Origin of the sequence: Mesorhizobium sp. 2RAF21 (assembly GCF_052115345.1) — a bacterium.
GTDB classification, from domain to species: Bacteria; Pseudomonadota; Alphaproteobacteria; order Rhizobiales; family Rhizobiaceae; genus Mesorhizobium; species Mesorhizobium terrae.
Window position 1 is genome coordinate 57672 of record NZ_JBFRGM010000002.1, and the last position, 115343, is coordinate 173014.

Below are 115343 nucleotides of genomic sequence, written 5' to 3' on the forward strand. Positions count from 1 at the left end.
AGGCCACCGGTCTCGGTGAGGACGCGCACGATCTCGACATTGGGGAACTGACCGTCGCCGGGGAATTTGCGGTCGTAGCAATCGTCCTTGATGGTCACGCCAGCCGGCAGTTCGAGCGGGCCGTCATTGAGCTGGACGCAATGGATTTTGTCGCCGGGGATCTTGCGCAGGTCGGCGAGGTTCGACTTGCCCCGCACGCAATGCCATGTGTCAAAGACCAGCCCGCCGTTTTTGGCGCCGGCGCCCTCAACGACCTGCCAGGCCATGGCGAGCGTCGGCACGCCCCATAGCGGAATGAATTCCAGCGAACAGTCGAGATCGAAGCGCGCCGAGGCGGCGCATATTTTGGCGTAGTCCTCGATGATCGCGTCCATCGGCATCGAGCCTAGCGGAAACGTCGCGTTGAGGCTGATCGACCGGCAGCCGAGTTCGGCGCAGAGCGCGAACACCCGCTCCTGCCTGGTGTCGACGGTAGCAATGTAGGCGTCGTCCATATTGTCGGGCAGCCAGACACGCGACCAGGTGTTCAGCGGATCAAGCCGCAGGATGCGCATGCCCGCATCGTCGGCACGCCGGCGCACTTCCTTCGGCGAAATACCGGCGACCTCAAGCTGATCCACTTCGTAGGGCATCAGGGAAAGCGCATCGTAACCGGCAATGCGCGTGGCCTCGAATTTCTCGGCCAGCGGCAGATGCGCCACGTTGGAGAACGGCATCAGATAGCTGTTCACGGTCTTCGACATCGATGTCTCCATTGTCTGCACGGATGCCGGTGCCGGCATAAAAAAGGAAAGCCGCTTCCGTCCAAACGTCGAGGGAAGGACGAAAGCGGCAGCACAAAGTTCAGCCTGGCGGCCTCGCGGCCGTCTTCTTGTTGTCTCGTGCAGACGGGCTGCTACTGGCGCAGGCGCGTCCAGATCAGGTCGTATTTCTTGGTGGCCTCTGCAGAGCAGACCGGGCTGACCACCTTCTTGTAGTCGGCGGGAACCTGAACCTCGGGCGCCGTGGCGATCTCCTTCGGCAGCATCGGCTCGGTGCCGTTGACGCCAGTCGGGTAGCCGACATCCTTCTGCTGCAGGGCCGCGTTGGCGGGGTCCATCAGGAAGGAGATGAATTTCTTGGCAAGGTCGGGCCTGGCTGCAGAAGCCGGCACCACGACATTGTCGATCCAGGCGACGCCGCCTTCCTTGGCGAAGACGAATTTCAGCGACGGCTTCTGCTGCCTGGCGGTCAGCGCTTCGCCATTGGCGACCTGCGAAATGGCTGTTTCGCCGGAAACCAGGCGCCCCATGACGCCCGACGAGTCATAGATTTTCACGAACGGTTTCTGTGCCTGCAGCAGCGCGTCCACTGCCTTGAGCTTTTCGGGATCGGTGGTGCAAGGCTCGATGTCCAGACTGCGCATCGCCAGCGCGATCACCTCAGTCGGCGAGGAGAACATGCCGATCTTGCCCTGCAATTCCGCAGGCGGATTGAAAAGCAACGACAGGCTGTCGGTTGGTCCCTTGTAGATTGTGGTATCGACGGCATAGGAGGTGACGCCCCAGAAATATGGGATCGAATAGACGTTGCCCGGATCCCAGGCGGATTTCTTCCACTGCCCGTCGAGATGGTCGTAGTTCGGCAGCTCGGAAATGTTCACCGGCTGGATCATCCGCTCCGACTTCATGATCGGAATGAAATCGGTCGAGGCGATCGCGATGTCGTAGCCGGCGGAACCGCTGCGCAGCTTCGAAAGCAAAGTCTCGTTGTTGTCGTAGGTGTCGAGCGCGACGGCGACGCCGGTTTCGGCGGTGAACTTGGTCAGCATCGCCTGCGAGATGTAGCCGTTCCAGTTGTAGATATGCAGCGTGTCGGCGGCGTGGGCGACACCTGCAAAGGCGGCGATGCCGGCGGCCAGGACGAGTTTCAATGTTCGAAGCATGGTTTTCCCCTGTCTGTTTCTGATGGCTATTTGTTTTTGCTCATGCCTTGCAGGCGCAAGGCGATGAGGACGATCACCACGGACGACACCAGAAGCAGCGTCGAGACCGCGTTGACCTCTGGCGACACACCGAGGCGGAGCATTCCGTAGATGTAGACGGGCAGAGTGGTTTGGCCGGCATCCGCCAGCAGCATGCTGATGAGGAAGTCGTCGAGCGAGGAGGCAAAGGCAAGCATCGCGCCGGAAAGGATCGCCGGCAAAAGCAACGGCAAGGTGACGCGTCGAAAGACCTGCCATTCGTCGGAATAGAGGTCGCGGGCAGCATCCTCCACCGCGGAGCCCATATCGGCCAGCCGCGCCTGGATCGGCAAGTAGGCGAAGGGCACGCAGAACACGGTGTGGGCGATGATGAGGTTGCCGAGGCCGAGCTTCAGGCCGATGCCGGAAAAGAAGACCAGCGTCGCCACCGCCACCATGATCTCCGGTACCACCAGCGGCATCAGGATCAGGCCGAGCGTAATCTTGGCGCCGGCCCCCATCCTCGCCTGTCGCAGGCTGAGCGCGGCGGTGACGGCGAGCAATGTCGAGAGGATCATCGAGGCGACGGCGACGATCAGGCTGTTCGACAGGGCAACGCCGATGTCGCGGTTCTGGAACACCCGGACATACCAGTCGAAGCTGAAGCCTTCCCAGATCGTCGCCTGGCGGCCGACATTGAAGCTGTAGATGACGATGACCAGAAGCGGCGCATAGAGGAAAAGATAGACGATCCAGGTGAGCGAGCTCAGCCCTGGCGTCGTCTTCCAGTCGAAGGGCTTGGCGCTCATCGTGCGGGCACCTTGTTGACGGTCTTGCGCACGACCAGGAACAGCGCCGCCAGGATGGCCACCGAGACGACGGTGGCGAGTGCCGCGCCGAAGGACCAGTTGCGCGAACTGCTGAATTGCAGCTGGATCAGGCTGCCGATCATCAGGCGGCGGCCGCCGCCGAGCAGGTCCGGTGCAAGGAAGCTGCCCAGCGCCGGCGCAAAGACCAGCAGGCTGCCGGCTACCGCGCCTGGCTTCGCCAGCGGCCATACGACGCGGCGGAAGGTGCTCCAGCGCCCGGCATAAAGATCGTGCGAGGCCTCGATAACGTCGCCGTTGAGCCGCTCGAGCACGGCGTAGATGGGCAGCACCATGAAGGGCAGATAGGTGTAGACCATGCCCAGAAGAATCGCGACGTCGTTGTAGAGGAACTGGACGTGACCCTCGACCAGGCCGATGCGGCGCAGACCATTGTTCAAGAGGCCCTCGTCGCGCAGGATCAGCACCCAGCAATAGGTGCGGATCAGGGTGTTGATCCAGAACGGCAAGGTGATGAGCAACAGAAGCCGGGCGCGCTTTGCCGGCGCGCTGCACGCCATGTGCCAGGCCAACGGCAAGCCGATGGCGAGGCTGATGGCCACGGTCAGCGCGGCCAGAAGCACGGAACGCCAGAGAATGGCGAGATATCCGGTAGAGAAGACGAGATTGCCGTCGAAATCTTCCTGGAACAGCAACTGCCGATAGGCCTGCGCGGTGAACGGCATGGTCACGCCGCCATAGGCGCCGTTGGTCATGAAGGAATAGACCACCGCCAGCCCCATTGGGGCCAGCATGAACAGCACCATGGTCACCAGGACCGGGGAACGCAAAAGGATCGTGGCCAGCCGGTCGTTCATGCGTCGAGCATCCATTCGTTTGCCCGATCCCAGGAAAATTCGGCCCGCTCGCCGACCGAAATACCCGAGACGGCGCCGCGCAGGCGTGCGCGGATGGAAATGTCACCCGTGCAGCGCGCCTCGATCAGCGTATCCGCGCCAAGAAAGGTCACACCGGTGACTGTGGCGGCGATGCCGCGATGTCCGGCGGCGGGTCTTGGATCGACCGAAATCTGCTCCGGGCGGATCGAGATGGTCCTGCCCTCGGGCCGACCGACAAGACCGGACGGGATGAGGTTCGCCTCGCCAATGAAATCGGCGACAAAACAGGTCGAGGGACGCGCGTAGATTTCGGCGGGCGCGGCCACCTGCAGCACCTTGCCCTTGTTCATCACCGCGATGCGGTCCGACAGGGCCAGCGCCTCCTCCTGGTCGTGGGTGACCATGACGAAGGTGAGCGAGGTTTCCTTCTGCAGCCGCTTCAATTCGCCCTGCATCGCCTTGCGCAGCTTGAGGTCGAGCGCCGACAGCGGTTCGTCGAGGAGCAGCACCCGCGGACGCGGCGCCAGTGCGCGAGCCAGCGCGATACGCTGCTGCTGGCCACCCGACATCTGCGTGGTGCGGCGGTCGGCAAAGGCCGGCATCTGCACCAGTTCGAGCACCTCGTCGACGCGGCGTTTGATGTCCGCCGGTTTCCAGCGGAGCATTTCGAGCCCATAGGCGATGTTCTGGCGCACGTTCAGATGCGGGAAGAGCGCATAGCTCTGGAACATGGTGTTGACCGGCCGCTTGAACGGCGGCTCGTGGCCAATATCGCGACCGTCGAGCAGCACCCGCCCCGAGGTCGGATGCTCGAAGCCGGCAATGATGCGCAACAGCGTGGTCTTTCCGCAGCCGGAGGGGCCGAGCAAGGTGAAGAACTCATTGTCACGGATTTCAAAGGTGGCATCGTCCAGCGCGGCGATCTGGCCCGCGCCGAAACCGAAACGCTTGTCGACGTGATCGATACCAAGCAGGACAGCGCCTGCCCCGCTGACACGAGCCCCGGCCGGCGACATTTCCGCGATCCGATACAGCCCTCCGTCGTCCACGATGTTAGCCTCCCGTCCTTGTCCCGCTCGATGCCAGGTCGCCACTACACCCGACCGAGACCGCGCTCCAGAGCCACCTCGGAAATGGCTTGGCGGAGAAGACGCGTGCAAAGTGCCAGATCATCACGTGTGGCTATGAGCGCCGGCGCGATCTCGATGGCGGTGCCGATGGGACCGACGATGACGCCGAGTTCCCGCGCGCGCCGGGCGATCGCCACGACGGTGTCGTCGGTGAAAGCGGCGCGGCTTGCCTTGTCCGCTGTGAAGTCGACGGCCTGCCAGAAGCCGCGGCCGCGAATGTCGCCGACGATCGGGTGATCGCCGAAAGCGTCCTTCATGCCCTGCTGCCATTCACGACCGAGCACATCCGAATTCTCGACCAGCTTTTCACGCTCCATGATCTCGATCACCTTTAGCGAGGCCGCGCAGCAGATGGCGTGGCCGCTATAGGTGTGGACGTGGCGGAAATGGCTGATGCCTTCGGCGATTTCGTCGCGAGTGACGACGGCACCGATCGGGGCGTAACCGGCGCCCATCGACTTGGCCATGTTGAGGATATCGGGCTCGATGCCGAGCTGTTCGGTGGCGAACCAGGTGCCAGCGCGACCGAAGCCGGTGATGACTTCGTCCATGATCAGCACGATGCCGTATTTATCGCAAAGCGCGCGGACCTTTTTCCAGTAGCTCGGCATCGGGATCTGCACGCCATTGGCCTGCTGGAACGGCTCGCCGATGAAGGCAGCGACCAGTTCGGGGTCCTCGAGCAGGATCTGGCGTTCGAGATGGGCAATGCAGATGTCGGAATAGGTCTCTTCGTCCAGCCCGTAGGGATTGCGGTAACGCATCGGATTGGCAACGAAGGAATGGCCCGGCACGCGCGGATCCGGCACGTCGCGCACCGCCAGCCAGTCGGTGCAGGACAAGGCACCCATGGTCGCGCCATGATAGGCGCTCCAGCGCGAGATGACCTTGAAGGCACGCGGCTTCCTGCCGCTCTGCTGAAGATACTGCTTGGCGATCTTCAGCGCGGTTTCCGTCGCCTCCGAGCCGCCGGAGGTGAAGGTCACCCGGTTCAGCCGGCCGGGCGTGATTTCGGCCAGCTTCCGCGCCAGCTCGGCGGCAGCGGCGTTTGTGTTACGCCCGGCGCCGGAATAATGCATAGTGACCGCCTGGTCGTACATCGCCTGAGCGATTTCGCGGTTGCCGTAGCCCAGCGAGCCGGCACGTGTCGTGGCGCTCATCATGTCGAGCAGCGTGGTGCCGTGCTGGTCGGTGACACGGACACCGCTGCCCGACATCAGGATGCTCGGGCCATGGGCATCCATATCCTCGCGCGGCACCAGCGGGAAGATCAGGTGCCTGGCGCTCGCCTCGGCGTCGTGAGCGGAATTTCTCAGCATTTGCGTGTTCATGAACCGACGGGCTTCCAGCTTGACTTTGGTCTTGAGGCCACAACGATAGGAGACTACTGAATGGGCCAAAATCGCCAGAAATGTACAAAATGGGGATACCAGTTTGAGCGAACCGATCCGCGACATCGCCATCGACTCGACGGTAATCGATCCGCTGGACGCGGTGCCGATCTTCCAGCAGCTGTACCGGCAGATCCGCGACCAGATCGTTTCCGGCATCCTGAAGGACGGTGCCCGCCTGCCGTCGACGCGCGCGCTGGCCGCCGATCTCAGCCTGTCGCGCACCACTACCATCGCCGCCTTCGAGCAACTGGAGGCAGAGGGTTATATCGAGACACGCAAGGGCGCGCGCGCCAGGGTGCTGCCGCTGCCTTTCCTCGACCAAGGCCGCGACGTCGAGCGGCTGCCGACACTTCAGGATAATCTCTCGCAACGCGGCCAGACGCTGGTGACGCTGCGCCACGAAACCGGGTTTCCGGGCAGCTATACCCTGCAACCGGGTCTGCCCGACGCACTCAGCTTTCCCTTCACCATCTGGCGCCGCCTGATGTCGAAGCATACACGCCATGCCGCCGGCGAGACCTTCGGCTATCACAGCTATGGGGGCCATCAGGGACTTCGCGAGGTGATCGCGCAATACATGCAATCCTCGCGCGGGGTGAAGTGCCTGCCCGACCAGATCATGGTGACCGCCGGTGCGCAGAGCGCGTTCCAGCTGCTGGCGCATCTTTTGATCGACGCCGGCGACCCGGTGATGATCGAGGAACCGGGCTATACGGGCGCGCATGGCGCCTTCGTGGCGGCCGGCGCGCGCATCGAACCCCTTGCGGTCGACGGACGCAACTGGGACCTGAAGACAATCGCCACGGTGCGACCGAAGCTGATCTACCTCACCCCGTCCTGCCAGTTTCCGCTCGGCTCGACGATGCGGATCGAGCAACGGCTGCGCATACTGCAACTGGCGGCCGAGACTGGCGCCTGGGTGATCGAGGACGATTTCGACAGCGAGTTCCGGTTCAGCGGCAGTCGTGTGCCGACGCTCCAGTCACAGGACGTCGACCATCGCACGATCTATGTCGGCTCCTTCGCCAAGACCATGCTGCCGGATTTGCGCCTGGGCTTCATCATCTTCCCGGGCGCCGTAGTGCGGCCGGTGCGCAAGGCGAATTTCCTGATGGGGACAGCTGCCCCGCTGGTAACGCAGGCGGCGCTAGCGGATTTTATCCGCAACGGCGATTTCGCGCGACACACACGGCGCATGAAGCGGCTTTACGCAGTGAAGCGGGCGTTGCTGGTGGCGCAAGCCGAGGCATTGTTCGGCGATGTCATGGAACAGCTCGACGAAGGCAACGGCCTGCAAACCACCTGGCGGTTCCGGCGTGAAGCGGACGACGTCGCGATCGCCCAGAGCGCGCTGAAGGCCGGCGTCAACACCACCCCTTTGTCGGCGCATTACATTCACGGCAAAGCCGAACAGGGGTTGATGATCGGCTATGCGGCGACCGAGGAAAAACAGATCCCGCGCGCGCTGCAAAAGCTCAACCAGGCCATCCGCCAGCATCTGGATTAGCGGACGGGTTAGGCGGCGCGCAGCATCCGCTTCAGCACATTCCGCGTCATTGTCGCTACGGTGTTGTCGTAGCCATTGTGCGAAAGGGCACTGAACCACTGCATGGAGCCGACCGAGAAGACGAGACCGCCTTGCGCGGTTTCGAAACAGACGATGTCGGACCGCACCAGCGGGTTGTCCGGAAGCGTCGAAGCCTCATTGATGTCGCGGCGCTCGTCGATCACCAGCTGATAATCCGCCGAGAAGCCCGTTGCCGTGGCCAGAACCAACGCATGCGCGGGCGTTCCAAGCACCGGGTCGGCGCGGTCGACCTCATCGCCGGCAGCTCCGACGCCAAGGCCCAAGGTCTGGAAATCGCCGATCATTTCGTCTTCGACGATATTTGCGAGCAAGGCCGCCGCCAACGGATGCTTTCGGTCGGCCACCTGTCGGTACGGGCGCGGCAGGCCGCAGACGTCATGCGAGGTCCAGCCCTGGGCGGTGAAGCCGACACCGACAAGGCGCTGGGGCGCGCGGCCGCGAGACCGCCACAGACCACCGATCTCGCCGGTCAGCGCGTGCCGTGCCTCGCCGGGATTGGAGATCCAGGGCCGCGTGCCATTGGGCCGGCGCACCTCGATGGTGTTGCCGTCTTCCGACAACGAGGTGACGCTGTAAAACCCGTTGCCACCGAGATAAGCGAGGCTGCCGCCGGCGCCGAGATAGGTTTCGAACGCATCCAGCATCCGCCCCGACACATATTCGGGATGCGAGCCGGTCATGACTGCCTTGTAAGGCTTCAGCAGTGCCTCGCCTTCGCGGTGAAGGTCGTGGTCGGTGATGATGTCGACCGGTTGGTCAATGGCGTCGAGCCAATCGACGGCATATAGGTCGGCGCACAGATGACGGCCGAAATGTTCGCCGGCTACTGATTTCAGCAGTCCTCGACCCGGTCGAAACGTCTTGATTGGGTGGCGCAGCGAGGCGAACGGCACGCCTGCGCCGTCGACATAGCGGTCATAGGCGCAGTTCAGCCCATAATCTCTCCACATCTCGTTGCCATAGGCGACATAGGTGAAGGTCGGCACCAGCAGTGCCAGCGGCGCCGTCGCTTGCCCATTGCGCGGACAGACGAGGAAAGGAAGATCGTCGGTCTCGCCGCCCGCCTTCAGCCGCGCCGTGTAGACACCGCTCGGCAGATCGCTGGGCACGGCAAAGGCAAAACTCTCGCTCCAGTTCGCGTCGGACAGCGAATCCTCATGGAAATGGATGGCCGAATAACCGCGAGGGTCGGCCATGGGATCGTCGTTTTCGCCGCTCCAATGCGGACCGGTCATGAGGCGGACCGGCGATTGATGGGTGGTGCCGTGCAGTCCGCGCCCGCCAATGTCACGAACCTCGGTGCCATCGCTTCCGACGTTGAAATCCCAGGCCGCGATCAAGGGCTGCGGCAAAGCCGAAAAATCCGCAGCCGACACGAACCCGGCAAGCTCGGCATCGCCCAGGCATTTTCCGAAGATGCAGGGATCGGCGATCTTGCCGTTGAAGAACAGGCCGGGACGCCCGCCTGCCATCGACGCGGCAATCAGAAGTGCGGTATCCGAACCGGCGGCGCGTGGCAAATGGCCTGCCGCTCCGGGCTCGCCGGCGATCGACAGGTCGCGCGGATGCAATCCGGCCGACAGCCGGGCCGACCCGCTAGCGGCATCATAGCGCGCGGCGATCCAGTGCCAGCGGCGCTCGGCGACAGGTTCCTCGCCTTCGATCCGTGAGGGGCCGAGGCGCAGAAACAGCCTGCCGGTGTCAGTGAGGCCGAGCGCATAACCGGTTTCGTCTTCTCCTTCCTTGGACAGGATGACCTGTTCGCCGTGGCCGGGGCGCGTCGGATAAATCCAGGCAAACAGGGTGAAGTCGTCGGTCAGTCGCAGATCGGCGTGGTCCGGCACGACGACACAGGAGCCGGGAAACAGCGGCTGTTCCATGCCGGGATATTCGCCATTTGCGGGGCTTTCGATCGGCACTTCGCGGCGACCCGGCCCGCGCGGATCGGCATCGCCATGCAGCAGGCGCACGATCTCGGCCTTGAACACCGGAGCATCCGTGCTGACCATGAAGGACAGCGTTTCGCCCGGACGGACACTCAGGCGGTCGGTGTACCCAGTCAGCATCGTGCCCCTCAAAATCCCAAGGCTGCCATTCCTATTCGACAGCGACGCCATAGGGAACATTCTTCCCGCCGTAACGCCGGACACGAATGTTGGCCTGTTCGGCGTGGCCGACAAACCCTTCCATGATGCAGAGGCGCGAGCAATGTTCACCGATCACGGCAGAGGCCTCGTCGGTCAATATGCGCTGGTAGGTGCAGGTCTTGAGGAACTTGCCGACCCACAGGCCGCCGGTGTAGCGCGCGGCCTTTTTTGTGGGCAGCGTGTGATTGGTGCCGATCACCTTGTCGCCATAGGCAACCGTCGTGCGCGCGCCGAGGAACAAAGCGCCGTAGTTTTTCATCTTGTGCAGGAAATAGTCGGGTTCGGCGGTCATCACCTGCACATGTTCGGAGGCGATGCGGTCGGCTTCCTTGACCATCTCGTCCACCGTGTCGCAGACGATCACCTCGCCGTAATCGTCCCATGCCTTGCACGCGATCTCGGCGGTCGGCAGGATTTTCAGCAGGCGCTCGATTTCCGCAAGTGTGTCCCGGGCGAGTTTTTCCGAGTTGGTCAGCAGGACAGCGGGCGAGTTGATACCATGTTCCGCCTGGCCGAGCAGATCGGTGGCGCAGAGTTCGCCATCGACCGTGCCGTCCGCAATGACCAGCGTTTCGGTCGGGCCGGCGAAGAGATCAATGCCGACGCGGCCGAACAGCAGGCGCTTGGCTTCGGCGACATAAGCATTGCCGGGACCGGCCAGCATGTCGACCGGCGCAATCGTTTCGGTGCCAAAGGCCATCGCAGCGATCGCCTGCACTCCGCCGAGGCAATAAATCTCGTCTGCGCCGGCCAGATGCTGGGCGGCGACGATCAGCGGTGCAATCTCGCCCTGGAATGGCGGTGCGCAGGTGATGACGCGCTCGCAGCCGGCGACCTTGGCGGTGAGCACCGACATGTGCGCGGAAGCGAGTAACGGATATTTGCCGCCGGGCACATAACAGCCGACATTGGCGATGGGGATGTTCTTGTGGCCGAGCACGACGCCCGGAAGCGTTTCGACCTCGATGTCGCGTAGCGCATCCTTCTGAGCCTGGGCGAAATTGCGGACCTGCACCTGCGCGAACTCGATATCGGTGCGCTGGCGGCTGGTGAGGCCGTCGACGCAGCGTTTGATCTCCGCGTCCGTCAGCCGGTAGGACTTGCGGTCTAGGCCGTCGAACTTGACCGACAGCGCACGCACGGCCTGATCGCCGCCCTTTTCGACCTCGGCCAACAGAGCCTCGACGGCTTTGGTCAAGGCCGCCGCCTGAGCAGCCTCGCCTGTGAGCCGCGATGCCTTCAAGTGTCGTATCATGGGATTGGCCTTTCCGGATCACAGGCAGACCGGCCGCCACGGTAAGGCCGCGGCGCCGGTTGGTTCATCGGGATGTCGGTGGCCGCTGCATTGCGACCGCACACACTTACATGTGCTGTTCCAGCGCACGGCCTTCGGCGTAGGCTTCCTGTTCCTTGCCGTAATATTCGGGCGACGGGAAATCCCACCAGCCGGTGACGAAAGGACCAGCAGCATCGCGAGAGGTCGTCACCTCGACCAGCGCCGGCGCGCCGCAATCGAGCGCCGCCCTCAGCGTCTTTTCGAGCTGGTCGGATTCCTCGACCTTCCAGGCCTGCATGCCGAAGTTTTTCGCCACTTCGGAGATGTTGGCCGTGTAAGGCTCGCCATTGCCCTTGTGATGGTTGAATTCGCTGGCGACGTGGCGGCCCATGAATTTGCGCTGACCGCCGCGGATCGACATGTAGCCACGGTTGTTCTGGACGAGGAAGACGGCCGGGATGTCGTTCATGACGGCTGTGCCCATTTCAGGCAGCGACATCATGAAATCGCCATCGCCGACGACCGCGACCACCTGCCTGTCCGGCATGGCGAGTTTGGCGCCGAGGGCTGCCGGCACCGCCCAGCCCATCGGCGAGAAGGAGCCCGAGGTCAGGTGAGTGCGCGGCTCATAGACCGGGAAGGTCTGCTTGACCGCGCCTTGCGTGTTGCCGGAGCCGGCGAGGATGATGCCGTCGCGCGCCATGACGTTGCGCAGCGCGCCGAGCGGGCGCTGCGAGGTGAACGGACTTTCGTGGGAATCGCGGCGCGGTGCCAACATTTCCTCCCACTCGACCTTGGCGGCATGGATGTCGCCGAGATAGCGCTCGCGGCGGTTCATCGCCTTCGCCGCCTGCTGATCGGATATCGCCGCCAGTATGGCCTCCAGCGTGGCTCGAGCATCGGCGACGATGCCGACCTCGGTGGCGTAGTTCTTGCCGATCTCGTGGTGATCAAGATCGATATGGATCAGCTTGCCCGGAGGGATCGAGATCGAGGCGCCCTTGCGGTAGCTCGACGCCGACCAGTCGGTGAAGCGGCAGCCCACCGACATGACGACATCGGCACTGGCGGTGATCTTGTTGCCACAGGAGGTGCCGGTCTGGCCGATGGCGCCGATCGACAGCGGATGGTCTTCAGAAATCGCGCCCTTGCCGTTCCAGGTTGTGGAGACCGCCGCGCCGATTTTTTCGGCGAGCGCAGTGAGGGCCAGCGAGGCATTGGCGCTGATGGCACCGCCGCCGGCCAGAATGACCGGCCGTTCGGCCGACAGCAGCAACGCAGCCGCTCGCTCGACGGCGACCGGGTCGGGATAAGCGACGCCGACCGCCATGCGCTTGGCCAATGGATGGATGGTGACATCGGCGGCTTCGGTCTGGATATCCATCGGCACTTCGACATGGACCGGGCCAGGACGCCCCGACAGCATGGTGTTGAAGGCGCGGTGCATGATGAACGGCAATTCGTCGACGCGGCCGGCCTTATAGGCGCGTTTGGTCACCTGTTCGGTGATGCGCGGAAAGGCGTTTTCCTGCTGGCGTTCCAGTTCCTGCATGACGCCGTGGCCCTTCATATGGGTTGCCGGGCCGCCCGACACATAAAAGGCCGGGATGGAATCCGTGTAGCAGGTGGCGAGCCCGATGATGGTGTTGGTGGCGCCCGGCCCGATCGAGGTGGAGCAGGCCATCGGCTTGCCACTGGCGCGGAAATAGCCATCGGCCATATGGACGGCACTCTGCTCGTGCATGACCTGGATGAAAGGGATTTGCGAGCCTTCGGCGAGAAAGGCGTCGAACAGCGACCAGATGCCATGACCGGGCACGCCGGCGACATAGTCGACGCCGTATTCCTTCAGTGCTCTCGCCACGATCTGGCCGCCTGTCAGTCTCATCTCGCTCGTCCCTCTTTGTCTCTCTGTGACGGGCGGAAAGAAAACATCGACAGCAGTCCAGAAAAAGCACCAGAAATGCGCAATCTGGAGATACCAGTTCGATAATGTCAGATGCTTGCAGCTGGCGCGCTGTCCGCGTCATGCACCGCTTTCGGGCTTAGGCGCGGTGCCTGGAAACTCGTCCCCGGATGTTGAGCTATCGGCCGCCGCCGTGATCGTCGTTTGCCCGGGCGCGCAGAAGCGTTTCGTGATCACGGAAGCGGGCGGCCGCCTCGGTGCGGTTGTGGGTGCCAAGCTTGCGGATGATGTTGTGGAGGTGGATCTTGACCGTATTTTCCGAGAGGCGGACCTCGGCCGCGATCTGCTTGTTCTGCAGTCCGCGCGAAACGAGTTCCAGCACCTGCATCTCGCGCGGGGAGAGGTCGGTTATGCGCATCATGTTGCCGGGATGAGCCATCGTCGGCGGTTCGGCGTCGGCTTTCCTGACCTGGGACTGAAGCAGGCTGGCTGGAAAATATTCGCCGCCGCGCAACATCAGCCGCACGATGGACAGCCAGATGTCGAGCCTCAAATTCATCGGCAGGACGCCCCTGACCAGCTGGGACCCGACGATCTGCGGGAGGTCGTAGACTGAGTTTCGAGCATCCGGCTCGATCATCGCCACCAGGGCAAACGGATGTCGGCGGAGGATGTCGGCGGAGATCTTCTCGAACTCCTGCAAACGCTCGCAATCGACCAGGATCAATGCAACCGGGTGGATGAACTCCTCGCAAGCTACATCGATCCGATCCATCCAGGCGACAACCAGTTCGGGAAACTCCCGTTCGAGCGCAAAGACCAGGCTGGGAGAAACCACCCCTGGCGCTGTCACCAAAAGAAGCATCCGCCGCGCTTCCAGCATTCTCTCCGCGTTGTCGGCCCCGTTGGTCAACGCCAAGCCCTGTGTTTCCACGTTTCACACCCGATCTTGTTGGCGGGTTTTCAGTACAAGCTACGCACCGCCAATCCGGAAAGCGGCAGAGCAAAGCATAAATCGATCCGGCGACAATCGGCACAACCCAATAGGATAGGCTGTAACCATCCATTTGGCGCGGTCAGGGCCAGGGCAAGTTTCCACACACCCAAATGGATTAGCACCGCCGGCTTTGATGCCCCGCGCTCGTCGGCAGCGCCCGTTGCAATCTGTTTGGAGGACGAGGCGCCGGCCGCACAACCTTAAGGATGAGCCGCCCTCTCCCGACGAGAGCCTAGTCAGTTTTGGACGTTCTGGCACATTGCCGGACGGATTGCTTGTCGATCCGAAACAGACTGCCGCCGATGCAAGCTGAGTACGCTTTTGTTCGGCAAAACATGGCTTGGTTCGTACGCATGAAACCTAACGCGCATCGGCGGCACAGTTCACCAAACACGGCGGATGGTTTTCGCCGGAGGCTCGGCACACGCCTTCGCGGCGGATTGGCAATCGCCCTGCTTGCCTGCTCTGCCGCGGCATTGCCCACATCGGCCCTTGCCGATGGCACCCCACTGCCGCCGCAGACCCGACTTCGTGTCACGGTGCTGCAATGGATGCCGGTCAAAGGCGTCTACGAGAACTGGACCGCGCTTGGCGGCGAGTTCGTTGTGTCCGACGCCGGAACCATCACCCTGCCCGTGGTCGGGACGATCCCGGTCCAAGACCTGGACAATGCCGCGCTGGCCGATGAAGTTGCCGACCGCATCCAGAAGAAGACCGGCCTGGTCAACAAACCGGACACCACCGTGGAGGTGGTCGAGTTTCCCCCGATCTACGTGGTTGGCGGCGTCAACAAGCCGGGAGAATACAAATTCCGCACCGGGCTGACCGTGCTGCAGGCTGTGGCGCTGGGTGGCGGGCAGGTGCAACCCAGCCCCGACGCCTCGAAGAACGAGATTCAGCTCGTCGGGACCCTGCAAGGAATCCAGGTCGAAATGCTGCGCTCGGAGGCGCGCATCGCCAGATTGCAGGCGGAGACGATAGGCGCGACGACGATCGACTTTCCGGCAATGCATGCCGGCGTCGACAGCGCCCTTGCGGCGCAGGTCTACGGCCAGGAAAAAATCATCTTCGCGGCCCGTGCCAACGAGCTCGACCGGCAGACCAAGTCGCTGTCCGACCTGCGCGAGCTTTTCACGGCGGAAATCAACGTGCTCGAAGAAAAGAACAAGTCAGCAGACCTCGGCATTGCCGCCGCCGAAAGGGAGCTCAACAACGTCAAGACGCTTGTCGACAAGGGCCTGGCTATTGCGTCGCGGCAGTCGGACCTCGAACGCGCGCTGGCGGATTATCGCGGGCAGCGCCTCGACCAGGTGACGGCCATCATGCGGGCCCGGCAGAACATCACCGAGGCGACACGCAGTCTCGAGGGCCTGCATGACAAGCAAAAAACGGACGTGGCGTCGGAGATGCAGAGCGAGCAGGCCAATCTCGACCAGTTGAAGCTGAAGCGCGACACGTCGCAGAGGCTTCTGCTCGACCAGCTTGCCCAGAAGAACAGGCCGCCCCCCGCCGGCGATGCCGGCCAAGTCACCTACACGATCAAGAGACACGATCAGGGATCGGAAAATGTCTTCGATGCGGCGGAATCGACATTGCTGATGCCAAGCGACGTGGTCGAGGTGCACCTGCCAAAAGCACCCGTGCCGGCCGGCCTGTCGGACGCATCGAACGATGCCGTGCCGGAGAAGACCAGCGCCACCGAGGCCAGCCAATGAACCGAGTTCAGCGGTTCGGAAACAGTCACCGGCAAGACCGAGCCGCAGCATAGGGGCCAACACATTGGGCGCCATGAAGGGGATCATCCTGGCAGGAGGCAACGGCACGCGGCTTTATCCGCTGACGATCGCCATCTCGAAACAGATCCTGCCCGTCTACGACAAGCCGATGGTGTATTACCCGCTGAGCGTGCTGATGCTGGCGGGGATACGCGAAATCCTCATCATCTCCACCGAACGCGACCTGCCGAGTTTCAAGGCTTTGCTCGGCGATGGGTCGACATTCGGCCTGTCGCTTTCCTATGTCGAGCAGGCGCATCCCAACGGACTTGCCGAGGCCTTCATCCTGGGACGTGATTTCATCGGCGACGGCAGCGTCGCCATGATCCTGGGCGACAACATCTTCTTCGGGCACGGGCTGTCCGACGTGCTGCGCAACGCTGCGGCCCGCGAAAGCGGGGCCACTGTCTTCGCCTATCATGTCGACGAACCGGAACGCTATGGCGTGGTCGATTTCGACAGCAGCACCGGCAAGGCTACCGGCATCGAGGAAAAACCGGCAAGACCGAAATCCAACTGGGCCGTCACCGGGCTCTACTTCTACGACAATGCCGTCGTGGACATCGCAGCGTCGGTGCGGCCTTCGGCGCGAGGCGAACTCGAGATCACCTCGGTCAACAACACCTATCTCGAACGCGATGCACTGCATGTGTGCAGGCTCGGCCGTGGCTACGCATGGCTCGACACCGGAACCTGCGACAGCCTGCATGACGCATCGTCCTTCGTGCGCACCATAGAACGACGGCAAGGCGTTCTGATCGCCTGTCCGGAGGAAATCGCGCTGGAAAAGGGCTGGCTCGAACCATGCCGGGTTCTCGCCCGTGCCAACGAACTCGGCAACACGGCCTACGCCGCCTATCTGCGCAGCTGCGTGTCGGAGGTAGCCGCATGACCTTCACCGTTACACCGCTCGGACTTGCCGGCCTGTTGGAGATACGACCGCACAGGATCAGCGACGAGCGCGGCTTCTTTTCCGAGACGTGGAGTTCCGAGCGGTTTCGCGAGGCAGGCCTTTCGCTCGCCTTCGTGCAGGACAACCATTCCCTGTCGGTGGCGAAGGGAACGCTGCGCGGACTTCACTATCAGGCTCCTCCGCGCGAACAGGACAAGCTGGTGCGGGTGGCGCGTGGCGCGATCTTCGACGTGGCGGTCGATATCCGGCCGGGGTCGGCGACCTTCGCGAAATGGTTCGGCATCGAGGTTTCGGCGCGGGAGTGGAACCAGATCTTCATCCCCAGGGGATTTGCCCACGGTTTCCTGACGCTCGAGCCCGATACCGAGGTCATCTACAAGACGACGGACCACTATTCGCCCGCGCACGACCGATCGATCCGCTTCGACGATCCCGACATCGGTATCTCCTGGCCGAAGATGGCGACCCGGTTCGTCCTTTCGGAGAAGGACCGCCGCGCCCCCGGGCTGGCGCAAATGAAGATGCTCGAACCGTCATGACGAGGCTGCGGCCATGAACATACTGGTAACCGGCGGTGCCGGCTTCATAGGATCGGCTCTTTGCCGGCATCTCGCTGCAGACCCGCGCAACCGGGTCATCAATCTCGACAAGCTGACCTATGCCGGCAACCTGGCCTCGTTGCGCGCGGTCGAGGCCGCGCCCAACTACCGGTTCGTGCGCGGCGACATCGCCAATGAGGCATTGGTCGGCGCACTGCTGCGCGAAGAGAAGATCGACCGGGTGATGCATCTGGCCGCCGAGACCCATGTCGACCGTTCGATCGACGGGCCTGGCGCCTTTGTCGAAACCAACATCGTCGGCACCTTCCATCTCCTGAAAGCGGTGCTCGGCTACTGGCGATGCCTGGACGCCGAGGCGGCGCGTGCCTTCCGTTTCCAACATATCTCCACCGACGAGGTGTTCGGCGACCTGCCGCTCGACGCCGGCCTGTTCAGCGAGGAAACCCCTTACGCGCCGTCCTCGCCTTATTCAGCATCCAAGGCTGCATCCGACCATCTGGTGCGCGCCTGGCACCAGACATTCGGGCTGCCGGTGCTGCTGACCAACTGTTCGAACAATTACGGCCCGTTCCATTTCCCCGAAAAACTCATTCCGCTGACCATCCTCAACGCGATCGAAGACAAGCCGCTGCCGATCTATGGCCATGGCAGCAATGTCCGCGACTGGCTGCATGTCGAGGACCATGTGCGCGCGCTGGTCGAGGTGGGCCGATGCGGCCGCGTCGGCGAGAGCTACAACATTGGCGGGCGGGCCGAACGCACCAACCTTGAAGTCGTCGAAACCGTCTGCGAAATCCTCGACCGCCGCCGGCAGCGCGCGAACGGCGCGCGCCATCGCGACCTCATTGTTTTCGTCACCGACCGCCCCGGTCACGACCGGCGTTATGCGATGGACATATCCAAGATCGAGCGCGAGCTTGGCTGGAACCCCGCCGAAAGTTTCGAAGCAGGCCTTGCCCGCACGGTAGACTGGTATCTGGAGAATGAGTGGTGGTGGGCGCCCATCCGCAGCGGCGCCTATCGCGGCGAACGCCTCGGCACGCTGGTGGCGGCACAGTGAAGGTTCTCGTCACAGGCCGGACGGGGCAAGTGGCCACGAGCCTGGCCGAAGCGGCCGCGCAATGGCCGGATATCGGGCTGGTCGCCGTCGGCCGGCCGCAGTTCGACCTTGCCGACAGCGCCACCATCCTCGGTTCGATAACCGAAGTGCGGCCCGATGTCGTGGTTTCGGCCGCTGCCTATACCGCCGTGGACAAGGCCGAGGACGAGCCGGAACTGGTCTACGCGATCAACGCGCAAGGGCCAGCCGCAGTAGCCGCCGCAGCGCGAGCTTTAGGCGTGCCGATCATCCATCTGTCGACCGACTACGTCTTTTCGGGAGACGGCGGCGAACCCTATACGGAGACATGTGCGACCGGACCGCGCACGGTCTACGGTCAGAGTAAGCTCGCGGGAGAAAAAGCCGTCGCGCGCGCCAACCCGCGCCACATCATCCTGCGCACAAGCTGGGTCTACAGTCCGTTCGGGACCAATTTCGTCAAGACGATGCTGGCCTTGGCCCCAACGCGCGACCGGGTAAGCGTGGTCTGCGACCAATGGGGCAACCCGACGTCGGCGTTGGACGTCGCCCGTGCCATCCTGACGATCGCGCGGCAAGCGCGCGAGGCACCGCCCGGCATCTACCACTATGCCGGTGCAGGCGAGACCAATTGGGCCGGTTTCGCCCGCCATGTCTTCGACGCAAGCAAGGCCAATGGGGGTCCGTTCGCGGAAGTCATCGATATCGCATCCACCGACTATCCGGCCAAGGCCCGGCGTCCACGCAATTCGCGGCTTTCCTGCGCGAAGGCGCAAACAACCTTCAAGCTGACCACAGCCGACTGGCGCGCCAGCACCGAGACGGTGGTGCGGCGGCTGCTTACTGCCCAGGCCGGATGAGGCTCGTATCATGACGGACAACCCAACCATGTCTGCCCCTGCGATGTCCGCTCCCGCCCCGGCCAGAAGGCAGACCTACACCCAAATCCTGAAATCGACCGCGATGATCGGCGGCTCCTCGGTCGTCAACATCGGTTTTTCTATCATCCGCAACAAGGCCATGGCGCTGCTTCTGGGGCCTGAAGGCGTCGGACTGATGGGGCTCTACACTTCCATCGCCGATCTCACCCAGACGCTGGCCGGGCTCGGCATTCAGGTGAGCGGCGTGCGCCAGATCGCCGAGGCGGCCGGAGCCGAGGATAGCGAGCGGATCGTCCGGACGGCGACAGTGCTGCGGCGCATCTCCATCGTGCTGGGGTTGGCGGGCGCGGTGCTGCTCGCCGCACTCGCCATGCCGGTGGCGCAATTCACCTTCGGCGACCGCAGCCACACAATGGGTGTGGCGCTGCTTGCCGTCGCCGTGCTGCTCCGGCTGATTTCGGCGGGACAGATAGCGCTCGTGCAAGGCATGCGGCACATCGCCGATCTTGCCCGCATCAACATGCTGGCCGCCCTGTTCAGCACGGCCATCGGTATCCCGATGGTCTACCGGTTTGGTCAAGCCGGGATAGTGCCGGCGCTCGTCGCCATGGCGGCGATGTCGATCCTCACCTCCTGGTGGTATGCCCGCAAGATCAAGGTCGAAGCCACGGCGATATCGACAAGCCAGGTTTTCGAAGAGTCGGCCGCCCTGCTCAAGCTCGGCGTGGTGTTCATGGCAAGTGGCTTCCTCACCGTGGGTGCGGCCTATGCGGTGAGGATCATCGTCATGCGCCAGGAGGGCTTCGAGGCGGCTGGCCTCTACCAGGCGGCCTGGACGCTGGGCGGCCTCTATGCCGGCTTCATCCTGCAGGCGATGGGCACGGACTTCTACCCGCGGCTGACCGCCGTGGCCGACGACGACGACGAATGCAACCGCCTGGTGAACGAACAGACGCAGATAAGCATCCTGTTGGCCGGCCCGGGGCTGATCGCCACGCTGACCATCGCACCTCTGGTGATGACGCTGTTCTATTCGCCGGCGTTTCATCCCGCGGTCGACGTGCTGCGCTGGATCTGCCTCGGCATGATGCTGCGCATCGTGTCATGGCCAATGGGGTTCATCGTGCTGGCCAAGGGCGACCGCAACACCTTCTTCTGGACCGAGGTGGCGGCGACGGTCGTCAATGTCGGCCTGGCCTGGCTCCTGGTGCCACGCGTCGGCCTGGTCGGCGCCGGCATGGCCTTCTTTGGCCTCTATATCTGGCACGGCATCTTGATCTATGTACTGGTGAACCGGATGAGCGGTTTCCGCTGGTCCACCTCCAACCTGCGGCTCGGCCTGATCTTCCTGCCGGCAACCGTCATCGTCTTCGGCGTCGTGTTCCTGCTGCCGGTCTGGCCAGCGGCGGCCGTGGGCGTGGCCTTGACGCTGATCACCGGCCTCTATTCGCTGCGGATGCTGGCGACATTGCTGCCGGAAGAGACGCTTCCTGCCTTCATCCGGCCGTGGCTGATGAAAGCGGCCTGACGGGAGCCACCGCGCGCAGCAGCGGGATCAATGCCAGGACGTGCTCGAGCGCCTCGGTGACCCGGAAGACTTCCTGTTCGGACATCTGCGCGTAGAGCGGCAAGATGATCGAACCGGTCTGTGCCCGCTCGCTGTGCCGCAGCGTCGAAGAGCGCCGGCAAGCACCCGGTTCCGCATAGGCGCCTTCCAGGTGAATGTTCATGATGCCGCGCCGCGTGGAGATACCGCGATCGAGCAGCAACTGCATGACCTGGCGCTGGTCGGCGCGTTCCGGCAAGGCTACGCAATAGCTTTGCCAGTTGGAACGGCACCAGTCCGGTTCGGCCGGCGTGCGCAGGCCGGGGATGTGGCGAAGACGCTGTCCGTACAGGGTGGCGATCCGCCGGCGTCGCGCCACGATCCCGGGTAGCTTGCGCAGCTGCTCACGCCCGATCGCCGCCTGCATGTCGGTCATGCGGTAGTTGTAGCCGAGTTCGGGATAGCTCTCGTAGATGACGGCGTTCGAACTGTGGCGCACCGTGTCGGCCACGCTCATCGCATGCTGGCGCCAGAGCCTGAATTTCGCGTCGTAATCTGGATTGGCCGTCGTCAGCATGCCGCCGTCGCCGGTGGTCACCACCTTGCGGGGATGGAACGAGAAACAGGCAATGTCGCCATGCGGCTTGCCGATCGGCTCCCATTTGCCGTTCCAGAATATCTCGCTACCGATCGCGCAAGCGGCATCCTCGACAAGCGGAATCGCATGGCGCCTGGCGATATCAATGAGCCGCGACAGATCGCAGGGCATGCCCATCTGATGGACGCACAGGATTGCCTTGGTGCGCGGCGTGATCGCGGCGGCGACCAGATCAGGATCGATGTTGTAGTCGCCGGCGGTGGTGTCGACAAACACGGGCAGCGCGCCGCAATAACGCACGGCATTGGCGGTGGCGATGAAGGAATGGCTGACGGTGATCACCTCGTCGCCCGGTCCAACACCGACGGCCTTCAAGGCAAGATGCAGCGCGGTCGTGCAATTGGAGACAGCACAAGCATGTGGTGCGCCGACAAGGGCTGCGAACTCGCGTTCGAAGGCCGCGACTTCCGGCCCCTGCGTCACCCAGCCCGACAGGATCACGCGCCGCGCCGCGTCGGCCTCGCTCTCATCAAGCATCGGCTTAGCGACCGGTATCTGTGCCAGGGCCGCGCTCATTCTGCCGCGACCTTGGCTTGCGCCTGTTCCTGGCGCCACCAGGAAACGAGGTCGCGCAACCCGCTGTCCAGCGAAATGTTCGTTTCGAAGCCGAGGCGCGTGCGTGCCTTGCTGGTGTCGGCAAGCCGGCGCGTCACGCCGTTCACGGCGCGCGCCGGAACGTGTACAGGCTGCAGCGTCGAGCCCATGACCGTGCACAGCATGCGGGCGAGCTGGAGCAGGCTGACCTCGGTTCCGCTCGCCACGTTAAACACCTCGTCCGTGATTTCGGATTTCGCAGCCAGGAGATTGGCGCGGGCGATGTCGTGGACATGAACGAAATCCATCGTCTGCGTGCCGTCGCCATGGATGACTGGCGCCTCACCAGCAGCGATGCGCTCCATCCAGCGGATCAGCACCTCTGTGTAGGCGCCGTGGATATCCATGCGCGGGCCGTAAACGTTGAAATAACGCAGCGCGACGTAGTGGAGGCTGCGCATCTCGGCAAAGGACCGCAACAGCCCTTCGTTGAAGGCCTTCGCGGCGCCATAGATGGTGCGGTTGTTGTAGGGATGGTGATCCTCAGTCGTCGGGAAAGTGTCAGCGAGGCCGAGGACCGAGGCGGACGAGGCGGCGACAATCTTGGACACGCCCGCCTCCACCGCGGCCTCGATCACGTTCAGCGTGCCGCCGGCCAGGACGTCGAAAGCCAGTCGCGGCTCCTCGGCGCATTGGGTGATGCGGATCGCTGCCTGGTGGAACACCACATCGACGCCGGCAAACAAACGGGCGAGCAAGGCGCGGTTGCGGATGTCGCCCTCGACGATGGTGAGCGGAAACGCCGCCATGGCCTGGCGCAGATTTTCGTGCCGCCCGCGTACGAAATTGTCGAGGATAATGATCTCGCGCGGCTGCTCCTGCACGACCAGATCGGCGATGTGGGAGCCGATGAGGCCGGCACCGCCGGTGATCAGTACACGCTTGTCTTTCATCACCTGTCCGCTCCCTCGGGCTTGATGCGCATCGTTTCGACACCTTCCCGCCAGCGCAGAAACCGCGCCGGCACACCCGCCACGATCGCGAATGGCGGCACGTCGGCAGCGACCATCGCGCCCGCCCCGACAATGGCGCCCTTGCCTATCGTGATGCCGGGAAGGATGGTGGCACCGGTGCCGATATCGGCCCAGTCGCCCACCCGCACCGGCCGGATCTCAAGATCGGTACGGATGATCGGCTGGTCGATCGGCAGCCCGCTATGTTCGGACCCCAGCACCTTCGAGCCCGGTCCGAAGCCGACGGATTCGCCGATGATCAGATCACGCGCGTCGAGGAAGACGTGCGGGCCGATCCAGCTGTTGTCGCCGATGATGCAGGTGCCGTCGTGCCGCCCCTGGATGATGGCCATCGCACCGATGAACACGCCGGCGCCGATCCGGAATGTACCGGCATGCCTGAATGACGCGCCGGCGCCGACCTGAAGCCCGGGACCACAGTGCATCGCCAGAGCATACCAAATCGTCTTGCGCATGGTCGCGTCGATGAAGCCGTCTCCCACCGCGAAACGCGCATAGAGATCCTCCAGCCCCTTGTCGCCATAGGCCTCGATCAGCGCTTCGGCGAAACCGCTCGCGAAATTCGGGTCCGAAGGTTCGAGCCGGCGCCCATGTACAGCCGGAACGACCCTGCCATGCGGTTCGGACCTAGCCGACATGGGCCACCCGCACTTCGCTCGAAGCCATGGTCGCTGCCCGGATCACCGAGACGACCTCGGCCACCTGGCCGGCCGTCATCTCGGGATAGAGCGGCAGCGACAGGACCTCGTTGGCTGCCTTCTCGGAAACCGGAAAATCGCCAACGCGGTGGCCAAGATCGGCGTGCGCCGGCTGCAGATGAACCGGTATCGGATAGTGCAGTCCGGTCTGGATGCCGGCAACGTCAAGGCTTCGCCGCAGACTGTCCCGGTCGACCGAGCGTATGGCATAGACATGGTAGACATGCCTCCCGTCGGCAGGGTTCGCCGGCGAGCGGATCGTCTCGATGTCGGCCAAAAGGGCATCGTAGAGCCTGGCATGCGAGCGCCGGGCCGCCGTCCAGTGTTCGAGGTGGCGAAGCTTGACGCGCAGGACCGCACCCTGGATGCCGTCCATGCGGAAATTGAAGCCCTTGAGCCGATGGTGATAGCGCTGCTCCTGTCCCCAGTCGCGCAGCGTCGCCACCATGGCGGCGGTAGCAGCATCGTTGGTGACGACGATGCCACCTTCGCCACAGGCGCCGAGGTTCTTGCCCGGATAGAAGGAGAAGCAGCCGGAATGGCCGATGCTGCCGGCACGTTTGTCGCGGAAATCGGCGCCATGCGCCTGGCATGCATCTTCGATCACCGGCAGGCCGTGGCGGTCGGCGATCTCCATGATCGGCGCCATGTCGGCCATGCGCCCGTAGAGATGGACCGGCACGATGGCCTTGGTGCGCGGCGTGATCGCCGCCTCAAGCTGCGCGGGATCCATGGTCAATGCATGCGGATCGATGTCCACGAACACCGGATGCGCGCCCGTGTAGCGGATGGCCGCAACGCTGGCGACGAATGTGAAGGGCACGGTGATGACCTCGTCGCCCGGTCCGATGCCCGCCGCCAGCAAAGCCAGATGCAATGCGCTGGTTCCGGTGTTGACCGCGACGGCATGGCTAGTGCCGCAATAGGCGGCGAACTCGCGCTCGAAACCGGCCACTTCCTCGCCAAGCACATATTGCCCGGACGCCAGAACGCGAAGCACCGCGTCGTCGAGTTCGGGCTTGATGGAAGCGTATTGCGCCCTGAGATCGAGGAACGGGATCATGCGACGCGCCTCGCGGGTTCGAGTTCGACGACGCGGCCGCGCTGGCAAAGCGACGCGCTTGCCGCTTCGAGGATGCGAACGACCCGCAGGCCGGCGTGCCCGTCGGCGACCGGGGTGCCGCCTGTCTCGATGCAGCCGACGAACTCCTTGAGTTCGGTCGCGAGCGCCTCGGCGATATCGAGATGCGGCGCCCACATATCGCCGCTGCGGTAGCCGATCAGGGCCTGCCGCACCGCTTCGCCATTGGCCTGAAACTCGCCCTTGAGGGTGATGCCCTTGTCGTAGACCTTGATCTTCTCGCTCGGCTCCAGATCGTCATAGACGACCATCTTGCGGCTACCGCCGATCAACGTGCGGCGCACCTTGACCGGCGCCAGCCAGTTGACGTGGACATGCGCGATCAGCTTGCTGTCGAAGTGGAGGTTGAGATAGGCGATGTTCTCGGGCTCGCCGGGGAAATGGCTCATGCCCATCGCGGAGACCGCCACCGGTCGCGCTGGCAGCACGTAATCCATGATCGAGAGATCATGCACGGCCAGATCCCAGATCACGCTGACATCGTGCTGGAAAAGGCCGAGATTCACGCGCACGGAATCGTAATAGTAGATTTCGCCAAGCCCTCCCTCGACCAACTCGCGCATCTTGCGCACGGCGCTGGTGTGGACAAATGTGTGGTCGACCGCCAACACCAATCCACGGCGCTCGGCCTCTTCGATCAGCCGTTCGGCTTCCTCGGAAGAAGGAGCGATGGGCTTCTCCAGAAACACGTGCTTGCCCGCCATCAAGGCACTCATGGCAAGCCTGAAGTGCGTCGACACCGGCGTAGCGATGGCAATCGCGGCGATGCGCGGGTCACGCAGGATCGCCTCGTAATCGTCGGTGACCGCGACGCTCGGATAGCGGCCGCGCACGGCTGCAAGCCGGTCCAGATTAAGGTCGCAGACCGCGATGAGTTCGGTGCCGGCTGCCTCGGAAAGATTGCGAACGAGGTTGGGGCCCCAATAACCATAGCCCACCACGGCGACGCCGATCATCGTGCTTCTCCCACGGCCCTGGCGCGGACAGGCGCGCCCTCCACCTTGCCGACGACGGCCGCCGGCACGCCGGCGACGATGGAAAAGTCCGGCACGTCGCGGGTGACGACGGCACCGGCGCCGACTAGCGCGCCTTCGCCAATCACGATGCCGGCCAGAATGGTGGCGTTGGAGCCGATCGAGGCATGTCGTTTGACGGTGGTGGGAGTGACGGTCCAATCGGCGTCGGACTGCAGCGCGCCGTTTGGCGTGACGGCGCGCGGATAGAGGTCGTTGGTGAACATGACCCCATGACCTATGAAGACGCCGTCCTCGAGCGTGACGCCCTCGCAGATGAAACTGTGACTGGAAATCTTGCAGTTTTTGCCGACGACGGCGTTGCGCTGAATCTCAACGAAGGCGCCGATGCGAGAGCCCGCGCCGATGCTGCATCCGTAGAGGTTGACCAGGTCCGGTTGGTGGATGACGACACCCTCGGACAGGATGACGGAAGAAGAAATCATGCTGCCCCGGCTCTCCTGTTGCCAGCACCGTTGCCCTGGATGGCGCCGTCTGCGACCTGACGGGTGCACGGCGGTTTCATGCGAAGTGGGACGAAACCCCGCTGACAACGAGATGGCTTTTCGGGCCCTGAGTAAATTGAAGAAAACGCGGTAGCGTCATCCCACAAAGGAGTAGACGCCCTGTCGGAAGCCGCATGCGCGACCGCATTTGTGATGACGCGGCAGGGGCCGTGGAATGGATCTGTCGACCTGGTGCCATCGTACGATCAGAAACGACGCGAGAAGCTCGACTTCGCCGAACTCATGGCCTGCCATCCCGCCTGGCCGATCAACCGTTTGCTTGCCAGTTTGGCCCACGGCCATGACTTGCGAATTCCGGGACATACGTCTTGCGCGAAGGCCGAGATAGCATCGACCGCATCAAGATCGCCCGCGTTGAAGGCGGCACTCGCCCGCCCGATGGCCTGTCGCGCCAACCCTTCGGAAAGCGTCGATCGCACCGCCGGGTCGGCGGCCAGCGTCCCACCAGCTTCGGTCAGGAAAGCCATGATCGCCTTGTGACGTTCCTTGAGGTCGGCCAGCATGTGGCCGGCACTGTAGGCCAGCGACATGTTGGCGTCGTGCCTGCGGTAGACGCCCTGATCCTCGTTGATAAACCCTACCTGCGCATGCGATGCCAGTCTTAGCCACATCTCCATGTCGCCGCTGTGCGGCAACTCCAGCCGATACCCACCAAGGCGCTTCTGCAATTTGGTACGCACCACAGCCGTCGGCGTCGGCACGATGTTGCTGCCGCCGGAGACCTTCACGAATTCCGCGCCGGTCATGACCAGCGACTTTGCCGTTCCCGCCTTCCTGCCGAGCGGCCGAACCTGTTCTTCCGTGCCGTCCGAGTGCCTTGTGATGGCGTTGCCGAACACGAAGCCCACTTCGGGCGCATCCGCCATGAGCCGGCAGGCCCGGCTCAACGCCTGCGGAAGGATGTAGTCGTCAGCCGAAAGCAGGAGCAGACATTCAGCCGATACCCATTCGATCCCCTCATTGAAGGTGGGTATGTGCCCCCGATTGGTCTGATGCCTTCGAAAGGTCACCCGGCTATCACTGTCGGCAAGCCCCATTCCTATCTCTTCGGTGTTGTCCGGTGAGGCATCGTCAATAATAAGAACGCGAACATCCACACCTCTCTGCTCCAAAATAGTTTCAACACACCCCTGAAGAAAGTGCGCGTATCGGTAACATGGCACAATCACATCGACAGAAATAGACAATTTGTTCTCCTATCTAACGTTGTTTCTTGATTATTTCCTGCACGGTTTTGACACTTTCACCTTGATATTGTTTATCACCTCCAACTGCTGTTTTCTATTTTTGTATTTTCAGCGTCGCTTTCGCTTGCTGAGCTCGCGGAAACAACACCTCATCCGGAGTGACCGATGGAGCCTCGGCGCTATTCCGCCCTGATCCGCACCTTCAATTCCCGTGCGACCCTGCCGGCGACGATCCAGTCGCTGTCAGCGCAGAACTGGCGGCCGCTTCGCTATGTTTTCGTGGATTCGGGATCGACCGACGGGACACTCGATATCGTTCCGGCCGGCTCGGTCGTGCATCGCTATGTCGGCGAGGAATTCAGCTATTCAGGATCGCTGAACCAGGGCATAGACTATCTGGATACAGACTATGTGCTGATCGTTTCCTCGCACACGGTTCTGACCAATCCCGATGCCGTGGCTTATGCGATAACCCTGCTTGCCGAAAATGACGGCATCGGCGCCGCCTATTTCTGCGCGGAGGATGAAGGTTGCCTGTCCCACATCCTGATCGACCAGACCAACTTCACCGGTTTCAACGGCGTGTGGAACACATGCGCGGTGGTCAAGACGGCGCTGCTGAAGAAGCGGCGCTTCCGGCCGGAAGTGTTTTCCGCCGAGGACCAGGAATGGTCGGCATGGCTGTTCAAAGTCGAGCGCAAATCCGTGGCGCGCATTTCCGGTGGAGGCATGGGTTACCGGAACCCTCGCAAACATCCCATGCGCAAGCGCTTGAACGAGAACATCGCGGTGGCGCTCTATGTGAAGCCGGAGATGCTCGGCCTGCCCTATCTAGCCCGCGTGATCTACAGGGTGTTCAGGCCGGTTTCCGCGTGGCGGGAACGCGTATTCAATGCACGGCTGCTTGTCAGCCTTGTTCGATGCCAGTTCTCCCAGCCGAAGCTGAAGTCCCGCTATTTCTAGCCGGCTTGTCGTCGCTCGCGGGCTGAAGACGTTGCAATATTCCCGTATAAAGCCTGACCACTTCTTCGCGTTCCCGTTCGACGGAATATTCGCTGCGGATGAAGTGCGACGCCACAAGGCCCCGGTCGCGGCACCAGTCGGGGTCGGCGCGCTCACTAGCGATGGCCGCTTCCACCGCCTCGACGAACCCGACCACATCGCCGCTTTCCACCGTGGCGCTGAACTCCGGCCGGAAGAATTCGCTGCCGCCAAAACCATGGTTGCCGACGACATAATTGCCGCAAGCCATCGCCTCCGCCGCGGGCAAGCCGAACCCCTCGTGCTGGGTGAATGCGAGGAAGATGCGCGTCGTGCGCAGATAAGCGGCCACTTCGGCATGGGACAGGCCGTCGAGCGGCAGCAATTCCCAGTCGCGGAGGCTGCCCCGCGCGCGCAATATCTCGATCACCTGCCGGGCGCTCTCGTGGCCGCGACGCGGCATATAGGCGATGCTACGCGTGCGAGGGCGTCCGCCAGGATGAAACAACGCGCCGTCGATGGAAAGATGGATGCGTTCGACCAACCCCTCGCCGAACGCCATTTCCAGCATGCGCTGGTTGTGACGGGAAACCGTGACGGTACGGATCAGGCCGGAGCCGGGCCGATAACAGCACGCGATCCGCTCCGGCGCGTGCCGCCAAGTCAAATGGCTGTTCTGGTTGAAGATGACATAGGCGAGCGGTTTGGGCAGGTTTGAGAGCAGGTCGACATCGATTTCGGCAACGACGAGCAGATCGCCTTGTCTTATCTTGGCGTGAACGCAGTCCGTTACCTTGGTGGCGTTGTCGAACCAGCTGCAGCGGAAGCCGGGGCGCCAATGAAGGACAAAGGCGTCTATGCCCGCGGCATTGAGGATATCGACGTGACGGTAGATGACGCGGATGCCACCCGAAGGCTCGGGATGATCCGGTGTCAGGAAATAGACAGCGGGTTGGCTGCTGCGCCCCTCGCCGATCGGGATCCTCAACCTCTCCCGGCGATAGCGGTCTCCGAAGGTGGCCATGTTCCGATAGAGCGACCGCGCCATGCCCTCGACCGACATCGAAATGTCCTCGTCTCGATCTTGCCCGAAACCGGCCGGCATCCATGTGCGAAACCGACCGAACCGTCGAGCCTTCAGCCAGGTTCCAGCGGTCCATCAAAAAATACGCCGCACCGCAGGTTAGACAATATAGCCGCCCCTACATCAAAGTGAGTAATCCCACGCCGCGCGGATTGGCTCTAGGCTCTCCGGCGCCCTTGGTCGAATTCGAGGGCGGGGGCGTGTCATGCGCAAGCGAGAAACCTACCCCATCGGACCAGACGGGGCTGTCGCGAACGGCCTGGCAGACCCTGCGTTCGGCGCGAGGCCTGGCCGGCGCGGTTCCGCTTCGAGCCGCCTGGCGTCCGGCAAGCAGGACATAGTGGCATCCAGGCCCCTGTCTTGGCCGATATTCCTCTTCCTGATCTCACTGCTTGTCCCATGGATCATCAATATCGGTCCGATGCGTCTGTCGGTTTATCGCCTGGTGCTGCTGGCGTGGTTGTTCCCGTGCCTGGTAATGTGGCTGAGCGGAAAGGCAGGCCGGATACGCCTCGCCGACATCTCGTTGCTGCTCTACTGCCTGTGGTGCTTTCTCGCCATCTCGATGGTGCACGGTTTCGGCTACGCCGTGCAGCCGTCGGGCATGATCTTCATCGAGACGATGGGCACCTATCTGCTCGCCCGCTGCTTCATCCGCGACGCTGACGACTTCCATGCCATGGTGTCGCTGTTCTTCAAGCTGGTCGCCTTCCTGCTGCCCTTCGCCGTGATCGAGGCCTGGACAGGCCGCAATTGGCTGTTGAGCGCTTTTTCGTCGATCAGCCGGACTTTCCCCGACGACTACCTCCAACCGCGCTGGGGGCTTCGCCGTGTCCAGAGCCTGTTCGAACATCCGATCCTGTATGGTGTCGTCTGCGCCAGCATTCTGGCGCCAACGCATCTGGTTCTTGGCTATGGCAAGACATTGGCGCGCCGCTGGAGTGCGACGATCGTCGTAGCTGCCGCAACGCTTTTGTCGCTGTCGTCCGGCCCGCTGACCGCGCTGACTTGCCAGGCGCTGCTGCTCTTCTGGTACTGGCTGTTTGGAAGCATAACGAGCCGCTGGAAGATTCTGTGCGGCCTGCTTTTCCTCATGGCTGCTTCCATCGAGGTCTTGTCCAACCGCGCGGTTCCCGTCGTCTTCATGTCGTATTTCTCATTCGACGAAAGCTCGGCCTATATGCGCGTGCTGATCTGGCGCTACGGCACAGCCTCAATCCTCAACCACCCGCTGTTCGGCATCGGGTTCAATCCGTGGAACCGGCCAGACTGGATGACCACGAGCATCGACATGTACTGGATCGTCGACGCCGTGAGGCACGGCATACCGGCCGGCTTCTTCGTGATGTTCACCTTCTTTTCGACCTACCTGCCGGTCGCCTACAGATCCGGGCTGGACGAAAGAACGCAGGTTTATCGTACGGCCTATCTGATGGCGCTGACCGGTTTTTTCCTGGTTGGGTGGACGGTCTATTTCTGGAACGCGACCTACGTCGTTTTCATCTTCGCGCTGGGTAGCGGGGCCTGGATTCTCGACACGCCGCAGCTGAGCAAGCCTGCGCGCGCGGCAAGGCCGGGTGCCACGCGTGCGATCGGCGCGATGCTGCCAGAGCGTCCAAACTGATGGAAGGTTTCGCCCCGAGCGGCCTCGATACGTCCAATTGCCGAACGGGCTCAATCTTTTGCTCCCTCGGTGCTGGATGGTCGACGCACCGGCCCTCGGCTAGCCTCTGGGCAACGCAACGGCCGCCTCCCCTTTCAAGCCATCGCGGTCAGGGACATTGTCGATGAGCGCTGTGTCGCTATCCAGCCAGACCGGGGCCGTCGCCATGCGTGACGACATCGCAACGGTGGCAACAACCCTGGAACAGGTCGAAGCCTTGCGTCCTGCCTGGAACACCTTGCCCGTAGTCGATATCGATTCCGACATCGACTACTTCATGACCGTGGTAAAGCATGCCAAGCAGGTCGTCAGGCCCCATGTCGTGCATATCCGGCGCGATGACGGGTCCAGCCTGATCGCCGTGGCGCGGCTCGAAAACCTGCCGGTGGCGTTCCGCTTCGGCTATCGCACGCTTGGCCGCGTAACGTTGCGGGCGATTGTTGTAACATTCGACGGCATTCTGGGTGCGCGAACGCGAGAGGACGAAGCGCTCGTCATGCGGCATCTGACAGACGCCTTCAAGAGCGGGAAGGCGGACCTGCTGCTGATGCGCAATGTCGATATCGAAAGCACGCTCTATCAGGAAGCCACTGCAGCGACCGGAACGGCGCGCCGCGCCCATGGGCAGCCGGCGGCGCCACGATGGGTGGCCTGCATGGCGGGTTCGCTGGAACAATTCCTGGAAAGCCGTTCGGTGAAGACCCGCGAAACGCTGCGCCGGCACGATCGGCGGCTGACCGACAAATTTGGCGACCGTCTACGATTGCACAGATGGAGGAGCCTGGAAGACCTGCCTCGCATCTGCAGCGACATGGAAACGGTGGCCGCCAAGAGTTATCAACGCGGGCTCGGTGTCGGCTATCTGGGCGACCCGATGCAAAGGGGGCTCATCGAACTCGGCCTGGAGCGAGGATGGCACCGGACCTGGATGCTCTCCATCGACGAACAGCCCGTCGCGTTCTGGACCGGTCTGGCTTATGCAGGAACCTTCTTTGCCGGCACACCCGGCTTCGATCCGGAATATGGCAAATACTCGGTGGGTCGCCTGACCATGTTGCGCATGATCGAGGACCTTTGCGCGGACCCGGACATCAAGTGTCTGGATTTCGGCCACGGCGATGCCGAATACAAATCCGCCTATGCGCAACGCATCCGCATGGAGAGCGACGTGATGCTGGCTGCCCGCCGCCCCTGGCCGATGCTCGTGGTGCTGGCGGTGTCCGCTCTTGCGATGATCAACAAACAGGCCCGGCGCTTCGCCGAAAACACCGAACTGGGGCGACGCCTCAAGGCGGGTTGGCGGCATGGCAAGGCACAAGGCGGCTGATCATGCTCAAACTGCTCCTGGTCGCGCCGACCTGCAACGGCGAGGATGTCGGCGAAGCCTGGGTGGCGCATCAATGGGCGCGCCGTCTCGGCGAGCGCCACGACGTCACCTTGCTCACCTATCACAAGCGGGGCGCCAGACCGGCAGCAGAACAACTTTCGGGCCTGCGCGTCGTCGAGTGGGTAGAGCCGCCGCTGCTCGGCCGGGCCGAGCGGCTGAACAGCATGCTCAAACCCGCCTATGTTCCGTTCTATATCCACGCCCGGCGCTGGATCCGGCAGGAACTGGCCAACGGACAGCACTTCGACATCGCGCACCAGCCGGTGCCGGTCGCCATGCGCTACCCTTCGCCGCTGGCCGGCCTCGGCATTCCCTTCGTCATCGGACCGGTCGGTGGTGGTCTCTCGACGCCAGCGGGATTTTCCGCGGACGAAGGGCGTCAACAATGGTTTGTCGCGCTGCGCGGCCTCGACCGCTACAGGCGCATGTGGGACCCGATGCTGCGCCAGACCTATCGCAGCGCCGACTGCGTACTCGGCATCGCCAGCTATGTCGAAGCCCAGCTCGCCGAAATCCCACTGCGCCGTTTCGAAGTGATGAGCGAGACGGGGCTCGACGAAATTCCGGCGCCGATCGACCGTCGCGGCAGGTCGGAGCCGCTGCGCCTGCTTCATGTCGGGCGTCTCGTCAGGACGAAGGGTGCGCGCGACATCCTTCGCGCCATGGCGCTCACCGCCGATCTTCCGGTCAGGCTCGACATCGTCGGCGAAGGCCCTGACCGCGCCGCCTGCGAAGCATTGGCCGCCGCCAACGGGCTTACCGACCGGGTGACCTTCCATGGTTGGCGATCCAAGGCGGAAGTCGCCGATTTCTACCGGGCAGCCGACATCTTCGTGTTTCCAAGTTATCGCGAGCCCGGTGGAAACGTGGCGCTGGAGGCGATGGGCTATTCGCTGCCGCTGATCGTCGTCGACCGCGGCGGCCCCGGCAGCGCCACATCCGATGCCTGCGCCATCAAACTCCCGGTCAGCACGCCGGAGGTGCTGGCCGGGGATATCGCCGCGGCTATCCGCAAGCTCGCCACCGATCCGGCCTTGCGCCTCAAGATGGGTGCGGCCGCCCATACGCATGTCGAGAAGACCGCGCTGTGGTCGGCGAAGCTCGATCGCATGGATTCCATCTATGCCGAATTGCTGGGCGCCAAGGTCGGGCCGACGCTCAGGGCTGACGCAGCGGCGTAACCGCTGCTCGCAAAGCCGCTCGATGCCCGGGGCCGAGCGGGGCCCGCATCATTTCGCCGACAATGATGCTTAGCCGGAACAAAGCCGTCGACAGCAGACCGTGATGCCGGCGGAAATAACGGATCCTGTTGGCTGTCATCATCGCCGAAAGATAGGGGTTATTCTGATATTCCCCGCCGATGTGCACGGCGCGCGCCTCGGGAACATAGGTCACGGCAAGCCCTGACCGCCGCACGCGTTTCATGTAGTCGACCTCCTCACTGTAGAGGAAGAAGCTCTCGTCCCAGTCGCCGACCATGCGCCTAGCCCGGGCGGAAACCGCCAGAATGGCGCCTGTCGCCCATTCCGCACTTCCGCCCTTGGCATAGAGACCGGGATCGTCGACGATTTCACCCGCTCTCAGTCGTGCCGCCAGCCCCGTGCCGAGGAGAGCATCGGACCATCCGGTCCTGACCGACGGTTCGCGGCGCAATGAACGCGACACCGCGCCGGATTCGGTCAGCACCTGCGGCACCGCGACACCGACCGATAGGTCGCAGAGTTTGAGGCGCAGGGCGCGTACGGCGCCGGGTTGAAGGCGGATATCGGGATTGAGGACCAGCAAATCCGCCTGCGGCCCTACCGATGCCGCCGCTGCGTTTATGGCCGCCGCATAACCGGCATTGCGGCCCATGCGAATGACGCGCGGGCGCGTCGGATGGGTCAGCGCTATGTCGACGGAGGCGTCGGCGGAATCATTGTCGGCCACGATGATCTCGACGCTTCCGGCGCCTTCGCACCCAGCCGGCAACGAGGCCAGCAGGCCAGGCAGAACATCGGCGCTGTTGTAGGTGACGATGATGACGGCGAGCGGAGGCCACGCCCCGGCAATCATCGCATCGGCAGAATCCATCCGTTTCGCCCCGCACGAATTTGGGTGACTGTTGAAGGCAGATTCACCTGCCGGATCGGGCAGCGAAAGAGTGCCTTTCGTATGCGGCTTAGTCCTATCGGCGTAGCCAGCAACAGCGCCGTCGACGGCCAACGCGACCGCGTAATCCTTTCTGGTCAATGGAATGCGGCACGGGATTTCTCGTATCTTTTGTGGCGGGTCGCACGAAACGCCGACCGTTCGAAAACGGCGGTTTGGCGGCGGCAAAGTCACCGCACTGTCTGCGAGCCGAAGCGGGAGAGAGCATTTGACAGCGATGGCCTTTTCACGGGCGGACAGCCCTAGACCGAATGGCGCAGGCGCGACCCGCCTGCCGGTGATCGATCGGCTCGACGCACTTGAAGCCGCCTCTCCGATCACGCGGGCGCGATTGGGAGAGTTGATCGCACTGGCCAAGAACGGCCTGCCGCAAATGTACAGGAAAGGCGCCTTCGTCCATACCGTGCGCGGCAGCGAGACGCAGCCGGACGCCCCCGTTCGGCCGGAGGGCGACAGCCTTCGTTATGCGATCAACGTGGCGCTGGGACTTTCCTTCATCGATGTAGAAGAGCAGTGCGGCATTCTGAATGGCGCCACCGCCGCCGACCTCATCCAGACGACAGCCACGCGGGCGGAATTTTCCCACGATCCCGGTGCGGTCGCGCTGGCGGCATGGACCGCAGCGGAGGCTGGCGGCCTCTATGCCGCGCCGCTTTTCGCCGGCCTGACCGTACTTCTTGCATCGGGAGTGCCAGTCGCGACCGTCGACTGTTCATGGATGCTGCTGGCCGGGCTCGCCGGCCGACACCTTGGCGACACCAGCCGGTTGACGGCCATGGCCCGCGACAGGCTGATCGGCGCGCAGAGCAAATCCGGCCTGTTCCCTCACAGACTGCCCGCCTCGTCCAACGGACGCTTGCGCGCCCATGTCGGTTGTTTCGCCGACCAGGTCTATTCGACGCAAGGTCTGGCGCGATTGTCCGTCGCTCAATTCGATCCGCAGGCGCTGGTGGCCGCAGAAGCCTGCGCGGCGCGCATCTGCGCCCTGCAGGGACCCGCCGGCCAATGGTGGTGGCACTACGATGTGCGCGACGGCAGCATCGTCGAGGGCTATCCAGTCTACTCCGTTCACCAGCATGCGATGGCGCCGATGGCGCTGCTTGACCTGCGCGAAGCCGGCGGCACCGACCATCTCGACGCATTGGTGAAAGGCCTGGCCTGGCTCGACCATCATCCCGAGATGGAGGCGCCGCTCATCAGCCAGAGCCACGGCGTGATTTGGCGCAAGGCGGCACGGCGCGAGCCGATGAAGGCCGCGCGTGCGATCTCAGCCGCCACGACGGCGCTCCGGCCCGGACTGCACATTCCTGGCCTGGATACGCTCTTTCCGCCCGGCCAGATCGACTACGAATGCCGGCCCTACGAACTGGGCTGGCTGCTTTACGCCTGGCTGTGTGGCGGCACGGTGGAGCGCCTGCGCGGCATGCCGGCCCATGGAGCCGCCGCCAAATCCTGAGGAGTTATCGATGAGCGCGGATCGACAATTGCTGTTCGGAGTCTATTTCGACGCCCTGCGCATGGAAGACGTGATCGCCCGCTGCCGCACCGCCTTGGTCACCCGCAGCCGCATGCTGCTGGGCGTGTTGAACGCCGCCAAGGTCGTTCATATGCGAAACGACCCGCTGCTGCGGAATTCGCTGATCGATTGCGACCTCCTGCTGGCCGACGGACAATCGATCATATGGGCGAGCCGGCTGCTTCGGCGTCCCTTGCCGGAACGCATCGCCGGCATCGACGTGTTCGAAGGCCTGCTTACCCTGGCGCATCGCGAAGGGCGCTCGATCTATCTGGTCGGCGCGCGCGCCGAGGTGTTAGCAAAATTGCAGGATCGTCTATCGGAACGATTTCCGGGGCTGCGCATCGTCGGCAGCCATCACGGCTATTTCCAAGCTTCCGAAAGTGCAGCGATCGCCGATGATATCCGCGCCTCCGGCGCAGACATGCTGTTCCTGGGCATTACCTCGCCGAAAAAGGAAATCTTCCTCAGCGCGTATGGGGGATCGCTCGGAGTACCGATCCTGCACGGTGTGGGTGGTTCCTTCGACATCATGGCGGGCTTGACCAAACGCGCTCCGCTCCGCTGGCAGCGTTGGGGGATGGAATGGGCGTATCGGCTGCTGCAGGAGCCACGCCGCCTTTTGGGGCGTTATCTGGTCACCAACAGCGTCTTCATCCTTTTGACGGCGCGGGAGGTCATCGCGCCGGCCCGTGCCTTTCAGTCGACGAAAATCGCCACTCATCCCACTCCAATCGGGAGTCTCCGGCATTGAACATCGTGGTCACGCAAGATGGCGGCACCGCCATCAACACCCCCGCCACTCACCGCAACGAGAGCTTGAGTGGCCCCATGAATGCACCGTTCAGCGGCAAGCTGGCCATTCTCGGCATGGGCTACATAGGATTGCCGACAGCCGTGGCACTGGCGACGCGCGGCATCGAGGTGATCGGCGTCGATGTCAATCGCGACATCGTGGCGGCCGTATCGCGCGGCGAGGTGCCGTTCGTCGAACCTGATCTGGCAATCAGCGTCAGCGGCGCGGTGGCGATGGGCAGGCTGACCGCGACGACCGAAACCCCGGAAGCCGATGCCTACATCATTGCAGTTCCAACACCTTTCAACGGCGATCATACGGCCGATCTTTCCTTCGTACAGGCAGCTGTCGAACAGGTCGCGCCGAAGCTGCGACCCGGCAACATCGTCGTTTTGGAATCCACGTCGCCCCCCGGCACCACCCAAAAGCTGGCGGAGTGGATTTCCGCGCAGCGGCCGGACCTGAGGATGCCGGACGACAGCGAGCCGAACGCCGACATATTCATTGCCCATTGCCCGGAGCGCGTGCTGCCCGGCCGGATCATGATCGAGATTATCACCAATGACCGCGTCGTCGGCGGTCTGACACCGCGCTGCGCCGAGCGCGCGGCCTCAATCTACCGTGTCTTCGCCCAGGGCGAGATATTGCTCACCGACGCTGCCAGCGCCGAAATGGCCAAGCTGGTCGAAAACGCCTATCGCGACGTCAACATCGCGTTTGCCAACGAACTTTCGCTCATCGCCGAGTCGCTGCATATCGACATCTGGGAGGTTATCAGGCTGGCGAACCGGCATCCACGTGTCAAAATCCTAAGCCCGGGCCCCGGTGTCGGAGGTCACTGCATTCCGGTCGACCCCTGGTTCATCGTATCGGCCGCACCGCTGCTGTCGACATTGATCCGCACCGCCCGCGAGGTCAACGATCGCCGGCCGCATCACGTCGCGGAGCAGGTCGTGGCCAAGGCACAACGCTTCCGTTCGCCAACGATCGCCTGCCTCGGGCTGACCTTCAAGGCGAATGTCGACGACATCCGGGAAAGCCCGGCCATCGAGGTTGTGGGGCTGATCGCTGCCGCCCTGCCGGAGGTCGATATCCTGGTTTGCGATCCTTATGTCGACCACGTTCCAGCAGCGTTGTCGGGCTACGCCAATGTGAGGCTGGAAAATGCCCATGCGGCGGTAGAGCGCGCCGACATCGTTGTTCTGCTCGTCGAGCACGAGCCGTTCAAGGCGATGCGCCACACCCGCCTAGGCGGCAAAGTCGCCTATGATACGCGTGGCGTCTGGCGCTGAGTTGCGGTCGCGCACCGAACGCCAGCAATCGAACTCGGCGGCCAGTTCTCCCAGACCGAAGAAGTGCTCGATGGCGCGTACCGCGCGCCATGCAGCACGGCCGTCGCCGTAGGGGTTAACCGCCCGCGCCATCGCGTCATAGGCGACGGCATCGACAAGCAGTCGGGTCGTGTCCCTGACGATCCGCTCGTCGTCGGTTCCCACAAGCCTGACGGTGCCGGCGGTCACCGCCTCGGGACGTTCTGTGGTGTCGCGAAGCACAAGCACCGGCTTTCCGAAAGTGGGCGCCTCCTCCTGCACGCCTCCGCTGTCGGTCAGCACCAGCGCGCAGTCATGCATCGAGCGCACGAAATCGCTGTAATCGAGCGGCGCGGTGATCAGCACATTGTCGTGCCCCGCCAAAGGCGGCAACAACACGTCGCGCACGGCCGGGTTTAGATGTGCGGGCAGAAGAAAGACCGTGTCCGGGAAGGCCTTGGCCAGACGCGCTATCGCGCAAACCGCCCGGGCCATCGGCTCGCCCCAGGATTCGCGTCGGTGCATGGTCACCAGCACGCTGCGCCGCCCGCAAATCCTCAAGATATCCGGATTTCTGACGGGAATGTTTCGTCCGACGACATCCAGCAAGGCATCAATCACCGAATTGCCGGTGACGGTGATGGCATCCTCGTCGACGCCGTCATGCAATAGGTTTGCCTTGGAGCTTGGGGTGGGTGCCAGATGGATCGCTGCGAGCCTTGTCGTCAGCCGACGGTTCGCCTCTTCGGGGAATGGATTGTAGAGATTGCCGGTTCGCAGTCCCGCCTCCAGATGCACCACCGGAACCTGCCGGTAGAACGCCGCGAGTGCAGCCGCGAAACAGGTCGTCGTATCGCCCTGCACCAGGACCGCGTCGGGTTCTTCCTGAGCGATGATATCGGAAACGCCACCGAGGACGCGGCTGGTGACGTCCTCCAGGCGCTGTCGTTGGGTGATGATGTTGAGATCGTAAGCCGGCTCCACTCCGAACAGGGCATTCACTTGATCCAGCATCGCCCGGTGCTGTCCCGTCACCGCCACCACGGCCTGAAGATGGTCGGAGCGGTCGATCTCGGCAACGAGCGGCGCCATCTTGATGGCTTCGGGACGGGTGCCGTAGACGATGAGTATCTTGCGCATGCCGAACTCCTTTTTGAGGCCACCGCCAGCCAGCGCTTACGACTCCGGCCTTACAGGCCAGCGGGCATGGCCGAGGCGGTTGGGAACGGGGTCTTGCGGTCGACGAGGACCTGCCGGATCAGATCCGCATCGACCGTCGCGCGGTCGTCCGCAAAGGCGTAGACAAGCGCGTAGTCGCAGATCTGGTTGATGACGCGGGGCAGCCCGCGACTGACCGAATAGACGAGGTCGCAAGCCGCCGGCGAAAATATCTGGCGGTCGGCGCCTGCCACCCTCAGCCGGTGGGCGACATATTGCTCCACCGCTTCGGCGGGCATCCCTGTGAGATGGAAGCGCGCCGAAACCCGTTGCGCGAACTGCAGCATCGACGGGCGGTCGATGGTACGATTGAGCTCGGGTTGACCGGTCAGCACGATCTGCAGCAGCTCGTCGCTTTCGTCGTTCAGATTGGACAGGCAGCGCAGCTCCTCCAGCATCTTCACCGAGAGGTTCTGTGCCTCGTCGATGATCAGAACGGTGTGGCGCCCCCTGGCCTTCTCGCCGCGCAGCAGCATCTCGAAATGCGAAAACCGCTGGACATGGGGAATCCGCCCCTCGAGAGGCTCCTGTAACGACAAAAGCGCCCAGTGAAGCAGGCTTCCCCGCCCTGCGATCGCATTGGAGACCAGACCGATGCGCAGGTTGGTGCCGGCCGTATTCAGCAGATGGCGCACGAGGGTGGTCTTTCCCGCGCCGATCTCGCCGGTGATCATGATGATCGGCGCGAAGGTCGCCAGCCCATATTCCAGCATGGCATAGGCGCGGGCGTGAACCGCCGACCAGAAGACAAAATTCGGGTCGGGCAACAGGCTGAACGGCCTTCCGTTCAGGCCGAAATGCCTGGAATAGATCGGAAACCGGCCATTGTCCGGCGGTTCACCGCCATCGTCGCAAAATGGGCCGCCCCTGGTTACGGACGATTGTGGTGCGAAGGCTTGCGGATCGTGCAACGGCGTAGCTCCGCGTCAATAACCGTATTTTTCGGGTGCATAACGGCATTTGTTGAGGACGACGCCGAGCAGATTGGTCTTCTGCGACAGCTCGCGCTCGCACAGGTCGACCTCAGCCCGCGTCGTCTGCTCCGCGGCAACGACCAGGATGGCGCAATCCACATTCGGTAGGAATGCCGCGACGTCGTCATTGGCGAGCATCGGCGGCAGGTCGAAGATGACGACATCGGGCGCCAACTTCGGCTTCAGGCTTCTCACGGCCCGTGTGGCTCCGGGGCTTTGCAGCAATTCGGCCGCCAGGGTGACGGGCCGCCCGTTGGGCGCTATGGCGATGTTTTCGCCATAGCGCCGAAACGCTTGTTCGGCGCCAATGCGCTCGGCAAGAAAATCCTCGAGCGGGGGAGCGTCGCGGACCCCGAGCAACGCGCCGATCTGCGGGCGATGCAGGTCGAGGTCGACGAGAAGGGTGCGGCAATCCTTCTGGTTGGCGAGGCTGAACGCCAGATTCAGGCTGACCAGCGTCTTGCCGCATTGCGGTGTGGGCGAGGTGATGAGGACGGTGTCCCATTTGTTCTGGCGCAGAAGCTGGAGAACCTTCGTGCGCAGCATGTCGAACGCAACATAGGCCGGGTCCGACCGCGTGGTGGTGACGATGCGGTTGCGGTTTAGCTGACGGGCATCCGGCTCACAAATCGGCAGAGTGGACCAGAGCGATGTCGGGAACCGGTCGCGTGGGGGCAGTGGCGCTACCTTCTCGGCGACGGGCACGGAACCGAATTCTTCGCTGGCGGGTGCCGGGCCGAATTCTTCGCGAGCCTTGCGCAAGGCCGTCTGAATCCGCCCAACGCCACCGTCGGACTGCGCATGTTCGGGAAAAGCCGGGATGATGGTTTCCTGTTTCATGGTCACGTCACACCGCCCGCCGCGTGAATGGGTTGCCCAAGCCGGTTCGGCGCAGCCATGAAGAGGCCGACGTCTGGATCAATCCGGCCAGGCGCATCATCTGTGTGAAGCCCGGAAGCTGGTTCCAGATCTCGCTCGGCCCTTCATTGTCGCGGGGGATGTAGGCGATCGTCGCCAGCGGCTGGGTTTGCAGCAACTCGGCCAGCTCGTTCGGCCGGCGGATGGTCTTGTTCAGCAATTCGAGCAGGACGACTAGACCGAGACCGGCGCCGATGCCCGCAGCCAGCCCGACGCCCGCGATGCGGCGACGGTTCGGTTGGAAGGCTTTCTCCGGCACGACGGCCGGCTCGATCATCGACAGGCGTCCGCCCTTGGAACGGATTTCGATCTGCTCGCCGGTCGAGGCCTGCGCCAGCATCGCGGTGGCGGTATTATACTGTTCCTGGATATTGGCGCGGTTGCGGTTGAGCGAGTTCAGCGTCGTCTCGTTGGCCGGCGTCGCCGCGATGGACTTCGCCAGATCCGCGAGGTTTTTGGTGATCGAAGCCTTTTCCTGGGTGATGAAACGCAGCCGCTCGTCGATGTCCGACAGCTGGACATCCAGTTCGGTCGGCCCGGCCTTGCCGCCAGCGGCATTGGCAGCCTGAGCGTCTTTCAGGCTCTTTTGCACCGCTGCGATGCGGGCGCGCAGCGCAACGACGTTGGGACTGTTTTCCGCGAAGACGGTGAGCTGATCGGCCAGAGCCCTGTTCATGTCCTGCAGCATCTGTTCTTCGGGGCTGAGGGGACCCGCGCTGGCAACACGGCCGGTGTTGGCGAACAGCGAGACGAGATTGTCGCGCCGGCTGTGCAGCGCCGCCTCGTCACGCTCCAGCTGCGCGAGCCTTTCCTGCTGCGCACCCTGCTGGCTGCGCCTGAAATCGAGGCTGTCGGGCAATGCATCCTTGTTGGCGTTCTTGAACTTGAGGATGTCAGCCTCGATGCGGGTCAACTCGACGCCCAGCCTTTTGTTTTCCTGATCGAAGAACTGCATGGTGTCGCTGGCCCGTCCGGTGCGCATGCTGAGGTTCTTGCTCAGCATCGTCTCGACCAGATCGTTGGCGACCTTTGCCGCGAGATCGGGATCCTTCGCGTCGAAGGAAATGCTGAAGACTGTCGTGTTCTGAGGATCCCTGGTCGTGCTCAGCTCGACCGGCTCAAAATGGATGCGGTCGCGCATGTCGTCGGCCATTTCGAGCCCTGTGAGCCCTTCACCCTTGTTGGGGTAAACGTTCTGACGCTGGGCGAGCGCAACGAGATTATCCTGCGTGACGATTTCCTGCTCGATGAGCGCGAACTGGTCGGCAGCGCTGATCGGTACTGTCGTGCGCGCCATCTCGGCGGGAATTTGCGGGGCCTCGACGAGTATCTTGGCACTGGCGCGATAGAGCGGCGGCAACAGCAATGCCAAGACGATGCCGCCGATCGTAAAGGCGGCAACAATCCCCACCAGGTAAGGCAACCGCCTGAGGAGAATGGAGAGATAAAAACGGATGTCCAGGTCGTCCATCGCGAGGTCGCTCGGCCCGATGTGTATCCGGCCATATTCGAGGACCGGCAGGCCCGGCGATAGACAGCCTATAGGTGCTGTCCCGCCGGTGTGTGGCGTTGCTGGCGTTCATCCTTTTTGCGGGGCGCATCCCCCCTACGCATTACGGTCGCCTTCGACGGGACCTCTGGTCTCGCCATCTCGGCCTGAGCGCGAGGAGATTTCGATGTTGTGGGTGCGCGCGAACTGTATGGTTTCCACGCGAAGACCTTCGATGAAGGCTATTTCATCCTGCAGGAACAATATCCGCTGCATGGCTTGCGTCATCGCATTGGTCAGGTCGTCGACCTTGCCGGAAATGGCCTTGCCACCTTCATTTTCAAGCGCCTGCATCGAAAAGGCAGCGCGCTCCGCCGCCTGTCGATATCGTACCTGCAGACCCTTGCGCTCGCGGTCGATCTTCGTGCCAACGACTTTCAGTGTGTCCACCAGCTGGCGCAAAAGCGCGGCGTCGTTTTCGCGATCGCGTACGTGGTTTCGAACCCCGAAACTGAACAACGCCATTGGTCCCTTCTCCTCCTTAGACTGTGGCCGCGGCCCGGTCCGCTACTACGGACTCGACTGCCCCACATCGCGCCCGATCAGATCGGAACGGTTCGCATCGACGGCCTCTTTGCGACGACGCCGGCGACTTGCGAGCTGAGCCTGCGCAGATAGGAATCGCCCAGCCACAGAGCCAGTTTCATGATCGTGAAGGTCGGGTTGGCGCTGCCCGCCGTCGGAAACACCGACGCGCTGAGCGCGGCCACATTGGGCACTTCGTGACACCACAAATCAGGGTCGACAACAGAATCCTCAACCACCGTACCCATTCTGGTCGAGCCGGACGGATGCGCGCACGCTTCGGCCCGGTCGATGATTTGCGCCGCTCCCTCTCCTCGCGCCACCAACCAGGTCAACGGGCATATCCGGTCGAAACCGGCCTGGGTCCAGTACGCGCCGATGCGCGCGACACAGGATTGGAAAGTTTGCTCTTCCGTTTCCGTTGGTCCCCATTCGAACAGCGCCTTGGGCATGCCGAAGCGGTCGCGCTTCTCGGCAAGGCTGATGCGGTTGGCCCGGTGCGGCAATTGCTCGACACAGACCAGCAGCCGCAAGTCAACGGAAGCGGGAATGTAGAGCTGGTTGCGCATGATGCGCCACCAGGCGGCACGCGATACAAGGCCGAGGTTCCTGGACACGCGCCATATGTCGCCGGGATCGACGCGCCCCCGCTGCAATCCCTGCGCCAGACGCTTGATGTCGGCCAGTGGGCTTTCGGCGATGTCCATGGCGACATAGGCAAAGGCACTGGCGACCGCATCGTCATGCTGTGCTGATTTCGACAGTTCCAGATGCAGGTCTCGGCGCACGGAATTGACGAAGCGGTAGCCGAAAAGCCGGTTGGTGGCCGACGGATCACCGCGGCCGATCGTGGCGACTTCCGCCTTGAGATGATCCTGGAAATAGCGGCCGAGCACCCGGCAACGGCGGAAGGCATGTCCTTCCGAAATCCGATCCAGCAGCAAAAGCAGCCGCGTCGTTTCGATGGTGCCGGCGGCGATGACGAAATCGTTCGCGCGAACCGTAAGTGTCTTACCACCCAGGCTTCGAGCAGTGATGGCACTCAAGCACCCCGCCGCCCTATCCAGCTCGAAATCGCAGACGGTCGCGCCCAGCCAGATTTCCACTCCCGGCAGGTTTCTCAGGTCGTCGGCTAGCACCGTTGCGATGTTACATTGCTTGAAGGTCGGACACTTCGCCCAGCGCGGCGTCAAGGTCGTGTCGAAAGCGGGAAACATGGCTACGTCCGGCCGGTCGCCCGAAATATGCTCGTAGGAATCATGTCCCGTACCAAACAGGCTCTCGATCTCATGATGATATGCCTCGAGCTCGCCGAGCTGCAACGGCCATCGGGATTGCGAAATATAGGGGCGTGCACTGCTTTCGTGCGCGCTGATCGGGATCATCCGCCCGCCCCAACGGGTTGAGGAGCCGCCAAGACCGCGATAGCGCCCGGTCAAGGCCCGCGTATAGCGCGTAGCCGGGTCCTCGATTTCGTTCAGGCGATGGATTTCGTCATCAAAGCCTTCGATGCCGCTCTCGACGACAACGACCTTCCGCCCGCCTTGGGCGAGCCGGCGTGCAAACAGGAGTCCGCCAATGCCGGCACCGATCACGCATATCTGCGCGTCAATAAACCTCGAGCTTTCTTCGATTTCATCTAGTAATATCTTTGCCATATCTAACTTCTTTTCTTATAAATACGATTGCTTACTTTAATGTTTTTCTTTAAAACTGTAAATATATCCAATATTAATTATTGACTTTACAATTTATACGTGCCTTACTTATCGGCAATCGACAGGAGAGCATATGTCTTCGCATCCTCGCCTGAGCATTGTCATTCCTCACCTGAACGAACCTGACAGTTTGCAACGCTGCCTGGCGGCATTGAACGCACAGAGGAATCCGAACATTCCGTTCGAGATCATTGTGGTCGACAACGGGTCGCGGATACCGCCGCGCGCCGCTTGCGCGGCGGTTCCGGGGGTTAGGCTCGAAAGAGAATCCATTCCCGGTCCGGGCCCGGCCCGGAACCGCGGCGCAGCGGTAGCGAATGCGGATCTGCTCGCCTTCATCGACGCCGACTGTGTCGCGGCACCAGGATGGGTCCAGTCGATCGTTGCATTCATGGACAGCCAACCCGACATCGCCTTCCTCGGCGGGGATATCGGAATCTTGCCCACGCGCCCTGAGCGGTTGACAGCCATCGAAGCCTATGAATGCGTCTTCAGCTATCGCGCCAAACTCTATGTCGAACGGTATGGATTTGCCGCTACCGGCAACATGGCGGTGCGGGCCGATGTATTTCGCGCTGTGGGGCCGTTCGGCGGCATTGCGACGATGGAAGACACCGAATGGGGCCAGCGCGCCAGCGGCCGCGGATTGCGCATCGCTTATCTGCCGGAAGCCAAGGTGCTCACGCCTTCCTGCAAGTCCTTCGCGGAATTGAAACGTCGGTGGGACAGGCACATTTCGCATGAATTCGGAAAGGTCGGTCGTCATCCCGCGCGTGTCCTTTCATGGCTCGCGGAAAGCACGCTGGTCGCAGCCTCCCCGCCGATCGGCCTTGTTTCGATCCTCCGATCGAACCGTGTCGCCGGGTTGCGAGAGCGGTGCCTGGCGTTTGCTTGTCTGACCCGGGTTCGCCTCTACCGCGCCCGGCGCATGCTCAGCCTGGCATTCCACAACAATACCGCAGTCGTGGTCGGGTCATGGAATAGGGAAAAGTCGTAGGGGACACTCCAACTGGCGTAGCCCAGCAGCATCAAAGATGCGGTCGAGGGCGGCGCACCGCCTCCCATCTCCACCGAAAGCTCATCGCTATCATCAGTTTCAAGATTGCCGCAGCCTGCCGGGGCGTACGCAGCGTATCTTCGGATGACCGCACTCGACGCGTCGGGATTGGGCGATACCGATTTCATCCAACAAGACAGCGCGTCCGATATCAGAAATACTACTTACCGTTGCCATTTTCTATTTTTCGAACCGAACTAGATCAATACTTTAAATTCATGGATAGATAGAAGCTATACGTATCTAGATACAATTGAATATTGAAACAAATATCAGAATACAAGACCATAATAGTTACAATATATATGTGAAACGGCGGAACATTCGCACCCGCCGAGCATAATTTACTGCGCGACTGCTTGCAGCCGCTCCCTTTGTCAAAAATCACGGTGTCATGAATGCTGGACGATCCGCCCAGAGCGTATCCGCTTGGCCTTCCGCTCGACATGATCCCTGCCGGTCAGGGCTTATGGCCGAGGAAAGTCTATTTCCGTGCAAAGCGCATGTTCGATTGCGTCGCCGTACTGGCGGCCGCACCACTGGTGCTGCCTGTGATAGGCACGCTCGCATTTTTCGTGCGCCGGGACGGCGAGAAGGCATTCTATTGCCAGGACCGCGTCGGCAGAAACGGCAAGACGTTCAAGCTCTGGAAGCTGCGCTCGATGATACCGAACGCGGAGGCTGTTCTGGAGCAATATCTTTGCGAAAATCCCGCTGCGCGAGCCGAATGGGACGCCAATCAGAAGCTCAGAAACGACCCCAGGATCACCAGACTCGGCCGCTATCTGCGCAAATACTCGATCGACGAGCTGCCGCAGTTGCTCAACGTGCTGCTCGGCGACATGAGCCTTGTCGGCCCACGCCCGATGTGCCCTGAACAGCAGCCATATTATCCCGGCACCGCCTATTTCTTTCTGCGCCCGGGCCTGACCGGCCCCTGGCAAATCAGCGACCGCAACGGATGCCCGTTCGCGGAGCGCGCGACTTATGACACGCGCTATTTTCACACCATGTCATTCAGTACGGACATGCGGATCATCCTGCGGACGGCTGGGGTGCTGGTCCGAGGAACAGGCCTCTGACCGATGCAAGATCATGCTGACACCCCCAGCCGGCGATGAAGCGGACCTATTTGTGAGAATAGGCCTCCAGATGCCTGGCGCTGAAATCGTCCGGGAACATATCGTTGATCTTGAAGGCCACTTCCGTTCGGTTGGTGGCTCTCAACTTCTTCATGATATTTCGAATATGCACCTTCACCGTGCTCTCGCGCAGATGAAGCTCGTAAGCGATGATCTTGTTTGCCTTTCCACGCCTCAAGGCCTCGGCGACCTCTGTCTGGCGTAGAGTGAACATGCCCGCCATCGGGTGAATGGTTTCGCCGCCCGCTTCGAGTGCCTTGCGCATCGCAAGCACGCTGCTTGCCGGCACAAAGACACCGCCGGCGAGCGCAAGGCTAATGGCCTCGACGCATATGCCAATGTTTACCGACGATGGGATGTAGCCGCGTGCGCCGCATTCCAAGGCCTTCAGGATTTGCGGCAATTCATCAGAATCCGCCATGACGATGACCGGCGTATCCTGGAATTCGGTGGTCAGCCCGCGAAGTTCCTCGGCGACCGAGGATTCACTCATTTTCCGGCCACCTATATTGAAGAGAATGGCCGATATGTTCGGATGAAGACTGCGCTTCGACTTCCACTCCTCTATCGAGGCGAAAGCCCGAACTTCCAGCCCAGTATTCTGCGCGGCAATACTCTGGGCAAAACATTCCCGGCCGAGCATGCGGGTGTCGATCATTGCCACGGCGCGTATGGTCGGATGCGGTAGCGCAATGGCATTCTCGCCAGCAATTGTTGACCGCTCCGGGTGGAAATGCACTGGATCAAGACTACTGCTATTTTCAACTGTCAGACTCATGGCTCTGAACTCCTTTAGGGATATCCGGCACGATGTCGGAACATGCCCGCTACCGCTTTTCAGAGCTTTCGTGGTGGCTGATGCAACCCCCATCAACTCCCCGTCGGCAGCGCGAACGCTGAATATTTGCACGAAACCCATTCGGCGTAATTAATTTGGATTAACCGATTGTTCACCACGTCGCGGCCGCTACTCCCATAGCTCTATGAATTTTACCACAACGCATATCTTCTAAAATTAAATATACTAATCCATATGATCAATCGTGCGAGAATTTACACAATCATACGCCAAAGCAATCTCAAGCACATATGAAGGCTAGACCGTTTTGGAAGACTAGATCAATGGATATCAACCATCATAACATGTCGATATGAATGCAAGATTTCGGTGCGCGTCGATGGAGAAGTATGTTGGTATCATGAAGACCGCCGCGATAAACTCGAAGCCGCCGCTGAGCACCGAACGGGCCGATCTTGTTGGCTGCAGGCATTCCGCACATGATGGCAGAAACGTTATTATGTTTCCTCGACCGACATGAACGCCTTTCAGGCTCAATGACAGAACCGGCAAAGCAATGGCGTAAAGTGCAATTGAAAATATTTCCGACAACCGCGAGAGTCCGCAACTGTTCCAGATCTGATCTGAAAACCGATTAACCCGCTAGCGGAAGTTGGAACCAGAACAACAACGGTAACCTGTTTGGTCACAGCATCTAACCCTTCCAAACTAATGGACGCCATCACTCTCAAGCTTGGCGCCTTTCTCACGCTTGGGCCGCGGGAAAAAACGATGCTTGAGGCGCTGCAGGAAACCGCCATCACCCTCAAGCCGGGTAGAGACCTCATCCAGGAAGGGGAGCACCATCACGCCGCGTACATCCTGCGCAACGGATGGGCTTGCTCCCACAAGCAAATGCGGGACGGCGGGCGGCAGATCATCGACATCCAGATTCCCGGCGACTTCATCGGGCTGCGCAGCTTGCTGTTGCGGACCTCGGACCAGGGCTTTACCACGCTGACCGACGTCGAACTGGCCAAGATCGGTACGGAAAAGATCTGGGACATGTTTCGCGTTACCCCGCGTCTGGCCGTGGCCCTGTTGTGGGTTGCCTCATGCGACCAGGCCGTGGTGGTGGAGCACCTGGTCAATATCGGCAAGCGCGATGCTCTGGCACGTACGGCTCACTTCCTGCTGGAGCTCGGGTCGAGGTTGAGCCTGGTCGGTCACGGCGAGGCCGACAGCTATGCCTGCCCGTTATCCCAGAGTATCCTCGCCGACGCGCTGGGCGTCACCGCCATTCACCTCAACCGTGTTCTTCGCCAGTTGCGCGAAGCAAAACTGCTTGTGTTCAAGGATGGTGTCATCACCATCCTGGACAGAAAGCGGCTTGCTGAAATGGCCGGGTTCGATTCCATCTACCTTGACCACCAACCACCGGTTCGCGACTGATCGAACCGGTGGCTCCGGCCGTTTCCCGATCCATCACCACGAGCCAGCGCTTGCCGAATGGCCGCCGGCTAAGGAGATGGCACCGGCCGTCCCGTGGTGCGAGCCTCCCGCCTCAGAACGATCCGACGGATCACGACATAAAAGACCGGCGTCAGGATCAATCCGAAAAGCGTGACGCCAAGCATGCCGGCGAACACCGCGATGCCCATGGCATGACGCATCTCGGCGCCCGCGCCTGTCGCAATGACGAGGGGCACCACGCCCGCGATGAAGGCAAGCGATGTCATCAGGATCGGCCTCAGACGCAGGCGCGCGGCTTCGAGTACCGCCGCGAGCGGATCCCTGCCCTTCTTTTCCTCTTCGTGGGCAAACTCCACAATCAAGATGGCGTTCTTGGCCGCGAGACCCACCAGCACGACGAAAGCAATCTGGGTGAAGATGTTGTTGTCACCGCTGGAAAACCAGACCCCGGCGATGGCGGAGAGCAGCGCCAACGGCGCGATGAGCAGCACCGCGAAAGGCAGAGACCAGCTGTTATACTGAGCGGCCAGGATCAGGAACGCCAACAGCACCGCCAGGGGGAACACGATCATTGCCGTGTTGCCGGCTAATTTCTCCTGATAGGTCAGGTCGGTCCACTCAAAGGCCATGCCAGCCGGCAGCGTTTCGTTCAGAATACGTTCGATCGCCGCCGTAGCCTGCCCCGACGAATACCCCGGAGCCGGACCTCCGGTGATGTCGACCGACGGATAGCCGTTGTAATGCATCACTCGATCCGGCCCCGAACTGGTAGCGATGGTTGCAAGGGCTGCGAGCGGCAGCATCTCGCCCGCCGCATTGCGAACCTTGAGGCGCGCTATGTCGTCGACCTGAGCGCGGAACGGCTCGTCGGCCTGAACGATGACGCGGTAGGTACGCCCGAAACGATTGAAGTCGTTGGCGTACAGGGACCCCAGATTGACCTGCAACGTGTCGAAGACCGCCGTCAGCGGAACGCCCTGAGCCTTGGCTTTCACGCGGTCGAGATCGACCTGGACCTGCGGCGCGTTCACCTGGAAACTCGCCATCATGCCGGCAAGCTCCGGTGCCTGCATGGCCCTCGCCATGATCTCGCCCTGCGCCTTGGCAAGGGCTTCAAGGCCCGCCCCTGAGCGATCCTCGATCTGAAGTTTGAACCCACCGGTCGTGCCAAGCCCCGGCACCGGCGGCGGCGGGAATATGCCGACGAAGCCATCCGGAATCTGACTGTATTTGCCCATCAATCGCCCGGCGATGGCATTGGCGCCAAGTGCGGGATCCTTGCGCTGTTCGAACGGATCGAGCATGGCGAAGATGACGGCGGCGTTTGGCAGGTTGACGAAACCGTTGACCGACAAACCGGGGAAGGCCACCACGCTTTCAACGCCGGGCTCAGCCAGTGCGATCCTGGACATCTCCTTGACGACGGCTTCGGTCCGGTCGAGCGAGGCACCGGATGGCAACTGCGCGATACCGACAAGATAATATTTGTCCTGCGCGGGTACGAAACCCGTCGGGATGCTCTGGAACCCCATCCAGGTTGCCCCCAGCAACCCCGCATAGACCACCAAGACAACGCCGCTGACGCGAACCGCGCGCCGCGCCGCGCCGACATAGGCATTCGACGCGCTGTCGAAGAAACGATTGAACAGGCGGAAGAACCAGCCGAACGCGAAGTCGATGCCGCGGGTCAGCCAATCGCGGCCATGCCCGGCGTGGTGCGATTTCAAGAGCAGACCAGCCAGCGCCGGCGACAGGGTCAGGGAGTTGATCGCCGACAGAACCGTCGAGATGGCGATGGTAACCGCGAACTGGCGATAGAATTCGCCTTGCAGGCCGGACAGGAATGCCGAAGGGATGAAGACCGCGGCAAGAACCGATGTGATCGCGATGATCGGCGCGGTCACCTCATCCATCGCCTTGCGAGCCGCTTCTTTCGGCGTTTCACCAAGCCCGATATGTCGTTCGACGTTCTCGACGACCACGATGGCATCGTCGACCACGATGCCGATCGACAACACCAGGCCGAACAGGGACAAGGTGTTGAGCGAGAAGCCCAGCAGATACATCACCGCGAGCGTGCCGATGAGCGATATCGGAACGGCGACGAGCGGGATGACGGAGGCGCGCCAGGTTTGCAGGAACAGGACAACGACGATCACCACCAGAATGATCGCTTCGACCAGCGTCTGCACCACCGCCGCCAGGGACGCCCGCACGAACACGGTTGGATCATAAGCGATCCGGTATTCGAGGCCCTCCGGGAAGTTGCGCTTCAACTGCTCCATCTCGGCGCGAACCGCGCTTGAAACATCGAGCGCGTTTGCCCCGGGACGCTGAATGATCTGCATTGCGACGGCCGGCTCGCCGTCAAGCAGGCTGCGCAGCGCATAAGCATCGGCGCCTAGCCCAATGCGCGCGACATCGCGCAGGCGCACGGTCTGCCCGTCTTCACCTGTCTTGATGATGATGTCGCCGAACTGTTCTTCGCTGGATAGCCGCCCAAGCGTGCTGACGGTGACCTGATAGCTTGCCGCCTGCGACGGCTGCTGGCCAACCGAACCAGCGGCCACCTGGACGTTCTGCTCGCGAATGGCCGCGATGACATCGCTTGCTGTCAGACCACGCGCGGCAACCTTGGCTGGGTCCAGCCAGATGCGCATGGCATATTCGCCCGCGCCCCATACGATGACATCGCCGACCCCAGGCAGACGCGCGATCGTGTCTCGAACCTGAAGCGTGGCAAAGTTGGAGATATAGAGCGGATCGTAGCGTTTGTCGGGCGAGACGAGGTGAACCACCATGAGAATGTCGGGCGACGTCTTCTGCGTCACGACACCGATGCGCTGAACCTCCTCGGGCAGACGCGGCAGCGCGCGCGAGACGCGGTTCTGCACCTGGATCTGCGCCATGTCCGGATCGGTGCCCTGGGCGAAGGTCACCGTCAGCGTCATCCTGCCGTCGGTCGCCGCCTGCGAGCTCATATAGAGCATGCCTTCGACACCGTTGATCGACTGTTCGAGCGGGGCGGCCACGGTTTCGGCAATGACTTCAGGGCTGGCGCCGGGATAGCTCGCCGTCACCTGCACCGTTGGCGGGGTGACGGCCGGGTATTCGCTCAAGGGAAGCCGGAACAGCGTGATCACGCCGGCAATCAGCATCAGTGCCGAAAGGACGACGGCGAAGATCGGGCGGTCGATGAAAAAGCGAGGCAGGTTCATTGACGCGCCTCCTGTGTTTCACCGCTGATTACGCCCTCGGCGGAGCGTTGACTCGGCGCCATCGCGATCCGGTTCGGGGTCACCTGCATGCCAGGTCTAACCAGACCCTTGATGATGATCGTTTCCTTGGGCCCGAGACCGCTTGCAACGACACGCAGTCCCTCGTTCATCGGACCAAGCTCGACAGGCCGGTATTCGACCTTGTCGCCAGCACCGAGCACGAGCACGTAGCGACGCCCCTGGTCGGTGCCGATTGCCTGATCATCGATCAGGACGGTCTCGCGCGGAGTGCTGGTGGCAAGCTTCACCCGCGCAAACAGGCCGGGAATGAGTCGGCCGTCGGGATTGGCGAGCACCGCGCGGGCGCGGATCGTGCCGGTGGCGCGATCGATGCGGTTGCCTACAAAATCCAGTCTGCCGGAATGCGGATGGCCGTTCTCGGTCGCAAGGCCAACGCTGACCGGAAGCGAGCCGCCCTTTTGATCGACTGTTTCGGGTCGTGCCTGGCTGAGGAAATCCAGATAGGTCGGCTCGTCGATATCGAAATAGACCTGCACGGGATCGACTGAAACGATCGTGGTGAGCAGCGTCGCGGACGCCCCTGACGCGCCGGTGACGAGATTGCCTTCCGTCACCAGCACCCGATCGACGCGCCCGTCGATCGGCGCGGTGACGCGCGAATACGAAAGATCGAGCCGGGCTGCGGCGACCGCGGCCGTCGCCTCCAGTACCTGCGCCTGCCGCTCCCGTTTCCTGGACAAGGCATCGTCGTAAGTCTTCCTGGAGATGGCACCGCTTGGAGCCAGCCGCTGCGAGCGATCGAGGTCGGTCTCAGCCTGGGACAAGAGGATCTCGGCCCGCTGCAATTGCGCTTCAGCATTCTGGAGCGCGACCTCGAACGGCCTGGGATCAATCTGGAAAAGCAGCTGCCCACGTTCGACAAGCCCCCCTTCCGGTACGTCGACGGTCTCGATCGTGCCGCCAATGCGCGACCTCAGCTCAACCATCTTGGCCGCCTCCACCACGCCGGTAAACTCCGACGACGTCGCCATAACGCGCGTGACGACCTCGGCCACGGGAACTTGAGGCGGCGGGGGAACAGATGCGGCCTCACTTGCTTCACCTGACGCGGATGCCCGGCCAATATAGGTCGGCACACCATTGAGATAGGCAAGCAAAGCGCCGCCGCTCAACGCCACCGCCACAAACAGAAACGTTCTCGATTTCAGAACCAATTGCACCGCCTCGCCGCTTCAGCGAGCGCCGTTTCCGGCGACACCGCTTGATGATTTGCGGCGACGGTACGGGTTCCAATGATTGGAAGGTCAACAGGGTTTTGCGGGTTGTGGTTCGGGCATCATCGAGTTGGGATTTGGGCATTGACGTCGACGATGTGAGATCGCGTTGCAATGCCCCTGGGTGCCTAGCTTGATCGATACGCCCTAAACACGTCAGTGTGGCATAATTTCATGCAGCCTCTTCTACTTGAGGTTTTTCGACGTCATTTTATTTTGTCGCTCCAAGCGCTCGATCACCCGGTTGCGTCGTTGTAGCTTCGTATGACGCTGCGTATTGCCTCCAGCACCAGCGCCCGCGCCGCTGCTTCCACCTTGCCGGCCGCGACGGCCGGGTAGAGCGCGCCGAGATACTGGCTGATCAGCGTTTCAGGCAGGATGCGACCTTCGAGCCGCTTGAACAGCGCATCGACGAGGGCAGTTGCCTGCGGATGTGGCCAGTAATATCGGATGCGGTCGCTGTAGGAGAAGTGGCGCTGGAGGCGAAGGTCGGCAGCCGCGCCGTGATAATACTTCTCCCAATTCTTGGGCTCGGCGAGCAGCAGTGCCTCCATGCCAGGGCGAATGGTCTCGGGTCCGCCATCAAGGAAGGCGGCGATCTGGTCGAGGCCGTAGAGCGCTTCGCGCAGCGCGAAGGTGAGGCCCGGGCCAACCTTCAGGATGGCAAAGCCGTCTTCCACGAGCGCCCGTAAAGCCGACACCGGCTGATAGTCAGTCGAATGCGCCTCGAAGACGAATTGCGGCATTTGGCGCAGGACGCCGCTGAGATCGCGGGCGGCGGCACGGTCGTAGACCACGACGTTCTCATTGCCGAACTCCACGCCCGGCTGCACCACGGCGCCGATGGCGCGGGCGAAGGCATCCTCGAGACCGAGTGCGCCGAATGCCTTGCGATGGACCTCCACGGTTTCGAGGGCAGCAGCCGGCGTTGTCAGTTCCAGATGATCGAGCGCCTCCATGGCGCCGCCGGGGATCGGCACTTCCGTGCCAATGATATAGACGGGCAGATCGTAGCCTGATTCTGCCGCCGCACGCTCGGCAACCAGCGCAAGGCGCGCGGCACGCGCGGCGGTCTCGGCATCCGACAGCGCCACCGGCTCTCCGGCACAGCCCATCGAGGTGTCGAGGTGGATCTTCGTGAAGCCGGCGCGCACGAAGGCATCCATCATCGCCTCGGAGCGCTGCATCGCGTCTTCCGCCGGCAGGTGCTTCCACGGATTGGGGCCGAGATGGTCGCCGCCAAGGATGAGGCGGCGCGTATTGAAGCCGACACGGACGGCGATCTCTTCCACGAAGCGGCGAAACTCGGCAGGCGTCATGCCGGTATAGCCACCCTCCTGGTTCACTTGGTTGCAGGTGGCCTCGATCAGGACGTCCTTTTCGACCGAGAGGCTTTCGAGGAAGGCGGCCTCGATCACCAATGGGTGGGCCGAACAAATGGAGGAGATGCCTCGCCGTTCGCCAGCCGCATAGCGGGCGGGAAGATCGGCGAGTGTGCTGGTGGCGCTCATGCCGCACCTCCCTGATTGTGCAAGAATGTTTCGATCTCGGCCATGGTGGAGGTGCCCTCCATCGGCCCCTTCACACCCACGGCGCGTGCACCGGTGGCATTGGCGATGGTCAGCGCCTTGCGAGATTCCATCCCGCGCAGCCAGCAGGTGACGAAGGCTGCGCCAAAACTGTCGCCCGCGCCGGTCGGATCGATTTCGTCCACCTCGAACGCAGGGACGAAAACCTCGCCGGCGGCATCGAAATAGCTGGCGCCGTCCGCCCCGCGCTTGATGACCACGACCTTGATGCCACGCGCGAGCAGCTCTGCGACGGCCAGTTTTTCTTCCATCGCTTCGGTGAAAAGAAAGATCTCCGCGCCGCTCGGCATGAACAGGTCGGTGTTTTCCAGAGCGTGGGAGAGTGCTGCGCGCATGCCGGGCAGCTCCAGCATCTCCTTGCGGATGTTGGGATCGAAGGAGACGGTGCCGCCCTTGGCCTTGATGCGCGACGTCGCTTCGAAGATGGCCGACACGATGCCGTCGAAGAACAGCGCCGAGCCCATGATGTGCAGGTGGTTAGCGCCGTCGATCAGCTTCTCCGCCTCGGGCGTCAAGCCGATAGCGCTGCAAGCGCTATGCCGGATGTTGTAGATGAAATCGCGGTTGCCGTCCGGCCGGTAGCGCACGAAGGCGCTGCCGGTGGCCGCAGTGGGATGGACGCCGATGGCGGACACATCGGCGCCGTCCCGGGCGAGGCGTTCGACATTGAGCACGCCGAAATCGTCATTGCCGACGGCGCTGACGATGCCGCAGGGCTGGCCGAGCTTCGCCACTTGGTCGATGAAGATCGCCGGCGCACCAGACGCGAAGGGACCGACAAGCGGAATGGCGGTGGTGAAACCGTGCCCCGGCTCAACGGCCATGATCTCGACGACGATCTCGCCGATGGTGATGATCTTTTTCATGATTGCTTACCGAGGATTGCTTGCCGGTCAGGCCCGGGCGGATTTGCTGCGCACGTCGAGCCAGACGGCGACGAGGATGACGACGCCCTTGACGATGAGCTGGTAGAAATAGGGCACCGACAGCATGTTCATGCCGTTGTTGATGACGCCGATGATGAGCGCGCCGAGGATGGTGCCGACGATGGTGCCGACACCACCGGCGAGCGAGGTGCCGCCGAGAACCACGGCCGCGATGGCGTCGAGTTCGTATCCCATGCCGGCATTGGTCTGTGCCGACGACAGGCGCGAGGACAAAAGCATGCCGCTGATCGCGGCCATCATGCCGGAGATGGTGAAGACAATGATCTTGATCCGGTCCACGCGGATGCCCGAATAGACCGCCGCCTCCCGGTTGCCGCCGGTGAGATAGACCTGCCGCCCGAAGATCGTCTTGGACAGGACGATGTGGTTGACCACGAACAGCACGGCCATGATCCAGATGATGATCGGGATGCCAAGCCAGCTTTCGGCGCCGATGGCGAGCCAGGTCTCGTTCTCGATCATCGCCGGCGCGCCGTTGGTAGGCAGGCTGACCGCGCCGCGATAGATGCCCATCGTCGCCACCGTCACGATGAAGGATGGCAACATCAGCTTCGCCGACAGCGTGCCGTTGAGCGCGCCCATGAGCGCGCCCGCCGCCAGCGTCAGCGCCACGACCGGGACGAAACCGAAACCCATGGCGAAGGCCTGCGCCGCCACCATGCCGGAGACGGCGATGATGGAGCCGATCGACAGGTCGATGTCGCCGAGCAGGATGACATAGGTCATGCCGTAGGCGGCGACCGCGATGACCGCCACCTGCTGCATGATGTTCATGAAGTTGTTCAAGGCCAGGAAGCGCGGGCTCATCACCGAGAACACGACGCACAGCACGGCCAGCGAAATGATGATGCCGCTATATTGGCGCACCGTCGGCGAGGCCAGGAACGAGCCGCGAACCTCGGTGTCTGCGGCCTTCTTCTGGATGTCCTGCACGTTGCTCATGCGTTTATCCCCGCTGCATGGGTCATGACGGTTTCGGGTGTGAGGCCGTCGGCTTCCAACACGGCGGCGATGGACTTGTCGTGCATCACCACCACGCGGTCGCTGAGGCCCAGAACCTCCGGAAGCTCGGAGGAGACCATCAGGATCGCGGTGCCGTTGGCGGCGAGTTCGCGGATGATGCAGTAGATCTCGAACTTGGCGCCGACGTCGACGCCGCGGGTCGGCTCGTCCAGGATCAGCACGCGCGGCTTGATCCGGAGCCACTTGGCCAGCACGATCTTCTGCTGGTTGCCGCCGCTCAGCGAACCGGCCCTGGTGTCGATCGAGGCGGTCTTGATGGCCAGGCGCTTCACCTCGGCCCGGGCCGCCTTGCGCTCCGCCGCGCCGCGCATCAGGCCGAGCGGTGCGGAAAGCTGGCCGAGCGCGACCATGTTGATGTTGCGCTCCACGCTGTGGGGTAGCACCAGGCCTTCTTCCTTGCGATTCTCGGTGACGAAGGCGATGCCGGCGCGAATGGCCTGCGCCGACGAGGCGAACGCGACCGGCCTGCCGTCGAGCAGGATTTCGCCGTGCGGCGCATACATGCCGAACAGCGCCTTCATCACGTCGGAGCGGCCCGACCCGACGAGGCCGAACAGGCCGACGACCTCGCCCGGCTTCACGTCGATCGAGACGTCGCGAAACTTGCCGGCAAGGGTGAGTTGCTTCGTCGCCAGAACCGGCGGCGTATTGGGCGACGGACGCGGCGCCTCGCGCGGCGGGTAGATGTCGTTCATCGCGCGGCCGACCATCAGCGTGATCAGCTTGTCGATGCTGGTCTCACTCTTCTCGGTGGTGGTGACGTATTCGCCGTCGCGCATGACGGTGATGTCGTCGGAGAGCCGCATGATCTCTTCCATGCGATGAGAGATGTAGATCACCGCCTTGCCCTGGCCCTTAAGCCGCTCGACGATGGTGAACAGGATTTCGGCCTCGCTGTCGGACAGCGACGATGTCGGCTCGTCGAGGATGATCACGTCGGCCGGCAGGCTGAGGCCCTTGGCGATCTCGACCAGCTGGCGCTGGGCGATCGACAGATCACCGACCTTGGCGCGCACGTCGACCGGCAGGCCTAGTTCACGGATCAGGCGCTCGGCGGCGGCATTGAGTTCGCGGTCGCGGATGAAGCCGAAACGGCTGGGCTCATGGCTGGCGAAGATGTTCTCGGCCACCGACAGGTTGCGGCAGAGGCTGAGTTCCTGGAACACGATGGAAATGCCGTGCGCGCGGGCGTCGCGCGGATTGCGCGGCGTGTAGGCGCTGCCCTTCAGCACGATGTTGCCCGCCGTCGGCGTGAAGACGCCGGCGAGGATCTTCATCAAAGTGGACTTGCCGGCGCCGTTTTCCCCCAGCAGCGTGTGAACGCGCCCACGCCGCACGGTGAGGTTCATGCGCTTGAGCGCCACCACCGGCCCGAACGACTTCGCGATGTCGCGGATTTCGAGCACCACGTCGCCCGCGGCCTGCGGGGCATCGGGATGAGTGGTTTGGCTGGTGGCTGTCACGGATCGCTCCTCGATAACCAGACGGCTCGCCCGCCGACGGCGCGGCGCGCGAAACGCTTCCTTTGTGCGGGGCATGCGTGAGTGTCGGCGCCCGGCCGGGCGGGCGCCAGGAGAAAGGACAGCGGCGGTTCCCGCCGCCGTCCCCAGTTGGGCTTACTTGGTCTCGCCGTCCTTGGTGACGACGCCCGGAACGATCGGCTGCTTGGCCGCGACTGTCTCGCCCTTGATGACCTTGGCCGCGGTCTCCACCGCAACCTTGCCCATCTCGCCCGGATACTGGGCGATGACGCCCACCATCACCGGGTCGTTCTTGACCGCGTTGCGGGCTTCTTCCATGCCGTCGAAGCCGATCACCTTGACCTGGGCGTCGAGCTTGGCGGCCTTGACCGCAGCGGCGGCGGCAAGTGCCGCGTCGTCGCCGAAGCCGAAGATGCCGACGATGTCGGGATTGGCCTGCAGGATGTTCTGCGCGGCGGCCAGCGCCTCGGGGCGGGTGATGCCCGGCTGGATCGCGACGATCTTGACGTCCGGATGCTTTTCCAGGCCCTTCTTGAAGCCTTCGACGCGGTCGACCACCGACTGCACCGTCGGATAATCGATGACCGCGACGTTGCCCTTGCCGCCGATCGACTTGGCCATCAGCTCGGCCGCCTTTTCGCCGCCGGCGAAATTGTCGGTGCCGACGAAGGAGGTGACGTCGACGCCGTTCGCCGGGATGTCGACGGTGATGACCTTGATGCCGGCCTTTTCGGCCTTGGCAATGGCGGCCTTCACGCCCTTCGAATCCACCGGCGAGATGATGATGACGCTCACACCCTTGGTGATGAAGTCCTCGACATCGGCGAGTTGCTTGGAGAGATCCTGGTTGGCGATGGCGATTTCGAGCGGCACCTTCTCGGCCTCGGCCTCCTTCTTCATCGCGTCAGCGAGCGAAATGTAGAAGGGATGCTGCTGGGTCAGCAGTGATGCGCCGATGCCTTCGGCCGAAGCGACGCCCGCCATCATGGCAAGGGCCGCGCCCGACAGAAGAATGCGGCCAAGCGTTTTGCGAAACATGAGTTCCTCCATGGGCCGGCGCCGGCCAGCCGGTTGATGATTAGAACGCGAACGAAGCGTCTCCCGCCCTTGCGGACCATCGTCGGCCGCTACCTCCGGGGCAGGAACTTCAGCCCGGAAACCGAGCCGCCATTCAGATGCCGCATTATCTCCTACGTGTCAATTTATTTTTTTACACGTGATAAAATCTGACTCAGTCGAATAATCCTTGAACTACAGCATCTATCGCGGCGTCTCTAACAGGAGAGCATCGTTTTCGGACCTGCGGCGGCTTGCCTCGGTCAAAAAATAAATTTACGCATGGAAACAAATCGATTTATCCCGTTCGCGGCGTGCCCGCAGGCCAGGAAGCCGAGCATGAACGAGCAAAAGATCCGGACCATGGAGGAGTTCGCGGCGGCAACCGGCCTGTCGCGTCCGACGGTCTCGAAATATTTCGACAACCCCGACAACGTGAAACCGTCCACCCGGGCGCGCATCGAAAAAGCGCTCAAGGACTATGACTACCGGCCCAACATCTTCGCGGTCAGCCTCAACCGCAAGCAGCCGAAGAATATCGGCGTGATCGTGCCCCACATCTCCGACCCCTTCTATGCCGAGGTCGTCCGCCAGATCGAAATGCGCTGCCTCGCCGAGGGCTATTGGGCGATCGTTCTTTCCTCGCATGGCGAACGCAAGCTAGAAGCCCGCGCGATGCGCACCTTGATGTCGCTGAACATTGCGGGGGTGCTGATGGCGCCGCTGGGGTTCGAGACCGACGCCACTTTGCTGGCCAGCCTCGTCAGCACAATGCCGATCATCTTCCTCGACAATCGGGTCAACACCGACCAGTCCTTCGTGGGCACGGATAACCGGCAAAGCATCGGCATGATCACCGAATATCTGTGCCGCACCGGCGAGCACCCTTGCTTCCTCGAAATGCCGGCGGTCAACCAGAACGCGCTGGAGCGCCGCGCGGCCTATATCGCCACCATGGAGCGGCTCGGTTTCGAGCCCATCGTATTGCCGACCTCGGCCAAGGGCTGGGAGTTCGAGGAACTCGGCTACCGCGAAGCTGGCCGCATCCTGGACGGCGGCAGCTTTCCGACCCGGACCGTACTCTGCGCCAATGACCGCCTTGCCTTCGGGGTGATAGCCGCTGCCTTCGAGCGCAAGCTGCCGGTGGGACGGGATGACGGCTGCGAGTTGCGCGTTGCCGGCCATGACGACCACCCGTTAAGCCGCTTCACTTGCCCGCCGCTGACGACGGTGGCGCAGGATTATCAGGGCATCGCCGCAACTGGCGTCGACATGCTGTTCACGCGCATTGCCGGCGGCCCGGAAACGCAGGCCGCCAAACCGGAGATCAAGCGGCTGGAAGCCAAGCTGATCATGCGCGGTTCGGCGTAAAATTCGGCACTCAAGAAAACCCGCATGGACCTAGTTTTCGTTATTCAGATACCGAATCTTACTTCTCATCACATCTAGAAACAGATCCACCTTGCGGGATCTGTGACGCTTCTGCGGAAAGACCGCATAGATGCCGCCATCGGGCAGCGCCCATTCGGGTAGAACCCGCAACAAGCGTCCCGCGGTGACGTCTTCGGCAACCTGGTAGTCCGGGAGAACGGCAAGGCCACCGCCCGCCATGACAGCGGCGCGTACGGCGCTTGTCGTCGATGCCGACAGGCGATGATCGAACCGGATTTTTTGAACCTTCCCGTCGGGATCGGTGAAGGACCAGTTTTCCGCGCGTTCGAGAATGGACAGTTCGACGAACGGCCAGTCCATCAGGTTTTGCGGCCTCTGGATGCGGGCGAGGCGATCGGACCAGGACGGTGGTGCGACCAGCCATTGCGCGAAGGAGCCAAGCAATGTCGCGGTATAGCTGCTGTCGCGCGGCCAGCCCAGGCGGATGGCGACATCGATGCCTTCGCCAACAAGATCGAGGACCCGATCCGAGGCGATCAGATCAACCTTCAAACCGGGAAACTGGTTGACCAACGAAACCAGCACCGGCGTCACGACGGTTGCCCCGAAATCCACTGAAGTCGTCACGCGCAGCAGCCCGCGAATGTCGAGGTTTTCGCGATCAAGAGCGGCGACCGCATCGTCCACCTGGCGCAGTATCGCCGTACAAGCTTCGAAGAATTGCCGCCCGGCGACGGTCAATCCCAGATTGCGGGGATTGCGCAGCAAGAGCGCCGCGCCGACTTCGGCCTCGAGCCGCGACAGATGCGTGCTGATCACGGATTTGGCCAAACCGGTGCGCCTTGCCGCCTCCGACAGAGACCCTGCCTCGATCACCGCAACGAAAATCGAGAGGCGGTTGAGATTGATGTTGCGCAGATCAGCCATCGTTCGCTTTGGTAGAACAATATGTATAAGCCGTCACGGCTTTTGTCTCCAAAGAACCGGACATATTGTTCGATCACAGACAGTCCATTGAGGCGGAGAGATCGGCCCCGAGGCCGACGGCATGTCGATGCGCAGTGTGAACGGCAACGGCATGATGCCGGCTCAATCCGGGCTCTCGCTCAAGGGAACACGACACCCGTCGATGCCCTGCGATGGCCATCGCCAACATGATTGGAGCAACCGTGCAAAACACTTCCCCGAGCGCCGTATTGCAGGCCTATGTCGACGGATCGCGGGACCTGGACTGCACCAAGCTGGTCAAATGTTTCCATCCCAAGGCGATCATGACCGGCATTCTGGTCGATAAGCCGATTGCGGGGACACCGGAACTCTATCTGGCCGACATCGACAGGATGGCCTCGCAAGGCGTGTCCAATGAGGGCTACGAGGCTCGCATCGAGAGCCTGATCGTCAAAGGCTCGGTCGCCAGTGCCACTGTCATCATGTCCGGGCTGGCGGGCCTGAACTTCAACGACTTCATGCACCTTGTCGAAGAAGACGGCCATTGGAGCATCATCTCCAAACTCTTCACCACCGTTTGACCCGCCGGTCGTGGCAAGCGCGGCAGCATGCCTGTCGACCGGCCAACAGCGCGGTTTTCACTATCTCAGGAAGCAGACATGACCTCCACGAACGGCGCCGCGACGGATTGGGCAAAGCGAGACGCCCGCGTCGTCCAACATCCGCATGGCAATCCACAAGATCCCGAACGCCTGGTTCTGGTTCGGGGCAAGGGATCGACGCTTTGGGATGCGGAAGGGCGGGAATATATCGATGCCCACGCCGGTGCGTGGCTGACGCAAGTCGGACACGGACGAGAGGAATTGGCGAAAGTGGCAGCCGAGCAGATGTCGACGCTCGCCCATTTCACCATCATGGCCGATTTCGCCAACACTCCGACGATCGAATTCTGCGAAAGGCTTGTCGAGCGCGCGCCCAGGAACATCGCGAAAGTCCGTCTGATGAGCAGCGGCTCGGAAGCCGACGACGAGGCGTTGCAGCTTGTGCGGCTCTATCATCACCGGCGCGGCCAGCCGCAACGAACCAAGGTGCTGGTGCTGCGCGGCTCGTTCCACGGCCGCACCTATGGCGGGGCCGAGCTTGCAGGAGGGCGGCCGGGAATCGGTGATGTTCCCGACAATGCAATCACGCTGACGCCGCCATGGCCGTATCACACCGAGCTTTTCGGCGGCGAGAACCTGACCGATTTCTGCGTGCGCGAACTTGAAGAGACGATTGCGCGGGTGGGCGCCAAGAACATCGCGGCCATGTTCGGCGAACTGGTGATGGGACCGGCGGGGATGATCCCCGCCCCAGACGACTATTGGCCACGCATGGTCTCGGTGCTGAAGGCGCACGGCATCCTGTTTGTCGCGGACGAGGTGGTGACCGGTTTTGGTCGCGCCGGCGCCTGGTACAGCTCGCTCGACTACAATCTGGCGCCCGATATCATCGTTCTCGCCAAGGGTATCGCCAGCGGCTACATGCCACTCGGAGCGCTGTTGCTTGACGCAAATGTCGCCGATGTCCTCGACGGCGCCGGTGGCGGCGGATCTTATGCGGGCCACCTTGTGGCGGCAGCAGTCGCCTCGGCCAATATCGATATCATCGAGCGGGAGAACCTGCTCGAAGCGTCGAGAGAACGTGGTCGGCAGTTCCTCGACGAGCTTGGCGAGCTGATCAACCTGCCAGTTGTCGGCGACGTGCGCGGCCGCGGCCTGATGGTCGGCGTCGAACTGGTGTCCGACAAGGCGACCCGTGAGCCCCTGTTCGGACGCTTCCCCAGCCTGAGGAAAGACATCGACCGGTTCTTGCGCACGAAACATGGCGTCATCGTCGGCATTCACGGTGGAACGATTGCGCTGACACCGCCGCTGGTTATCACAGCACGGGAAGTAAGCCATGTCGTCGACGCAGTGGGAGATGCCCTGGCGAGGGTCAATATCCACACCGGCCGAATTGACTGAGGCGCGACCGGAACTCACCTTCCCTTAAAATCGGAAGCCGCCGGCGGATAACCGCCGGCGGCTTTTCTTTTGCGACCTTGCCTCAGACCTTCGCCTTGTAGGTCGGATCCAGAGACAGAGCGTGGAAGAGGAAGGGGCGCTTCACATAATGGAAGCCGAGCGGGCAGTGCCGGACACCGGCCGGGATATAGATCGAGCCCGATTTGTTGATGATGCGGCGCTCGCCCTCGATGTCGATGTAGAGTTCGGCACCAAGATCCTGTGGGTTGTCAGGATCGTTACCGGTCCAGATCAGGACTTCGTCATAATCGTGCACATGTTCGGAAACCCAGTGCAGGTGGCGGTCGAACGGCGTGATCCACACATGGGTCATGTGAATCTTCGAACCGGGCTGTACCAGCGTGCCGACCAATTCGAACCCACCTGTGTTCGGCGGATTTTCCAGGTCAGCCAGCGCGCCCTCGGCGGTAAAATCCACCTGCAGCAATGGCAGCGTGTCGTTGAGCAGACCGTCAAAATGGCTCGTCATCATCTTCTCCTCTTGATGAACGGAAGTTCTGGAATTCACCGCGAACCGGTCGCGGACTGCCTCGGCGCGATAGCCGGCATGTCGAAACCGGTTGCGTCGGTGGGCAGTTGCAACGTGTTGGCGAGCAACGATTGTGTGTAGGGATGGCTCGGAGCGCTGAGTACCGCGCGAGCCTCGCCCTGTTCGACGACCCGTCCGGCGCTGAGCACCGCGACCGTGTCCGCGATGTTGCGCACCACGGCGAGGTCATGCGTGACAAAGAGCATGCCGAGACCGTCGGCGAGCAGGCTGCGCAGCAATTCGATCACTGAGGCCTGCACCGAGACGTCGAGCGACGACGTCACCTCGTCGCACAGCAGCACGGCCGGCTTGGCGACCAGGGCGCGGGCGATGGCGACACGCGGGCGCTGGCCGCCGGACAGTTCAGCCGGATAGCGCGTGGCAAGGTCGGGCGAGATGCCCACTCTTTCAAGCGCCTCGGCGATGATGGCGTCGGAGCGGCCGCCGCCGGCTTCCGGCCTGTTGGCCAGCGCCGCAACCAGGCTGGCCCCGATCGTGCGTCGGGGATTGAGCGAGGCGTTGGGATTCTGGAAGATGTATTGCAGTCGCTGGCGAGCATTCTGATCGCGCTCACCGACAGTCAGCGGCATGGGCTTGCCGTCGAGGCTGAGTTGACCGGTGACGTTGTTGTGCAGTCCGATCAGGCATCGCGACAAGGTCGACTTGCCGCTGCCCGACTCGCCTACCACCGCAAGGCATCGACCCGGCTCCACCTTGAGGCTGACGTCAAACAGGATCTGCCGATGGCCGTAGAAAGCATCGACGCCGTCTGCCTGCAGCACGGCCGGCGCGCTGGCCGCCGGCCTGTCGGAACGGTCGATGGCTTCCGAACGCGCCTCGAATACCCGGACCAATTCGGGACGCACGCAGCGCACGAGAGTGCCGCCCACCACCTCCAGCCTTGGCCGGGTGTTGCAGGCTTCGACAGTGTAATCGCAGCGGTCCGAGAAGATGCAGCCACTCGGCGCTTCGCCGACCGCCGGCACGCGCCCGCGGATCGGCCGCAGCAGCTGCCGCGCCTGCAGCGAAGGCACGGCGTCGAGCAAAGCACGCGTATAGGGATGGCGCGGCTTCGCCAGAACCTCCTGCATGCGGCCCTGTTCGACGACCTGGCCACCATACATTACCGTCACATGGTCGGCGACATTGGCAATCACCGCGAGGTCATGGCTGACATAGATCGCGGTCAGATTATCCGAGACGCAGAGCTGGCGGATCAGATCCAGCACCTTGGCGCGGGTCGAGACATCGAGCCCGGTCGTCGGCTCGTCGAGAATGATCAGCTTGGGCTTCGCGATCACCGCCATGGCGATTGCGATGCGCTGTTGCTGCCCGCCAGAAAGCTGGCGCGGACGGCGATGCAGGAAGGCCTCGTCGTCAGGCAAGCCGACCTTGCGCAGGATTTCGCGCGCGCGGGCGATTTTCTCTGCCTTGCTGCCGGCGAGCCCCTCGGTCAGCAAGGTGCCAAGCGACAGCATCGGGTTCAGGGCGGCACCGGGGTCCTGAGCGACATAGGCCACAACTTCGCGCCGTGCTTTCCGCAGACCGGCCGTATCAAGTTCGAGCATGTCGGTGCCGGCCACGCGAACCGCGCCGCCCGCGATCCGCACACCGCGCCGCGCATAGGCAAGCAGCGCCAGCGCCAGCGTCGACTTGCCCGATCCGGACTCGCCGACAATGCCCATCACCTCGCCCTTATCGAGGCTCAGCGAGACATCCTCGATGATTGGGGCGCCGTCCGCGCGTTCGACGGTGAGCCCCGTGGCCTTCAACACCGTCATCATGCCTTGCCTTCCGTCCGCGCCATCACGCGCGCCGCGCCTTCAGCGATCAGACCACCACCGATTGTGTAGAGGATGATCATCGCGATCGGCGCCAACACAGCAAAAGGCTGAGTGCCGAGGCCGGTGCCGTTTTCGCTCACCATCAGCCCCCAGTCGGCGGCCGGTGGCTGGATGCCGTAGCCGATGAAACTCATCGACGAGAGAATGCCGACCGACCAGCTCAATCGCAGGCCCAGTTCAACCAGCAGCGGGGAAGAGACATTGGGCAGAAGTTCGCGCAGGATGATGACCGGTCCGGGCGTGCCGACGGCCTTCGCCCACAGCACATATTCCCGGTCGAGAAGCGGCAGGGCCGCACCGCGGATCACACGGGCAACGCCCGGCATCAAGGTGAGAACGACAAGGCCGACCAGGAGAACAGGCCGCGGCCCGAACACCGAAACGCACAGCAGCGTCAGGAGAACGCCGGGGAAAGCGAGCAGGACATCAAGCGACCGCTTCAGGACGAGATCTGTCCAGCCGCGATAATAGGCGGTCACCAGGGCAATGGCAGCGCCGGTCACGACACTGAGAAGGGCTGAAACCGGTGCCATCCAGGCGAGATAGACCCCGCCCGCAAGCACGCGGGACAGAACATCGCGTCCGAGATTATCGGTGCCCAGCCAGGCTACCGCCGATGGCGCGGCATAAGGTTTGCCCACGGGTGCGGCGGGATCATAGGGAGCCAGGAACGGGCCAATGACGACCAGCGCGGTCATGGCGACCAGCAGAATGACGCCCCAGCGAACTTGCGCGGACGCCCAAAGCCGCCACCAGCCACTGGCGGCGCGCGGGCGAACCCGCCGATGTGTCGTCAGGGTCATTTCTACGCCGGTGCTCACGCCTTGGACCGCCCTTGCGCGCCCGAAGCCTCATCGCGTTGGGCAAGCGAGTCTGCGATGAGGTTGAAGATGAAATAGGCAGAGGCGATCACCAGCACATTGGCCTGGATGACCGGCAGGTCGCGGTTGGTGACGGCATCGACAAGAGCGCTGCCGACACCGGGATAGGCGAACAGATATTCCACCACGACCACTCCGCCGACAGTGAATGCCGCCACGAGGCTGGCCGCCGGGATGATCGGGGCCACCGCGTTCGGAAGAGCGTGCCGGAACAGGACCCGGCTCGGCGACAGGCCTTTCAGCTCGGCGGTCTGGATGTATTCGGTTGCCATCACGTCGATGACCGCCACCCGCACCAGCCGGGCGAGATACATCACGCCGGGGATGATCACGGTCGTGGCCGGCAGCACCAGCGCGTCGGGATAGGAAAAAGGCGAGTCTCCCGGCGGGATGAACGAAACCGCCGGCAGCACATGCAGGACCGTCGTTGCGAAGAGCGCGACCAACACCGTCCCGGTGACGAAGTCGGGCACGGCATTGGCGACCATCGACATGCCGAGAAAGACCTTGTCGACGAGCCCGTCGCGAAACTGGGCGGCAATCACGCCGACAAGCAGGGAGAGCGGCAGCATGACCGCGAGCGCCACTCCGCTCAGCGTCGCGGAATTGCGAACCCCCAGCGCAAGCAGATCCGCCACCGGCTGCCCATTGGACAGCGAGGTTCCCCAGTCGCCATGCAAAATGCCGCCCAGCCAGGTGAGGTATTGCCACCACAGCGGCTGATCGAGACCAAGCTGGGCACGCAGCGAAACCAACTGCTCCTGCGTCGCGCTTTGGCCGAGGATCATGTTGGCGACATCGCCGGGCAAGGCCCTGGCCGCCAGGAAGATCAACAACGACACGGCGAGCAGGGTCAGCGTCCCTTGCAACAGCCTCACAAGGAACGGCTGCAGCCAGGCGAAGACTCCAATCGCCGCATTGTCATTGTGGTTATCGACCGTCATCGAACACCCTTCCTAGCGACAAGACTGGCTACTTGTTGACGGTGACGCCACCGAACTGGATCGCGGTGCGACCGTAGAGGTCGGGCGTCAGTCCGTTCACCGTATCGCGGTAGACAGTGATGTTTTCGGGATAGGCGGCGACGATGTGGCCGCTGCGCTTGTATTCGATCGCCTGCAACTGGGTGATCAGCTTGCATTGCTCCGCCAGATCGCCGGTGCTCTGCAGCTTCTTGGCGAGATCGTTGTATTCCGCATCGTTGAAATGCGTTGCGTTCTCACCCTGCTCCGGCAGCAGCGCTGCGAGCGTGGCCGTTTCATAAGGCCCGCTGGTCAGGCTGATCAGAAACGGCCATTCCCTCCAGCGGTTGAGGAAGGAAGCGGGATCAAGCCGGCGAACCTTGATGGTGATGCCTGCTTGCGCGGCCTGCTGCGCGAAGAGTTGCGCCATTTCCATCATGCCGGCGAAGGCACCGTCGGTCACCAGTTCGAGCTTGAGGTTGCTTTTCCCGGCCTCGGCCAGCAATTGCTTTGCCTTGGCGATGTCCTGCACGCGTTGCGGCTCGGCTGGTGCTGGGCAGGCCGTGTTGTTGCCCAGATAGTCGTTGGCGATCATGCCAAAGCCACCGAACGCATTGTCGACGATCTGCTGGCGGTCGACCACCAGCTTGAGCGCTTCCAGAACCTTTTGGTCGTTGAATGGCGGTGTATCCACCCGCACGGCTATCATTGGATAGGTTGTCGTGCCGCTGACCACGGTTTTCAGCTTTGGGTCCTTGGTCAACGCCGGAACGTCCGTGTACGGCACTGAATAGGCAACGTCGATCTGTCCGCCGCGCAACGCATTGGTGACCGCCTGTTGGTCCCTGAACCCGATGATGCGGAGCTTGTCGAAGCCGGGCTTTTCGCCCCAATAATCGTCGAAACGGGTCAGGCGCGCTTCCTGGCCCGGGGTGAAGGAATCGAGCTTGAACGGGCCCGTGCCGACCACCGATCCGTCGTCGGCAATGGCGCGCATCCTGAAATCATTGTCCGCGAAGGCATTGGCAAAAAGACCGAAGGGACGCTTGAGCGTGAATTCCATCGTCAGGTCGTCGACCTTGCGTATCTTGGCGGGATCGACGAAATCGATCTGGCTCGAGACGACGAAATTGTTCGCCGGGTCCATCATGTATTTGATGCTGGCGATCACGTCGGCGGCGGTGAACGGCTTACCGTCATGGCGCTTGACGTTCGGACGAAGTTTGACGGTCCAGGCGTCCAGGGTGGCGTTGGGTGTCATGGACTCGGCGAGTTCCATCACCACCGCGCCCTTGGAATCATACGCCGTCAGCCCGTCATAAAGTTGGTTGTACAGCGAGCCGGCAGATGCCGAGCTGGTCGGCGTATAGGGCTGCACCATGTCCTTGCTGTTGCCGATGACGCCAAGCACCAGCTCTTGCGCACGCGCAAGAGTGTGGGTCGTCAGGGCCGTCGTGGCAGTCAGCAGAGCGACCGCGATAGCGCGGCTGAATTTCACCGGAACCATATGTTTCGTTCTCCTCCAGATGTGCGGTCCGCGCCCCTGCCCCGATCTTGGGACGGGTTCTTTTTGCAACCGCGTCGGCACAAACCAACACGTCCCGCCAAGACCTGTCTTGGAGCGAAACGAAACCCGGACGGACTTGAACGTAAAATTGAGGTGGAGGTTTTGGCCGAGCGAAGGCTCTCAGCGCTATCGTCCCTGGCTGCGGAGCYCCGGTCGAGAAATGCCTACTTATGCGGCTTCAGCAATGGCTCTCGATGTCGAAAAAGAGCACGGCGGAGGCCAGGAGCTAGTGCATCTTTCCTCGCGATACCGGCCTCAAGAGGTCACTCGGCGCGCAGGCAAACAATTCTTTGAAACAGCGGTTGAAATAGGACAGGTCGTTGAAGCCAACGGAATAGGCGACATCCGCTATGGTCTGTGTGCCGGGCTGGAATTGGAGCTGCCTGATCTTCTCGCGCGCGAAACGCAAGCGCTTGTCGCGAATGAAGGTGGTGCAAGTCATGCCGAGATCCTGAAAATGCAATTGCAGGATCCGCATCGAAACGCCCATGCGCTTTGCCAGCCATTGCGCGGAAAGACGAGGATTTGTCAGATGCTGATCGATCAGAACATCGACCAGTCGCAGTCGCCGGGATGCCAGGTCGCTGAGCGATTCGAACGAAAGTACGCCTTCCACGTCGGACACAAAGGCCTGACGGGTCGCGTCGAGCATCAATTGGCGCAGGTTCGCAGCGTGAGCATCGTTCTCGGCCGTTGCGAGAACTTTGGCCACAAGAGCCCGCAGCGTGACGGCCATCGGATCGGCCGCATCCAGCGTGCGCGCTATATCGAGCTTGTCGCCACCGTGGAAATAGATGAGTTGCCTGGGCAGGTTGAGAGATAGATGGTTGCTGAACTTGCCGCCGAAATGGAATGTCGTCGGCTTGGTGGAATCGACCAGAATGCAGTCGCCCACATTCAGTGCGCTTTGCCGGCCGCCGTGCTCCACACCGCACCCACCTTCGAGTTGCACAAGCAGGAAAAGCTGTTCGATGGCATCGCGCCGAACATCGTCCCAGTCATGATCGACGCGGTCGAGATCGTTGGAGATGTGCGAAAATTCCATGCCGCAGGCATTGATGCGGCGGGCCTCGCCACGAATGTGGAGACTTGTATCCATGGCGCGGGGTCGGAAACTCCCGCAAGTGGAGTGCAGATCGTCGACCCAGCGGCTGAAAGGCGTCCGTATCCGGTCCTTGTGGAGCAATTCCGCAGAGCTCAATAGGTCCAACGCTGCCTCACGCCTTCGCACGACATGTCATTTATCATGTTAAGTAACAGGTTTCGATTTTTGCAACAAGCGCGGCTCTTCGCTCGCACCTGGCACATCCGCACCGCGAGGGATGCAATCGACCGATCAGATTGGCGGAAGGGCTTCGCTAGTCCCGGCGCCGGCTGCCCGATCAACCCTGCTCGCGGCCCCTCGAGCAAAGGGCGCAAAGATACCACTGTGTGTGGACATATCTTTAAGCCAAGCTGCCGGTGATAGCCTGCAGTCGATGGGTTGACGCGAGACGCGCTGAATATCGCTACGATCCGAACTACAACTACCGTTGCGCATGGCTGCAACGATGTACAAGCGGAATATGCTCATACTCCTTCGTGGTAACAAAAAATCTTTACTGCTAATCTTAGTAATAATCGGAACAAATTTCCAAAATTACTGAAATATTTATCAATGTGTACTTAAAAATCACATTAATAAGAAATTACAATCTTACTTCTATAGCGGAAACGCCTTACGCGCTACCGTCGTGAAACGCTAAAATCCTAACGTTCGGATTTCATCACTTACGATCATCCTCAGAACTTTTTAGTTCCGGATTTTTCGACGACCACTTCTTCTCAGGAGTTATCAACCCGCCTTCAAGCCGGATGCTGGAGCATGCTGAGGCCGCCGTCGATGACGAGGCAGGCTGCGTTCATGAACGGACATTCGTCGGAAATCATGAAAACGGCGGCTTTGGCGATTTCGCTTGGTGTGGCTATGCGATTGCCTGGATGCAGAGCGAGCGTCTTTGCCTGCGCCGCCTCCGGATCGGGAAACGAGTTCCAGTAGTCCACCGCCTTCTGCGTCTCGACATAACCCGGTGCCAGCGCATTCACGCGCACACCTTGCGCGGCATATTCCAGCGCCAGCGCCTTGGTCATGCCGAGCAGCGCATGCTTGGCGAGCGGGTAAGGAAAAGTGTGCGGGATGATGGTGAACGCATGTGTCGAGGCGATGTTGAGAATGACGCCGCCGCCGGCCGCTATCATTCCTGGCAGGGCCGCCTTGCAGCAATTCCAGGCCCCTTTCAGATTGACATCGAAACAACGATCCCATTCCGCGCCGCTGGTTTCAAGCGGTGCGTGAAAGACATTAATACCGGCATTGTTGATGACCGCGTTGACGGCTCCGATGGCCACGCAAGCATCGGCCATGGCGGCCTCGATTGCTTGCCCGTCGGTGATATCGACCGTCGCGAAGCCGAATGATCCGCTCGGCGCTTCGAGGGTTTTGGCGGTGCTGGCGAGCAGGTCGCCGTCGCGGTCAACGAGAAAAACGCGCGCGCCTTCCGCCAGACATTGCCTGGCGATGGCTTCGCCTATACCTTGCGCTGCTCCGGTGAGAAAAATGCGCTTGCCTGCCAGCCGCTCACCCATCATGTCCATCTCAGTTCTTGATCGTCATCGTGAGGCCGCCTGTAGAGCAGGCAGACCATCGGTAACAGTAAGGCCTGCCACTCGTAGAAAGCGCCTTTGTGTTGGCAAAGCTTATCCGACGGAAGCCCCTCCGCGCGGACTTGTGCCGACTTCGCCACCCTGTTGTGTCGCAGAAGCCTGTCTGCCATGGATGTTTAACGGCGGCCGAGGGCGGATGAACGCAGATTGTCGAGCAGTACCGCGATGAGCAGGATCACGCCGCGGACGATATATTGGTAGAAGGCCGGAATGTTGAGCAGGTTCATGACGTTCTCGGCGATGCCCATTATGAGTACGCCAACGATCACGCCCGACATGGTGGCGCGGCCGCCGTCCAGTGAAACGCCCCCCAGCACGCACGCGGAGATCACCGAGAGTTCCAGTCCGACCGCAGCGTTGGGCTGCCCCGAGGTGATGCGGGAGGCCAGCAATATGCCGGCCACCGCGCAGGTGAGGCCCTGAAGGGCGAAAATCCAGATGCGCGTCATGTCAACATTGACGCCCGCAAGCCTCGACGCCTCGGGGTTGCCGCCGACGGCCAGCGTATTCTTGCCGAAAACGGTGCGATTGAGCCCGAAGCCGAAAGCGACAAACAGCAGGATCAACACCCAGATTGGCGTCGGCACACCCAGGAGTTTCGATAAGGCAAGCTGGTAGAAATTGGGATCGTTGATGCCCACCGCGCGCCCGTCCGATGCGATGAGCGCCAGGCCGCGCACAATCTGCATGGTGGCGAGCGTGGTGATCAGCGCGTTGATGCGAAACTTGGCGATGACCACGCCGTTGGCGGCGCCGACGACGGCGCCGCAGGCCAAGGCGGCCAGGAGCCCGAGCAGGATCGATCCCGTCGCATTGGAGGCCATGACCGCGACCATGCCGGCAAACGCCACGTTGGAACCGACCGACAGGTCGAAATCCCGCGCCGCCAGACAGAACATCATGGTGCAGGCGACGATGCCGACCGTGACCACCGATTGCAGCAGGCCAAGCATGTTGCGCTCGGTCAGAAAGTTCGGGACGAGCAGCGAAACCAGCGCGAAGGCAAGCACGAAGATGACCACCAGACCCTGTTCGCCGAGGAGGACTTTCTTGAGCGATGTATGCATGAACAAGCTCCTCAGGATGCGATTGCCGCCGGAACGCTCTTGTCCGGCAAGGCGGCGGCCAGGATTTCGCGTTCGTTGAAACGGTCGCGTGTCAATTCCGCCCGGATGCGCCCTTCGCACATGACGTGGATGCGGTCGCAGATGCCCATGACCTCGGGCAGTTCGCTGGAGATGACGACGATCGCCATGCCGCTTTCGGCAAGCTGGTACAGGATTTCGTAGATCTCGGATTTCGCGCCGACATCGATGCCGCGGGTCGGCTCATCGACGATCAGGGTGCCGATGCCCTGCTCGGCTAGCCAGCGCGCCAGGATGACCTTCTGCTGGTTGCCGCCGGACAGGTTGACAACATCCTGCTTACGCGAAGGCGTGCGGATCTTGAGCTTGCGGATGAAGGTTTCCGCCGTGTCCGCTTCCTGTTTCCGGTCGAGCAGCCCGAGGCGTGCATTGTGCCGACGCGAGGAGATGTTGATGTTTTCCTCGATCGAGCGACCCTGGATGATGCCGTCATACTTCCGGTCTTCCGAACACAGTACGACGCCGGAGCGTATGGCGTGATGCGGATCGGAAGCCGCGACAGCCTTGCCATCGACATGCACCGTGCCTGCCCAGCGTGGGTCGGCGCCGAATACCAGCCGCATCAATTCGGATCGACCGGCGCCGATCAGGCCGAAGAAGCCCAGTATCTCACCGGCACGCGCCTCGAAGCCTGCCGGCAGGCGCAGCTTGTCGCCGGCGACGCCTTCGACTTTCAGGCGCACTTCGCCGGCCGGTCGGCCGCGCCAGCCCCAGACGTTGGAAATTTCGCGCCCGACCATTTCAGCCACGACCTGATCGCGCGTAACACCCGCCAGATGCGGGTGATGGGCCGCAAGCTTGCCGTCGCGCAGCACCGTCAGGCTGTCGCAAAGGCGAAAGACCTCGTCCATGCGATGGGAGATGTAGAGGATGACTTTGCCCTCGGCCCGAAGCCGGTCGATCAGCGAGAAGAGGATTTCGCTCTCGCGGGACGAAAGCGAGGATGTCGGCTCGTCCAGCGCGATGACACGCGCGTCGAGCATCATCGCCTTGGCGATCTCCACCATCTGCCGTTCGCCGATGGAGAGTGTCTTGATCTTGCGCCCGGGGTCGATATCGATGCCGGCCGCCTTCAGTTTGTCGCCGACATCGGCGAACATCCGCCTGGCCTGAATGACGCCGCCATTGCTGGGGAAGCGGCCCAGCCGCAGGTTTTCAGCGACGGTCAATTCGGGAACCAGTTGCAGTTCCTGATGGATGACGATGACGCCGGCATGAAAGGCGTCGCGCGTCGAATGATAATGCTGAGCGCGATCGTCGATCCTGATTTCTCCGGAATCGGCGTTCTGATCGCCGGAAAGAATGCGGATCAGCGTCGACTTTCCGGCCCCATTCTCTCCCATGAGGCCATGCACGGCGCCCTTCTCGACACCGAAGGATACGCCGGACAGCGCCCGTACGCCGGGATAGGATTTGGAAATTTCGGAGAATTCGAGAAAGGACATCGGCAAGCCCCTGAGAGGGGCGGCGGGCGAAAACCCGCCGCCATTCCACCTGTTTACTCGAACCTATTCGAGACCGAGGTCCTTGCGAACTTTCTGGTAGTCGTCGCGCTTGGCAAGGGAGCCTGATGTCAGGATCAGCTTTTCCGGCTCCTTGTTGTCGGCGATCCAGCCATACATGTTGAGCGACGTCTCGTAGCCATGGCGTTTGGGCGAGATGATGACGCTGCCGACGAAGCCGGTAGGCTGCGGCTTCTTGAATTCGTTGATCGCCGAATCCGCGCCACCGATGCCGACGCCGATCATGTTGGTGGCCGGAATGCCGACGCTCTCCGAGGCACGAACCGCACCGAGCGCAGCTTCGTCGTTGAGGCCGAAGGCAACCCATTTCTTGATATTCGGATGGGCGTTAAGCACGACGGTCGCGGCATTCAGCGCAGCTTCCGTGTCGGTCTTGGCCTGCGGTGCGTCGAAGATGTTCGAAGCCTTGAAGCCGTTCTTCTTGAGGACCGAGATCGCGCCTTCGACACGGTCCACTGCGGTCGGCAGCTGGTCGTAGGAAACGCGGATCGCGCCGACCTCGTCGGCATTCCAGCCGCGCGCCTTCATCTCGTCGACGATCGCCTGCCCTACGGCCTCGCCGATCTTGGTGGCGGAAATGCCCATATGCGGAACGTCTTCCAGCGGCTTGCCGTCGGCGCCGACCAGTCGATCGTCGACCGTCATCAGCTTGAGATTGTTCGCCGCAGCCTTGGCGACGATACCCGGGCCGAGCTTGACGTCGGGTGTGCAGACCACAAAACCCTGAACGCCCTGGGCGCCCAGATTGTCGATCGCCGACATGAGTTTCTCGCCGTCTTCGGCCCCGATCTTCACAAGCGTGAAGCCTTTTTCCTTCGCAGCCTGGTCAGCGAACTTCCATTCGTCCTGGAACCAGGGCTCCTCCGGCTGCTTGACAACGAAACCGATCTTCACGTCCGCCGCATAGGCTGATGCGCTCATGACAATGGCAGTCACGGCAAATGCGCTGGCGACGAGCGCCTTCTTCAGAAATCGCATGGTTTCCTCCCAGAACGCGACTTGGGCTGCATGCCCTGGTTGCACCAATATTTGATATCATCATACCAGTCAATTGTCTTGGTATGATAAATGAGATAACAGAATACGAATTAGGAAGATTGCGGTAACCGCTGTCCCCAGTAGTCTCGGCAAGGGAATCACGAGATTGCCCGTGGAGGGAGGAATAAATGGCTGACACCTCGCAGGGACTGCGGGAGAAGGAGCGAAAGGTGCAGCGGCCTCGCGTGATGTCAGACACCACGCAGGCGATCGCGTCCGACATATTTTCGGGCCGCTACCAGCCGGGCACCTTCCTGCCGACCGAAAACGATCTGGGTGCCGAGCATGGCGTCAGCAGAACGGTGATCCGCGAAGCTTTGAAGGTATTGGCAGCCAAGGGACTGGTCCTGAGTCGCCCCAGGGTGGGTACGATCGTCTGCGACGAAGACAACTGGAACATCATCGATTCCCAGGTGCTCGCCTGGCATGCTCCGCATGCGCTGGACGACAAATTGTTCGACGCCATCCTCGAAACTCGGCGTGCGATAGAGCCGCTGGTGGCGGAACTTGCCGCCACACGAGCAACGTTGCGCGAAATCGCCGATCTGGAAACGGCCTGGGAGGGAATGGCCAACGCCGGCGAGGACATCGTCAAGTTCTCGCGATCGGACATCACCTTTCACCAGACCCTCTACCGGGCAAGCCATAATCCGATCTTCCGGCAGATCGGCGGGATGATCGATACGGCGCTGAAGTTTTCATTGGAAGCAACCGCCGTGATCTCGCTCGATCGGCGCGCCGAGGCCGTGAAGGCCCACCAGGAAGTTGTGGAGGCGTTGCGGCTGCGCAACGGCGACGCGGCGAGGAAGGCGGCCAACCATATTCTCGATCTCGCGGCCCGTGACCTGGTGAGCGCCAAGCAAATCAAGAACAGCTGAGCCGGACCCGACAAGATGAAGATCACCGCCCTCACCACCTATATCGTGCCGCCGCGCTGGCTGTTCCTGAAGATCGAAACCGATGAAGGTATCTGCGGCTGGGGCGAACCCGTCGTGGAGGGACGCGCCCTGACGGTCGAGGCAGCGGTGAAGGAACTGGCGGACTATCTTGTCGGCAAGGATCCGCGGCTGATCGAGGACCATTGGTCCGTCATGCATCGCGGCGGCTTCTATCGCGGTGGGCCTATCCTGATGAGTGCCATCGCTGGCATCGATCAGGCGCTTTGGGATATCAAGGGCAAGGCGCTTGGCGTGCCCGTCCACGAGCTTCTTGGCGGCCGCTGCCGCGACCGCATCAAAGTCTACTCCTGGATAGGCGGCGATCGTCCGTCGGAGGTCGCCGAGGGCGCAAGGCAGGTCGTGGCGCGCGGTTTCACCGCGCTGAAGATGAACGGCACCGAGGAACTGCAGATCGTCGACAGCCACGACCGCATCGATGCCGCCGTCGAGCGCGTGGCGACCGTGCGCGAGGCCGTCGGGCCGCATATCGGCATTGCCGTCGACTTCCACGGCCGCGTACATCGCCCCATGGCAAAGGCTCTCGTCAAGGAGCTGGAACCGTATCGGCTCATGTTCATCGAAGAACCCGTGCTGAGCGAAAACCGCGAGGCGCTGAAGGAAATCGCCGCCATGTCGTCCGCCCCCATCGCTTTGGGCGAGCGTCTCTACAGCCGCTGGGATTTCAAGCACGTGTTCGAGGAAGGCGCCGTCGATATCATCCAGCCAGACCTTTCGCATGCCGGCGGTATCACCGAATGCCGCAAGATCGCCGCAATGGCCGAAGCCTACGACATTGCGGTGGCTCCCCATTGTCCGCTCGGGCCGATCGCGCTGGCCGCCTGCCTGCAACTCGACGCAGTGAGCTACAACTGCTTCATCCAGGAGCAGAGCCTCGGCATCCACTACAATACGGGCAACGACCTGCTCGACTATGCGAAGAACAAGGACGTCTTCCGCTATGAAGACGGCTTCGTGGCCATTCCCGACGGCCCGGGGCTGGGGGTCGAAATCGACGAGGATTATGTCAAGGAGCAGGCGCGGAAGGGTCATCGCTGGCGCAATCCCATCTGGCGCCATGCGGACGGATCCTTCGCCGAGTGGTGAACGGGCGAAGTTCGTCTGCGCGGCTCTAGCGCTGGGCCGCGTGGATCAGGCCGGCGGCCTTGTGGGCAATCGCCATGGCCGGCGCATTGGTGTTGCCGCTGACGATCGTCGGCATCACCGAACAGTCGATCACATGCAACCCCTCCAGTCCGCGGACCGACATGGATTTCGGGTCGACCACCGCCGACGGGTCGCCGTCCGGCCCCATCCGGCAGGTGCCTACCGGATGATAATTTGTCTTGACCATTCGTTTGGCGTGAACGCGCAAAGCCTCATCGTCAGCGGCCGTGCCGCCCGGTACGATCTCTTCTTCGAGCAGACCGGTTAGCGGCTGCTGGCGCGCGAAGGAACGCGCCGTCTTCAGCCCCTTGATGATCGTTTCCACGTCATGCGGATCGCGTAGAAAGCCACCGTCGATGAGCGGCATGTCGTCAGGCCGGTTTGAGCGCAGCGTGACCTTGCCACGCGAACGCGGGCGCAGCAGGCAACAGGTCATCGTCAGGCCGTCGCAGGCTTCGACGCCGGAGATATCGCGGTCCACATAGACGGTTGGAACACAGTAGATCTTGAGCGTGGCATCGGCCTTAGCATCGTCGGGATTGACGAAAGCACAGGCCTCAACGCCGATCGACGTGACGGGCCCGGATCTGAAAAGCAGATATTGCAGTCCGTTGCGAAGCATCCGCCAACCGCGATCTTCGCCGAAATAACCATACCGTCCATTGCTCTTGAAGATCACGGGCACCTCGCAGTGATCCTGCAAATTCCGTCCGACACCGGGTAGGTCGCAGACCGGAGCAATCTCCAGCGATCGCAGATGATCGGCATCGCCGATCCCCGACAGCATCAAGAGCTTGGGAGTGATGTAGGTGCCGGAAGCGAGGATGACGCCGGAGCCGGCATAGAGACGCTCGACCCGGCCGTTGCGGCGGAACTCGACACCCTTGGCCCGGCCCGCCTCGACCAGAACCCGGTCGACCGTGGTTTGCGTGCGCAGTTCCAGCCTGGGATCGTCCAGCACCCGCGACAGGAAAGCATCGGAGGCGCTGCAACGACGGCGATCCGGCCCGATCGTCGATTGCATGTAACCGACACCGCGCTGGCGGCCGCCATTGAAATCCGGGGTGAAGACTTCGCCAGCATTCTGGACGGCGGCCACGAAAGCGTCGGTCATCGCGCAGCGGTGAAAAGGTGCGGACACGTTAAGCGGACCGGCATTGCCATGGGCGGGCGCGCCCAGGTGATCGTTGTTTTCGAGTACCTTGAAGTGCTCGAGCATGTCGGCCCACGACCAGTCGTGACCGGTGCCCAGCATGTCGGCCCAATTGTCGTAGTCGGCCGCTTGTCCGCGCATGTAGACCATGGCGTTCACTGACGAACCGCCGCCGAGACCCCTGGCCTGCGGCACGATCGTGCTTCTGCCGTCCAGTTGTGGCTGCGGCACCATGTGATGCATGTCGAGATAGGTATCGCGCCCCAGATATTTCATGTAGCCGGCGGGCATATGCATGAGCGGGCTCATGCGGCGTGCTCCTGCCTCCAGGAGCAGGACCCGGGCGCCGAATTCCTCGACCAGGCGCCAGGCCGCCACGCAGCCCGAACTACCGCCGCCAACGATGATATAGTCGTAATCCTTCATGGGTTGATTCAAGCCGGCCGCAGGCGCTTGTCGTTTGCCGTATCAAAGAAAAAGATGCGGCTGCGATCGAGTTTGAGAAAGACCGTCTCGCCGATCGTTACCTTCCGATTGGCGTCGGCTACCGCGCAGAAGAGGTCGTCGCCAGCCTTGATCGAAACCAGGGTGCTTTGACCGACGAACTCGGTGGCAAAGACCGTGGCGACGATGTCTGCGCCGTCCGGCCCCGGCACGAGCGCGACATCGTCGGGGCGGATACCCAGCGTGACGCTTCCGCCAAGCGATGCCGGTAGCGAGGCTATTTCAAATCCGGCGCCGCGGAAGGCTCCAATAGACATCGTCCCACGTAGCAGGTTCATCGGTGGCGAACCGATGAAAGCGGCGACGAACAGCTCGGAAGGGTCCTTGTAGATGTTTTCGGGCGTGTCGAGCTGGACGATGCGGCCACCATGCATGACGGCAACGCGGGTTGCCAGCGTCATGGCCTCGATCTGATCGTGCGTGACATAGATCGTGGTCGTCCTCATCTCATGATGCAGGTGCTTGAGTTCCGCGCGCATCGAAACCCGCAGCTTGGCATCGAGGTTGGAAAGCGGCTCATCGAGCATGAACAGGCGCGGAGTGCGCACGATTGCCCGGGCCAGTGCAACCCGCTGACGTTGCCCGCCCGATAGGGCACGCGGCTTGCGCTCGAGTAGATCTTCGAGATGAACCTTGCGGGCAGCGGATTTGACGCGCTCCCGCCGCTCGTCGACCTGGACTTTGCGTAGCCGCAGCGGATAGCCGATATTGTCGGCCACGCTCATGTGCGGGTAGAGCCCATAGTTCTGGAAAACCATGGCGATGTCGCGCTCGCGTGCGAGTTTGCCCACGACCGACTGGCCACCGATGCGTATGTCGCCCGAGGTGACGTCCTCGAGACCGGCGATCATGCGCATCGTCGTGGTCTTGCCGCAGCCCGACGGGCCGAGCAACACTAGGAACTCCTCGTCCTTCACATGAATATCCAGGTTGCGGATGACCTGCACCGCACCCCAGCTTTTTCCCACACTGGACAGTTCGACGTCGACCAAATGTCCTCTCCTTCATTCCGTCTTGACCATCAATAACTCCGATAATATGAGTATTCAAGATGCGAGTTGATCTTGTTGTCCGGCATGGCGCCGGCTCCGTGGGAGGATGTGATGGACAAGGTGAAAATGCCGACGGGAGGACTGCACCTTGCAGTGGACCGTCGTTCGTTCCTGCGTGCGACTTCGATATTGGCTGCGGGCGGTGTGATCGCCCTCCACTCAGGGCTACCGGTCTATGCGCAGGAGAACAGCACCGAACTGCTCAAGCTCTATGCCGGCGCGAAAGTCGACTGGCAAAGATACAAGGGGCAAACGATCGTGCTGGGCGGGCTGGAACACGTCTGGATGCACGCGATCGTGCCGCTGATCTCGCTTTTCACGCAGCTGACCGGGATCGAGGTCAAGGTCGAGAAGCAATCCGAGACGGAGTTCGCCGCCTCCATGCCGGTAAAGCTGGGCGGCGGCAGCGCCACGCCGGACATCTTCATGATCTGGGCGCTTGGCCAAGCGATTTCTGCCAAATGGCTGCAGCCGCTCGATGCATACCGCAACGACGCATCGTTGTTCGATGCCGCCTGGTACGACGACGCTGATATTTTTTCCTCTGCGCGCAGTTTCGAAAAATGGAGTGACGGCGCCTCCTACGGCCTGGCCATCACCGCGGAAGCGCAGACCCTGTTCATGAACAAGTCGATGCTGGACGCGAAGGGTTTCTCCGCTCCGGCCTCGATGGACGAACTGTTCAAACTCGCCAAAACGCTGAAGAGCGAGGAAGTTGCCGGCATCGCCATGCGGGCAAAGCCGACGGGCGACGCCGCCCCTTGGACGCTGGCGGGTTTCGTTTTCTCTTATGGCGGCGCCTATGTGACGAAGGACGGCAAGTCCGGCCTCACGATGCCGGAATCGATCGCCGGGCTCGACATGTATGGCCGGCTGCTTCGCGAGGCAGGTCCCGTCGGCATCGCCGGTTATCACTGGATGGAATGCCTGAACGACTTCATGCAGGGCGCGGTCGCCATCGGCTGCGATTCTTCAAACTTCGCCACCGACATCGAAGACAAGTCCAAGAGCACCGTCGCCGGAAACACCCTTTTCGGTGTCTTACCGGCTCCTGCGAACAAGTCGGCCAAGCCCAACATGTGGCATTGGATGACTGGCATCAATGCCAAGTCGGCAAACAAGGAGGCTGCCTGGCTGTTCTTGATGTGGGCGACTTCCAAGCCGACATCGGCACTCACCGCCGCCGCCGGACTTGCAACACCACGCAGCTCGGCCTGGCAGACATCGGCATTTCGCGATCGCTTCGGCGCTCAAGCCGCCGATGCCGCGCTGAAGAACCTGCAGGTCGCCGATGGCGATCTGTTCAAAGCCGCCTGGTTCCATCCCAAGGCGCCCGAAATCCTCGATGCGGTCGGAATTGCCGTCAACGAGGTCGTCACCGGCAGCAAGGATGCGACCCAAGCCTTCGGCGATGCCGACGGCAAGGTTCGGCAGGTCCTGAGTATGTGAGGCCAGGAACTTGCACAGGAAATCGTTCGATAAGAGTTGCGCCACTACGACGGCGCAACTTCCAAAAAAGGGCGTGATCTAGAAATGGACGCGCGCACACGCTTCATCATTCTCATGCTGGCGCCAACGACAGTGCTGTTGTTCGGCCTAACCATCTTTCCCTTCATCGCGTCCGTGGCGATGAGCCTCAGCAACTATTCGCTGGTGACACCGGATTCGCTCGCGTTTGCCGGATTGCAGAACTACTTCAACCTATTGCGGTCGGAAGAGTTCTGGACGGCGTTGCGCGCGACGGCATTGTTCACCGTGCTTGCAGTCGCAATCCAGCTCATGCTCGGCGTGGCCATAGCCACGTTTTTGCACCACGAGACACGCGCCGTTCCGCTGCTGCGGGCGATCTATCTTCTTCCCATGGCGATCACGCCCGTCGCCGCCGTCTTCACCTTCCGCATGATGCTCAACCCGTCACTCGGCGTGTTCAACTATCTGCTGAAGCTCGTTGGCCTGCCGCCGCAGGATTGGCTTGGCACGGCAGCGATGGCCATGACGTCACTGCTCGTCGTCGACACCTGGCAGTGGGCGCCTTTCATCCTGTTGATCGCGGCGGGCGGGCTTGCGGCGATGGATGAGGAGCCGTTGCAGGCCGCCAGGATGGATGGCGCGACCGAGACCCAAGTGTTCTTCCATCACACCTTGCCGGCGCTTCTGCCCTATCTCGGTGTGGCCATCGTCTTTCGCGCTATCGACGCCTTCAAGACCTTCGACATCATCTTCGTGCTGACGGGCGGCGGTCCGGGCATCGCGACCAGAACGCTCAATCTCCTGGCTTACAAACAGGGCATCGAGTTCCTTTCGATGGGTTATGCCGCCGCCATCGCGATCGTCATGCTGGTCATCACCATCGTCGCCGCGCAGATGTTCCTGCGTCGGATGCGCATGTTCGTGCCGAGGGCGGCTCTATGAAAGCGCTGCGCATCCTGACGCCTTTCGCCCGCCGCCTGTCACTGTGGGCTTTTGCTCTCTGGTGCCTATTTCCGATCTACTGGCTGGCGATGATGTCGTTGAAGACGGAAGTCGATGCCATGGCGCGCCGGCCCAAATTCCTGTTCGCTCCGATCCTCGACAACTACCTCAAGGTTCTCTCCGATCCGACGATCTGGACCTATTTCGCCAACAGTGCCGTTGTAGCGCTCGCCTCGACGGCGCTTGCCTTGCTGATCGGCCTTCCCGCCGCCTATGTGCTGGCACGCTACCGTTTTCGCGGCAATGCCGACTACGGTTTCTGGATTTTGACCACCCGCATGACACCGCCGGTCGCCGTGCTGATCCCGTTCTTCGTGATGTATGTGAAGGCCGGCCTGATCGGCACGCATGCCGGCCTGATCATCGCTCATGTCGCGATCAACCTTTCCATTGTCGTCTGGCTCATGAAAGGTTTCTTCGAGGACCTGCCAGGCGAACTGGAAGAGGCCGCGGCTATTGACGGCGCGACCTATTTCCAGGCCTTCGCCCACATCTGCCTTCCCGTCGTCCTGCCGGGAATCGCGGCCGTGGCGATCCTGGCATTCCTGTTTTCCTGGAACGAGTTCCTGTTTGCGCTGGTTCTCGGCGGCAATGATGTGCGGACCGTGCCGCTCGGGCTCTATGCCTTTGTCGGATACCAGCAGGTGCGCTGGGGCGAACTGTCGGCAGCCTCGATCGTATTGCTGGTCCCGGTGCTGCTGTTTGTCCTGGTTTTCCAGAAACAATTGATCCGCGGCCTGACCATGGGAGCCGTCAAATGACCGCAAGCCCGATGCACGGAAACTGGAGTTGGTAAGGTGACGAAACGGCGCTCGCAGCACTGGTTCGGTGGACACGGCAAAGACGCCTTCATCCACCGCAGCTGGATGAAGAACAATGGCCTGCCGGACGATGCCTTCGATGGCCGGCCGGTGATCGGCATCTGCAACACCTTCTCCGAATTCACCCCCTGCAACGCGCATTTCCGGGGGCTTGTCGAACATATCAAGGCTGGCGTGCTCGAGGCCGGCGGGCTGCCGCTGGAGTTTCCCGTCTTCTCCTGCGGAGAATCCAATCTGCGCCCTACCGCCATGCTCTTCCGCAATCTCGCTTCCATGGACGTCGAGGAATCGATCCGCGGCAACCCGATGGACGGCGTGGTGCTAATGGCCGGCTGCGACAAGACCACGCCGGCTCTCGTCATGGGCGCCGCGTCCTGCGACCTGCCCTCCATCGTCGTCTCGGGCGGTCCGATGTTGAATGGACGCTTTCAGGGCCGGGAGATTGGCTCTGGGACGGACGTGTGGAAGTTTTCCGAGGACGTCCGCGCCGGGGTCATGACCGAACGAGAATTCGCCCAGGCCGAAAGTGCGATGTCGCGCTCACCCGGTCACTGCATGACGATGGGCACGGCCTCGACAATGGCCTCGATGGTGGAGGCGCTCGGCATCGCCCTGCCCGGCAACGCGGCCTACCCCGCAGTGGATGCCCACCGCGCACGGCTGGCGCGGATGAGCGGCCGTCGCATCGTCGAAATGGTCAGGGAGGACCTTCGGTTGTCGGCGATCCTGAAAAAGGAAGCCTTCGCCAACGCGATCCGCGTCAACGGAGCAATCGGCGGGTCGACCAATGCCGTTGTGCATCTTCTGGCGATTGCGGGACGCATCGGTGTGGAACTGACGCTCGACGACTGGGACGAGCTTGGGCGCAACATACCCACCATTGTCGATCTGATGCCTTCAGGACGCTTTCTGATGGAGGATTTCTGCTACGCCGGCGGCATTCCCGCCGTCATGAAGGAGATCGCCAACCTCCTCGACCTCGACGCCTTGACGGTGACTGGCAGAACCCTGCGCGAAGAACTCGCCGGGGCGATGAACTACAATCCACAAGTCATCCGGCCGAGGCAACAAGCGCTGACACCGCATGGCGGGATTGCCGTCCTGCGCGGCAATCTGGCTCCGGGTGGAGCAATCATCAAACCTTCCGCCGCTTCGCCCGAACTGATGCGCCACCGGGGTCGGGCGGTCGTGTTCGAGGACATCGATCACTACAAAGCCGCCGTCGATGATCCGACGCTCGACATAGACGAAAGCTGCATCATGGTGCTGAAGAACTGCGGCCCGAAGGGTTATCCCGGCATGGCCGAGGTCGGCAACATGGCGCTGCCGCAGAAGCTTCTCAAGAAAGGCGTGCGCGATATGGTGCGGATATCGGATGCGCGTATGTCCGGCACCGCCTTTGGCACGGTTGTGCTGCATACGGCGCCGGAAGCCGCCATTGGCGGACCGTTTGCACTCGTGCGCGGCGGCGACATCATCGAGCTCGACGTGGATGCGCGCAAGCTCCATCTCGACGTTACCGATGAAGAACTGGAGCGGCGGCGGCTCGAATGGGAAGCGCCGGTCCCCACCATGCAGGGTGGCTATCAAGGCCTCTATGTCGAGCACGTATTGCAAGCGGATCGCGGTGCCGATCTCGACTTCCTCGTTGGTTGCCGCGGCCACGCCATTCCCCGCGAAAGCCATTGAGGCATCATATGAACAAGTTCGAAACGGTCGACTTCCACGGCATCCATGCCATTGTCTATGCGCTGTTCGATGGCGAGGAACGACTGGATCGCGCCGCCATTCGAAGGCAGGTGGAACTTTGCCTTGCAGCCGGGGTACACGGCATGGCGGCGCTCGGCCTCGCCACCGAGGTCTCGAAGCTGACGGGGGCTGAACGTCGCACGCTGATGGACTGGGTGGCGGAAGACACCGGTGCCAGGGTACCGCTGGCTTTCACCATCTTCGGTGCCTCCGTCGCCGAGCAGATCGGCCAGATCCGTCATGCCGAAAGCGTCGGCGCGGATTGGGTAATCCTCCAACCGCCGCCGGTCGGCACTTATGGAGCGGCCGAGTATATCCGCTTCTTCGGGCGCGTTGCCGGGGCAACCGATCTGCCGGTGGCCATTCAGAATGCTCCGGCCTTCTTCGGACGTGGGCTGACAGCGGATGAAATACGCGATCTCGCTAGGCAGCACCCCAACATCAGTCTGATCAAGGGTGAAGGACCTGTTGTCGACATAGCCGGCCTGATTACCCGCACCGACAATCGTGTACCGATATTCAACGGTCGCGGCGGACTGGAATTGATCGACAATTTCCGCATTGGCTGTCGGGGCATGATCCTTGCCCCCGACTGTATCGACCATGCGGTGCGCGCCTATAATGCCTTCCACGCCGGCGATGAAGACGGTGCGGAAGCCGAGTACCGGGCCATGTTGCCGGCGGCCGTTTTCGTCATGCAAGGCATCGAGAACCTGATCTGCTACGGCAAGCGCCTATTCGGCGCCCGCTCGGGCATTCCAATCCACGATCGTGGCCCCGCGCTACGCCCCGACAAGATCGGGCTTGAGATGGTGGAGCGTTTCGCGGCACAACTCGGCCCGCTGGCGGTTGAATAGGCGGGCCGCTACGGGAGGACGGCTGCAGATGACGAGATCGAACAGGCTGATATCGGCGAACGAGACGATAGGATCCGTGCCGGCTGCCGAACGCGGTCTACCCGCGCAGATCGCCGCCCGCATGGGGCGCAGCATATTGCGCGGCGAACTGCGACCCGGTGACAAGCTGCCGAAGGAAACCGACCTGCTCGACCAGCTTCAAGTCAGCCGCACGACGCTGCGCGAAGCGCTCACCATCCTGACCAGTAAGGGTTTCATTGAGGCGAAGCAGCGGATCGGCACGAGCGTGCGCGCGCCAAGTGCCTGGAACACACTCGATCCCATGGTCATGTCATGGCACGACGACGAGGACGAACAGGCCCTCGCCCAGGAATTGTTCGAGATCAGATCGGCGATCGAACCTCTCGCGGCCAGGCTGGCGGCCGCGCGCGCCACCGAGGCAGACCTTGCCCAGCTTCGTGCCGCGCTCGCGACGATGGCCGAAGACAATTCCAATCCGCGGCTTGCCATGGAAGCCGACATCGCCTTCCACCTCGGCATCATCCAGGCCGCGCATAATCGCTTCCTCGCACCCGTCGGTTCCGTCATCCGCGCGGCCCTTACCATCAGCGTTCCAAAGACCTTCGCCAAATTCGGCGGCATGAGCCACGCGCTTGGCATGCACGAGGCAATCGTGAAGGCCATTGAACAACGCGCCCCCACCAAAGCCGCCAAGGCGGCTGAAAAGCTCATTGCCGACACCTATGAGCGGAACTTCGGTTGAGCGGGAAAGAACCGTGCTCTGCAGGTGGACGAAACACGTTAGTTTCTTGACGGGTTGCAGGTTCAAGGCAACAAGAGCCGATATCGGATATTCGCACCCATACTCCATGGCCGGCGAAACACGCGCCTCAGGACGAGGACATGCGGCTCATCCCGGTCGTTGTAGTGCATGGTGTCGGCGATGCTTCCACTTGCGGCGATTGATTTCCGTTGTGGCAAAATCTCCGCGGTATGGTTGTCGGCACGCACGAGGACCGCGAACAGCTTGTTGGTCTCTTAGCCCACCCAGCCCCCGATGCCGCCGCAGGATAGGTCCACATACAGCGGGCGTTACTATGGAGCAGGTCGAACACGAAGAAGAATGCCCTCCGCTCCACGCCACCGACCACCATCAGGGCCTCGCCGAAGTCGGCCTGCACGCGAGCATCCGGATGCGACAATGGAACGAACATCCTGACGGCAACGCTTCGGCCAAGCCCTGCATGCCGCTCGCGCACCTGTCTCGCCGCGATAATGGACCTAATGTCGGACCATGCCTGCATCGACGTTGAGCGTCTGGCCGGTGATCCAGCGCGCGTCGTCCGAGGCGAGGAATGAGACGACGTCGGCGATGTGCTCGGGCTGGCCCTTGCCTTTCATGGCCTGCAGCATTTCGACAAAACCGAACGCCTCGTTATGCGGGCTCGCCTTGACGCCGTCGCTCTCGATCAGGCCCGGCGTCACCGCATTGGCGGTGATGTTGTATTTGCCGAGCTCCGTTGCCAGCGCCCGGGTGAAACCGATGACGCCGCCCTTGGCAGCGACATAGGCCGCCATGTTGGGCGTGCCGGCGAAGAAGGTGTTGGAGGCGATGCTGATCACGCGTCCGACCTTGTTCGCCGCGCGCATCTGGTCGGTCGCCGCGCGCGAGACGATGAAGGTACCGGTCAGGTTGACGTCGATGATCTTGCGCCAATGGTCGAGGTCGACGTCGTCCCAGGCGATGAACGGCACGATGCTGGCGTTGTTGACGAGGATGTCGATGCCACCGGATTGCGCCTGAATCTCGGCAAACAGCGCCTTGACCGACGCCGGATCGGAAATGTCGGCGGCAATAGCCTTCGCGTTGCCGCCGATCGATGCGGCTGCGGCCTTAGCGCCTTCGGCGTTGATGTCGCTGACGATGACGGTCGCGCCATCGGCCGCCAGCCGCGCCGCAATCGCCTTGCCAATGCCCTGTGCGGCGCCCGTCACCAGCGCCGTCTTTCCCGCAAGCCGTTCAGTCATGAAATCTCTCCCTTAATGCGTAATCCGATGAGGTGTGTTCAGGCGTCGGCGTCGATGACGGCCAGCGCCGCGTCGATGCCCTTGCCGACGGCAAGCTTCTGGCCGGCAGCATTCATCGCGCCACCCAGCGCCGTCAGCGCGGCAATCGCATAGATCGGCTGCGCCGTCGGGCCCATGTGGCCGATGCGCGTCAGCCTGCCCAGCGTTTCGCCGCGCCCCGACGAAAACACCACGCCGTAGCGGGCGCGCGCGGCCTGGCGCAGCGCCTTCTCGTCGACGCCTTCGGGCGTACGCACGGCGGTTGTGGTCGGCGACGCGATCTTTTCGTTGGCGGCCCAGATCGACAGCCCCATGGCGGCGACGCCGGCACGCATGGCCTTTGCCGTCAGCGCGTGACGCGCCCACACCGCTTCTGGTCCTTCGCTGAGATAGAGGTCGAGCGCCACGTCGAGCCCGTTGATCTCCGAGACCGATGGCGTGAACGGGAACGGGCTTTCGCGCGACCAGGCGTTTTCCCAGTCGACGATGCTCAGCATCGATGCGCGCGGTGCTGCCTCATTGGCCTTCATCTTGGCCCAGGCGCGCTCACTCACCCCCATTATGGTCAAGCCGGGAGGGGCTCCCAGGCATTTGTTGGGGCCGGTGACATAGATGTCGGCGTTGCAATCCTCCGGATGCGTTTTCATGCCGCCGAAGGACGAGACGGCATCGACGATCAGATAGCCGCCATGAGCCGACACCAGCGCGCCGATGGCATCGATCGGATTGATGGTGCCCGACGGCGTATCGTGATGGCAGATCGAAACGATGGTGATTTCGGGATGCTTCTTCAGCATTTCGGCGACCGCCTGCGGGTCGATCGCCTCGTTGTAGGGCACTTCGATTTCGAGCAGGTTGGGCGAATAGCGTTTTGCCCAGTAGCCGAAGCCCTTGCCGTAAACGCCCGAGGCGAGGTTCAGCACGACGTCGTCGGGCGTGATCAGCGATGCCGCAGCAGCTTCCAGGCCGAGAACCGGCTCGCCGTGTAGGATGACCGGCTTGTTCGGCAGACGCATCGCTTTCTGCGCCTTATCGACGACCTTCTCGTAGAAGAGCTGGAACGCCGGATCGTAGTCGTAGAGCACCGTGCGGCCGAGGCCGCGCAGCACTTGTGCATAGGCGTCCACCGGCCCCGCGGTCAGGGTGATGACCGGATCGGCATGATCGGAATAGCGCATGGTCTTGGTCTCCAGAATGGCGGCGGTCAGCCGTAGAACTGCGTGCCGGTTTTGTAGGTTTTGAAGTTGTCCATGTCGTGCGAGTACATCAGCTCGGCGCCGTGATCCTCGGCCAGCTTCTGCACTTTGCGCATCGAATTGACACCCGCGACCGGGTCGATATGGAAGGCCGCCTGGCAGAGCGTTTCGAGGCTCTTCTGCGTATAGGCGGCGTCAATCGTGAACATGATCGGCTTGCGCCTGGGGAACTCGACCAGCAGGCTGTAGTGGCCGATCGAATGGCCGGGCGTCGAGATCAGCTTGACACCCTTGGCGAGCTCAATGTCGCCGTCGATGCCCTCGAAGGTCGAGTTGGCGCGCGTCGTGCCTTCCAGCAATTGCGAGGTCGCGCCGCGCGCCTCTGCCGCCTCTGCCGAGAAGCTCAGATCCGAGTAGCCGAGATGCTCGAAGGGCTGCGGATTGCAAGCCTGCGGCACCTCCGAACGGTGGCAGATCTTCTTGGCATGCGGAAAATATTTGTTGCCGCCGCAATGGTCGAAGTGGAAGTGCGAGTTGACGACGACGTCGATGTCCTTCGGCTCAAGCCCGAGAAGTGCCAGCGCGCCGGGAATGGTCTGGTGCTTTTCCTGGATCGGCTTCTCGAAGGGCAGCACCTTCATGACGTGATCGTAGTCATAGCCGGTGTCGATGAGGAAACGGCCCTCGGCATGCTCGATCAGGATAGAATAGACCGGAAAGCGGACTTCGCCGCCCGGGCCGCGATTCCAGAACACGTGATAGCCGTCGAGGACGAGCGAGCCGCCGTCGAGCAGGTAAACCTTGGTATCCGACATTCTTGCCTCCTGTTTTGGCGCGGGTCCCATCCGCGCATCCGTTGTTGTCAGCGCGCGCCGCGCTCGTAGGGAATACCAAGCGCGGCCGGCAGGCTGGCCCGCCGTCCGAACAGCACCAGCATGATCATCACCGCCAGGAACGGCAGCATCTGGATGATGTCGGTCGGTATGTTGATGCCCGCCACCTGCATGGCGGTGGTCAAAGACAAACAGACGCCGAACAGAAGAGCGCCGAACAGCACCCAGATCGGCCGGCCACGCGCAAGCATGGCCAGCACGATGCCGAGGAAGCCGGCGCCGTTGGTGATGAACGGAATGAACAGACCTGCCCCGACATTGGCGAGATAGGCGCCGCCGAGCCCTGCCAACGCGCCGGTTGACAGCACGGCGATGGTGCGGGTTCGGATGACATCGATGCCGGCGACGTCGAGCGCGGCCGGCTTGTCGCCGGCGGCCTGCAAATTGAGGCCGAGCTGCGTGCGCCGGTAGAGGTAGCCCATGCCGAACACCAGCGCGACCGCCAGATAGACGATCAGATGATGCTTGAAGAAGGCCGGCCCGATTACCGGAATGTCCGACAGCAGCGGGATGACGGTGGCGTTCGGCGCCGGCAGGCGCGGGTAGCTGCGCGAGAACTGGAAGTGATGGAGAAGCGCCGTCAGGCCTTCGAGGCCTAGTGTCAGCGCGATGCCGATGACGATCTGGTTCAGTCCGATGCGCACGCACAGGAGTGCCATGATCAACGCCACCGCAACGCCGCCGGCGATGCCGGTGAGGAAACCCAGCCACAAAGAACCGGAATAGAAGGCGCCGACGAAACCGAGATAGGCGCCGGCCAGCATCATGCCTTCGATGCCGATGTTGAGCACGCCGGCCTTTTCCGACATCTGCTCGCCAAGCCCGGCGAGCAAAAGCGGGATCGCCGCGGTGATCGCGCCAAACAGAAGCGCGCTGAGAAAGACTTCGCTGAAGAGCCCGGTCATGCTTCAGGCCTTTCTCGACTGGTTGTAGCGGTGGTCGACATATTCGGCGAGTGCGAGCACGATCAGCACGATGGAGACCAGCACGAGCGTGAAATGATTGGGCACGCCAAGGCGCCGCGCCGCGCTCTCGCCGCCGATCGACAGCACCGAAAGCAGGAACACGAAGCCAATTGCGGCGAAGCCGTTCATGCGGGCGAGGAACACGGCGGGGATGACCGCCAGCCCATAGGCGGGGTTCCAGTCGGCGCGGACATTGCCCTGCACGCCGATGATGTCGACAGCGCCGGCAAGGCCCGCGAGCCCGGCTGAAATGGCGAAGACGGCGATGGTCAGGCCGGGCACGGCCAAGCCGGCATGGATAGCCGCGCGCGGATTGGCTCCGACGATCCTCAATTTCAGTCCGAATGCCGTCCTGGTCATCACAAGATGCACGATGATGATCGCCGCCAGACCGAACAGCAGTCCGCTGGTGACGGTCGTATCGAGCAGGCGCGGCAGCCTGTCTTCCACCGGCAAGGTGCGAGTCTGCGGCACGGTCGTGCCGGGATCGCGGAACACCAGCTTGACCAGCACATTGGCGAGCGAGGTGCCGAGGAACGTCATCATCAGCGTGGTGATGATCTCGTTGACGCCCTGATAGGCGCGCAGCAGCGCCGGCACCAGCGACCAGATCATGGCGGCAACCGTGGCGACGACGAATGCGCAGAACAATGCCAGCCAGGCCGGCATGATCTGCACGAACACGGGGGCACAAGCCGCCGCCGTGACCGCGCCGAGCAGGAACTGGCCGTCGCCACCGAGGTTCCACATGCCAGCGCGAAAAGCCACGATCAGGCCGGCGGCAAGGAACAGAAGCGGCGCCATGCGCGTCAGCGTTTGCTGGATGCCGAGCGGCGAGAACAGCCCTTTCTCCAGCACGTAGCCATAATAGGCGAGTGGATCGACGCCGACGGCAAGCAGGATGCAGCCGGCGATGACGAGAGCGGCGAGGATCGGGCCAAGTGTCATGACCAGCCTGCGCAGGATGTCGCGGCGCGTGGCGACGCTGCTGGCGGCATCGAGTGCGGTGGCGCTGACGGTGGGGGCGGTGTCGATGCTCATGCGGCTAGTCCGATCATCAGGCGGCCGACCTTGGTACGGGCATCGTCGGCATTCGCGACCGTGCCGACCAGCGATCCGTTGGCCATGACGGCGATGCGGTTGCACATGCTGAGCAACTCCTCGAGATCGGTGGAGATCAGCAGCACGGCGATACCGCGCGCGGCGGTCTCGCGGATGCGTTGCCGCGATGCCAGCGTGTTGGCGAGGTCGAGCCCGTAGGTGGGCTTATTGAAGATCACCACCTTCGCGCCTTCGGCCAGTTCACGGGCCAAAAGTACCTTCTGGATGTTGCCTCCCGAGAGCCGCGCAACGGGCGTCTTCAGGCTTGGCGTGCGCACATCGTATTCGCGCGTGAGCTCAGCGGCGCGCCTGTCGATCTCGGCGCGCTGTTCGACGCCGTTGCGCCAGAACGGCGCTGCGCCGACCTGCTTGAGGAAGAAGTTGATCGAGACCGGGAAAGTGCCGACCGTGCCTTCGCCCAGCCGATCGTCCGTCAGGTAGCGAAGACCGAGCTGGCTGCGTTCGCCGACGCTCAGCGCCTCGATCGCGATCCCCTCGAGCCGTACCGAACCGCTGTTCGCCGCGCGCTGGCCAGACAATGCCTCCGCCAGTTGTTTCTGGCCGTTGCCATCGATGCCGGCGATACCAAGTATCTCGCCCGGACGAATGTCGAAGGAGATCGACGACAGGCTGGGCGCGTTGTCGGTGGAAGCTACCTCCAGATCGGTGACCTGAAGCAGTGGAGCGGCTTCGGCGTGGACGACGTGAACGGGAAGCTCGGCCGCTTCCGGATCGTCCTTTTGCTTGCCGAACATCAACTCCACGATCTCGGAGATGATCTCCTGTTCGCCGAGCGCGCGAAAACGCTCGGGTGGAATCTCACCGACCTTGCGGCCGAGCTTCAGCACCGAGATGCGGTCACCGAAAGCGGCCGCTTCCTTGAGCTTGTGGGTGATGAAGACGATCGCCAGACCTTGCCCAACGAGGCGGCGCATCAGCGCGCCAAGTTCGTCAATGCCCTTCGGCGTCAGCATCGAGGTGGATTCGTCGAGGATCAGCACCCGGCTGTTGCGCACCATGGCGCGCAGGATCTCGACCTGCTGCTGCTCGCCGAGCGAAAGCTCCGAAACCTTGGCATGCAACTTCACCACGATGCCGAGGCTTTCGGTGATCTCGGCGACGCGTGCCTCAAGCTCCTCGGTCCTGGGGCGCTGCCACCGGGGGCCGCCGAGCAACAGGTTTTCAGCCACGGTCAGCGTCGGCACCAGCATCATGTGCTGGAAGACCGTTCCGATACCGAGCGCCAGTGCCCGGCGCGGCGAGGTGATCGGCGTCGGCTTGCCGTCAACCAGAATGCGTCCTTCATCCGGCTGCTGCAGGCCGGACAGCATGCCGATCAAGGTGGATTTTCCCGCCCCGTTCTCGCCGAGTAGCACATGCACTTCGCCCGGCCGGATCGACAGGTCGATGCTGTCATTGGCAACGATGCCGGGAAAGCGTTTGGTCACGCCTTCGAGTGCGACGATGTCGCGCCTGTCAACGGGCGATGAAGAAGGATTGCTCATGAAAGCCCAGCACTGAAAAAGGGGAAGCGTCCGAAGGGGCGACCCGACCGCCCCTTCGGCAACTGACTTTTGATCGCCTTACTTGGCGACGCTTGTCATCAACGCCCTGACGGCGGCCGCGTCATAGACCGGCTCGACCTTGATCTTGCCGGAGATGACGTCCTCGCGCACCGCCTGGATCTCGGACCAGACCTTGTCCGGGATGGCGGCCGTCTTCAGCAGTTTCACGGAATCGTCCTTGAGGCCGATGCCGTAATGCTTGGTGCCGAAAGTGTCGGCCTTGAGATCGGCGATCATCGCGGCGTAGACCGGCTCGATGTTCCACACCACCGACGACAGCAGGAAGCCCTTGTCGATCGGCGACTTGTCACCGATGACGTCGATGAAATAGACCTTGCCGCCATCCGCGGCCTTGGTCGTCTCGACCGCCTGCAGCATGCCGAAACTCGAACCGTTGCCCTGGCCGAAAATGATATCGGCGCCCGAGGCGATGACGCTTTCGGCGACGCGCTTGCCGCCTGCCGCATCGCTGTAGGCGGCTGGCCCGATCACCGCATAGGTGATCTTGACGTCCTTGCTCTCCGCCTTCACGCCCTGCGCGAAAGCCGCCGACTGCGAGTTCCATGACGGAGGTTCGCCGGAGACCACGATGCCGACCGACTTCGAGCGCGACATCTTGGCGGCGAGACGACCGGCGAGATAGGCACCTTCGTGACCGCTCAGCGTGTAGTCGGCGACGAGGCCTTTCTCCAACCCGTTCGGCGTGTCCACGATCGCCACCGGAACCTTCGTTTCCTTGGCGATTTCAGGCGCCGAGGTGTTGTAGCCGCTGGCGTGCGCGATCAGCAGGCTGGCGCCGTCGGAAGCGAGTTCCCGCAGCGTCGGACGAACGTCGCCATAGCCGAGGCCCTGGGCGACGACCACTTCGATGCCGGCTGCCTTGCCGGCCGCCTTGGCAGCGTCGATGCCTTGCTGGTTCCAGCCATAGTCCGTGCCTTCTTCAGGCGTCAGGATGGCGATCGACTTGACTTCTCCGGCGAACGCGCCGCCGAGCAAGACGCCGCTCAGTATAATTGCACTTACACTGCTTTTAAGGAGCTTTATCATGTTACCCTCTTTTGTTGATTTTCGATCATTATTCTTATTGTTATTGCGCGTTTGCGAGATAGACTGCCTGATCAAATAAGTATGGAGCTCAGGCAAAGTGAAAATCGGTTATGTCCTCCCGGTGGTTTTGGCGTTTACATCGCTCGCCAATGCGGTTGAGTTGCACCAGGTGATCGTCCGCATCGGCACCGATGGGCTCGACATGGTGCCGTTAACGATTTCGAACTCCGGCAAGGACGGCCTGTCCTGCAATGCCGACTTCGCCCACTGGTATTCGGGCGGGGTCGCGACGGTCGAACCGGGCAAGAGCGCCCACGTCGAACTCTGGTTCGATCCTAAGACCGGCACCTTCACCATCCTCAATGACAAGCGCGAAAACCTGCCGGTCGAGCGCCTCTGGTGTGGGCTGTCGGGCCGCGCATACGCGACCCGCGTGCAAATCGCGCTTGACCGCACTGATGTAGCCAAGGGCATGCGCGCCGTGTCCTGCGGCATGGAGCAGGGCAGCCTGGCGTGCCGGTAGGCGCTCATCGATCCACGCCCCTTGAGCACCGCGCCTATTCCTTGGCCAGGAATTTGTCGGTGAAGACATCGTCCGCCGACAGCGCTGTCTTGAGCACGCCCTGATCGGTGAGCGTCTTCAGGGTTTCCTCCCATTGCGCCTTCGCCATCCAGCCGAGACCGTGTTCCTTGGTTTCGGGGCTGGTGAACGTCGAGGCGATGTCGGCGTTGATCTGTGCCAGCAGCACGGCCTTCTTGTCCGCGTAGCCGGGTGCCGCCTTGGCCGTGATCTCGGCGGCCTCTTCCGGATGGGCAACGACATAGTCGAAGGCTTCCCGGTAGGCCTTGACGAAGCGGCGCACGACATCGGGCTTGTCCTTGATCATCTTCTCCGAGGTGAACAGGCCGGAGCCGTAAGCCTTCCAGCCATGGTCGGCGCCCATCATGATGCTGAGCGAACCCGGACCGCCTGCCTTGGCTTCCAGTTCGGGAACCTCCGCATCGACATAGCCGACCACAGTCTGGACCCGCCCCAGGAGCAGGTAGCTTTCATAGGGCGGCGACACGCTGTTCAGCGTCATGTCCTTCTCGGTCAGACCGTTGGCGGCCAGAAAGCCCTTGAAGAAGATGTAGGTCGACCCGGCTGGATGAATGCCGATGGTGAGGCCCTTGAGATCGGCCGGCTTGGTGAGCTTCACCGTCTTGGCGAGCGAGATGATCGCCAGCGGCGAATGCTGGTTGACGGCTGCCACCGCCACGACCGGGACATTCTGCGACCGGGCGACGGTGAGCGTGGGAAGATCGCCGAAGCCGAAATCCGCGTTCTCATTGCCGACCAGCCGCATGGCGTCTGGCGAACCAGAACCCTTGCGGATATCGGCCAGGTCGATGTCGTTCTTGGCGAAGAAGCCTTTTTCCTTGCCCACGAAGAACATGGCGTGGTTGCCGCGCACCACCCAGTCGAGCTGGACATTGACCTTGTCCGCCGCCTGCGCCGCGCCGGAGAAGCCAAGCGCACCGGCAAACGCCACAAGCGTGGCTGCTTTGATAAAAGAGCGTCTTAGCATTGTTCGATCCTTCCCTGACTTTGACTGCCCAGAAACCTAGGCGTGGCTGAATTTGGGTGCCCATGGCACCACGATGCGTTCGAGAATCTCGGCCGCGTAATAGAAGGCGATGCCGAGCACGGAGACGAGCAGCAGCGCCGCGAAGACCAATGGGGTGTCGAGCTGGGTCGAGGCGAACTGGATGACGTAGCCCAGCCCATCCGAGGCGCCGGCGAATTCACCGACGATGGCGCCGATGACGCTCAGCGTGGCCGCGATCTTGGTTCCCGCCATCAGGTTCGGCAGCGAGTGTGGAACCCGGATCTTGAACAGGATCTGCGTGCGGCTAGCGCCAACCGAATTCATCAACGACAGCAGCGAGCGGTCCACCGACTGCAAGCCCGCCAGCATCGACAACGTCACCGGGAAGAAGGCGATGACCAGGATCAGGCCGATCTTGGGTGCGAGCCCATAGCCGAACCACAGAATGAAGATCGGTGCCAGCGCCACCTTGGGCACGTTCTGGAACAGCACCACCAGGGGATAGAGCGCCCGGCCGAGCCAGTCGAAACGCACGATGACGAGCGCAATGGCAACGCCGACGACGACCGAGACAACAAAGCCGAGCAGGATCTCGGCCGCCGTCACCAGCGTGGCCTGCATCAGCGTTCCCCATTGCGCGACCAGCGATTGTGCGATCTGCGATGGGGCCGGAATGATGAAGGTCGATATGGCAAAGATCCGCACCGCGGCTTCCCAGGCCACGATCGTGACTAACAGCAGAATGACCGACGGCAGCCAGCTGCTTGTCGCGGCGGCGAAACTGGAGGTCAGCCGAGGCTCGGAAACACTGCTGATGGGTTGCTCGCTCACGACGCGTCTCCCGGTTGATGGCTGGCGCGCAGCATCGTGCGAAGCTGGACCACCAACCTGACGAATTCCGGGTCTTCCGTTACCGCCAGGTCGCGCGGATAGGGCAGGCCGATATCGATGCTGCCGGTGATCCGACCGGGCTTGATGCCCAGGGCGTGCACATGGCGCGAGAGGTGAATGGCCTCGTCGATCGAATGGGTCACGAGCACGATCGTCTTGCCGGTGCGCTGCCAGATCTCCAGCAGCGACTGGCCCATCGAGTCGCGGGTGATGGCGTCGAGCGCGCCGAAGGGCTCGTCCATCAAAAGCACGGCTGGGTCGAGCGCCAGGGCCCGAGCGATGGCCACCCGCTGCCGCATGCCACCCGACAATTCGTTCGGACGCTTGTGGGCGGAATCGCCAAGCCCCACCAGTTCCAGCATCTCCTGGCCGCGTGCCCGAAGCTCGGCGCGCGAAAGCGATTTGTCGGCGATGCCGAGCAGCATGGACGCATTGTCGACGGCGTTCTTCCACGGCAACAGGTTGGCGTCCTGGAAGACAACGCCGATCATGCGCTTGCGCGCCGCCTCGACCGGCGAAAGCCCGGCGATCGAAACGCTACCGCTTGTCGGCTCCACCAGCCCGGCCAGCACCTTGAGCAAGGTGCTCTTGCCGCAACCGGAAGGGCCGATCAGCGAGACGAACGATCCCTTCGGCACCGAAAGATCGATGTTCTGGAGCACCAGCTGCCGGGCGTAGACCACGGACACGCCCTTGACGGCGATAAGGTCGTCATGGCGGAAGTGAGCCGGCCTGTCGCCGGCGGCCCGGATCGTGTCAATGCGCATGGCTTGTACCTCCTCGCGCCGCCGCGTGATCCCCGATCCTGCCTGTTCCCTGCTGCGTGTTGTGAGCCATCGGCTACTCCCGGCCTTCCAGGATGCGCCGCACCGCGACGAGCTTGCGCGCCCGGTCGGCTTGCAGGGCCTTTGTCTGCTCTGGCGTGTAGGAGAACATGCCTTCGCCCGACTTGATGCCGAGCTTCGAAGCGCCGGTTTTCTCCAGCACCATCGGCGCCACGTCGTCGCGATTGGAAAGGTCGGCGTTCAGGAAGGACGAGACGGATTTGTAGATATCCAGCCCCGCCATATCGAGCAGCGCCATCGGACCGACGACGGCGATCTTGTAGCCGATGCCCCAGGAGACGCAGGTGTCGAGATCTTCCGGTTCGATGACGCCGCGTTCGACGAGGTCGACCGCCTCGCGCAACAGCGCGTAGAGTACGCGGTTCTCGACGAAGCCCGGAACGTCTTTCTTCACCACCACCGGCAGCAGGCCGATCGAGCGGATCAGGTCGCGGATCGTCGCCACGGTCTGCGGCGCCGTCTTCTCGCCGGCGATGACCTCGATCATCGGGATGATGTGCGGCGGGTTCGACCAATGCATCCCCACCATGCGCTCTGGATGCGAGATATGCGCCTGTAGTTGGGTGATCGGAATGCCCGAGGTGTCCGATGCAACGATCGTGTCCGATGCGATCAGGCCGTCGATGGCGCGATAGACATCGGCCTTGACCACAATGTTTTCGGGAACGTTTTCGATGATAAGGTCGGCGCCTGAGACTGCCTCGCCGAGATCGTCGGTGAACCGAACCGTTCCAACGCCTGCCGGCGGCGGCGCGATGCCCAGGGCGTCGAGAACGCCCTCCGCAGTGCCCAGCATGGCGCGTGCGCGCTCGATCGCTGCCGGGGCCACATCATAGGCGGTCACCTGAAGGTCGCCTCTGGCGAGCCGGGCGGCCATGCCTGGTCCCATAGTACCCAGACCGATGATGGCGATACGCTGGATCATCACGCTGCCCTGCTTTCCGTTGTTGCTTTTGATGCCGCGATGAGGTCCGCGGCTTTCTCGGCAATCATGATGACCGCCGCATTGATGTTTCCGCAGACCAGGTCGGGCATGACGGAGGCGTCCACCACGCGAAGGCCGCTGACGCCGCGAAGACGCAGTTCGGGGTCGACCACCGAGGCTGCGTCGGCGCCCATCCGGCAAGTGCCGGCCGGATGATGCACGGTGATGGAGGTCTTGCGGATGTGCTCGTCGATCTCGTCGTCGCTCTGGCACTTGGGACCGGGGAAGAACTCCGCCTCGATGAAGGGCTGCATGGAGGGCTGGGCCGCAAGGTCCCTTGCCACCCGGAAGCCGGCGCGCAGCGATTGCCAGTCCTTCGGCGAGGCGAGGAAGTTCTGGTGGATCAGCGGCGCGGCGGAAGGGTCGGCCGAGGCCAGCTTCACCGTCCCCCGGCTCTCTGGCTGCGTCGCCACGATCCGCGTCGCGAAACCATCGGCGAACGGCGCTTTGAACGGCTTGAAATACGGCCAAGCGGCGAGCGGAGCCGCCGTGAACAGCAGTTGGACGTCCGGCAGCGGCCGCTCGGGACCGCTTTTCAGGAATGCAACGACCCCGCCGGGCACATCTGCCGAAAAGCCTTGGCCGGTGAGATAGGTCTTGGCGAAATCCAGCCCGATCCGGTCCGCGCGCATGTTGCGCAGGAACGGACCCGGTGTCTTGCGCCGGTACATCAGAATGACCGAGACGTGATCCTGCAGGTTCTTGCCGACTGCCGGCAGATTGACCCGTGTCTGGATACCATGCGCCGCCAGCTCGTCCGGTGCCCCGATGCCAGACAGCATCAACAGTTGCGGCGTGTTGATCACGCCGCCCGAGAGCAGGACTTCCCTGCGGGCGACGACCGTCCGTTCGCGGCCCTGATGATTGATCGTCACCCCGGCGGCACGCGTGCCTTCGAGGACGATCTTCGTCGCCATCGCTCCGGTCAGCACGGTCAGATTCGGCCGCTTCATGGCCGGCCTCAGATAGGCGGAAGCAGTCGAGCTGCGTCGACCTTTCGAGATGGTCATCTGGAGGCGGCCGAAACCTTCCTGCCGCTCGCCATTGTAGTCGTCGGTCTGGGCATAGCCTGCCTGCACACTGGCTTGCGCAAAGGCGTCGATCAGCGTGTCCTTGTAGCGGCAGAACTGGGTGTTGAGCGGGCCTGAGCCACCACGAAAGCGGTCCTCGCCACCTTCCCAACGTTCCTGCTTCCGGAAATATGGCAGGACTTTATCGTATGACCAGTCGCTGAGCCCGCTAGAAGCCCATCGGTCGTAGTCGCCTCTATTGCCACGCACATAGGCCATGGCGTTGGTCGACGACGACCCGCCAATGACCTTGCCGCGCGCGCACTCAACCCTGCGTCCGCCGACATTGTCCTCCGGTTCGCAGAAATACATCCAGTCATGGCGGCGCTCGGTCAAGATCTTGCCCCATCCAAGCGGGATGTGGATCATCGGGTCGCGATCCCAGCCGCCGGCCTCGAGCAGCAACACCGAACATCGCGGGTCGGTGCTCAACCGGTCGGCGAGCACGCAACCGGCCGATCCGGCCCCAACGATAACGTAATCGTAGCTTTCCGCGTGCGGCATGGTTTCATTGCCTTCGCCCGACGCCATGGCGTCAGAGAATTATTGAGGTTGGGCTGGAAGCCTTGGCAGAGACCAAGCTTTTCCAGGTAGTGCTCAAAAGCCCGTGGACGCTAGCCCAGGCCCGCTTGCCTGAGGCGCTCCGACCAGTGATCCCATCCTCGATCGATCTGGGCGCCGACCAGGTTTCCCGCTGCCTTGATCTCGCCCGGCGACAGATACTTGATCGTGCCGATCCGCAGGCCGGCGGTCTGTGCCGCGGCCTCTTGCTCGAGATAGAAAGCCCGGAACACCACCTGCCGGACAGAAGTGCCGACATTGACGACGCCGTGCCGCGCCATCAGGACCACGGGCCGGTCGCTGAGGCTTTCGGCGATATCCCGGCAGACGCTCGGGCTGCCCCCGAAAAGATCCGTGGCGTCACCTTGCTTGTCGCGAATTTCGTAGACCGGAACTCTCTCGCCGAGAAATGCACCCATATGGGTCACCGGACGCAGCGGCTGATCCGTGAAGCAATAGGGCAAGACGGCCGGGGAATGGCTGTGGAGCACGCACTGAACGTCCGGCCGCGCCTTGTAGATCTCGCTGTGGATATAGCGCTCCAGATAGGACGGCCGATTGTCCGAGGTCTCGCCGTCGAGATTGAAACGCTGGATGTCGGCTGTCGTTATCAGGCTCGGAGCAAGTTTCTGAGCTAGGAAGAAACTTTCAGGATCCTCTGGGTCACGGGCACTGATGTGCCCGAACGTGTCCAGAATGCCTTCGTTCAACAGGATCTTCGTCGCTGTAACCAGTTCCTCGAAAACCTTCCGGCGAGCGGGACTGCTGTCTTTCATATCCAAATTCTCCCATTAAGCGGCGGTCTCGATCTTTCTTCTTGTTTTTGACCGCCGAGACCGCGCCGTTCATTAATTTTGGTAGATGCCGACGATCCGGTTTTGCTCGATGATGTTTCCGGCATATTTCTGGAGGAATTCCTCCCGGCTGGGCATCCCTTCGACCTTCGTGTCCAGGGCATAGACCCAGAAGTAGTAATGGTGCGGGCCATGGCCAGCGGGCGGCTGCGGCCCGTAGTAGAACGCGTTGCCGGCGCCGTTGGGTGCCACACGGAACTTTTCCTGCACGTTCGAAAGATCGGTGGTCGACGGATCGATGCCGTAGACGACCCAATGCGTGAAACCGTTGGGCAAGGGGGCGTCCGGATCGTGGCAGATGACCGCAAGTTCTTTCGCGCCCGCCGGGACGCCGCTGACGGTCAGCCTCGGCAACACGTTGCCCTTGTCGCCGGCATGCTCGTCGCGCAATTTCCCGAGTGGCTGGAAATCCGCCGAGGTAATCTTGAGGTCCTTGATGTTCAGGGGCATAAAAATTGTCCTTTAAGCAATATCGATCGAGCTAGACGGCGGTCTCGAGGTCGGCGACGGTTTTGCCCCCGACACGCTGATGCACGCGCGGACCCGATGCGACGGCGACGCAGATCAGAAGCTCATCGGGGCGCGGACCATCCGGCACCGAAAAGGTGACGGCGTCGTAGTGGGAGCGGATGTAGAGCTCATCCTTGTGGGCGAGCGGAATATCGATGGCCGTGCCGGCGGAACCGACCTTGCTGACCGACGATATCCAGGCTTCGCCGCCGCCGACCTGCTCGCGCAGGGGATTTCCGAACACTGTGGTGATGCACGCCACGACGTGTTCCTGCTCACCCGCCGTGCCTGCGATACCGCCCTTGCCATAGCTCTCGACCTTGCGGCCGCCGAGCAACGCGGCCGCTCGTTCGCCGAGCGCATGGCCGATGACGGGGCTCGGGTCCGTCAGATCGGACAACTGAGCAACAAATTTGCCGGCAAAAGGATTGCGGATGACAACCCCCACCACGGCCTTGACGAGAACATCGCCCGGCTCTCCGCCGTCATGCCGGATCTCGTGGACGGTGGAATACCAGCCCCGCACCTCGTAGTGTTTTTCAACTTCTACCGAATAGTTCATTTCCATCTCCTGGGGAGAGCGCAGTTTCCGCCGCGCCAAGTCATTTGTTGATCAGCCTGTCAGGTCCTACTGCGGCCACGAATAGACGCGGCGCAGCGGGTCGTAGCGGGCTGCTTCCAGGGCTGCCGGCGTGAACATGTTCCCCTTCGAGAGCGAGCGGTTCGCCGCATAGTCGCCTGAAAGGGCCTGGCAGCGATCGGTGGTCGGGCGAATGCGTTTCTCCCAATCGAGGAGCGCGTCTTCGACGGAGGAGCCTGTCTCCAGGTCTTGCGACAAGCTGAAGGCATTGACCATCGCGCAACCGGCGCCCTGGGCAAGAGCCGGGCACATTGCATGCGCGGCGTCTCCCACAAGAGCGACCTTGCCTCTTGTCCAGCTGTCCAGCTTGGTGGTCTCGTATTTGTCGTAGCGGGCGGTTTTCAGCTTCGCCGCCTCGATCAGGCACGGCTCCAGGAAGGGGAACATCTCAACCCAGACTTCGAGGTCGATCGGGACCGCTGATCCGCGCGGATCGGCGGCCGGAGCCATGAGGCCCAGATAGAGCTCGTTCTCATTGCAGGGCGAGTAGAGGATACGTTGGACGCGCGGCCAGAAATTCCACATGTCGATGGTGTTGTCCCATTCGCCATGACCGAGTTCCTTCTTCTTGCGAGGAACAATCAGTCGGATCAGACCATCTTTCGAAACCCATCGATCCTGCTTGAAGCCGATGGAGTCCCGGACCTTGGAGCCAACGCCGTCGGCGCCGACGATCAGGTCTGCTTCGAGAACTTCGCCGGTCTGAAGGGTCAGGCGGCCTTGCGGATCGGCGGCGACCGCTTCGGAGTTGGCTCGTATGTCGACACCCACGGCGCGGGCGCGCTTGACCAACGCATCATGCAAATGGCTCCGGGTCATGATGCGCCAGGGAAGACCGTTGAACGTCTCCTTGGAAACCGACTTGTTGTGCATCCAGGTTTCGTAGGTCGGCGGTGTGTGCGAGCCCTGGAGAACATCATCCAGGGCGCCCAGTCCCTCGAGTACGCGAAGGCCATTGTGCCAGAGATAGATGCCCGCGCCGAAGGCCCTGAGTTCCGAGCTCTTTTCGTGCAGCCTGACATCCCAGCCGTTCTGCCTCAGAGCGATGGCAGCCGTCAGGCCGGCAAAGCCGCCGCCGGCGACCTCGGCACGACGAGCCTTTCCCGGAGTTTTGTTTACATTGGCCATTTTCTATCCTGATCCTGCGTACAAGAAGACGGCTTATTCGGCCGTCAGGCATCGATGAAATTGGTGATGGCTTTCAGGGTGATCTCGGGAGACACCTCATTGACGTAGTGGTCGGCGCCCGGGACGACGACGACCGGCAGATCGGGCCGCAGCCGACTTGTCTTCGCCAGCGCGGCCGCCGACACCAGCTTGCTGAGTTCGCCACGAACGATAAGGACAGGCTTTTTCACTTCCCGATAGGCCGGAGTCAGGTCTGCCCGCAGGCCCTTGGCGGTCTGAGCCATGGCCGGGGGCGACGCCAATGGGCGCAATCCGCCATCGACCGCATGATAGCCGCTTTTGGCCCTAATCTTGATCGCCTCGACGGGGACGTTCGGGTAGCGACCGGCAAGATAAGCTTCGACGGCAGCGACATCTTTGAAAAGCTGGTTTCCGGCGTTCACCCGGGCTTCCAACGCATCCAGTGCCTCGGTCTCGATATAGGGCGTGAAATCGATTGCGATGACCGACCGCACCAGATCGGGATATCTCGCTGCGGCCGTGACGGAATTTCTCGCGCCGAGCGAATGACCGACGAGGATGGCAGGACCCCGGTCGAGCGTGCGGATCAGGCTGGCGATATCGTCCGCGTAGTCATTGGCCTCGTAGCCGCTTTCCGGCTTGTCGCTGAGGCCGTGCCCCCTCTGGTCAACCGCCATGGTCGTGAAGCGATCCGAGAGCCGCGCCATCAGGGGCGTGAAAACGGCGGAGTTGGACGTGATGCCATGGAAGAACAGCAGCGACGGGCCGCTGCCTGTCTCGCGTACATTCAAAACGATGCGACCCGTATCGATACGTCGCAAGCCTGGCTGGTCGGAAGGTGTGTCTGCCGCCATGTTTATAACCCTTTTTGTTGCGGCCCGTCTCAGGCAAGAGGATCATATTAGCAAAGACCCGTCAACAAGATTGTCTGACATTCTTGCAATCTTGAGAATTGACAATCTGACCGCTCCTGCTGTCCAATATTGATGGCGTCGCATATGATGCGCCGGACTGTGACCTGGAGCCGATGAGTCGTAACCAATGCCGCCAGATCTGAATTTGCGGATTTCGCCACGAACGGTTCAGCAGGAGACCGTCGACAAGTTGCGGCTCGCCATCCTGTCCGGTCTGTTCCAGCCGGGAAGCCGCCTTGTCGAAAGCCAGCTGTGCGCGCAGCTCGGCATCAGCCGCCCCTCGCTAAGAGAGGCATTGCGGAGTCTCGAGGCCGAACGCCTGATTGAGATCGTACCCAATCGCGGGCCGTCGGTGCCAGCGCTTTCGTGGGAAGAGGCAACCGCCATCTACGAGGTTCGAGAGCTTTTGGAAGTCGAGGCGGCGGGACGATGCGCGTCACGAATTCCAGCGGAACAGCTGCGTGAACTCGAGAAGTCCCTTTCCGCATTCGAGGAGGCGGCAGCCAGCCATGACAGCCTGGCGCAGGTTGCGACCGCCGCGGACTTCTATTCGATCATACTGGCGAACTGCGGCAATCCCATCCTAGAGGAAGTCCATCGTGGCCTGGTGGCCAGGATCAGCTTCTTCCGGGGACGGTCGATGTCCCTTGAGGGCAGAGCACAAAGCAGCCTGGCGGAGATGAGGGAGATATATGAATCCATCGCCGCCGGCGATGAGAAGGCCGCTCGCAAAGCTTCGAAGAAACACCTTCTGAAGGCAAAGGCGGCGGCAAAGATATCCATGGATAGTGCGGGCTGAGTTTTACCGGAAGGTGGCACTGCCGTCTGAAGTCTCGAAATCCTTCCTGACGTCGCGGATTGCGTATCCGCTCAACAGAGATCGGCGCGCCGGGGGCTTGCCGTGGCGATGCCGGACATGCCGGCTATCGGAGCCAGCACGCGCAATAGGGAGTGGCAATGACCAACGCGGCTGTTGAGCGCAAACTGTATGCCGATGTCGTCATCGTCGGTGGCGGCTCGGCCGGCGCGTTGTTGGCCGCGCGCTTGAGTGAGGAGCCTGCCCGTCGTGTCCTGCTGATCGAAGCCGGCGAAGAAGCGAAGGACCCGGATATCTGGAACCCTGCCGCTTGGCCGGCGCTTCAGGGCCGCAGCTATGATTGGGATTATCGCACGGAGCCGCAAGCCGGGACTGCGGGCCGGGTACATCATTGGGCGCGCGGGCGGTTGGTCGGCGGCTCGAGCTGCCTGCACGCGATGGGCTATATGCGTGGCCATCCTTCGGATTTTCAGACATGGGTCGACGCGACTGGCGATCGCCGGTGGAGTTGGGACGGACTGCTGTCCGCCTTCCAAGCCGTCGAAGATCACCCTCGCGGAGGCAACGGCCTTTACGGCAAGGGCGGGCCGATGCCCGTACATTTGCCGACGAACGAGATAAGCTCGGTCGCGCGCGCGTTCATCGAAGCCGGCGCTTCACTCGGCCTGCCGCGCCTTGAAGGCCACAACAGCGGACAGATGATTGGCGTCACGCCGAACTCGCTGAACATTCACGACGGGAAGCGGGTAACCGTGGCCGATGCCTGGCTCACGCCGGCTGTTCGAAGCCGCGAAAACCTGACCATCCTGACGGGATCGCTGGTGCGGCGGCTTACCCTGGACGGCAATCAGGTGCGTAGCCTCGAAGTCGTGGGGCGGCAGGGTAGCCCTTTCGAAGTCTCTGCGGATCAGGTGGTGCTGTGCGCCGGGGCGCTGGAAAGTCCGGCCTTGCTGATGCGCTCGGGCATCGGCCCGCACGACATACTCCAGGCCGCCGGCGTTGATTGCTTGATCGACATGCCGGAAATCGGTCGCAACCTTCAGGACCATCTTTTGGGCGCCGGAAATCTCTATGCCGCCCGCAAGCCTGTCCCGCCATCGCGACTGCAACATTCCGAATCGATGGCCTATATGCGCGCCGGCAATTTCACCGCCGGCGGGCAGCCCGAAATCGTCGTCGGTTGCGGCGTTGCGCCGATCGTATCCGAACGCTTCCAGGCGCCTGCCGCCGGCACAGCCTACTCACTGCTGTTCGGCATCACCCATCCGACCAGCCGCGGCAGCCTGCGCATCAGTGGGCCGGAACTCGGCGACCGGTTGATCATCGACCCAGCGTATCTGCAAACTGACCGGGATCGGGCATTGTTTCGCCAGGCTCTAGAAGCGGCAAGAGAGATCGGCCATCGGGACGAACTCGCCGAATGGCGCGAGCACGAACTTCTGCCGACGTCCCTGAACGACGAAGCCGAGATCGACAATTTTATAGCGCGGGCGGTGATCACCCATCATCATCCCTGCGGCACCTTGAGGATGGGCAAGGATACCGATGCCGTCGTCGACGCGGACCTGCTGCTCAAAGCGCTCGACAATCTTTTTGTCGTCGATGCTTCAGTGATGCCCGGTCTCACTGCGGGGCCGATCCACGCCGCCGTTCTGGCAATCGCCGAGACCTTCGCCCGGACGATGAACGCAGGAGGGTGATACGAGGGTGTCTCTCGACTGTCAGGCTGACAGTCTCTGCTGCATGGAAAGACGCTGAAGTCACAGACATCCAGTTTTCGGGCGATCTTTCGGCAACGCTACTCGATCGTCGCTTCGTCAGAGTGCTCAGTGTGCTCGTACAACAATTGTTCAGCCTGCACGCAGAGGAGATTACCTGCCAAGCAGAGGCCCAATTTTTCTATGCTTGCCCAGAGGTCGGCGCTGCGAACCAGCCAAATCAGCGATACGCTCCGACGACTGTCTTGAAACGAACCTACGACCGGCGCCACTTTGCCGGACCCGTATCATGGATGGATCGACCGCTGGCATCGACAGCGACGATGACCGGCATATCCTTTACTTCGAATTCGTGGATCGCCTCCATCCCCAGGTCTTCGAATGCCACGACCCTTGCGGAACGAATGGATTTCGAGATCAGGTAGGCCGCACCGCCGACAGCGATCAACGAGGCGGCGCCATTCTTCTGGATCGCCTCTATGGCACCGGGTCCACGCTCTCCCTTGCCGATCGTAGCGAAAGCCCCGCCCGCACCGAGGACCGTACCCATGAACGGGTCCATCCGGTTTGCGGTCGTCGGCCCGGCCGGGCCTATGATCTCGTCTCCTGCGGCGTCCACCGGTCCGACGTAGTAGATCACCCGCCCTGCAAGTGGAACCGGAAGCGGGTCTCCAGAACTGAGAAGTCTGGTAATCCGGTGGTGGGCGGCATCACGGGCAGTCAGCAGCTTTCCTGAAAACAGCAGGGTTTGGCCTGCGCGCCACGACTGCACGTCTTCGCGGGAGAGTGTGTCCAGGTCGACCTGTCGAGAAACAATCCCGGTTTGGTCGAGGACGACCTGCGGCCAGTCATCCGCGCATGGTGCTTCAAGCTCCGCGGGTCCAGATCCGTCCAGAACAAAATGAACATGTCTGTGCGCCGCGCAGTTGGGAATCAGCGCGATGGGGAGGGAAGCAGCATGAGTGGGCTGCGTAAGGATTTTGACGTCCAGTACCGTGGTATTTCCACCAAGACCCTGAGCCCCGATACCGAGAGCGTTCACGCGGTTATATATTTCAAGGCGCATCTCATCGAGCCGATCCGCAGCTCCCCTTGCCACGAGCTCATGCATGTCAAGTGGGCTGAGCAGCGCCTTTTTCGCCATGAGCATGGCGCGTTCGACGTTGCCGCCTATGCCAATTCCGAGCACGCCTGGCGGACACCAGCCAGCTCCCATGTGCGAAACTTGATCCACTATCCAGGAAATAACGTCATCACGCGGCAGCAGCACGGCGAACTTTGTCTTGTTCTCAGAGCCGGCCCCCTTCGCCACGGCAAAAACCTCAACCGTGTCGCCGGGAACCAGCTCCACGTGAACAATTGCAGGCGTGTTGTCGTGCGTGTTGCTTCTGCCGAAGAGCGGATCATCGACTATGGAAGAACGCAACGGATTTGCATCGTCGCAATAGGCAGCCCGTACACCGTCGTTGATGATGTCTTCGAGCGCGCGGGTTGTATCGATGCGGACATTCATGCCGACGCGCAAGAAGACGCTGGCAACACCCGTATCCTGGCAAATGGGCCTCCGGCCTAGGAGTGCCATTCGAGAATTGACCAGGATTTGGCCCATCGCACTCTTGGCGAGTGGACTTTCTTCACGCTCCCATGCCGCGGCGAGATGACGGACGAAATCCCTTGGATGGGCAAACGAGATCAGTTGGAAGGCATCCCTGATACTCTGGCGGAGGTCGTTTTCGCGAATGACGATCATCTGCCTGTTCCGCAAAGCGCGCGACTTTGTGTAGACCCTGCCAATTCCAGAATTCGAAAGGCGCGAGCAGCGACGGGCCAGTCGATCATGGTGCCGTTGTAGGCTACGGCGCCATGGCCGTTCCGATTCCCAGTTTCGAAATGGCGTATTATGTTTCTTGCGTGCTCAACTTCCTCCTCACTTGGAGCAAAAACTTCGTTGAGGACCGCGGCCTGGGCCGGATGTATGCAAAACGCACCTGTCATTCCCCACGACCGTGCCGCCATCGCACCAGCGCGGAACACTTGAAGATCGCCAAACTGCGTGATGCTGGCCCCGAGCCCAAGCGGCTGGCAACCAGCTTCAGCCGCAGCAACAATCAGCATATGCTTGTAGGTCGCCAGGGTGCTGGACTCGACTGAACAGCCAAGTGCCAGCGCCAAATCCTCATCACCGAATGCAATGGCCGCCACGCGGGCTGCTGCGGCGATCTCCCGCAAGCGGAACAGGCCGCCGGGTGTTTCAACCAAGGGTACGAGAACGGTAGCACCGCTGGCACGGCCGCACCCCTTTTCCGCTTTGCCGAGCAAATCGGAAAAACGGTTGAGGCTGTCAGCATCTTCCGCCTTGGGAACGACGATACCGTTTGCACCGGCCTGGATCGCCGCCATCACATCTGCTTCACACCGATCCGGGAGGTTGTTTATTCGAACGAGCAGGTCGCAATCATGCCATTCGTTCCGGGCGAGCGCGGCAGCGAACCCATCGCGCGCTGTGCTTTTTTGAGCTTCGGGAACGCTGTCTTCGAGATCGACAACGACAGCATCGGCACCTCTCTTTGCCGCGCCGGCAAGCAGGCGAGCCTGGTTGCCCGGCACGAACAACAGCGACCGCCATGCGCGGCGCACTTGCACATTCCCTGTCATGCGCTCAACGCCGTCGCGAACTCGCGTCGCACCGCCGCCGTATGTTCGCCGAGTGGCGGGACCGGACGGGCATGGAACGCGATGGCGTCCTCGATGGCAGCCGGCGCTATGACGCGGATTTCGCCAGTCTCCGTAGCCACCTCGACAAACCGCAGGTGGGGATGGGCAGACGCCTCGTGAAGATCGTTCAATCGGCCATAGGCAATGCCTGTGTCTTCAAGGCGCTGAACGGCCACATCAACATCGAGCAGCGAGAAGCGCTCCGCAATCAGTTGGTCGAGTTCAGGGCGATTGGCTACCCTGCTGCTGTTATCTCTGAACCGGGGATCGCGCGCGAGGTCCGGCAGTTCCAGGAATTGCTCACACAGCAGTCGCCATTCCCGCTCGTTCTGAATGGAGAAGATGACTTGGGAGCCGTCGCTGCAGGCGAATGCTCCGTAAGGTGCGATGCTTGGATGAGCGACACCGCTCCGCGAGCTCACCTGGCCGCCATAGAGGTACTGCAATATTGGAACATTCATCCAGTCGGCAATGCTATCGAACAGCGACACCTGGATCGAACGCCCCCTGCCGGTACGGTTCCGGGCAACCAGCGCCTGGAGGATTGCCGCATGGGCTGTCATTCCGGCAGATATATCACAAACCGATACCCCCACGCGGGCCGGCCCCGCGACGGTTCCGGTTATGGCGCATAGGCCGCTCTCTGCCTGTACGATAAGGTCGTAGGCCTTGAGGCCGGCGCGTGGCCCTTCGGTGCCAAATCCGGTAATATCGCAGGTAATCAAGCGGGGGTTCTCGGCGCGGAGCGAAGCGGAACGAAGACCAAGTTTATCGAGCGCACCGGGCTTGAGGTTCTGGATGAAGACATCCGCCGACAGGATCATCGTCTTCAGCAGCGCCGCGTCGGCCGGGGACTTCAGGTCAAGACAGACCGATTCCTTGCCCCTGTTGAGCCAGATGAAGTATGCGCTTTGCCCTTCGACCAATCGATCGTAGTGGCGAGCAAAGTCGCCGCCATCCGGCCGCTCGATCTTTATGACCCGTGCGCCGGCATCCGCGAGGCGACATGTCGCATAAGGTGCCGCGACCGCCTGTTCGATCGCTACGACAGTCAAGCCTTTGAGATCATCCTGCATCAGTGATCCTGCCCTCTAACGTTAGCTGCCTCTTTCCGTGTCAGTTCAGCGAGAAGGCGCGATTGTTCGTTGCCGACGATCGAGATCGCCTCGTCGACACCCATGCCTGGCTTGGCAAGGATCATGTCGGCGCCGGTCGCTACTGCGATGTGGACTGCTATGCGGGCCGAAAGATCGGTTTCGACGCAGCTTCCTCCCAGATAGGCGCCGATGCCGTGGCGCTTGCAAAGCAGCACGGCCTCTGCGCTGTCGGCGATACTGCCCACATCCGGCATCTTGATCTGGATGAGGTGAGCGGCACCGGCCGAAGTGAAGGCTCTGACGTCATCGAGCGTATTGCACCATTCGTCGGCGACGATCTTCGCTCGACATCCTTTTCGAGCAAGCGCTTCCATAATCATGATGAAGCCGTCGATCTGACCTTGGCGGCTGCCGAAGTCGGCAGGGCTTTCAATTTGGAGATCGAAGGGCGCCGCGCGCTCCGCGGCTTGCGCCATGAAATCCGCGATCCGATCGACATCGAGCCCGAGCCCGAGCCCCACCCATCCGTAGACGTCGAAATGGAGTACCGGCTTGTACGCAGGTTGGCCGAGCCGCTCGACGCGTCGCGCGACCCAGTCCACATATTCAAGGAACACTTCTCCCCGCTCGCCAAACTTGGAGCGGGAATTGATAAGGCCATGCGGCAGAATATCGACTGATTTCAGGATCATCTTGTCGACGTTGTTGCGCCGATCGTCGCCGCTTTGTGCGTAAATCGGGACCCGCCTCGCGACGACTGGACAGGAGAATTCCGCCGCCACGACTTCGGCCATCGTCACCTTGCGCGCCGCTGCAGCAGCAGCCAACAGCGCCTGGCTTGCGCCATATTCGATCGAAAGTGGCAGGCGCTTTCCGCCGGGAAGAGCGGCCAAAACGACCCGGCAGGCAGCCCGAAAGTCCGTGACGTCCAAACCGTTCAGCCGCGGAAGTAGAACCTCTTCACACAATCGTTGGGCGGTGACGGGATCGAACAACGGGTCGCGCCCGCCTGCTCCGGCGTACTGAACGCTCATCATGTCGCCCCAAGCCGTCGTGCCCTGGCCGAGTACAAGCCCTATGCCAAGCGAGGTGCCAGGCTTGCGGACAGTGTCGAACCCCGGGGTGATCGGCGCGCCAAGGTAGACGAAGCCGTCTGTGTCACGACCCGCGCGGATGGCGGCCTGGTCATCGTAGAAGAATGCGCCCATGCCTGGCGCGAAGATAACGTCCTTGACTATCATGCGTGTTGCCTATTTTCGATCTGATCCTGTCGTGTGCTCGTCCGTGGCGGATCCGAGAAGAGGTCGGGTACATCGAGGTGCCAGTCCGTGAGGGTCTGGAACAGCATGCCGATTTCGATGAGACGAGCCTCCGAGAACGGACGGCCGACGATCTGCATTCCAACGGGCATTCCATTGCGGTCGCGCCCACACGGCACTGTCAAAGCAGGCACGCCGAGATAATTGAGCCAGCGGGTCCATCGGGTCATACGGCCGACGAGATCAGGCATTGCGCCCAGCAATTCCTCGTCGGTTTCCTCGACAGTCGGAACGGCAACCCCGACAGTCGGCACAATCAAGGCATCGACCTTCGCAAGCGTCTCCTCGACAAATCGCTGGAGCCACAATTCCCGCTGCGACAGAGCGTCAATGTAGGTCGCGGCGGACACGAAGTAGCCAGGTTCGATCCTCCGGCGAATATGGGGCGTATAGTCAGCGCCGCGCTCCGAGAGGCGCCCGCGATGGACGGCGGCGGACTCGGCCTTCTGGATAACGTCTGCGAGCTTGTGCAAATGACTGACATCGGTAAGTTCGACATCGTCGATCGCAACGCCAGCTCGTTCGAGATCGAGCGTGGCGCCCGTGAGCGCGATCAGCACGTCGCTATCTACATCGCTGACATCCTTCGGAAAACCAAGCCGAAGTTTGCCCGGGTCGGCCGCGCGGCCATCAAAAACACCATTGCCCGCGAATGCGCCCGAAAGCGCAGTGGGATCGCGGAGATCGCGACCTGAAGCGGCCGCCATCAGTATTCCGCAGTCCTCGGCGCTGCGGGCTAGTGTCCCGACGCAATCAAGTGATGGTGAAAGCAACATCGCACCGGCACGGCTGAGCTGTGCCTGTGTAGGCTTTAGCCCCGTAATGCCATTGACCGATGCCGGGATGCGCACCGAACCACCGGTGTCAGATCCGAGTGACGCCGGCACGATACCGGCACCCACTGCGGCTCCAGATCCTGCCGATGAGCCTCCGCTGATCCGCTCGGGATCGCGCGCGTTGCGGCAGTGTCGAAAGGGAGTGTTGTGTCCGGTGGGACCAAGTGCGAACTCGGCCATCGAGAGAAACCCGACCGTAACCGTTCCCGCCG

The 115343-nt window shown here is 62.2% G+C and carries 100 protein-coding genes (2 of these 100 cut by a window edge); 32 read left to right on the forward strand and 68 right to left on the reverse strand.

Annotated features, from left to right (window positions below):
* The 6 genes from AB4136_RS03240 to AB4136_RS03265 all read right to left on the reverse strand — a co-directional run.
* A protein-coding gene (locus AB4136_RS03240) for a sugar phosphate isomerase/epimerase family protein (protein ID WP_024927046.1) crosses the window boundary here: on the reverse strand, positions 1-743 show its 5' portion. The gene continues 115 nt to the left of window position 1, outside the view; only the first 743 of its 858 coding nucleotides appear in the window; its start codon is at positions 741-743; the stop codon falls past the left edge of the window.
* 152 nt (positions 744-895) lie between these two features.
* Entirely contained in the window at positions 896-1924 is a 1029-nt protein-coding gene (locus tag AB4136_RS03245) for an extracellular solute-binding protein (protein ID WP_024927047.1), read from the reverse strand.
* Positions 1925-1950: 26 nt separating this feature from the next.
* Entirely contained in the window at positions 1951-2751 is an 801-nt protein-coding gene (locus AB4136_RS03250; RefSeq protein ID WP_024927048.1) for an ABC transporter permease, read from the reverse strand.
* Positions 2748-3626: an ABC transporter permease gene (locus AB4136_RS03255; protein ID WP_024927049.1), complete on the reverse strand. Its 879-nt coding sequence runs from the start codon at positions 3624-3626 to the stop codon at positions 2748-2750. Before AB4136_RS03255 ends, AB4136_RS03250 begins: the two co-directional genes overlap by 4 nt.
* Positions 3623-4663, reverse strand: coding sequence for an ABC transporter ATP-binding protein (locus AB4136_RS03260; RefSeq protein WP_051504906.1), 1041 nt, complete (start codon positions 4661-4663; stop codon positions 3623-3625). Before AB4136_RS03260 ends, AB4136_RS03255 begins: the two co-directional genes overlap by 4 nt.
* Positions 4664-4740: 77 nt before the next feature.
* A complete protein-coding gene (locus tag AB4136_RS03265) occupies positions 4741-6108 on the reverse strand; it encodes an aminotransferase family protein (protein WP_024927051.1) in 1368 nt (455 codons plus the stop codon).
* A 103-nt stretch (positions 6109-6211) separates the two neighbouring features.
* On the opposite strand from AB4136_RS03265, the gene pdxR reads away from it, so the two are divergent.
* A complete protein-coding gene (gene pdxR, locus AB4136_RS03270) occupies positions 6212-7678 on the forward strand; it encodes a MocR-like pyridoxine biosynthesis transcription factor PdxR (RefSeq protein WP_024927052.1) in 1467 nt (488 codons plus the stop codon).
* A gap of 8 nt (positions 7679-7686) precedes the next feature.
* Here the strand turns inward: pdxR and AB4136_RS03275 are convergent, their stop codons facing one another.
* From AB4136_RS03275 to AB4136_RS03290, 4 genes are all read right to left on the reverse strand, one after another.
* Complete coding sequence (locus AB4136_RS03275; protein WP_024927298.1) at positions 7687-9825, reverse strand: N,N-dimethylformamidase beta subunit family domain-containing protein; 2139 nt, start codon at positions 9823-9825, stop codon at positions 7687-7689.
* Positions 9826-9856: 31 nt separating this feature from the next.
* Positions 9857-11161 carry a histidinol dehydrogenase gene (hisD, locus tag AB4136_RS03280; RefSeq protein WP_137901077.1) on the reverse strand — a complete coding sequence of 435 codons (1305 nt, stop codon included), beginning with the start codon at positions 11159-11161 and terminating at the stop codon, positions 9857-9859.
* A 106-nt stretch (positions 11162-11267) separates the two neighbouring features.
* On the reverse strand, positions 11268-13070 hold the full coding sequence (locus AB4136_RS03285) for a thiamine pyrophosphate-binding protein (protein WP_024924896.1): 1803 nt from the start codon (positions 13068-13070) through the stop codon (positions 11268-11270).
* 196 nt (positions 13071-13266) lie between these two features.
* Positions 13267-14007 carry a helix-turn-helix transcriptional regulator gene (locus tag AB4136_RS03290; protein WP_024927818.1) on the reverse strand — a complete coding sequence of 247 codons (741 nt, stop codon included), beginning with the start codon at positions 14005-14007 and terminating at the stop codon, positions 13267-13269.
* A gap of 518 nt (positions 14008-14525) precedes the next feature.
* On the opposite strand from AB4136_RS03290, the gene AB4136_RS03295 reads away from it, so the two are divergent.
* The 6 genes from AB4136_RS03295 (at position 14526) to AB4136_RS03320 (ending at position 20820) form a co-directional block, all read left to right on the forward strand.
* On the forward strand, positions 14526-15800 hold the full coding sequence (locus AB4136_RS03295; protein ID WP_024924898.1) for a polysaccharide biosynthesis/export family protein: 1275 nt from the start codon (positions 14526-14528) through the stop codon (positions 15798-15800).
* 73 nt (positions 15801-15873) lie between these two features.
* The gene (rfbA, locus tag AB4136_RS03300) at positions 15874-16752 is read left to right on the forward strand and encodes a glucose-1-phosphate thymidylyltransferase RfbA (RefSeq protein WP_024924899.1); all 879 of its coding nucleotides are present in this window, start codon (positions 15874-15876) and stop codon (positions 16750-16752) included.
* Entirely contained in the window at positions 16749-17312 is a 564-nt protein-coding gene (gene rfbC / locus AB4136_RS03305; protein ID WP_024924900.1) for a dTDP-4-dehydrorhamnose 3,5-epimerase, read from the forward strand. Before rfbA ends, rfbC begins: the two co-directional genes overlap by 4 nt.
* A gap of 13 nt (positions 17313-17325) precedes the next feature.
* A complete protein-coding gene (gene rfbB / locus AB4136_RS03310; protein WP_024924901.1) occupies positions 17326-18393 on the forward strand; it encodes a dTDP-glucose 4,6-dehydratase in 1068 nt (355 codons plus the stop codon).
* The gene (gene rfbD / locus AB4136_RS03315; protein ID WP_024924902.1) at positions 18390-19271 is read left to right on the forward strand and encodes a dTDP-4-dehydrorhamnose reductase; all 882 of its coding nucleotides are present in this window, start codon (positions 18390-18392) and stop codon (positions 19269-19271) included. The genes rfbB and rfbD overlap by 4 nt, the downstream gene beginning before the upstream one ends.
* Before the next feature lie 10 nt (positions 19272-19281).
* Positions 19282-20820 carry an O-antigen translocase gene (locus AB4136_RS03320; protein ID WP_373426390.1) on the forward strand — a complete coding sequence of 513 codons (1539 nt, stop codon included), beginning with the start codon at positions 19282-19284 and terminating at the stop codon, positions 20818-20820.
* Here the strand turns inward: AB4136_RS03320 and AB4136_RS03325 are convergent.
* From AB4136_RS03325 to AB4136_RS03355, 7 genes are all read right to left on the reverse strand, one after another.
* Positions 20789-22012, reverse strand: coding sequence for a DegT/DnrJ/EryC1/StrS family aminotransferase (locus AB4136_RS03325; RefSeq protein ID WP_024924904.1), 1224 nt, complete (start codon positions 22010-22012; stop codon positions 20789-20791). The genes AB4136_RS03320 and AB4136_RS03325 overlap by 32 nt on opposite strands.
* Positions 22009-22983: an NAD-dependent epimerase/dehydratase family protein gene (locus tag AB4136_RS03330; RefSeq protein ID WP_137901079.1), complete on the reverse strand. Its 975-nt coding sequence runs from the start codon at positions 22981-22983 to the stop codon at positions 22009-22011. Before AB4136_RS03330 ends, AB4136_RS03325 begins: the two co-directional genes overlap by 4 nt.
* Entirely contained in the window at positions 22983-23702 is a 720-nt protein-coding gene (locus tag AB4136_RS03335) for an acyltransferase (RefSeq protein WP_024924906.1), read from the reverse strand. Before AB4136_RS03335 ends, AB4136_RS03330 begins: the two co-directional genes overlap by 1 nt.
* Complete coding sequence (locus AB4136_RS03340) at positions 23692-24825, reverse strand: DegT/DnrJ/EryC1/StrS family aminotransferase (protein ID WP_024924907.1); 1134 nt, start codon at positions 24823-24825, stop codon at positions 23692-23694. The genes AB4136_RS03335 and AB4136_RS03340 overlap by 11 nt, the downstream gene beginning before the upstream one ends.
* Complete coding sequence (locus AB4136_RS03345) at positions 24822-25859, reverse strand: Gfo/Idh/MocA family protein (RefSeq protein ID WP_024924908.1); 1038 nt, start codon at positions 25857-25859, stop codon at positions 24822-24824. Before AB4136_RS03345 ends, AB4136_RS03340 begins: the two co-directional genes overlap by 4 nt.
* Positions 25856-26362 carry an acyltransferase gene (locus AB4136_RS03350; protein WP_024924909.1) on the reverse strand — a complete coding sequence of 169 codons (507 nt, stop codon included), beginning with the start codon at positions 26360-26362 and terminating at the stop codon, positions 25856-25858. The genes AB4136_RS03345 and AB4136_RS03350 overlap by 4 nt, the downstream gene beginning before the upstream one ends.
* A 266-nt stretch (positions 26363-26628) precedes the next feature.
* A complete protein-coding gene (locus AB4136_RS03355; RefSeq protein ID WP_171020973.1) occupies positions 26629-27630 on the reverse strand; it encodes a glycosyltransferase family 2 protein in 1002 nt (333 codons plus the stop codon).
* Between the two features lie 165 nt (positions 27631-27795).
* Between AB4136_RS03355 and AB4136_RS03360 the strand changes: the two genes are divergently transcribed.
* A complete protein-coding gene (locus AB4136_RS03360; RefSeq protein WP_024924911.1) occupies positions 27796-28593 on the forward strand; it encodes a glycosyltransferase family A protein in 798 nt (265 codons plus the stop codon).
* On the opposite strand, the gene AB4136_RS03365 is transcribed toward AB4136_RS03360, so the two are convergent.
* Positions 28538-29674 (reverse strand): glycosyltransferase, encoded by a 1137-nt coding sequence (locus AB4136_RS03365; RefSeq protein ID WP_244431319.1) that lies wholly within the window; start codon positions 29672-29674, stop codon positions 28538-28540. The genes AB4136_RS03360 and AB4136_RS03365 overlap by 56 nt on opposite strands.
* Positions 29675-30035: 361 nt before the next feature.
* On the opposite strand from AB4136_RS03365, the gene AB4136_RS03370 reads away from it, so the two are divergent.
* The 3 genes from AB4136_RS03370 to AB4136_RS03380 all read left to right on the forward strand — a co-directional run bounded on the left by AB4136_RS03370 (position 30036) and on the right by AB4136_RS03380 (position 33926).
* Positions 30036-31319: an O-antigen ligase family protein gene (locus AB4136_RS03370; RefSeq protein WP_137901080.1), complete on the forward strand. Its 1284-nt coding sequence runs from the start codon at positions 30036-30038 to the stop codon at positions 31317-31319.
* Positions 31320-31482: 163 nt separating this feature from the next.
* A complete protein-coding gene (locus AB4136_RS03375) occupies positions 31483-32685 on the forward strand; it encodes a GNAT family N-acetyltransferase (RefSeq protein WP_024924914.1) in 1203 nt (400 codons plus the stop codon).
* A gap of 2 nt (positions 32686-32687) precedes the next feature.
* Positions 32688-33926 carry a glycosyltransferase family 4 protein gene (locus tag AB4136_RS03380; RefSeq protein WP_137901081.1) on the forward strand — a complete coding sequence of 413 codons (1239 nt, stop codon included), beginning with the start codon at positions 32688-32690 and terminating at the stop codon, positions 33924-33926.
* On the opposite strand, the gene AB4136_RS03385 is transcribed toward AB4136_RS03380, so the two are convergent.
* Complete coding sequence (locus AB4136_RS03385; RefSeq protein WP_051504907.1) at positions 33904-34818, reverse strand: glycosyltransferase; 915 nt, start codon at positions 34816-34818, stop codon at positions 33904-33906. The two genes, AB4136_RS03380 and AB4136_RS03385, sit on opposite strands and share 23 nt — an antisense overlap.
* Before the next feature lie 295 nt (positions 34819-35113).
* Here AB4136_RS03385 and AB4136_RS03390 point away from each other — a divergent pair, with 295 nt between their 5' ends.
* From AB4136_RS03390 to wecC, 3 genes are read left to right on the forward strand one after another with little or no spacing between them, the layout of a single operon-like run.
* Positions 35114-36352 (forward strand): hypothetical protein, encoded by a 1239-nt coding sequence (locus AB4136_RS03390; protein ID WP_024927540.1) that lies wholly within the window; start codon positions 35114-35116, stop codon positions 36350-36352.
* Positions 36330-37166: a WecB/TagA/CpsF family glycosyltransferase gene (locus AB4136_RS03395; protein WP_441930274.1), complete on the forward strand. Its 837-nt coding sequence runs from the start codon at positions 36330-36332 to the stop codon at positions 37164-37166. Before AB4136_RS03390 ends, AB4136_RS03395 begins: the two co-directional genes overlap by 23 nt.
* A 5-nt stretch (positions 37167-37171) precedes the next feature.
* Complete coding sequence (gene wecC / locus AB4136_RS03400; protein ID WP_275040865.1) at positions 37172-38500, forward strand: UDP-N-acetyl-D-mannosamine dehydrogenase; 1329 nt, start codon at positions 37172-37174, stop codon at positions 38498-38500.
* On the opposite strand, the gene wecB is transcribed toward wecC, so the two are convergent.
* The 6 genes from wecB to AB4136_RS03430 form a co-directional block, all read right to left on the reverse strand.
* Positions 38456-39658: a non-hydrolyzing UDP-N-acetylglucosamine 2-epimerase gene (wecB, locus tag AB4136_RS03405; protein ID WP_137901082.1), complete on the reverse strand. Its 1203-nt coding sequence runs from the start codon at positions 39656-39658 to the stop codon at positions 38456-38458. The two genes, wecC and wecB, sit on opposite strands and share 45 nt — an antisense overlap.
* Before the next feature lie 50 nt (positions 39659-39708).
* A complete protein-coding gene (locus AB4136_RS03410) occupies positions 39709-40647 on the reverse strand; it encodes an ExeA family protein (RefSeq protein WP_051504908.1) in 939 nt (312 codons plus the stop codon).
* Positions 40648-40662: 15 nt separating this feature from the next.
* Complete coding sequence (locus AB4136_RS03415; RefSeq protein WP_024924921.1) at positions 40663-41550, reverse strand: CpsD/CapB family tyrosine-protein kinase; 888 nt, start codon at positions 41548-41550, stop codon at positions 40663-40665.
* Positions 41551-41557: 7 nt separating this feature from the next.
* Entirely contained in the window at positions 41558-43099 is a 1542-nt protein-coding gene (locus AB4136_RS03420) for a GumC family protein (RefSeq protein ID WP_024924922.1), read from the reverse strand.
* Positions 43100-43234: 135 nt separating this feature from the next.
* Positions 43235-43642 carry a hypothetical protein gene (locus tag AB4136_RS03425; RefSeq protein ID WP_024924923.1) on the reverse strand — a complete coding sequence of 136 codons (408 nt, stop codon included), beginning with the start codon at positions 43640-43642 and terminating at the stop codon, positions 43235-43237.
* Between the two features lie 77 nt (positions 43643-43719).
* Positions 43720-45087, reverse strand: a complete 1368-nt coding sequence (locus AB4136_RS03430) for a GMC family oxidoreductase (protein WP_036257083.1) — start codon at positions 45085-45087, stop codon at positions 43720-43722.
* Between the two features lie 99 nt (positions 45088-45186).
* On the opposite strand from AB4136_RS03430, the gene AB4136_RS03435 reads away from it, so the two are divergent.
* The 3 genes from AB4136_RS03435 to AB4136_RS03445 all read left to right on the forward strand — a co-directional run bounded on the left by AB4136_RS03435 (position 45187) and on the right by AB4136_RS03445 (position 47559).
* Positions 45187-45345 (forward strand): hypothetical protein, encoded by a 159-nt coding sequence (locus AB4136_RS03435; RefSeq protein ID WP_161773097.1) that lies wholly within the window; start codon positions 45187-45189, stop codon positions 45343-45345.
* A 148-nt stretch (positions 45346-45493) separates the two neighbouring features.
* Positions 45494-46417: a glycosyltransferase gene (locus AB4136_RS03440; RefSeq protein WP_036254123.1), complete on the forward strand. Its 924-nt coding sequence runs from the start codon at positions 45494-45496 to the stop codon at positions 46415-46417.
* A 458-nt stretch (positions 46418-46875) separates the two neighbouring features.
* A complete protein-coding gene (locus AB4136_RS03445) occupies positions 46876-47559 on the forward strand; it encodes a sugar transferase (protein ID WP_024924926.1) in 684 nt (227 codons plus the stop codon).
* Between the two features lie 46 nt (positions 47560-47605).
* Here AB4136_RS03445 and AB4136_RS03450 read toward each other — a convergent pair whose 3' ends face one another.
* Positions 47606-48397, reverse strand: coding sequence for a response regulator transcription factor (locus tag AB4136_RS03450; protein ID WP_081766920.1), 792 nt, complete (start codon positions 48395-48397; stop codon positions 47606-47608).
* A gap of 792 nt (positions 48398-49189) precedes the next feature.
* Here AB4136_RS03450 and AB4136_RS03455 point away from each other — a divergent pair.
* Positions 49190-49849 (forward strand): Crp/Fnr family transcriptional regulator, encoded by a 660-nt coding sequence (locus AB4136_RS03455; protein ID WP_204367415.1) that lies wholly within the window; start codon positions 49190-49192, stop codon positions 49847-49849.
* A 68-nt stretch (positions 49850-49917) separates the two neighbouring features.
* Here the strand turns inward: AB4136_RS03455 and AB4136_RS03460 are convergent, their stop codons facing one another.
* From AB4136_RS03460 to AB4136_RS03490, 7 genes are all read right to left on the reverse strand, one after another.
* The gene (locus tag AB4136_RS03460) at positions 49918-53088 is read right to left on the reverse strand and encodes an efflux RND transporter permease subunit (RefSeq protein ID WP_137901083.1); all 3171 of its coding nucleotides are present in this window, start codon (positions 53086-53088) and stop codon (positions 49918-49920) included.
* Positions 53085-54164 (reverse strand): efflux RND transporter periplasmic adaptor subunit, encoded by a 1080-nt coding sequence (locus tag AB4136_RS03465; protein WP_307418966.1) that lies wholly within the window; start codon positions 54162-54164, stop codon positions 53085-53087. Before AB4136_RS03465 ends, AB4136_RS03460 begins: the two co-directional genes overlap by 4 nt.
* A gap of 455 nt (positions 54165-54619) precedes the next feature.
* Positions 54620-55894, reverse strand: coding sequence for a D-tagatose-bisphosphate aldolase, class II, non-catalytic subunit (locus AB4136_RS03470; protein WP_024924931.1), 1275 nt, complete (start codon positions 55892-55894; stop codon positions 54620-54622).
* Positions 55891-56838 (reverse strand): tagatose kinase, encoded by a 948-nt coding sequence (locus AB4136_RS03475; protein WP_024924932.1) that lies wholly within the window; start codon positions 56836-56838, stop codon positions 55891-55893. Before AB4136_RS03475 ends, AB4136_RS03470 begins: the two co-directional genes overlap by 4 nt.
* Positions 56839-56865: 27 nt before the next feature.
* The gene (locus tag AB4136_RS03480) at positions 56866-57861 is read right to left on the reverse strand and encodes an ABC transporter permease (RefSeq protein WP_024924933.1); all 996 of its coding nucleotides are present in this window, start codon (positions 57859-57861) and stop codon (positions 56866-56868) included.
* Entirely contained in the window at positions 57858-59480 is a 1623-nt protein-coding gene (locus AB4136_RS03485) for a sugar ABC transporter ATP-binding protein (RefSeq protein ID WP_081766912.1), read from the reverse strand. Before AB4136_RS03485 ends, AB4136_RS03480 begins: the two co-directional genes overlap by 4 nt.
* A 78-nt stretch (positions 59481-59558) precedes the next feature.
* Positions 59559-60461: a substrate-binding domain-containing protein gene (locus AB4136_RS03490; RefSeq protein ID WP_024924935.1), complete on the reverse strand. Its 903-nt coding sequence runs from the start codon at positions 60459-60461 to the stop codon at positions 59559-59561.
* Between the two features lie 357 nt (positions 60462-60818).
* Between AB4136_RS03490 and AB4136_RS03495 the strand changes: the two genes are divergently transcribed.
* Positions 60819-61850, forward strand: a complete 1032-nt coding sequence (locus AB4136_RS03495) for a LacI family DNA-binding transcriptional regulator (protein WP_024924936.1) — start codon at positions 60819-60821, stop codon at positions 61848-61850.
* 30 nt (positions 61851-61880) lie between these two features.
* Here the strand turns inward: AB4136_RS03495 and AB4136_RS03500 are convergent, their stop codons facing one another.
* A complete protein-coding gene (locus AB4136_RS03500) occupies positions 61881-62798 on the reverse strand; it encodes a LysR family transcriptional regulator (RefSeq protein WP_024924937.1) in 918 nt (305 codons plus the stop codon).
* A gap of 242 nt (positions 62799-63040) precedes the next feature.
* Between AB4136_RS03500 and AB4136_RS03505 the strand changes: the two genes are divergently transcribed.
* Both AB4136_RS03505 and AB4136_RS03510 read left to right on the forward strand, forming a co-directional pair.
* The gene (locus tag AB4136_RS03505; RefSeq protein ID WP_161773098.1) at positions 63041-63400 is read left to right on the forward strand and encodes a nuclear transport factor 2 family protein; all 360 of its coding nucleotides are present in this window, start codon (positions 63041-63043) and stop codon (positions 63398-63400) included.
* 78 nt (positions 63401-63478) lie between these two features.
* Entirely contained in the window at positions 63479-64825 is a 1347-nt protein-coding gene (locus tag AB4136_RS03510) for an aminotransferase class III-fold pyridoxal phosphate-dependent enzyme (RefSeq protein WP_171020974.1), read from the forward strand.
* An 82-nt stretch (positions 64826-64907) separates the two neighbouring features.
* On the opposite strand, the gene AB4136_RS03515 is transcribed toward AB4136_RS03510, so the two are convergent.
* From AB4136_RS03515 to AB4136_RS03560, 10 genes are all read right to left on the reverse strand, one after another.
* Positions 64908-65354: a hypothetical protein gene (locus tag AB4136_RS03515; RefSeq protein WP_024924940.1), complete on the reverse strand. Its 447-nt coding sequence runs from the start codon at positions 65352-65354 to the stop codon at positions 64908-64910.
* Positions 65355-65389: 35 nt separating this feature from the next.
* Positions 65390-67198 carry an ABC transporter ATP-binding protein gene (locus tag AB4136_RS03520; RefSeq protein WP_137901085.1) on the reverse strand — a complete coding sequence of 603 codons (1809 nt, stop codon included), beginning with the start codon at positions 67196-67198 and terminating at the stop codon, positions 65390-65392.
* On the reverse strand, positions 67195-68061 hold the full coding sequence (locus AB4136_RS03525; protein WP_024924942.1) for an ABC transporter permease: 867 nt from the start codon (positions 68059-68061) through the stop codon (positions 67195-67197). Before AB4136_RS03525 ends, AB4136_RS03520 begins: the two co-directional genes overlap by 4 nt.
* 14 nt (positions 68062-68075) lie before the next feature.
* A complete protein-coding gene (locus AB4136_RS03530) occupies positions 68076-69083 on the reverse strand; it encodes an ABC transporter permease (protein ID WP_081766913.1) in 1008 nt (335 codons plus the stop codon).
* A gap of 28 nt (positions 69084-69111) precedes the next feature.
* Positions 69112-70608: an ABC transporter substrate-binding protein gene (locus AB4136_RS03535; protein WP_024924944.1), complete on the reverse strand. Its 1497-nt coding sequence runs from the start codon at positions 70606-70608 to the stop codon at positions 69112-69114.
* A 286-nt stretch (positions 70609-70894) separates the two neighbouring features.
* Positions 70895-71878, reverse strand: coding sequence for a helix-turn-helix domain-containing protein (locus tag AB4136_RS03540; RefSeq protein ID WP_024924945.1), 984 nt, complete (start codon positions 71876-71878; stop codon positions 70895-70897).
* A 635-nt stretch (positions 71879-72513) separates the two neighbouring features.
* Positions 72514-73293 carry an SDR family oxidoreductase gene (locus AB4136_RS03545; RefSeq protein ID WP_024924946.1) on the reverse strand — a complete coding sequence of 260 codons (780 nt, stop codon included), beginning with the start codon at positions 73291-73293 and terminating at the stop codon, positions 72514-72516.
* Between the two features lie 194 nt (positions 73294-73487).
* Positions 73488-74438, reverse strand: a complete 951-nt coding sequence (araH, locus tag AB4136_RS03550) for an L-arabinose ABC transporter permease AraH (protein ID WP_024924947.1) — start codon at positions 74436-74438, stop codon at positions 73488-73490.
* Between the two features lie 11 nt (positions 74439-74449).
* Positions 74450-75961, reverse strand: a complete 1512-nt coding sequence (gene araG, locus AB4136_RS03555; protein ID WP_024924948.1) for an L-arabinose ABC transporter ATP-binding protein AraG — start codon at positions 75959-75961, stop codon at positions 74450-74452.
* A 63-nt stretch (positions 75962-76024) separates the two neighbouring features.
* Positions 76025-77017 carry an arabinose ABC transporter substrate-binding protein gene (locus tag AB4136_RS03560; protein WP_024924949.1) on the reverse strand — a complete coding sequence of 331 codons (993 nt, stop codon included), beginning with the start codon at positions 77015-77017 and terminating at the stop codon, positions 76025-76027.
* Positions 77018-77205: 188 nt separating this feature from the next.
* On the opposite strand from AB4136_RS03560, the gene AB4136_RS03565 reads away from it, so the two are divergent.
* Positions 77206-77955: a FadR/GntR family transcriptional regulator gene (locus tag AB4136_RS03565; protein WP_024924950.1), complete on the forward strand. Its 750-nt coding sequence runs from the start codon at positions 77206-77208 to the stop codon at positions 77953-77955.
* Between the two features lie 15 nt (positions 77956-77970).
* Positions 77971-79119 (forward strand): galactonate dehydratase, encoded by a 1149-nt coding sequence (gene dgoD, locus AB4136_RS03570; RefSeq protein ID WP_024924951.1) that lies wholly within the window; start codon positions 77971-77973, stop codon positions 79117-79119.
* A 25-nt stretch (positions 79120-79144) separates the two neighbouring features.
* Here dgoD and AB4136_RS03575 read toward each other — a convergent pair whose 3' ends face one another.
* Both AB4136_RS03575 and AB4136_RS03580 read right to left on the reverse strand, forming a co-directional pair.
* A complete protein-coding gene (locus tag AB4136_RS03575) occupies positions 79145-80758 on the reverse strand; it encodes a GMC family oxidoreductase (RefSeq protein WP_024924952.1) in 1614 nt (537 codons plus the stop codon).
* A gap of 8 nt (positions 80759-80766) precedes the next feature.
* Positions 80767-81828: an ABC transporter ATP-binding protein gene (locus AB4136_RS03580; protein ID WP_024924953.1), complete on the reverse strand. Its 1062-nt coding sequence runs from the start codon at positions 81826-81828 to the stop codon at positions 80767-80769.
* A 111-nt stretch (positions 81829-81939) separates the two neighbouring features.
* Between AB4136_RS03580 and AB4136_RS03585 the strand changes: the two genes are divergently transcribed.
* From AB4136_RS03585 to AB4136_RS03610, 6 genes are all read left to right on the forward strand, one after another.
* A complete protein-coding gene (locus AB4136_RS03585; protein WP_024924954.1) occupies positions 81940-83337 on the forward strand; it encodes an ABC transporter substrate-binding protein in 1398 nt (465 codons plus the stop codon).
* Positions 83338-83421: 84 nt separating this feature from the next.
* A complete protein-coding gene (locus AB4136_RS03590) occupies positions 83422-84300 on the forward strand; it encodes a carbohydrate ABC transporter permease (RefSeq protein ID WP_024924955.1) in 879 nt (292 codons plus the stop codon).
* Positions 84297-85121, forward strand: a complete 825-nt coding sequence (locus AB4136_RS03595) for a carbohydrate ABC transporter permease (protein ID WP_024924956.1) — start codon at positions 84297-84299, stop codon at positions 85119-85121. The genes AB4136_RS03590 and AB4136_RS03595 overlap by 4 nt, the downstream gene beginning before the upstream one ends.
* A gap of 36 nt (positions 85122-85157) precedes the next feature.
* Positions 85158-86870: an IlvD/Edd family dehydratase gene (locus AB4136_RS03600; protein WP_024924957.1), complete on the forward strand. Its 1713-nt coding sequence runs from the start codon at positions 85158-85160 to the stop codon at positions 86868-86870.
* 8 nt (positions 86871-86878) lie between these two features.
* Entirely contained in the window at positions 86879-87787 is a 909-nt protein-coding gene (locus AB4136_RS03605) for a dihydrodipicolinate synthase family protein (protein WP_024924958.1), read from the forward strand.
* 28 nt (positions 87788-87815) lie between these two features.
* Complete coding sequence (locus AB4136_RS03610; RefSeq protein ID WP_024924959.1) at positions 87816-88550, forward strand: FadR/GntR family transcriptional regulator; 735 nt, start codon at positions 87816-87818, stop codon at positions 88548-88550.
* 518 nt (positions 88551-89068) lie between these two features.
* On the opposite strand, the gene pldH is transcribed toward AB4136_RS03610, so the two are convergent.
* From pldH to AB4136_RS03645, 7 genes are all read right to left on the reverse strand, one after another.
* The gene (gene pldH / locus AB4136_RS03615) at positions 89069-89815 is read right to left on the reverse strand and encodes a pyridoxal 4-dehydrogenase, SDR-type (RefSeq protein ID WP_024924960.1); all 747 of its coding nucleotides are present in this window, start codon (positions 89813-89815) and stop codon (positions 89069-89071) included.
* Between the two features lie 38 nt (positions 89816-89853).
* Positions 89854-91032 (reverse strand): pyridoxamine--pyruvate transaminase, encoded by a 1179-nt coding sequence (gene ppaT / locus AB4136_RS03620; RefSeq protein WP_024924961.1) that lies wholly within the window; start codon positions 91030-91032, stop codon positions 89854-89856.
* Positions 91033-91058: 26 nt separating this feature from the next.
* The gene (pldA, locus tag AB4136_RS03625) at positions 91059-91865 is read right to left on the reverse strand and encodes a 4-pyridoxolactonase (RefSeq protein WP_024924962.1); all 807 of its coding nucleotides are present in this window, start codon (positions 91863-91865) and stop codon (positions 91059-91061) included.
* Positions 91866-91912: 47 nt separating this feature from the next.
* Positions 91913-92848, reverse strand: coding sequence for a putative B6 ABC transporter permease subunit 1 (locus AB4136_RS03630; protein ID WP_024924963.1), 936 nt, complete (start codon positions 92846-92848; stop codon positions 91913-91915).
* Positions 92849-92851: 3 nt separating this feature from the next.
* Positions 92852-93949 (reverse strand): putative B6 ABC transporter permease subunit 2, encoded by a 1098-nt coding sequence (locus AB4136_RS03635; RefSeq protein WP_024924964.1) that lies wholly within the window; start codon positions 93947-93949, stop codon positions 92852-92854.
* Complete coding sequence (locus tag AB4136_RS03640; RefSeq protein ID WP_137901086.1) at positions 93946-95514, reverse strand: putative B6 ABC transporter ATP-binding protein; 1569 nt, start codon at positions 95512-95514, stop codon at positions 93946-93948. The genes AB4136_RS03635 and AB4136_RS03640 overlap by 4 nt, the downstream gene beginning before the upstream one ends.
* A 78-nt stretch (positions 95515-95592) precedes the next feature.
* Positions 95593-96621: a putative B6 ABC transporter substrate-binding protein gene (locus AB4136_RS03645; protein WP_024924966.1), complete on the reverse strand. Its 1029-nt coding sequence runs from the start codon at positions 96619-96621 to the stop codon at positions 95593-95595.
* Between the two features lie 97 nt (positions 96622-96718).
* Here AB4136_RS03645 and AB4136_RS03650 point away from each other — a divergent pair, with 97 nt between their 5' ends.
* Entirely contained in the window at positions 96719-97144 is a 426-nt protein-coding gene (locus AB4136_RS03650) for a hypothetical protein (RefSeq protein WP_024924967.1), read from the forward strand.
* Positions 97145-97178: 34 nt separating this feature from the next.
* On the opposite strand, the gene AB4136_RS03655 is transcribed toward AB4136_RS03650, so the two are convergent.
* The 10 genes from AB4136_RS03655 to AB4136_RS03700 form a co-directional block, all read right to left on the reverse strand.
* On the reverse strand, positions 97179-98189 hold the full coding sequence (locus AB4136_RS03655) for an ABC transporter substrate-binding protein (RefSeq protein WP_024924968.1): 1011 nt from the start codon (positions 98187-98189) through the stop codon (positions 97179-97181).
* 36 nt (positions 98190-98225) lie between these two features.
* Positions 98226-99041 carry an ABC transporter permease gene (locus tag AB4136_RS03660; protein WP_024924969.1) on the reverse strand — a complete coding sequence of 272 codons (816 nt, stop codon included), beginning with the start codon at positions 99039-99041 and terminating at the stop codon, positions 98226-98228.
* Entirely contained in the window at positions 99038-99868 is an 831-nt protein-coding gene (locus tag AB4136_RS03665) for an ABC transporter ATP-binding protein (RefSeq protein ID WP_024924970.1), read from the reverse strand. Before AB4136_RS03665 ends, AB4136_RS03660 begins: the two co-directional genes overlap by 4 nt.
* Before the next feature lie 73 nt (positions 99869-99941).
* Positions 99942-100871 carry a 5-formyl-3-hydroxy-2-methylpyridine 4-carboxylate 5-dehydrogenase gene (gene fhmpcd1, locus AB4136_RS03670; RefSeq protein ID WP_024924971.1) on the reverse strand — a complete coding sequence of 310 codons (930 nt, stop codon included), beginning with the start codon at positions 100869-100871 and terminating at the stop codon, positions 99942-99944.
* A complete protein-coding gene (locus AB4136_RS03675) occupies positions 100871-102505 on the reverse strand; it encodes a GMC family oxidoreductase (RefSeq protein WP_024924972.1) in 1635 nt (544 codons plus the stop codon). The genes fhmpcd1 and AB4136_RS03675 overlap by 1 nt, the downstream gene beginning before the upstream one ends.
* A 110-nt stretch (positions 102506-102615) precedes the next feature.
* Positions 102616-103338, reverse strand: a complete 723-nt coding sequence (locus AB4136_RS03680; RefSeq protein ID WP_024924973.1) for a class II aldolase/adducin family protein — start codon at positions 103336-103338, stop codon at positions 102616-102618.
* Between the two features lie 72 nt (positions 103339-103410).
* Entirely contained in the window at positions 103411-103866 is a 456-nt protein-coding gene (locus AB4136_RS03685; protein WP_024924974.1) for a YbhB/YbcL family Raf kinase inhibitor-like protein, read from the reverse strand.
* A gap of 31 nt (positions 103867-103897) precedes the next feature.
* Positions 103898-104488 carry an amino acid synthesis family protein gene (locus AB4136_RS03690; protein WP_024924975.1) on the reverse strand — a complete coding sequence of 197 codons (591 nt, stop codon included), beginning with the start codon at positions 104486-104488 and terminating at the stop codon, positions 103898-103900.
* A 66-nt stretch (positions 104489-104554) separates the two neighbouring features.
* Positions 104555-105694 carry an FAD-dependent oxidoreductase gene (locus tag AB4136_RS03695; RefSeq protein WP_024924976.1) on the reverse strand — a complete coding sequence of 380 codons (1140 nt, stop codon included), beginning with the start codon at positions 105692-105694 and terminating at the stop codon, positions 104555-104557.
* A 44-nt stretch (positions 105695-105738) separates the two neighbouring features.
* Positions 105739-106575 carry an alpha/beta fold hydrolase gene (locus tag AB4136_RS03700; RefSeq protein WP_024924977.1) on the reverse strand — a complete coding sequence of 279 codons (837 nt, stop codon included), beginning with the start codon at positions 106573-106575 and terminating at the stop codon, positions 105739-105741.
* Positions 106576-106756: 181 nt separating this feature from the next.
* On the opposite strand from AB4136_RS03700, the gene AB4136_RS03705 reads away from it, so the two are divergent.
* Both AB4136_RS03705 and AB4136_RS03710 read left to right on the forward strand, forming a co-directional pair.
* The gene (locus AB4136_RS03705) at positions 106757-107428 is read left to right on the forward strand and encodes a GntR family transcriptional regulator (RefSeq protein ID WP_024924978.1); all 672 of its coding nucleotides are present in this window, start codon (positions 106757-106759) and stop codon (positions 107426-107428) included.
* 158 nt (positions 107429-107586) lie between these two features.
* Entirely contained in the window at positions 107587-109146 is a 1560-nt protein-coding gene (locus AB4136_RS03710) for a GMC family oxidoreductase (protein WP_024924979.1), read from the forward strand.
* 274 nt (positions 109147-109420) lie between these two features.
* On the opposite strand, the gene AB4136_RS03715 is transcribed toward AB4136_RS03710, so the two are convergent.
* The 5 genes in view from AB4136_RS03715 to AB4136_RS03735 are tightly spaced (each overlapping or abutting the next) and all read right to left on the reverse strand, a layout consistent with a single transcriptional unit that may run on beyond the window.
* A complete protein-coding gene (locus AB4136_RS03715) occupies positions 109421-110914 on the reverse strand; it encodes a fumarate hydratase (RefSeq protein ID WP_036254121.1) in 1494 nt (497 codons plus the stop codon).
* The gene (locus AB4136_RS03720; protein WP_024924982.1) at positions 110911-111819 is read right to left on the reverse strand and encodes an HpcH/HpaI aldolase/citrate lyase family protein; all 909 of its coding nucleotides are present in this window, start codon (positions 111817-111819) and stop codon (positions 110911-110913) included. The genes AB4136_RS03715 and AB4136_RS03720 overlap by 4 nt, the downstream gene beginning before the upstream one ends.
* Positions 111816-112955 carry a CaiB/BaiF CoA transferase family protein gene (locus AB4136_RS03725; protein ID WP_024924983.1) on the reverse strand — a complete coding sequence of 380 codons (1140 nt, stop codon included), beginning with the start codon at positions 112953-112955 and terminating at the stop codon, positions 111816-111818. Before AB4136_RS03725 ends, AB4136_RS03720 begins: the two co-directional genes overlap by 4 nt.
* Positions 112955-114217 carry a methylaspartate ammonia-lyase gene (locus AB4136_RS03730; protein ID WP_024924984.1) on the reverse strand — a complete coding sequence of 421 codons (1263 nt, stop codon included), beginning with the start codon at positions 114215-114217 and terminating at the stop codon, positions 112955-112957. Before AB4136_RS03730 ends, AB4136_RS03725 begins: the two co-directional genes overlap by 1 nt.
* Positions 114214-115343, reverse strand: the 3' portion of a protein-coding gene (locus AB4136_RS03735; RefSeq protein ID WP_024924985.1) for an amidase. 322 nt of this gene lie beyond the right edge of the window; the window shows 1130 of its 1452 coding nt (coding positions 323-1452); its start codon lies off the right edge, out of view; the stop codon is at positions 114214-114216. The genes AB4136_RS03730 and AB4136_RS03735 overlap by 4 nt, the downstream gene beginning before the upstream one ends.

Coding starts and splice junctions, on each gene's coding strand:
- AB4136_RS03415 (WP_024924921.1), bottom strand. CDS start 41,550: ATGAAACAGGAAACCATCATCCCGGCTTTTCCCGAACATGCGCAGTCC.
- rfbC (WP_024924900.1), top strand. CDS start 16,749: ATGACCTTCACCGTTACACCGCTCGGACTTGCCGGCCTGTTGGAGATA.
- AB4136_RS03470 (WP_024924931.1), bottom strand. CDS start 55,894: ATGAGCGCCACCAGCACACTCGCCGATCTTCCCGCCCGCTATGCGGCT.
- araG (WP_024924948.1), bottom strand. CDS start 75,961: ATGTCCTTTCTCGAATTCTCCGAAATTTCCAAATCCTATCCCGGCGTA.
- AB4136_RS03485 (WP_081766912.1), bottom strand. CDS start 59,480: ATGCCCCGCACAAAGGAAGCGTTTCGCGCGCCGCGCCGTCGGCGGGCG.
- AB4136_RS03450 (WP_081766920.1), bottom strand. CDS start 48,397: ATGAGTCTGACAGTTGAAAATAGCAGTAGTCTTGATCCAGTGCATTTC.
- AB4136_RS03380 (WP_137901081.1), top strand. CDS start 32,688: ATGCTCAAACTGCTCCTGGTCGCGCCGACCTGCAACGGCGAGGATGTC.
- AB4136_RS03695 (WP_024924976.1), bottom strand. CDS start 105,694: ATGGCCAATGTAAACAAAACTCCGGGAAAGGCTCGTCGTGCCGAGGTC.
- AB4136_RS03490 (WP_024924935.1), bottom strand. CDS start 60,461: ATGTTTCGCAAAACGCTTGGCCGCATTCTTCTGTCGGGCGCGGCCCTT.
- AB4136_RS03535 (WP_024924944.1), bottom strand. CDS start 70,608: ATGGTTCCGGTGAAATTCAGCCGCGCTATCGCGGTCGCTCTGCTGACT.
- AB4136_RS03455 (WP_204367415.1), top strand. CDS start 49,190: ATGCTTGAGGCGCTGCAGGAAACCGCCATCACCCTCAAGCCGGGTAGA.
- AB4136_RS03255 (WP_024927049.1), bottom strand. CDS start 3,626: ATGAACGACCGGCTGGCCACGATCCTTTTGCGTTCCCCGGTCCTGGTG.
- AB4136_RS03430 (WP_036257083.1), bottom strand. CDS start 45,087: ATGATCCCGATCAGCGCGCACGAAAGCAGTGCACGCCCCTATATTTCG.
- fhmpcd1 (WP_024924971.1), bottom strand. CDS start 100,871: ATGATCCAGCGTATCGCCATCATCGGTCTGGGTACTATGGGACCAGGC.
- pldA (WP_024924962.1), bottom strand. CDS start 91,865: ATGTCGGATACCAAGGTTTACCTGCTCGACGGCGGCTCGCTCGTCCTC.
- AB4136_RS03560 (WP_024924949.1), bottom strand. CDS start 77,017: ATGCGATTTCTGAAGAAGGCGCTCGTCGCCAGCGCATTTGCCGTGACT.
- AB4136_RS03635 (WP_024924964.1), bottom strand. CDS start 93,949: ATGAGCATCGACACCGCCCCCACCGTCAGCGCCACCGCACTCGATGCC.
- AB4136_RS03730 (WP_024924984.1), bottom strand. CDS start 114,217: ATGATAGTCAAGGACGTTATCTTCGCGCCAGGCATGGGCGCATTCTTC.
- AB4136_RS03435 (WP_161773097.1), top strand. CDS start 45,187: ATGGATTTCGTCATCAAAGCCTTCGATGCCGCTCTCGACGACAACGAC.
- AB4136_RS03285 (WP_024924896.1), bottom strand. CDS start 13,070: ATGAGACTGACAGGCGGCCAGATCGTGGCGAGAGCACTGAAGGAATAC.
- wecB (WP_137901082.1), bottom strand. CDS start 39,658: ATGCGCAAGATACTCATCGTCTACGGCACCCGTCCCGAAGCCATCAAG.
- AB4136_RS03665 (WP_024924970.1), bottom strand. CDS start 99,868: ATGCGCATTGACACGATCCGGGCCGCCGGCGACAGGCCGGCTCACTTC.
- AB4136_RS03320 (WP_373426390.1), top strand. CDS start 19,282: ATGACGGACAACCCAACCATGTCTGCCCCTGCGATGTCCGCTCCCGCC.
- AB4136_RS03565 (WP_024924950.1), top strand. CDS start 77,206: ATGGCTGACACCTCGCAGGGACTGCGGGAGAAGGAGCGAAAGGTGCAG.
- AB4136_RS03440 (WP_036254123.1), top strand. CDS start 45,494: ATGTCTTCGCATCCTCGCCTGAGCATTGTCATTCCTCACCTGAACGAA.
- AB4136_RS03250 (WP_024927048.1), bottom strand. CDS start 2,751: ATGAGCGCCAAGCCCTTCGACTGGAAGACGACGCCAGGGCTGAGCTCG.
- AB4136_RS03575 (WP_024924952.1), bottom strand. CDS start 80,758: ATGAAGGATTACGACTATATCATCGTTGGCGGCGGTAGTTCGGGCTGC.
- AB4136_RS03265 (WP_024927051.1), bottom strand. CDS start 6,108: ATGAACACGCAAATGCTGAGAAATTCCGCTCACGACGCCGAGGCGAGC.
- AB4136_RS03420 (WP_024924922.1), bottom strand. CDS start 43,099: ATGGACGACCTGGACATCCGTTTTTATCTCTCCATTCTCCTCAGGCGG.
- ppaT (WP_024924961.1), bottom strand. CDS start 91,032: ATGCGCTATTCCGATCATGCCGATCCGGTCATCACCCTGACCGCGGGG.
- AB4136_RS03275 (WP_024927298.1), bottom strand. CDS start 9,825: ATGCTGACTGGGTACACCGACCGCCTGAGTGTCCGTCCGGGCGAAACG.
- AB4136_RS03510 (WP_171020974.1), top strand. CDS start 63,479: ATGACCTCCACGAACGGCGCCGCGACGGATTGGGCAAAGCGAGACGCC.
- AB4136_RS03710 (WP_024924979.1), top strand. CDS start 107,587: ATGACCAACGCGGCTGTTGAGCGCAAACTGTATGCCGATGTCGTCATC.
- AB4136_RS03640 (WP_137901086.1), bottom strand. CDS start 95,514: ATGAGCAATCCTTCTTCATCGCCCGTTGACAGGCGCGACATCGTCGCA.
- AB4136_RS03605 (WP_024924958.1), top strand. CDS start 86,879: ATGAACAAGTTCGAAACGGTCGACTTCCACGGCATCCATGCCATTGTC.
- AB4136_RS03365 (WP_244431319.1), bottom strand. CDS start 29,674: ATGTCGGTCGAGGGCATGGCGCGGTCGCTCTATCGGAACATGGCCACC.
- AB4136_RS03610 (WP_024924959.1), top strand. CDS start 87,816: ATGACGAGATCGAACAGGCTGATATCGGCGAACGAGACGATAGGATCC.
- AB4136_RS03690 (WP_024924975.1), bottom strand. CDS start 104,488: ATGAACTATTCGGTAGAAGTTGAAAAACACTACGAGGTGCGGGGCTGG.
- AB4136_RS03325 (WP_024924904.1), bottom strand. CDS start 22,012: ATGAGCGCGGCCCTGGCACAGATACCGGTCGCTAAGCCGATGCTTGAT.
- AB4136_RS03680 (WP_024924973.1), bottom strand. CDS start 103,338: ATGAAAGACAGCAGTCCCGCTCGCCGGAAGGTTTTCGAGGAACTGGTT.
- AB4136_RS03590 (WP_024924955.1), top strand. CDS start 83,422: ATGGACGCGCGCACACGCTTCATCATTCTCATGCTGGCGCCAACGACA.
- AB4136_RS03360 (WP_024924911.1), top strand. CDS start 27,796: ATGGAGCCTCGGCGCTATTCCGCCCTGATCCGCACCTTCAATTCCCGT.
- AB4136_RS03245 (WP_024927047.1), bottom strand. CDS start 1,924: ATGCTTCGAACATTGAAACTCGTCCTGGCCGCCGGCATCGCCGCCTTT.
- AB4136_RS03460 (WP_137901083.1), bottom strand. CDS start 53,088: ATGAACCTGCCTCGCTTTTTCATCGACCGCCCGATCTTCGCCGTCGTC.
- hisD (WP_137901077.1), bottom strand. CDS start 11,161: ATGATACGACACTTGAAGGCATCGCGGCTCACAGGCGAGGCTGCTCAG.
- AB4136_RS03530 (WP_081766913.1), bottom strand. CDS start 69,083: ATGACGGTCGATAACCACAATGACAATGCGGCGATTGGAGTCTTCGCC.
- AB4136_RS03715 (WP_036254121.1), bottom strand. CDS start 110,914: ATGATCGTCATTCGCGAAAACGACCTCCGCCAGAGTATCAGGGATGCC.
- AB4136_RS03260 (WP_051504906.1), bottom strand. CDS start 4,663: ATGTCGCCGGCCGGGGCTCGTGTCAGCGGGGCAGGCGCTGTCCTGCTT.
- AB4136_RS03345 (WP_024924908.1), bottom strand. CDS start 25,859: ATGATCGGCGTCGCCGTGGTGGGCTATGGTTATTGGGGCCCCAACCTC.
- AB4136_RS03350 (WP_024924909.1), bottom strand. CDS start 26,362: ATGATTTCTTCTTCCGTCATCCTGTCCGAGGGTGTCGTCATCCACCAA.
- dgoD (WP_024924951.1), top strand. CDS start 77,971: ATGAAGATCACCGCCCTCACCACCTATATCGTGCCGCCGCGCTGGCTG.
- AB4136_RS03390 (WP_024927540.1), top strand. CDS start 35,114: ATGGCCTTTTCACGGGCGGACAGCCCTAGACCGAATGGCGCAGGCGCG.
- AB4136_RS03475 (WP_024924932.1), bottom strand. CDS start 56,838: ATGAAAAAGATCATCACCATCGGCGAGATCGTCGTCGAGATCATGGCC.
- rfbB (WP_024924901.1), top strand. CDS start 17,326: ATGAACATACTGGTAACCGGCGGTGCCGGCTTCATAGGATCGGCTCTT.
- AB4136_RS03425 (WP_024924923.1), bottom strand. CDS start 43,642: ATGGCGTTGTTCAGTTTCGGGGTTCGAAACCACGTACGCGATCGCGAA.
- AB4136_RS03685 (WP_024924974.1), bottom strand. CDS start 103,866: ATGCCCCTGAACATCAAGGACCTCAAGATTACCTCGGCGGATTTCCAG.
- AB4136_RS03630 (WP_024924963.1), bottom strand. CDS start 92,848: ATGACCGGGCTCTTCAGCGAAGTCTTTCTCAGCGCGCTTCTGTTTGGC.
- AB4136_RS03340 (WP_024924907.1), bottom strand. CDS start 24,825: ATGATCCCGTTCCTCGATCTCAGGGCGCAATACGCTTCCATCAAGCCC.
- AB4136_RS03395 (WP_441930274.1), top strand. CDS start 36,330: ATGGAGCCGCCGCCAAATCCTGAGGAGTTATCGATGAGCGCGGATCGA.
- AB4136_RS03655 (WP_024924968.1), bottom strand. CDS start 98,189: ATGCTAAGACGCTCTTTTATCAAAGCAGCCACGCTTGTGGCGTTTGCC.
- AB4136_RS03495 (WP_024924936.1), top strand. CDS start 60,819: ATGAACGAGCAAAAGATCCGGACCATGGAGGAGTTCGCGGCGGCAACC.
- AB4136_RS03335 (WP_024924906.1), bottom strand. CDS start 23,702: ATGTCGGCTAGGTCCGAACCGCATGGCAGGGTCGTTCCGGCTGTACAT.
- AB4136_RS03705 (WP_024924978.1), top strand. CDS start 106,757: ATGCCGCCAGATCTGAATTTGCGGATTTCGCCACGAACGGTTCAGCAG.
- AB4136_RS03480 (WP_024924933.1), bottom strand. CDS start 57,861: ATGAGCAACGTGCAGGACATCCAGAAGAAGGCCGCAGACACCGAGGTT.
- AB4136_RS03520 (WP_137901085.1), bottom strand. CDS start 67,198: ATGATGACGGTGTTGAAGGCCACGGGGCTCACCGTCGAACGCGCGGAC.
- AB4136_RS03645 (WP_024924966.1), bottom strand. CDS start 96,621: ATGATAAAGCTCCTTAAAAGCAGTGTAAGTGCAATTATACTGAGCGGC.
- araH (WP_024924947.1), bottom strand. CDS start 74,438: ATGCATACATCGCTCAAGAAAGTCCTCCTCGGCGAACAGGGTCTGGTG.
- AB4136_RS03545 (WP_024924946.1), bottom strand. CDS start 73,293: ATGGGTGAGCGGCTGGCAGGCAAGCGCATTTTTCTCACCGGAGCAGCG.
- AB4136_RS03725 (WP_024924983.1), bottom strand. CDS start 112,955: ATGCAGGATGATCTCAAAGGCTTGACTGTCGTAGCGATCGAACAGGCG.
- AB4136_RS03675 (WP_024924972.1), bottom strand. CDS start 102,505: ATGCCGCACGCGGAAAGCTACGATTACGTTATCGTTGGGGCCGGATCG.
- AB4136_RS03445 (WP_024924926.1), top strand. CDS start 46,876: ATGCTGGACGATCCGCCCAGAGCGTATCCGCTTGGCCTTCCGCTCGAC.
- AB4136_RS03385 (WP_051504907.1), bottom strand. CDS start 34,818: ATGGATTCTGCCGATGCGATGATTGCCGGGGCGTGGCCTCCGCTCGCC.
- AB4136_RS03330 (WP_137901079.1), bottom strand. CDS start 22,983: ATGAAAGACAAGCGTGTACTGATCACCGGCGGTGCCGGCCTCATCGGC.
- AB4136_RS03500 (WP_024924937.1), bottom strand. CDS start 62,798: ATGGCTGATCTGCGCAACATCAATCTCAACCGCCTCTCGATTTTCGTT.
- pldH (WP_024924960.1), bottom strand. CDS start 89,815: ATGACTGAACGGCTTGCGGGAAAGACGGCGCTGGTGACGGGCGCCGCA.
- rfbA (WP_024924899.1), top strand. CDS start 15,874: ATGAAGGGGATCATCCTGGCAGGAGGCAACGGCACGCGGCTTTATCCG.
- AB4136_RS03720 (WP_024924982.1), bottom strand. CDS start 111,819: ATGACAGGGAATGTGCAAGTGCGCCGCGCATGGCGGTCGCTGTTGTTC.
- AB4136_RS03525 (WP_024924942.1), bottom strand. CDS start 68,061: ATGACCCTGACGACACATCGGCGGGTTCGCCCGCGCGCCGCCAGTGGC.
- AB4136_RS03585 (WP_024924954.1), top strand. CDS start 81,940: ATGGACAAGGTGAAAATGCCGACGGGAGGACTGCACCTTGCAGTGGAC.
- AB4136_RS03595 (WP_024924956.1), top strand. CDS start 84,297: ATGAAAGCGCTGCGCATCCTGACGCCTTTCGCCCGCCGCCTGTCACTG.
- AB4136_RS03375 (WP_024924914.1), top strand. CDS start 31,483: ATGAGCGCTGTGTCGCTATCCAGCCAGACCGGGGCCGTCGCCATGCGT.
- AB4136_RS03515 (WP_024924940.1), bottom strand. CDS start 65,354: ATGACGAGCCATTTTGACGGTCTGCTCAACGACACGCTGCCATTGCTG.